The sequence below is a fragment of the uncultured Gimesia sp. genome (assembly GCF_963976445.1).
In the GTDB taxonomy this organism is placed as follows: Bacteria; Planctomycetota; Planctomycetia; order Planctomycetales; family Planctomycetaceae; genus Gimesia.
Map to the genome: position 1 here is coordinate 1 of NZ_CAXBKP010000017.1, position 115,343 is coordinate 115,343.

Here is a 115,343-nt window from a genome sequence, read left to right on the forward strand (position 1 = left end):
TATGGATTTCGTTTTACAGTCTCTGCTCTGGAAAGAATGGCGGGAACGCAGGCGGACATTTTTCGTTTGTCTGGCCTGGATTTTGTGTGGTGCGATTTATGTGGTGTTTTATGAAAGTACCTCTGGTTGTCGCACGCCGGTCTCCCGATATGGTACGGTTTGTCTGATTTACAGTTTATGTATGTCAGTTTTTCTGGCGATGCGGGTGTCGCTGAGCGAAGTCACGGATCAAACCATCTCCTTTACCAGGATGCTACCTGTTTTACTCTCCAAAGTTGCAGCCGTCAGACTGGGAATGGCGATCTTTGCTTTGATCATTCCCATACTGCTGGGCGCGTTGGTACTGCTGGTTTTTCTGGCCAGTGGATTGCTGGAACAGGTTCCCGCGCGGTCAGAGCAGTTTACATCGGGGTATGAAATTGTTGCCACTCCTGGCGTAAACCAGGTATTACGGACCAGTCTGGCTGCAGGAGGAGCGGTCAGTTTACTGGCTAAATTAACATGTGTTTCTGTGGTTCAGACGGCGGCTCTATTCTTAGTAATATGCCTGCTCGGAGCCCGACGACGTAATGAGGTTCATGTAGGGTTCCTGGGGGCTCTGGTTGCCTTTGTCTGGTTTATCATGTTGTCTGTGCGTGACCTGTTTCCAGCGGATTCATTTCAGTTATTCCATGACTACGTGGGGATATTGTTTCCACAGTCTCTGGTCATGTTCTACAACTATAATACCGCTGGTGCTTCCTGGCATGATCTGGATCTTGCTGATCGAGTCTGGCTGTCTCTTTTTTTAAATCTGTGTTTGCAGTTCGGACTGGCGGTCTGGTTTACGCGGCTGTATGGAACACAGAATGCTGTTCCTTCCGTGAGAAAGTGGCATTTCTGGAAATTTCCTCCTTTATTCTCACTGGTTTCGATACCATTTTTCCGTCCCGTATTTTCTTTGATATGGATTAATCTGCGGCAGTCTGTACCTCTGGCTCTGGCAGGTTTAATCTTGGCAGGCTTTATGGCCATGATGCAAACGCTGGGCAGTCATCCGAATGCAAACAACAACTGGGAGTTGGTTAAATACAATCTTCCGGGTTCGATGTGGGTTCTGGGGATGCTCTGGGCGACGGTTGTCGGTTCAGGAGTCATTGCTTCAGAACTTACACCTGGTCTGGGGCATTTTTGGATGTCACGACCGATACCGATTCGACGCTGGTTCTGGTTTAAATATCTGATTGGTCTACTGGCAGTACTGTTCGTTCTTGATGGCACGACAATCGCAGTCAGTTGGAATTCTCTCTTCCTGTCACCTGAAGAAAAAATGAACTATGGATCTGATTTATTAAGCTGGTCTTATATTGCCTGTTATCCAGCTTTACATGCCCTGATGTATTCTCTGGCAGTGCTGGGTGTCTGCTGGTGGAAAAAACCGGTACGGGGTGCCGTGATGGCCGTTTCTGTTTTTTTTATTGGTTCCCTGGTCATGGAATCCATTCCCAGTATTACGGAATTTGATCCAATCTTTGTGTATGACAATCTGCATCGCGCTGAAAGAGAAGGAGTATTCGATCTTTCCCGTTTTCATTTTCCACTGATTTTTGGGATAGTCGGTGCGATCACACTGTTAACTGCTTATCTGGCATCGCGAAAAGTGCAGCGGCTGGAAGTGTGAGTTCAGTCACCGGTTTGAAGTGTTATTTGGAAACGATGCCTGTCTTTTCATCTGTCTGGTCAAGTGATAGAATTTCACTATGAACAGTCAACAAACAGCCCGAAACCTGGATGAACTTCAATTTGATAATCAGTTTACACGCGCGTTACCCGCTGATGATGAGACGAAAAACTTTCGTCGTCAGGTGAGTGATGCCTGTTATTCGCGTGTAAATCCGACGCAGGTGGCACGTCCGCAGTTGGTGTCATATTCCAAAGAGGTCGCGGATCTTTTGGATCTTGAGAGCAACGCTGCGGAGTCGGATACGTTCGCAGCCGTCTTCGCCGGGAACCAGGTGCTGGAGGGGATGGACCCGTTTGCCATGTGTTATGGCGGTCACCAGTTTGGGAACTGGGCCGGGCAACTGGGAGATGGCCGGGCGATCAATCTGGGTGAGGTTCAGAACAATCGAGGAGAACACTGGGCGCTGCAACTCAAAGGGGCCGGTCCGACCCCGTATTCACGCACCGCAGATGGATTAGCCGTGTTGCGTTCTTCGGTTCGCGAATTTCTCTGCAGCGAGGCCATGTATCATCTGGGCGTTCCGACCACGCGGGCTCTGAGTCTGGTTTTGACCGGCGAACAGGTCGAACGAGATATGTTTTATGATGGGAATTCCAAATACGAACCGGGAGCCGTGGTCTGTCGTGTTGCGCCCTCGTTTCTGCGTTTTGGAAATTATCAGATCTTCGCTTCTCGGGGAGAAATTGAGACATTACGCACACTGGTTAATTTTACGATACGGAATGAGTTTCCGCATCTTGGGGAACCGTGTCGCGCTGTTTATCTAAGCTGGTTCACAGAGGTCTGTCGTCGCACCGCCGACATGATCGTGCACTGGATGCGTGTTGGCTTTGTGCATGGGGTGATGAATACCGATAATATGTCGGTGCTCGGTTTGACGATTGACTATGGTCCTTATGGCTGGCTGGAAAATTATGATCCGAACTGGACTCCGAACACGACTGACGCATCGGGCCGGCGGTATCGGTTTGGGAATCAACCACAGATCGCGCTGTGGAATCTCGTGCAGTTGGCGAATGCCCTGTTTCCCCTGATTGAAGATGCGGCGCCCTTACAGCAGTCGCTCGATGCCTATGTGGATCATTATGAGCAGAGCTGGCAAGCGATGATGGCGGAGAAGCTGGGTTTGAGTACGTTTGTGCCAGAGGCCGACGTCACGTTAATCGAAGAACTTCAGGAAGTCCTGCAACTGGTTGAAACCGATATGACCATATTCTTTCGTAAGCTCTCATTGCTGGAAGTTGAAGGGGAACCGTCTGCAGACATCGACGAAGCGGCGTTACTCGCTCCATTGGTGGACGCGTATTACGAACCGGAAAAAGTAGTGGGAGAGGTGCGCAGCAAAATCTGCGCCTGGTTACAGCGTTATCGGAACCGGCTCCGCGACGAACAGTCATCGGATGCAGACCGCCGGGAAAAGATGAATCGTGTGAACCCGAAATACGTGCTGCGAAATTATCTGGCTCAGTTAGCCATCGATAAAGCAGAGCAGGGCGACTTTACGCTGGTCAACGAACTGCTGGAATTGTTGCGGCGTCCTTATGACGAACAACCTGATCAGGAACAGTACGCCAAAAAACGACCGGACTGGGCACGCAACAGAGCTGGCTGCTCCATGCTTTCCTGTAGTTCGTGATTAAAAGCCAACAGTGCTGGTTCCGTTCCAGAGGGACAGTTCCTACCCGTGTTGTTGTAGAGGGCGAACCCATGTGTCGGCCCCTACGATTTAGTGACCGGATTGCATGATCGCAGCCAGTGATATTTCGTATGTTTTTCCTCGAACTTCCTGCTCGCTGCGCTCGGCCCGAATTCCATTCGGGCCCACCCATTTCGTGAGTTTTCGGGATATTCGTGGTAGAAAAATCCTATAACGATACCGTTTATGAACACCCTGCCGAACACCGGATAAGTACTTCCGTGTGTCACCGATCGGCTTGCCCGACGGTGCTGGTTCCATTTCAGAGGGACAGTTCCTACCCGTGTTGTTGTAGGGTGCGGACCCATGTGTCCGCCCGCAGGGTCAGTGTGGTGTGCGTGTTGATGTGCGAATGTTTTGACTGGTCCCATTCATACGGTAAATCAGAATTGAGTCTCGCCAGGCGGGCCGACACATGGGTCGGCCCCTACGATTTAGTATTTTGGTTGCATGGTCTCAGGGTTTGATTACAGTCGGTAATGTTTGGCCGGCGGGAATGAACTTCATCGAAATCGAATTCACACAGTGCCGTGTGTTCTTGTCGGTCATGCGTTCGCCGAGAAAGACGTGTCCCAGATGACCACCACAATTGTGGCAGACGATTTCTGTGCGGGAACCGTCTGCATCGGGAATACGAGCTACCGTATTGGGCAGTTCGTCATCGAAGCTAGGCCAGCCGCAATGGCTTTCAAACTTGTCTTCGCTACGATACAAGGGCGCGTTGCAGCGGCGGCAAATAAAGGTGCCCGCTTCTTTCAGGTTGGTGTATTCTCCGAAAAATGGCTGCTCGGTTCCTTTATGCAGGATCACGCGGGCTTCTTCGGGAGTGAGTTCATTATAGTTTATTTCGGATGATTCCGATTCCATCAGCGAGTTCCTGTAAAGAAGAGAGATATTGTCGATCAAAGACGGGTGAGTAATGCAGCAATCGAGATGAAATGAAACTCGTATCGCTCTGGATGGTCGATTAGTAGGCGTTCCATACGTTGATAAATTTTCTCGATGGTATTTTCCTGCGGTAAGTCTTGCGGCAATGCAGCTGTGAGGACCGGTTCCGAAAAAGCCCGTAGAAAACTGATATAACTGTGCGACCAGGTTTCACGATCTCCGGTCGACGCAAAAGCTGTATTGAACGGCACCGGTACATCGCGTGATTCTGCGTGTTCGATGCGATAGGCGGCTGCCAGTTCCGGTTCCTCTCGGATCGGGGCCATCAGTTCATCGATATTGCGATAATAAGCGGGGAAGACAAAAGCTTCATAAAAACTGCGGGGCAACATATCTGCTTCGACGAAATCCAGTAACGCATCATTGAGAACATCCATGAGCCCGTGCCCCGTGGATTGCGTTTCGTTTCTTCCAAAGACCTGGACGAGAAGCTTACCGCCAGGTACCAGTTCTGCAGCTCGTGCGGCGTAAAAGTGGCACAGATCCTGATGGGCCTGTTTCTGGAACGGGATCAATTCACTGGTTGAAACTTCGACTCCTTCACGCGGTGCACCGGGATTGGGATGCATGGCCAGGATGAAGTGTGGCAGCCGGGCGGCTGGTCTGGTTTCATAAAAACCGATGGCGTTAAAGGTGGTGGCCAGGTGCAGACTTTGAGGAGGAACAAGTCGTCCGAACGCCGATCCGCCGATGGCTGCGGTATAGACGTCGGTTGCTGAAAGGGCGGGAGTCGATGCGGGAAACAGATTCAAAAACATCTGATTAAAATCGTTGGTGGGCAGATCATCGAACAGCGCCCAGACAGGTAAATCAGATTGGCGACGCACGATTTCAACCAGACGATTCATCGTGTAGATGGCGTTGGCTCCCTCTGAAGAGCCGATATCCAGAAAATTCCATGACTGTTGATGAGAGGCTGGTTCAGGTAGTGCGGCAATTGCTTCTTCGAGCCAGGGAAGAAACGCATCAGAGGCAGAACGCTGCTCTTTTGAGTTGGCATCGTAATAACCGCCCCCCTTCATCCCCGTCGTTGTGGGCATAATCGTTGATCCTGGCTCTGTAGGGAAACACTCAGCCGTCGGAGTGCTGTTATGAAATTGGATATGAATGTTCTGCTTTCAACATGTCTCCTGAAAGTGTATCGCATCCTGGTCTGCGATTCTAGAAATGTGCTAACGTGTTCTGCGAACTGGAAAACAAAATATTACCTAAAGCCTATTCCACAAAGGTGTTTCCTGCCGCTGATAGTTCGGGGAAATGGGAATGATAGAAGTGAGACTTTCTGGGGGAAATTCCTCAGTTTTAAAGTTTTTTTGACCCGTTGAATTCTGGATGGTAAAATAGTGACAGCAATTCAAAGCGTTCTGATTTCATTTTCGATTGATCGCGCCAGTCTCAAATGGGAGTTGCCTGCGATCAATCAATCGAGTCACAAGGGGCAGTTCATGGATCTTGTCTCTTTACGAATTGGAGAAGGGCTCTGTATGACCAAAAAAAACTCAGACTCTGTGAATGGCGCCTTAGAAGAAATTTCCGCACTGGAATATATCCTGTTAGGCGACTTACTGGACTTACTGGAAGAATCTGATGGCGATGCGGGGGCCTGGAAATGGATCTCCGAAGTGCTGGACACGCTGTTGAAAATGATGCCTCGTGAATTTGAATTGCAGGATAAAGGCGGCTATCTGGAAGAAGTCCTTGAGGAGCAACCAAACTGGCAGGGACAGGTTCGAAATCTGTATCAGGAACGCTGTGACTTGTTGAAGAAGCTGAAAGAACTGCAGGCCCGGATGCAGGATTCTCAGCCTTTGCATCAGATGCGTCAAATGGCCGGCGAACTCCGACACGAACTCCGCGACTGGATTACCAGCTATATCGCCCACCAGCGTCACGAACGCCGTATTATTCAAGACGCTTTCAACAACGACATCGGCGCTGCCGACTGAGTCATCTCGAATCGACTTTTCTTTCCTGTCTACTGCTTCATGACGCTGATTCAGTGAACTGTTTTCCTCTCTGAGATTGCGCGCCGTTCCGGTACGATTCTGATCGTGCGAGAGTTGAGTGCGTCACTCGGACAGTCTCACTCTGATGGAAATCATCGCCAAGGGCAGGGCAGCGTCAAGAGGAGAATCAAAAAATGGGAAGGCGAGCGACAAGTGAAGCGAATCGATACCAGGTTGATGAGTGGCGAACGCGGGATGATGTGTGGGGCAATGTGCTGCGAAGTGTGTCGATACTTAGGGAAAGCATGAGCAGGTTATTTTCAAATCTGGTTAAAACAAGGGACTTTGTTAGTGCTGGTTTTTACCGTTGTTCGATTTCCTCAGCTGAACCTGTACTGTTCTCGCGCGCGACGCACTACAGAGCGAAGATGATGGCGAACGGCGCGTTGCTGTCAAGTTGGTTTTGTTCATGTGTATGACTAAGGTTTCTAATTCAGGAACCGTAGTCGTACACATAGACATCAATCTTTGCAGTACAGAGGGTTTGTTGAATCAGCGGTTCGACTTTGTTCCATTTGCCGCCAGCCAGGCCGCAGCCGATGCGTGGCATGTGGACGGATGCCGAAAGTTCCCCGGCTTTCTCTGCGACGGAGGTCAGGCATTGTTCGATCGCCGGGTAGCGAACGGGTGGGCCTTTGCTCCTGGTTTTCATGCCGCGCTGACCAAGCATATTGGCCACCCAGATGTACTGGTCGACTTGTATAACCTGTACTTCACCCAGACCGAAGTTGTTTTTGGCCCGCTGCCGATGCCACTGGCGATACTCTGCTTCTGGTTCAGACCAGCGGTTGCTGATTGCCAGTACAAAGCCTTTGCCCCAGCCACCCAGATCATTGCAGACATGGGCAATGATCTTATTTCCTTTGGCTTGCGGCTGGGTGGCGTCGCCTTTCAGATAGGTGATGTTGGTCATGGTTTGGGATCACAGATGGTACTGGGCAGGTCGATGTTGTATTTCTTCAGTAGCTTGGCGTATTCGCCGCTCTGGCAGAGTTTTTTCAGGCCGGCGTTAAAGGCATCGCGGACGTCTGGTTCTTCAAAATTCGCTTTGAAATACGTTGTTTCCGGAAAGAGTGCATGGTATTCGACTTCACTCAGCTGATGCCCTGTTGACTGGCTGATGGCGTTGAAGATACTACGGTCAATGACAATGACATCTGCTTTGGCATCCCAGAACTGTTTGACTTGATCGCTTTGATCGGCGACTTCCACATAGTTCTTGCGGTTTGGGGAATCAGGGGAAAACAGTTTTTTAAATTCGGGGCCGAGTTCGAGGTATGCGTCCTGCCAGGTGAGTACTTTATAATCGGCCAGATCAGCGACTTTCTCAATTTTCAGGCCCGCTGATTTTTTGGTAATCGCGGAGTTCACGAAATCGATGAAATCCTCAGAGTAGAAAATACCTTCGACGTCTTTGAATTTCTGGACGCCCAAAGCCACGTCGGCCTGATTTTCGGCGACGGCGGACTGCAGTTTTTCGTAAGGCATTTGAATGAAATTGAGCTGATAGCCGGGGAGTGCTTGTGTGGCGATATCGACTTCGATGCCGGTTTTCGCGTTTTTCATAACATAGGGGGCAATATCAACGCTGATCGCGACCGTCAACTGTGGCTTTTCCGAGCCGGCATCCGGTTCGGGTATGATATCGATTTCCGGATTCTCATCCACCGGCGGTTGGGGAGGAGCAGCCGGTTCCTGGCACGCGGTCAATAGAACAGCAAGTAACAGCAGGCATGTAGCAGTAGAGACACGAGATCCGTTCATCGTCTTTTCTCCTGAGTAATGGGGATTTGCTGAAGTATATCGCGTGATGAGCGTGTGCTCAATAGCTTAGTTTTCGTTGGCCGGAGCGAATTGTTCCCAATACTTTTGTCATGAAATGGGGTTCTCGGCCTTTAGATATGAGGAAACCCAAATAGAAGAATGACAATAACTGGCAACAAACTGAGTAAGATGAAAAACAGCCCTAAACCTTAATGAGCATTTCGAACAAATTTGCGTCCATACAAAAATATCAGGATCGAAGCGGTCGGACCATTCATCAGGGGGTTCCAATCTATGGCTGTACTGATCAGGATATGAATTCCTATCACCATGAAGATGAGCCAGATAAACATGAGAGGCCTCTTTGGATTGAACGCTTTATCCCTGATGTGGTTTCGTGATCATTAACAGAGCGCTGTTATAAGATAGCGGGAGTTCAATTGATTCTCAAATCTGTTCACCTAGAAAAACGGGTTCGCGGTGGTAGCCAGTCATGACCTGGTAGTAGTGTGACGCGGGTTGCAGGAGCAGATAGACATAGGGCTGTTCGTGCTGGTCGTGGATGATGGTGCCTTGAATGCCTTCTCTAATCTGAAACCAGACACCCCGTTCCAGGCCGAAGTTCGCTTGGATTTCGACCGGTTCCGGGTGATAGATCGACCAGGCGCCTGATTCGAGAGTCGAAACTTCACACCACCAAGCGAGAGGGGCATTGCGGTTGCGCTGGCGATTGCCCCAGGGGAGGATCTGGAGTTCGCCTTGATAAAAGACGGGGAGTAGCGGCTGTCGATGCCGCTGCAGGAACAGGATTTCTTTGTCTGCTGTTTCTGAACGCTGAATCATGCGTTCTTCCAGTTGGTATTTTCGGATCAGTTTCGTGGGGATATCCCGCCAGGCAAGGGTAATTCCGGTACACATCAGAAACACATTTTTCCTGAAATATCACAGATATCATAGTTATGTGTCGCGTCATGATAGATTTCATGCAGCGGCAGTGTCTCGGCACTACGGATTGCAAACCGGCCCAGTTTTTGATTGATGTCGTGTTTGAGTTGATCGAGGGGGCTTTGTGCCTCTTCGAAAAAGAGTGACTTCTGGATCTTGTCCCGCCAGGTCAGGTTTTCAGCAATGATGTGCATGTGACTGACGGGGTGGCTCGTTGGTGCTGCGGCGAGCATGGGCATGGCTGCATCGTAGATTGTGCGAAACGAAGCAGAGGGAACCGCCAGGGGAGTCCGACCCAGCCAGAGCGCCGTTTTATTTGCGTCGATCTGTAAACTGATATGCCCGGCATAGACACGGTGATGATCGAGGGCTTCGATCAGGCGTTCGATGTTTCTGACCGCCCAGGCGCGAATGCGATCGGGGTCCATGGTCTTTCCGCCACAGGACCCGCCGCGGGCAATTGCTTTGTGAGGTGGTCGGGAGGTTTGAATTGAATTGACCGCGTCGCCGCGCAGTTCCCACCACAGGGCTTCGCCTTTAATTGTGAGCAGATTGCGAATCATTAACCGGTCTGCCTGGCGATAATCCCAGCAGGTATGGATATTTCTGTCACGTAGTTTTTTAGCGCTGCGGCTGCCGACACCGCAGAGTTCGCCCACCGGCTGTGAGCGTAGAAAGGGTTCGCACTCCTTTTCAATGACACGCACGCCGAATGGCTTGGAGGCATCGCTGCCTAGCTTGGCCAGTGTGCGAGAGGGGGCGATGCCGATTGAAACAGGGATGCCAATCTGTTCCTGAACCAGGGTCTGCAGTGCGCGGTTGGCTGCTTGGAGGGGGAGTTGAAAATATCGCGACAGTTCAGAGGCATCGAAAAACATTTCATCAATGCTGTAATATTCGACCAGCGGGCTAACCGTTTTGAGCAGCTCCAGCAGTTTTCGGGAGATGACTTCGTACCAGCGAAAATCCCGTTTCACAAAGACCGCGTGCGGGCAGAGTTTTTTGGCTTCCCAGATCGGGTGCCCGGTTTTTACGCCATAGGGTTTGAGCTCGTAGCTCTTGGCAATGACACACGCCCCCTGATTACCCAGGACGCCGCAAGGAACTCCGCGCAGGCTATAAGATCTGATTCTTTCACAGCTTACGTAGAAACAATCTGCGTCAATATGTCCAATTAAACTAGTGCCCATGCGGGGATAGTATCAGGATCGTTATTGGAAACTACTGAACAGTATTGGGGTTTTAACTAGGATTGTGTTGGGGCAATCAAGATGGGTGTCAGGTTTCGTATTGGTATGCGTTACCGTTTAAGGCGGCATCAAAAAAACGAACGTTTGAAGTCATGAGGCGGTGCAGGAGTTGGGTTGTGGGATGGTGAAGAAAAACGTGGAGCCTTCACCGGGCGCTGATTCGACCCAGACCTGTCCCTGATGGGCTTCGATAATTCTTTTGACCATCGAGAGTCCTAATCCGGTTCCTTCATAGTCGCTGGCATTGACCGCGCGTGTCAGGGGATCAAAAATGCGTTGCTGTTCTTTTGCGGGGATGCCGATCCCGTTGTCCTGAACCATCGTCACCACAAAACGTCCTTCTGTTTTTGTGTTGATGCAAATAACAGGGGAAACATCTTTCACATACTTGCAGGCGTTACCGATCAGATTCTGAAAGACCGTTGTCATCAGGGCGGTGTCAGCATAAACATCGTCCAGGGGGCCGATGTTTATGGTTGCATCCTGGTTTCGAATTTGTTCTTCCAGAAATTCACACGCCATTTTAATCGAGCTTCGTAGAGAAATATGATCCCGATGCAAACTTTTCTGGCCCAGCAGGGAAAAACGGAGTAGGTTATCAATCAGTTTTTTCAGGCGATTGGCAATGAGTGGAAGACTGCGGAGCATTTCCAAAACCGGGTATTCGATGCTGGTTCCCGCTTCTTCGAGCACAATCTGACTGATCGTTTTAATATTGCCCAGAGGGGCTTTTAAGTCATGTGATGCCGCTCTGGCAAAGGCCTGCAAATTTTCATTTTGCAATGACAAGAGCGTGAATTGTTTTTTGCGTTCGATGGCGTGTCGAATCGTGCGGTAGAGCATTTGCCCGGATAGTTCGGCTTTAATGAGATAGTCCTGTGCTCCAGTTAGAATAACCTCACGACTGAGGTCTTCATCATCTATCGTGGCCAAGGCGATGACGGGAGTCGCAGGAGACGACTTTAAAATCTGTGTCAGTGACTCAATCGCCGAAGTGCCTGATGAGCCCAGAGCAAGAACCAGAACTGAAAAGGCTTCTGATTTCAGAGAGTTGAGCGCATCAGAAACAGATCTCACATGAGTGATGGTCGATTTTTTAGCAGTGTTGACTTCATTCCACTGGTCAATGATCAATGTTGCATGGGTTGGATTCTCTTCAATTAATAAAATGTCTAGTTTATCAAGTTGCTTTTCATTATTCATAAAGAAGGCCTGGACCAGTTAATTGGCGAAAGCAGAACGATTCAATAAAGTGATATAAATAGCAGCAATAATATACAATTATTTTAGTGAATCAGGTAAGTACCGAAACTGTTGCTATGATTAGGGTAAACACAAGTTTGATTTTATGTTCAACGGTACGATTGATGATGGGGGAAATGCACACCTTCGCTCTGTGTCATCTGTTTTTTTATTATTTATTAATGTATGGATGGCTGTGTAGTAGAGATGGCTGTGGAAGAGTGGATAAAAGTTCTGATTCCAGAACGCCACGTAGCTAAGAAACATTGTGAACTGTTAGTGAAGAGTGATCAGAGTTAAGGCACTATAGGATGTACTCTCTTGCATGGTCGTGCTGGGGGACTGGAGTCTTAGGCAAGATAGCCCCGAAATGCATAACTGCAGATGGAGAGATACGAAGTGCGTCTGAAAATAAGATCCGTCTGAGACAGCAGCTGAACCACGGAAGACGGGCAGGATAAAACTGATTTTTAGTCTACTGGTCTGGCGGCAAGTAGAGCGTTTCGTTTAAGCGTAGTGTGTTTCAAATGTTTCAGCTGATGCCAGATCCCAGACTTTTTTGTATACCGGAGAAGGGGAATCTCCGAGAAGTTCACCTGGTTCCAGGAAATCAAAGGCTTCATGATAAGAGGCCATTTTTGTTCTCCCGGTTCTCAGAAAGATATGCCAGGGGCGTAATTGATCTGGGTGGTCCAGACCTGCAGCAGCAACCACTTCGGAGAGTGCCTCCATGGTGTTCTTGTGAAAGTTAAAGGTCCGCGTACTTTTGTCTTCCACATTCAATGCGCGTTGTCGTCCTGGGTCTTGTGTGGCGACACCGACCGGGCAGGTATTGGTATGACATTTCTGAGCCTGAATACAGCCGACTGCCATCATGAAGCCTCGGGCAGAATTACACCAGTCTGCGCCAATGGCCAGACTACGAGCCAGTGTGAAAGCAGAGCTGACTTTACCGGAAGCGGCCACTTTGATTTTGTCTCTTAGATTACAGCCGAGCAGCGCGTTATGGACAAACATCAGCCCACCTTTTAACGGCATGCCCATGTTGTCGGAAAACTCGAGCGGGGCCGCACCCGTTCCTCCTTCACCACCATCAACGGTGATGAAGTCCGGCAGGATACCTGTTTGTAGCATTGCTTTGCAAACACTGAGAAATTCGCTGGGATGCCCGATGCAGAGTTTGAAGCCAACCGGTTTGCCGCCCGATAACTCGCGTAGCTGTGCAATATAATTACATAATTCAATGGGCGTGCTGAATGTGTTATGACCGGGAGGGGAAATACAATCCTGCCCCATCAGAATTTTTCTGGTGGAAGCAATTTCAGCGGTGATCTTCGCAGCTGGCAAAACACCGCCGTGTCCTGGTTTGGCGCCTTGTGAGATTTTTATCTCAATCATTTTCACAGCTTCATGCGCAGCCTGTTCCTGAAACAGGTCAGGGTTAAATGTTCCATCATTATTGCGGCAGCCAAAATATCCTGTGCCGATTTGCCAGACCAGATCGCCTCCATTTTTCAGGTGATAAGGACTCACGCCTCCTTCGCCCGTGCAATGATAGAACCCGCCTCTCTTTGCGCCCGCATTCAGGGATAATAATGCATTCGGGCTGAGGGCTCCGTAACTCATCGCTGAGATATTCAGGATCGAGCAGGAGTAGGGTTGTTTGCAATCCGTGCCTCCGACTGTGGTGCGGAACAGCTCTTCGGACTTAGGATGCGGTGCCATAGAATGATTGAGCCATTCGTATTCTTCAGCATAGACATCCAATTCGGTTCCAAATGGTTTCAATCCATCGATATTTTTGGCACGTTCATAAATCAAAGAGCGATCATCATTATTGAAAGGACGACCGTCGATATTGCTTTCGACAAAGTACTGACGGATCTCGGGGCGAATCTCTTCAAACAGAAAACGCAGGTGCGCAATAATCGGGTAGTTGCGCGTGATGCTGTGTCGTGTCTGAACTAAGTCCCAGATACCCAGCAACGAAAGCGGAATCAGAGCCAGCAGCAGCCAGAAAAAGTGACTGTTTACCGTGATTCCCAGAATCAGGCAAACGAAGGTCAGAACAATCGTCAGAATGAAAGCCAGATATCTCATTGAATTTACCAGTCGGGGCAATGGAAAGTGGGTTTAACTGAATTGAAAGACACCAGATCAGGTCATTAGGGAGTCGTGCTGTTTTTGTCGTCCGGTTCTTTTTCAACTCCCCTTGTTAAGAGGAAATCGACGACGAGCTGTAACTCACTGTCCGAAATCGAACTGGCAAACGCCGGCATATTATGTCCGCCATTATTGATTCGAATAATGATATCATCGCGTGTCAGCAGTTTACCAATCTCGGTCAATTCCGGACCACGATGACCGCCATAGCCACCAATATCATGGCAGTACAGACAACCTTTGATATGCATTAACTTGGCGCCTTCAGCAAGCGGCCCGTGATCGGTGCCCACAACGGAAGCCGGTAATTCTTTCACACCAAAATCTGGTGACCAGGGTTTTTTGTAGCCATAAATTGTGAGCACAAGGAATGCCACGGACCCGAAGATCACGATGCCACCGGCCCAGGGACGTTTGGAGGGGGCGCGATGTCCTTTGTTAGAGATGAGTGGTAGAAAGAATAAAACGACGAAGCCGATGATTGGCACACCCAGAATGACCCAGGTTTCAAGCTGAGGTGGAAGCAATGAGAGTACGGCAAAGTACCAGAGGAAGTACCAGTCTGGCAGTGGGTTGGCGTTGATGCTACTGGGATTGGGAGGTGGATCGAGCGCGGGAGGTCCCAGAAAAATCGAACAGCCGAGAATCACGCCTACGATCAGCGTAGAAAAAATCATATCCCGCCACATAGCGTCGGGCCAGAAGGGGACGCCTGTTTTATGAATCCGTTTTTCGTACGCTTCTTTGTAAGTATCAGGGTCGACAGGAGCGTTCACATCGGGCATTTCTGAAATACCGTGCCGCATGATCAACAGCATATGCAAGCCGATCCCCGCAAAGATCATCGCCGGCATGATAAAGACGTGCATTGCAAAGAAGCGGGTAATGGTCGAACCACCGACCGTTTCACCGCCGAGCATAAAATGTGCCAGTGTAGGGCCGATGATGGGAGTTCTACCCGCCATTTCTGCAGCGACGGTGACCGACCAGACTCCATTGGCATCCCAGCGCAACAGCTGCCCGGTAAATGCCATTCCCAGCACGACGAATAGGAGAACCACGCCGCTCATCCAGTTCATTTCGCGTGGATATTTATAGGTAGCGTGCATGAAGACCTGAACCATATGGATCACGGCCATCATGACCATTGCCGAGGCACCATAATAATGCATGCCTCGCAGGAGACTGCCAAAGGGGGCTGTCTCTGTGATGAATACTAAACTCTGATAAGTGTCCTCGCCGCCGGGAACATACGACATGGCCAGGCAGACTCCGGTGAAGACCTGCACGATGAAGGCACAGAGTGTCGCACTTCCGAAGATATACCACCAGCGTGCATTGTCAGGCACCAGATGCACCATCAGCGGAACAATGTAATCGGAAAAACCAATTCGATTGTCGATCCAGTTCCAGGTTCGAGTCAAAAAGTTATTACTCATTCAGCCGGATACTCGCTTTTCATCAAAAGTGGTTTCATGTCAACGTCGTTAACGTCAGCGGAGTTGGTTCAGTTTCGATTTCGACCAGGCCATCACGAATGCGCACATTCAGTCGGTCCAAAGGTTCCGGCGGCGGTCCAGCTGCGACGGTTCCATCTTCGTAATAGACGCCACCATGACAGGGGCACATGAATAGCCGGGGATCTTCAACCCATCTGACCGGACAACCCAGATGTCGGCAGTTAATGGAAAACGCAATAAACTCGGTTTCACTGGCGCGGCGGATCCAGGCACCTGCTTTAGCGGTGACACCGGCCCAGACCACAGGAGAAGGGTCTTCATATTGCACCAGCACAAAACCGCCGACCTTGAAGTCTTTCAGCTTGCCGACGGTTCTCCATTTATGTTTTGGTTTTCTGAACACCGGCGCCAGTACGAATCCGATACCGGGGATGGCTATGATAAATCCGATCACAGCAGACAATGCGATGGAGACACGGGTCAGAAACGTTCTGCGCTTGAGCTGGCAGCAGGGTTGGTCTGCAGGGGGCTGTTGGTCGCTCACTGTGATTCACTCCATGAACTATGGATTTCATTCATCCAAGACCAGATGGCACTCACGATGACCGCGATACCGATAACCGACATCGTCCAATGCGTCAAGATTCCCCAGCACATGAACGTGATGCCCATAGCAAGTGTGGCGGGGGCATAGGTGGGTCGGAGTTCCGGTTCTTCTGTTTGCTCTGTTTGGGACTCAGTTGATTCCGTACTCATTGACGCGCCTCCCGTAAAGAGCCAGTTGTTCCTGCGGTGTTTGCTGAAGCGGTCTGCTCTATGTCAGAATACCAGCGTTTGAGGATCACCATGATCGCACTGACATAGAGTGAGCAGGGGGGAACCCACATTAACAGGCCTCCCAGTCGTTGATCTGTGCCAGGAGTCAGTCCCTGATCGTAGAGCATATTCATAATCCCTAACCGATCGACGGGATTCGCAAACGCAGGACAGACCGAAATGACAGTAAATGTGATGTAGATGCCAAGCAGCGTACATCCCAGACAGGCTGAGAACAGATAGATCACTGCCTGCGATGAAGGGATGTGAAAACGTTTCACAGGAGAAAAGATGGGCCACCAGAATGCCAGTCCTGCTAACAGAAAAGTCGCATCACGAAAGATACCCAGAGCATAGTTTTCAGTCGCAGCATTACAGAGTGAAGGGACGTGCCAGAACCACATTACACCCAGACCGCTGAGCCAACCCACAAAGGGGACCGCCAGCACGTGTCCCAGTCGGTTCATGAAGGGATGACGAAAAATTTTCTCTGTGGCTGTTTCGGAGAGGCTTAACAGGAAAAACAGCGGCACGATTAATAGCAAGATCAAATGCTGAATGACGTGTGCGCTAAACAAATAACCGTCAGACAGGACGCCGATTGGAGAGGCATAGGCCATCGCCAGGGCAAACATAGCGAACGCAAACGAAGCGATGCGTTTCCCGGATGTCCCCTGATGAAACAGAATATAGAACCCGATCAAAGACAGGACCAGTAACCAGACTGGTGAATTCCATTTCCATAATTCGCTTGTCGGATCGAAATACGAACTCATTGTAGAAGTCCCAGATAAATGATTCCAAATACGGCCAGCCAGACGACGTCCACAAAATGCCAATAGACGCCAACGGCACCAAATACGTGTGCTTTACTGGGATTTAGACTCCCTTTGATGCCCATTATCAACATGATGAATAATGCAATGACACCTGCTGACACGTGAATGCCGTGGAACCCGGTAACGGTGAAAAATGTGGCCGAGAACAGGTCTGTGTTAATGGTGATGTCATTTGTTAGCAGGCCCGTATATTCCCAGGCTTGCCCGGCCAGGAATGTGATTCCGAGCAGGATCGTCAAACTGAGTGTAAATACAAACGCGGATTTTTTTCCCGCCTTAAGAAAACGTTCGGCAATCCAGAACGTGACACTACTGGAGATCAGGAACAGACTGAAAATTCCCGTCCGTTGGACATCCAACACGGAAGACGTCACGCTGGCCTCACCGGTGCGGGTATTGAATACGACATACGCGATTAGTAACAACAGAAAAAATACGGCTTCCGAAGCGATAAATAACCAGGCGGCCAGTTTCGGTAGATTCGGGCGTTTGCCTTTGTCGATGGGTGTCTTCTCGGTTTTCCAGTCTGCGTTCTCCGGATGGTTCATGTCCCAGACCGGGCGCCGGCTTTTGATTTCCGGAAGGGAAGTGAAATTTTCCGGCGGCGGTGGTGAAGTCGTAGCCCATTCCAGGGTGAAGGCATCCCAGGGGTTATCGCCGGCGATTTTTCCGCGGAGTAAACTGGATCCAATATTCCAGAGGAGGACCAGTGTGCCGATAGCCATAAATACGGCACCCAGCGAAGCGATTCCGTTTAAGAGCGCCCAGCCGGGGTTGTCTGCATAAGTGTAGACCCGACGCGGCATGCCCATCATACCCAGGAAGTGCTGCACCATGAATGTCATATTAAAGCCGAGCACCCACAACCAGAACTGTATGATTCCCAAACGCTCACTGAGCATGCGGCCGGTCATCTTGGGGAACCAGTAATAGGTGGCTGAGAACAACGCAAACACGAGCCCGCCAATCAACACATAATGAAAGTGTGCGACGACGAAATAGGTGTCTGTCAATTGCCAGTCGATGGGGACGGCGGCGAACATAATTCCCGTTAAGCCCCCGATGACAAACTGCAGCAGAAACGCGACCGCAAAGTGCAACGCGGTATTGAATTGAATTTCCCCGCCCCAGAGTGTGGCGGTCCAGTTGAAGACCTTGATGCCGGTCGGAATGGCAATCAGTAAAGAACCAACGGCGAAAAAGATATCGGCATACATTCCCAAGCCAACAGCAAACATGTGATGTGCCCAGACGCCGTATCCTAGCAGTACGATGGCGACCGAGGAGGCGGCTACGAATCTATAGCCGTAAATCGGTTTTCGGGAAAAGACGGGAATGACTTCGGAGATCATTCCAAAACCGGGTAAGATCAGAATGTAAACTTCAGGGTGCCCGAAGATCCAGAAGTAGTGCTGCCAGAGTACGGCAGAACCGCCGCGAGTCGGATCAAAAAATGCGGAACCCAGCCAGCGGTCGATTAACAGCATGGCCAGGGCCGAGTTCAGTGCCGGCAATGCCAGGATGATCAGAATTGCCTGCATCAGCATCATCCAGACGAATAGCGGAACCCGCTGTAGACTCATCCCGGGTGCCCGCAAGCTGACAATCGTGGCAAAAATATTAATCGCTCCAGAGACAGAGCCGATGCCCATAATCAACAGGCCGATGATCCAGTAATCCACACCCTGCAGTGAGCTGTAGGCTTTGGTCGAGAGAGGGACATAACTGAACCAGCCCGCGTTGGGCGCTGATCCGGTCAAAAAGCTAAAGTGCAGCAGCAGGCCCCCGAAAAATAGCATCCAGAATCCAAATGCATTCAGGCGGGGAAACGCGACATCGCGGGCGCCCACCATCAACGGCACAAAATAATTGGCAAAGCCGGTCAGCACCGGCATCCCTACCAGAAAGACCATTGTGGTGCCATGCATGGTAAACAGCTGATTGAACATTTCCGGCGAGAGAAATGTATTATTCGGGAACGCCAGTTGGATCCGCATCAGGAGTGCTTCAAAGCCGCCGACTGCGAGATAAAACACGGCGGTCAGGATATACATGATGCCGATACGCTTATGATCGAGCGTGCTGACCCAATCGAGCATCGGGGTCGGAGTGACCGGGGGCTCGAGTGATGTCAGCTCAGATTGTTCGATGGATCCTGTCGTCACTTGAGTGTCTCCAGGTAGGCTACGAGTTGTTTGATATGCTCATCACTCAGCTTGAAGTCGGGCATTTTACATCCTGGTTTCAGGGCTTGCGGATCTTTCAGCCACAATGCCAGGTTTTCCGGTGAATTATCAATGACACCTGCTCCAATTTCTTTGCGGCGGGCGAAGTGGGTTAAATCCGGACCAATCGTTGCTTTGGCGGGAGTCCCATAAATCGTATGACACTGTGGACAGGTTGCGTTGAAAAAGAACTGCTTGCCGGCAGAGGCCAGGGGAGACAGTAGTTTGGGTTTCTTTGTTGCAAGTTGCTCACTGGCCACCCACTGATCAAACTCGGTATCCGAGACCGCATATACTTTGAAATTCATCCAGGCATGTTGTGCACCACAATATTCGGAACAGCGTCCCTGATAGGAACCAGGCTTGCTGGCCTGTAGCCAGATGTAATTTTCGCGACCGGGAATCGCATCGATTTTTCGACTGAGTTGCGGGACCCAGAAACAATGAATCACATCGGCCGAAGAGACCTGCACGCGAAATTTTTTATTTTTGTCGGCTGGGATATAGATCTCGTTCGCTGTGATGATGCCGGATTTAGGATATTGGATTTCCCACCACCATTGATGGCCGGTCACAATCAAATCGATGTCGTTGATGTCCGTTTTTCCATCCGGATCAGCCTGGGGGATAGCATTTAGAGTAATTACCAGATTGGCGCTGATGGCGACCAGCCAGATTACGATTATCACAGGACCCAGCATCCAGAACACTTCTGATTTTTCACTGCCAAAATTCTGTTCGGGCAATGTTTCTTTGCGCCGACCACGAGAAATCGCGATCAAGATCAAACCTGCCACGATGGCAAAGATGATGGCACTGATGAGCAAAACCTGAAGAAAGAGATTGTTAATGGCCTCTGCCTGCGGAGACGCGGGGTCAAGAACAGGAATCACAGAGTTCATAATCAATGCCTGGAATTTGATAGTCAATGAGGTTTGCTTTGTGCTGAGAGAGCAGCTAAATCTGATTGGTTACTTAGTATAGTGCAATAGTCTGATTAATGAATGTAAATAGATCAATTTCTATTAAGAAAAAATATGAGAGGAAGTCGAAACAATTAAAAAGACAGAACCCAGATGGACTATTTTACCTAAGTAGAGATAGAATGAGGGGATGCCGTGTCAGAGTCTCTTCATTTTCAATCGTAACGAAGCGCGCACAGACTTTAGCTTAACAGGAATTTCATCGCCTGGTTTCCTGATCGTCGGTTCTGAATGCCGCTTATTGGAAAGCAGAAGCAATGATGTTCGACAATTGTACCAGGCGCCAGGGGGCTTTGGAGCGAATTGCCGTAGTGAGCAGGATGGCAAATCCATCACAGCGGCGATCCATCCAGACCATGGTGCCAGTCGCTCCTGTATGACCAAAGACACTGCGGTCGAGCAAATTTCCCCAGCTTCCAGACTGACCGGGATGATTCAATCGCCAACCCAGGCCCCACGGTTGAGAACGGCGGATCGATTCGGGCAGGTCAGGATAATCATTGAGCCGATTCGTGGTTGCCATCTCCATCATTGATCGGGAAAGCAGGCGTTCGTCCTGCAGTTTGCCATAGTTGAGCATGCACTGACAGATGACGGCCATATCTTCCGGTGAGCTGAACATGCCCCCCCAGGGAACTCCCAGGTCCTGCCAGTATTGACTATTCCAGCCGAAATTCGAGCCGATCTGGTATTCCGGTGTCTCGACACGCACCAGTCGTTCGCGCGGAAAGTCGCCACGCCCCAGCCAGGTACTTTGCAGGCCAAGCGGCTTGATGATTTCGTCACGCACATGCTGGGCAATCGTTTTTCTGGTGAGCCGTTGTACGATCTCCGCGACGATCAGTGTGCCCATGCTCTGATAACTGAGCCCGGTTCCCGCAGGTTGGAACAGAGGCACTGTATCGAAAATAGCACCATGAATAAATTGATCGAGGGGGGCCCGTGATTGACGCAGTACAACATTGTTCTCGAGCATATCGGGCATCCCCGAAGTATGTGTAAATAGGTGATGCACGAGCATCGTCTCTTTATGGTGTGCTGCGAAATCGGGAATGTAATGCGTCACCGGATTGGTGAGTACGAGTTCGCCGCGTTCGACCAGTTTCAGAGCACTCATGTAGACGATGGGTTTGGTGATGGAAGCCAGGAGAAACATGCCGTCTCGTCGCACGGGTTCCGCATTTTTTTCTGGTCCCTGTTTACCGAAGAACTGTGGCTCCACGATTTTTCCGTGACGGCCAACAACAATCGCGGCTCCAGGCATGGTGCCCGCTTCCGTCCATTCTTTCAGTAATCGTCCTACCTGTTGCAGTCGATCTTCATCGAGTTCAATTTCCTGTGGTTTGACAATAGGCAGTGATGTCATCGGGGAGTATCTCCCAAAGGGGCATTTGTGTTGACTCTGGTGAACCCATTCACCATGATCGATAAGATGGCGTTCGTCAAGCGATCGCGCGTATGCAGACAACGGTGATGAGATTTAAACAAGACAAGGTCAAATTCATGCTGAAACAATCTATTGTATTTATCGTGTTCATTTTTTTGGGACTGGGGGGCAGTGAGTTACGCGCTGCGGAGTTACCAGCACAGAATGAAAGTGTGTCGATAAAAACTCAGGAGTGGCCGTTTCAGCCGGGACCCCGTTCCGTCAAGGTTTACATCTATTACCCGGGCAACAAGCTGGCAAATGTGAACGCAGAAACAGGCTTGATGCTCAACCTGCATAACTGGGGTGGCACGAATACATCAGGCGCCGGCAACCCCGCTGTGCTTACGAAAGAACTGAATGTGATTGCGATCTCGGTGGATTATCTGCAGAGCGGATCGTGGAAGAATCAAGCAGCGATGGGGGCACCCTACGATTTTGGTTATCTGCAAGCGATTGATGCTTTACGGGCACTGTCGTTTGTGTACCACGGGCTACAGGAGAAAAATATCCCGTTCAATTCACAGCGAATTTATTCATCCGGCGGTTCAGGGGGCGGGAATGTGACGCTGATGTGCAATAAGCTCGCACCGCATACATTTACGTGCGTGATTGATATTTGCGGCATGCCTCGGCTTTCCGATGATATCGCGTTCCATTTGCCCGGCGGGAGTTCTCTCAACGCCCGTTACAGCCAGGACAAAAATGACAAGAATTATTTGGCGCCGGGCGCGCAGGAGATTCGATTTGTCGGGAATCCAGAACATTTGAAACTGATGAAAGACAGGAACAACGCAGCAAAAATCATCATCATTCATGGGACAGGAGATACGACCTGTCCTTACCCCGATGCAAAACAGATGTTTCAGAATATGAAAGCCGCCCAACTGGATGTCGAAGCCAAATTTGTGACACCCGCGGATATTGATAACGTCGTATTTAAAACAACCGGCCATTCACTCGGGGATCGCACGCAGATGATGATTCAATATGGTGGCGATTATATGATTCCGGGACGTCCGCAGTTTCGCTTGCGTAAGACTCCCACCGATTTTGAATTGAAGCAGGATGTGATTTATCCGACTTCAGACGGGCGTTATGTGATCTCTTATGCTGACGGCAATCCAACGGTCCGATTCGAGTCAAAATGAGTTTGATTGTCGGCGGTGCATCTAAACCGTTGAACCGGGAGTGAAGTCAATCAGTGCCTTGGGAGGAATCGCGACCCGTAACGCGTTCAGCACGGCCAGAACATCAATGACTTCCTGCGTCAGCGCCCCGGCGACAGGGGGAAGATATCCAGAAGCGGCGAGTAACATCCCCAGCATGCTTAAGCCCATGCCTCCGATTGCACTCTGCAGAGCGATGCCTCGCATGCGACGACTGATGTGCAGGAATTCATCGATCTTTTGCAGTGAGCTATCCATGATAATCACGTCGGCTGCTTCGGTCGTGACATCGCTGTTTTGACCAAAAGCGATGCCGACCGTTGCTGCAACCAGCGCGGGCGCGTCGTTGATTCCATCGCCGACAAAGATCGTATTGGCGCGTGTTGTTTCATCATTGACGATCTCCAGTTTTTGCTCGGGGCTCTGACTGAAGAAGACATTTTCGATGCCCACCTGATCGGCAAGGTAACGCACTTCAGATTCCCGATCACCGGAGACCAGCATGGTGCGCTGAATATGGTGTCGCGGCGTGAGGTGATGGATAAATGACTGGCCATCAGTGCGGGGTGTATCCCGAAAACGATACGTGCCCGCATATTGATCGTCGATTAGAATCAGGCATTCCAGGCCACCCGCCTGTTCGGGGAGTTGGCTTTCAACTTCGGGCTGCTGTTTGAGTAGTTTCTTGCGACTGGTAATCTGAATCGTGTGTCCGTCGACGGTTCCCTGGAGCCCTTGTCCGGGGGGTTCGCTGATTTCGGTGGCTTCGTGCGTGATGGTTTTCTCTGCCTGTACAGCGGCGAGGATGGCTTGCGCCAGTGGGTGCTTGGAAAAACGTTCAATACTGCCGACAAGTGAAAGGACTTCTTCCTGATTGAAGCCGTTAGCATAGATCTGTTCGGTGAGATGCGGTTCGCCGTAAGTCAGCGTGCCTGTTTTATCGAAGATGACTGTACGGCAGGTGTCCGCGGTTTCCAGTGCGGTCGGATCCCGAACAATGATGGCTCTGCGAGCGGCCAGAGAGATGGAGCCGATGATGGCAACCGGAATTGCAATCAAGAGCGGGCAGGGAGTGGCGACCACCATTACTGCCAGAAATCTCACGGGATCTCCTGATATGATCCAGGCGGCCAGACCGATCAGAACAGCCAGCGGCGTATACCAGGCGCCCAGTTTATCTGCCATCCGCCGCATGCGGGGACGGTGTTGTTCTGACGTCTGCATGACCTCCATGATTTTGGCGTAGCGCGAATCGACGGCCAGTTTCTCTGCGCGGATCGTCAATGCGGATTCGCCGTTAATCGCGCCCGAAAGTACCTGCGAGCCAGGTGTCTTGGACATCATATAGGGTTCGCCGGTGAGGTACGATTCATCCATCACGCCATGGCCTTCGAGCACACTTCCATCGATGGGACAGATTTCGTGGGGAAAAATGACAAGCGTATCGTCGATGGCAATCTGATCCAGAGGAATATCATCGATGCGCGAATCGATTTTGCGATGCGCGATTGAGGGCATCCGTTTGCTTAGCGCCTGCAGAACAGACGAGGCACTACGGACGGCGTAGGCTTCCAGGGCTTCGCCTCCGGAAAGCATCAACACGACCAGTGATCCTGCCAGGTATTCATCGAGTAAAACCGAGACGACGATGGAAATGCCGGCCAGCAGATCTGAGCCGAATTCCCGGTGAATCATTTTGACCAACAGTCCCCAAACCAGTGGCGTCCCCCCCAGCACGAGCACAGCCCAGAGCGGGATATTTTGCATGGTTTCTGAAGTGACGAATGCGAAACGTAAGACCAGATGCGCGGCGATCATGATGATCGTGAACACAGCGATCAATGTTTCGAGAGATTTCCAGACAGCTGAACCCGGTTTCGATGGATTGGAGTTCGACACGCTGATTCCTTTTGTGTGTACTGCCGAGAATATTTGATCGGAGCGTGTTGCCTGCACAGCTCGGCGGATGTGTGCAGCAACGTATCAGAATTATTTATACTGGATATTGGTGAGACACGTCTATTATAACCAGGGCAACAATCTTTCTATCGGTTGATCCGTTCAGTCTGTTTTGCAAACGTTATGCGACGACCATCTGTGCAATCAATCCGAAGACAAAACCAAGTACCGCGCCCAATGCGGGGGCCGAGCGGTGTTCCAGTTTGGCCTGCGGTGCGATATCCTGAAATGTCAGGTACAGAATTCCTCCCGCTGCGAAGAGCATCGTCAGGCCGACTAGTTGAGGAACTTGCGATAATAAATAGTAGCCAATGAGCCCAGAAAGAGGGCCCAACAGGACCAGCAGGCAAAAACCTGGCAAGATCATGCGTTTTTTCATGGTGCGTGAACTCCTCAATTCTCTGTAGGCGTTAAAGCCTTCCGGCAAATTCTGGAGTCCGATTAAAATGGCGAGCAATATTCCCACAGAGCCACCGTTAGCGAATGTGGCCCCCAGCGCCAGCGATTCCGGCACGAAGTCTAGCAGCATGGCGAGTAACTGCGAAGCGGGATTTTGATGCGTTTCCAGCATCTGGTCAATGAACATGAAGCAGACGCCACCGATCAGAATGGCGGCTCCTGCCGTCAATGGATTTAGCTCTTCAATGCCAACGGGAACCAGTACCAGCGCAACAGCGGCCAGCAATACGCCACCACCAAAGGCAATGATGGAATGCCGAAATTCTTCTTCGAGCCAGCGCGGATGAATCTGTTCGATTTTGGCAAGAAAACCACCAATGGGAATCGTGCTTCCTGCCAGAGTCGTCAGTACGATGACTTCGAGTACGCCCGACAATGTTTTTCCTTAAAACCAAAATTCAAGAGTTTGAAATTGAAAAACAGACGTTTCGCCGATTATTTGAAACGTGTAATACGTCATAGGATAACAGCATTTCTAAAAACGCACAGCAGCTAACCCGCTTGATTCGTAACCAGAAATAAAAATAGCCCGGTCCTGAAACCGGGCTATGAGAGTTGTCAGCTAAAACAGGTGAGACTATTGAGGCAGCCGCCCGGTTTCCACTTTTGTGAAGGGACCAGTACAGGCTTTCATGAATGCTACCAGATCTTTCTTATCCTGATCGGTAAGATTTAGCTTTTTCACTTTATCACTCAAGAAAGGATTCGGCGTGCCACCTTTGTTGTAGTGTTCGACGACTTCTTCCAGAGTTTGCTGAGAACCGTCGTGCATGTAGGGGGCACTGAATTCAACATTGCGGATCGTGGGAGTCTTGAAGGCGCCTTTGTCTTTTTCCTGTTTGGTGACTTCATAACGCCCCAGGTCCGGCTTCTTGGCATCCATACCTACGCCGAGGTTATGATATTTTTCATCGGCCAGATTCGGACCTAAGTGACAGGCAGCACAGTTGATTTTTTCGCTGAAGAATAAATCCATGCCACGCAGGGCACTTTTCGACATCGGATGTTTTTTGGTCTGTGCCAGAATCGGCTCATAAATGTCGGCTAAATCTTCGAGGTCTTCTTTGTCCATTTTCAGGAACGGTTTTATTTTTTCCTGATAGTCAAACGGAGAAGGCCCTGTGACAAGCGTGCGTTCGAATGCGGCAATCGCTTTACCGATGTTGTCGATGTTGACGCCGTCCTTGAATATTTTCTTGAACTGCATCTGATAACCGGGAATTCCTTTGATCGTTTTCACAACACTCACGTGCGTATTTCCCATTTCGATGGGGTTCTCGATCGGACCAACGGCTTGTTCTTCCAGCGTGGCGGCACGGCCATCCCAGAATTGAGGACCGCTCAGAATCCGGTTATAGCTGATAGGAGAGTTGCGGCCCCCTTCCTGATCTCTCACGCCGACGCCGAACTGTGTATGCCGACCGTAACCTTCATCGGGATGATGGCAGCTGGCACAACTGATGGTATTGTCGGACGAGAGTCGTGTGTCAAAATAAAGCTGTCGTCCCAGTTCGACCTTGGCCCGCGTGAAAGGGTTTTCTTTGAGTCCCACCATTTGCGAGGCCCCTGCGCTCAAGCCGAGCGGAAGAGTCACTTCCAGGATTTCATGATTTTCAGGTTGGCTGAGCCATGCCTTAATATCTTGTTTCGTTAACGGGCCTTTTCCGGGAATACCGGATGTCAGCTCAGGTGTGCCCAACAGCACTTTATTGGATTTCTTTGCTGAGGTGGAATTTGTCTCTCCTGCATGTGTGATGTCTTCAAAATGGGCAGTCCCAATGACAATTCCACCGACAATGCTGAGTTTCAAAAGTACGGAGTCTCGGCCACGTTTCAATACATTCATACTGCTGTTTCCTTTTCGGGAAGTTCCCGATTTTTTGTCTTTTAACGGTACTACGAAATTTTGATTTAACAGGCGTTCTGAGCAGTCAGAACTAAGGTGTGATTCAACAGAGTTCTGTCTTTGGCGAACCGTTGAACAATTCTGGAGGAAGGACTCATATATCAAATTGTAAACATGCGATGGATGCTTTTCAATTTCGAAATGTTGTGATCACGAAGCATAAATGAAAAACGAATGTGCACTTGGCAGCCGTTCTGCTTCAATTGACTTCAGCCGGACTGGTTTGCAGTAGAACCATCTCACGATATTTTCCCCCTGCTTCCATCAAAGCATCATGAGTCCCTGTTTCCGTGATGCGTCCTGCTTCAAAAACCACGATCCGGTTGGCATGAGTAATGGTACTTAATCGGTGCGCGATCACAAAACAGGTGCGACCTTGCATCAATGTCGTCAGACTGTCTTGAATCAGCCGTTCACTTTCCGTATCCAGATTACTGGTGGCTTCATCAAGAATTAATATACGGGGATCGGCCAGAATCGCTCGGGCAATGGCCAGCCGTTGTCGTTGGCCGCCGCTCAATCTCACGCCACGCTCACCAATCACAGTCTGATAGCTGTTCGGAAGGAGTTTAATAAATTCATCGGCGTTCGCAATTTCTGCTGCCTGTTGAATTTCTGATAACGATGCGTGACGATTGCCGTAGCCGATATTCTCAGCCACACTTCCATCGAACAGAAAGACATCCTGTTCGACCACACCAATGTGGTTACGATAACTTTCCACATTCAGTTCACACAAATCTCGACCATCCAGCAAAACACGGCCGGTTGTCGGATCGTAAAATCGCGCGACCAGATTACAGAAGGTCGTTTTACCCGCACCGCTGGGGCCGACGAGGGCAATTGTTTCACCCGGCTCGATATCCTGCGAGATTTCCTCTAAAGCAAACTGTTCGGAGCCCGGATATTGGAAACTGACATTCTCGAATGTGATCCGACCGCTGATTTCTGCCTTACTGATGGTTTTCGCAGTAGACGATTCCATCTCGCGTGGTTCATCCAGCAGGTCCAGCACACGGTCAAACCCTGATAGACTATTTTGAAACTGAGCCGCACTTTGGGCAAGCATAGCCAGGGGACCCAGTAGCATTAACAGATACGCCAGAAACATCACCAGCTCACCCAGCGTCAGCTCTCCCTGCAGAACTTGCCAGCCGCCATATAAAAGCAGACAGGCAGAAGCGATAGGGATCAACGTTTCCCATGCGATTTCAATGAGCCGTGACCACCACCAGGCATATAGCTCCTGACGCCCCATCAGATGATTGCCTCGCAAGACGCGGCTGGTTTCAGAACGCTGTCTGCCGAATGCCCGCACCACGCGCATGCCGCCGAATGATTCGGTAGCCTGTGCATCAACGGCGGCGCGCTGTGCACGAATGCGACGGTGCTGCGGTCGAATACGACTGATCCAGGTGCGATGTGTTAGATAAACCATTGGTCCCAGGAAGATTGCCCCCAGCAGCAGTCGCCAGTCGACCCACGCCAGAATAATCAAGCTGCCCAGCAATTGAATAATCGCGCGGCAGGGATTGTACAACATTCCAAATACCAATTCGCCGACACTGCCGGCATCCTCGCGTAAGATACTTGTCGCTCCCCCGGATTTGAGTTCCTGAACTCGATGCAGAGGCAGGCGCACGGCCTGTGCGAAGACAGCCTTACGGACTTTCATTTGAATCATTTTTGTAACCCGGGTCGCGTGCCAGCGGCCCCAGATCTGTAGTGCAACTCGAATCATCGAAATTACGATCACGGTGATGGTAATGGAAACAAGCAGCGGCCAGGGTTCACGTGGAATCCACTTAGGTAAAGAGACCGGCAGCGGTTTTTTGTCGAGTACGTTATCGACGACAAATTTGGTCGCAATCGGGGGAATTAACGCCAGTAGTGTGGCGATGGTTAATGTCAACAGCGCCAGGATCATCGACCGGCGATGAATTTTCAATAAGCCGAGAAAACTGCGCACTAACTCCCAGGAAGAACGGTCTCGCGTTGCAGATGGTTTGCCTTGGGTAGTGCCGTTCTTGTCTTGAAACTCGGCTTTGAATTTTTCGAATTGTTGGCGACTGGAGAGCGAGTTCGTACTCATGGATCATCTTTGGTTTTGAACGATATTTTGAATTGGATACCGTTTATGGAGAGGCAAGGATTGCAATAAAGCAGAAGACTCACTTTTAAGGATAGACAGATTCCGCGCGTAGTAAGCCACTACTTCAGTATATCCGTATGCGCGCACAAATGCGAATTGAGAAGTGCCACACGTCGGTTCAGGCCGTATTTCAGGCTGTTTTCAGCTGACAACCTGTTTTGTCGTAATTCGACAGTTTGGCAGCATTGCTTGAGGGGAAGCAGACAGGTTAACTCACAATAAATCGATCAGGAATCGAGAAGCAGCGTTCCAGCAGCGCCGAGTATCAATTCTCGATGCTGTAGGAACGGCTCAAAAACTTATTTTGTTTCTTTCGGTTTATCGTCGGTTAATGGAAAATCGATTTGATTTTCTTCGTCTGCTTTGACAGTCACCAGTAGTCCGGATTTTTCTAAATCACCATACCATTCGGGGATGACGGAGACCGGTGCCTCATTTCCACTAACTGTGTCTTCGGGTAATCCCGAGCCTCCGGAACTGGTGAGTGCTGTGATCATGACTTTGTATTTTCCGGGAATTACCCCGTCATCGTCTTCAAATGTCCCCATTTCATAGATTCCTTCGCGGTTGACTTTTCCCTGAGCCGGGGGGCCACCACCAATGGGTATGAAAACAAGCGAACCGATACTTAACGGTTTTCCGTTGTAGCTGATATTGCCTGTGACCGTTGCTCGTGCCGGTCGACCATCACCACAACCAGACGTGTTGAGCAGGACAAGGCACAGTAAGAGCAGCAGAAAGTTTGTCTGATTGAATACTCTGAGATAAACAGGTAGTAGTTTATAGATCATCACAGTTCCTTTACAGTGTGGAATAATGAGCAGCGAAGAGATGCCTGTCACGTAAATCAATCGGAGCATGCAGCAACGAGAGCCGAGTCTTTTACAACTCAAACTCTCTTTGTCTGCGCGCTCTCAGCATGAATGAAACGGGGAAGCCTTAGTTCCATTCGCCCAGGACTTCTCCGCCGGCACGTGTTCCCAGCGATTTGAATAGCCCGAGATCGATATTCTCACTAATGAAGTGAACCGAACCATCGGCCATCATAAAATGCGCACCCCCAACATGAAAACTGGTAAAGGGCGTATGGTTGGTGCCGAAATCTCCGCGATAGTTGATCGGAAATTGAATGTTTTTGCTATCCAGGGTGAGTCGCCTCGTGCTGGTATACCAATACATGCCCCATGTCCAAGGCTGGATGCCTCCCCAACCGGCTTTCATCGACGCAGACCAGCCATGCGAGGATGATGATTCTCCCAGTAAAATTGTGTTCGTGGAACCATCGATAATGTCGCGAAACTTTGTCTTGCTATGCGGGTAGATTAACCCGGTATTAGCCCATCGATAATTATTGCTCTCAGTAGGATTGGTGACATCTTCAATGCGACCGGCAACTCCCCGGTAATGCAGGGCGCCTTGACCAACAATCCAGGGTAACGTGGAACTGACGATATCCGGTGATCGGTTACCCAATGCTGAGGAAGGGCAGGCGAGTACGGGAATCGGCCCCCAGATTTCACTTTCGCCATTATGCGGAGCTGTGTTATTTCTCCAGGGGGCGAGTATCGTGACCGGGTCTGCTGAAAAGCCTTCCATTGCGTGAACGCGGGTTGCTTCATCAATATAAGGGAAGATTTTGGGAGCCCACCCCATATGGTATCCGCCTCCAGAATAGCCGGGAGTCGGATGGCTTCCGTTAGGGAACGTCGTAAAAGTATCGTGGTAGTTGTGAAATGCAAGCCCCAGTTGTTTCAGATTGTTCTTACACTGAGAACGCCGGGCTGCTTCTCGGGCTTGTTGGACTGCCGGTAGGAGAAGGGCAATCAAAATTGCGATGATGGCAATAACAACTAACAACTCGATTAATGTAAACGCGCTTCGTCTGGAATAAGTGCTCATCTTACATTTCCTGGAATGAAGTGATGTGGAAATATGTAATAGTTGAGCGACTTAACGTGTGTGAGCGACTTAAAGTGTCTTTACGATTTCAAGTGGGTCGTTGTGTAACAATGTTTAATAAAGAATAGTTAAATTGTTCAAGATGTCAATATGTTTTATAAAATAAGGTCTTTTTCTGTTCTGGAGAAATAGGCCATCAGTCTGATTCCAATTGAAAAACATAGACTTTCCAGTGGATCTGTGTTTCAAACTGAGTCGAATCAGCAGAACGATTCCTGATTCCTGTTTAGAGCCAGCGGCTGCTTTATTGAGTTTGTCTGGACCTGAGGTTGTGCCGAAAGTACGATGGAACTTATATCAGTATGCAGTGATCCTTCCCCGAAATTTCTTTCCCAGGTTAAATCAATCCCTTGAGAATACTGCCTTGTTTCAACAAGTTGATTCTATTGTCCATCGCATTGGGGGCATACAGTCCGCTACGCGCGGCGGACGAGGTGAATTTCAGTCGCGAGATCCTGCCGATTCTTTCGGATCGCTGTTTTCACTGCCATGGCCCTGAGCCTACGCATCGCGAAGCAGACTTGCGCCTGGATTTACGCGAGGCTGCGACTGCTGATCGCGACGGAACCGCCGCTATCGTTCCAGGGAAACCGGAAGCGAGTGAGCTGTTGACCCGGATTACAACCAGCGATGCCGATCTGTTAATGCCGCCGCCCGACTCACATCGCAAACCATTAACAAAAAAACAGACCGAGCTCATCCGGAACTGGATCGCCGCAGGGGCGAAGTGGGGCAAACATTGGTCTTTTGAACCACCGGCGAAAGCAGATTTCAACGCACAAGAAAAGCAACAAAACCCGATAGACGTGCTCGTGCGACGCAAGTTGGTTGAAGCAGGCCTGTCACTCTCACCCGTCACAACAAAACAGACACTCATTCGTCGGCTCTCATTTGATCTGACGGGATTGCCTCCGACTCCGCAAGAAGTCGAAGCGTTTGTGAATGATCCGTCTCCCGATGCGGATGCAAAACTTGTCGATCGGTTATTGATGTCGAAACATTATGGCGAGCGGATGGCGATGTGGTGGCTGGATCTTGCCCGTTATTCCGATACGGATGGGTTTCAGCAGGATTCCACGCGCACCAACTGGCCGTGGCGGGACTGGGTGATTCAGTCGTTCAATGAAAATCAACCCTTCGATCAGTTTACGATGGAACAATTCGCAGGTGACTTGTTACCGCAGGCGACGCCGGAACAGAAACTGGCGACCTGTTTTCATCGCAATCATATGACCAACGGAGAAGGGGGCCGCGATCCGGAAGAATCGCGCATCGATTATGTGATCGATCGCGTCAACACTACGGGGACGGTCTGGCTGGGGTTGACGCTGGGGTGCTGTCAGTGTCACTCTCACAAATTCGATCCGATTTCCCAGACCGACTATTACAGTCTGTTCGCCTTCTTCAACAGCATTGATGAAGATGGAAAAGCGGGCCGCGGTGCGAAACCATATCTGAAATTTAAATCGCCGCTGGTGAAACGTGCAATTCTGGAAGCACAAGAGGTTGTCGACGAACGTCGTCCTGTAGAAGCACAAACTCGCAAACAGGCTGAGCTGGAGTTTGAGCCGTGGCTGGCGGAGCAGATACGTGTTGTCGAAAAAGGATTTACAGCCTGGCATCTGCCTCAAACCAGATCACTCAAGTCAGTGGAAGGAACGATTCTGACACAAGAAGCAGACGGCACGATTCAGAGCAGTGGACCGAATCTCCGTCAAGATGATTACCGCCTGACAGCAGCAACGAATTTACCGCGTGTGACCGGCATCCGGCTGGAAGTCTTTCCTCATGCTTCGCATACGGAAGGCAAATTAAGCCGAGGTGCCAATGGAGAATTTATTCTGACCGACGTCAAACTTCAGGTACGTCGTCAGGGGAGTTCTCAGTTGCGAGATATCGAGTTCGCTACTGCGGTGGCAGATGTCGAAAAAACAGTCAAAGGTCGCAAATATGGGAAAATCAAAGATACGCTCGATGACGATCCCCGCAATGGTTGGACAACCGAAACGCACGATCCGAAGCAAAAACATACCGCCGTGTTTGCGTTAGCGGAACCTCTGGTTCTTGACGATCAGGAAGAGTTGATCTTTGTCATGCTACATCGCTCCACCGAGGGGAACGTAAATATTGGTCGATTTCGTGTGATGCTGACAGATCAGCCGGGACAGGCAGTGCGGTCACTCGATTCGATGCCTCTGGTAGCGTTGGCGAAAGCCAAAGTGAAGGAGACATCCCAACTTGATCCGAAGTTGAGAGTGCGTCTGCTGAATCAGTTTCTCGTTGATCACAGTGCGTATCAGAAGAAAAAAGCAGAACTGGATCGGGCGAATACACAACTGGCTCAAGTCAAAAAAGCAGCCGGTGAATTGTCCGTAATGGTTTTAGCCGAACGAAAAGAACCTCGCAAAACGTTTGTGTTGGAACGAGGTGTCTGGGATAAGCACGGTGCCGAAGTGGCCCGATCTGTGCCGGAAGCAATATTCCCGCTGCCGCAAGAAAAAACAAAAGATCGTCTGGGGCTCGCACGCTGGCTGGTGTCTGACAAGAACCCGTTAACCGCGCGCGTCGTCGTCAATCATTTGTGGCAGATTTGTTTTGGGCAGGGTCTGGTTCGTACTCCGGGTGACTTTGGTCTGCAGGGAGAACCGCCCACACATCCGGACGTCATCGACTGGCTGGCGGTGGAACTCATGGAACACAATTGGGACCTGCAACACATTCTACGTTTGATTGTGACCAGCCAGACGTACCAGCAGCGCAGCGAGGTCTCGAAAGCATTACTGATCCGCGATCCGGAAAACCGATTGTTGGCCCGCGGACCACGATTTCGTTTACCAAGCTGGATGATTCACGACGCAGCGCTCCAGGCGAGCGGCTTATTAAACCCGGCTCTGGGTGGTCCTCCGGTGATGCCTTATCAACCGGCGGGAGTCTGGGCCGAAATGTTTATGGGGCGCTTTCGCTATGAACCCAGCCAGGGAGCGGCCCAGTATCGACGCAGTTTGTATGCTTTCTGGCGGCGTTCGAGTGCGCCGACCTTTCTGTTTGACAGTGCGCAGCGCCGCGTGTGTGAAGTGAAACAGAGACGTACAAATACACCATTGCAGGCGCTGACACTGCTCAACGATCTGAGTATTCTGGAAGCCTCGCGTGAATTAGCACGCACGGCGATTCAACAGGAAACCACCGTGCCGGAGCGACTGAATTTGATCGCTCGCCGGATTCTCTCCCGAACACTGGATGAACGGGAAAGAACGGTTCTGAAACGGGAGTTTCAGAAATCACGCGCACATTATCGGAATCAGCCCGAGGATGCATTGAGCCTGCTCGATGTCGGACAGCCGCCGAACAAAAGCCAGGTGACAGCAGACGAACTTGCCGCCTATATGATCATCGCCAGCATGGTCTTTAATTTGGATGAGGCAATCACCCATGAATGAGCAAATCAAACAACGTGCCTTCGAAATTTCCCGCCGTTATTTTCTGGGACGCGGTGCCGGCGTCGGTCTGGGCGCGATGGCATTAAGTCTCTTAGAAAACACACGGCGTGCTGAGGCAGAGAAAACACCGGCGATTGGACTGCCGGAATTACCACACAAACCGCCACGGGCAAAGAACGTCATTTATCTGACACAGTCGGGCGGTCCTTCGCAGATTGAACTCTTCGACGATAAACCGGGTTTAATGAAATGGGCCGGTAAGGAACTGCCGGAAAGCGTGCGTGGCGGACAGCGGCTGACCACGATGACGGCGAATCAGAAGCAGTTGATTATGCCGTCGCGAACGAAATTCAAACGCTACGGTGAAAGTGGAGCGACACTGGGGGAATGGTTGCCTTATCATGGCGAGGTGGCCGATGAACTCTGTTTCATTAAGTCGATGGTGACCGATCAGATCAATCATGCACCGGCGATGACAAAATATCTGACAGGGCATCAACTACCAGGACGGCCCTCAATCGGTGCCTGGTCGAGTTATGGACTGGGAAGTGATAATCGGAATCTGCCCGATTATCTGGTGCTGATTTCCAAGATGAAACGTCCCAGCGATCAACCACTCTACGATCATTACTGGGGGAGCGGCTTTTTGCCCTCTCGTTATCAGGGCGTGAAGTTGAGGAATGCTAAAGAGCCCGTGTTGTATCTTCGCGATCCGGACGGACTGCCTCGAAAGGTGAGGCGGGGCATGCTGAACGGCATCGCCGAATTGAATCAGATGCGTCTGGAACAGACGGGCGACCTGGAGATTGAAACGCGGATTCGTCAATACGAGATGGCCTGGCGAATGCAATCCAGTATTCCCGAACTGAATGATTTGAGTGATGAACCCGAATCGACGTTCGAACTATACGGCCCCGATTCGCGTCGGCCGGGCAGCTATGCCGCCAACTGTGTGCAGGCTCGAAGACTGATTGAACGCGGCGTACGATTCGTGCAGTTGTTTCATCCCGATTGGGATCATCACAGCCGCTTGGGTTCGTGGTGCGTGGCACGCTGTCGTGATACCGATCAGGCGAGCGCCGCGCTGGTCAAAGATCTCAAACAACGGGGATTACTGGATGAGACGCTGGTGATCTGGGGTGGCGAATTTGGTCGGGGTGTCGCCGGTCAAGGAAAGTGGGACAGTCCCGAAGGGGGCCGCGATCATCATCCGCGTTGCTTCACGACATGGTTAGCAGGGGGCGGCATCAAGTCGGGCATGACGTATGGTGCCACCGATGAGTTCAGTTATAACGTGGTTGAAAATCCGGTCAACGTCCGCGATCTGCATGCCACGGTGCTGCACCTGTTGGGCATCGACCATGAGCGTTTTACATTTCGACATCAGGGACTTGACTTCAAACTGACGGGAGTCGAACCGTCGAATATCATCAAGGAAATATTAGCATGAGACGGTTCACAGTAATGGCGTTTTTGATCGCAGCGATAGGTGCGAACCTGCTTGGCAGTGCAGAAGCACGCGAGCCGGATGCGGTGATCGATCTCTGGCAGAACCAGGCGCCCGGGGAAACAACGCGTGAGACAGGCACGCAACTGGCCCGACGTGCTACAGAAAATCCGCCCGCGACGCGCGTCAAGGATATTACTCGTCCACAATTGCAGGTATTTCAACCAGCTGCCGACAAACGAAATGGCGCTGCGATTCTGATTCTACCCGGCGGTGGATACAACTATGTTGTGACGGATAAAGAAGGTTCGGAAGCCGCGGAATGGTTAAATGAGTTGGGTGTTACCGCGTTTGTGGTGCATTATCGCACAAAACAGAAAACCCCTTCCGCTCAAAAAAATTCCAAGTTACCTGCTTTTTCGGAGCGGCCGTTACAGGATGGGCAGCGAGCCTTAAGTCTGGTTCGCAAGCGTGCGGCAGAATGGGATCTCAAACCTGACCGGATTGGTGTGATCGGGTTTTCTGCAGGAGGCCAGGCAGCCGCTTTGGTGACCACTCGATTTGATGAACGCGCTTACAAGCCCACTGATGCCATTGATAAAGTCTCGTGTCGTCCTGATTTCAGTCTGCTGGTTTATCCCTGGCGACTGATCGATGACAAAACGGGAACACTCAACGAGGTGTTCACGGTTTCGAAGTCGACACCGCCGACGTTTCTCGCACATGCCCATAATGACGGCGCCACACCCTTAAGTAGTATTCTGTTTTATACGGCACTCAAGAACAATGGCGTGGGCAGCGAGTTGCACATCTATGAAACCGGCGGACACGGCTACGGCATGCGACCGGTCGAAAATTCCGACGTTGATACGTGGACCGATCGTGCGGAAGACTGGCTGCGTCAGCGGTCGTTGATTTCTGCTGCAAAATGATCAATCGGTGGATGGTTTGGCTGGCTCACAATTTTTGAGAGCCAGTAATGTATACGCGGTGACCAGATTTGGATCTCCTTCAAACCAGCGGTTGGATTTGGAATTCACCCAGCTGCCGTTCTCCTGCTGGATTTTGAACAGGTGATCGGCAAGTTCTTTGCGCCAGTCGTGTTCGTTGCCTTGGCTGTCTTTGACCTGCTCCTGATCCAGAGTTGATAAGGCTTTGGCAAAGAGCTGGTAATAATAAAATAGGCCGTTGTCTCCCATGCCGGGATTGTTCTCGACGGTATAGTTTTTTTGAATCCAGTTGATGGCGGCTTTGACGCGAGGATCTTTGGGAGTGAGTCCCGCGTAGATCATGCTTTTGAGGCCGGCGTAGGTCATGCTGCCATAAGAGCGCAGGCCTTCCTCTTTCGTTTTTCCTGCGGGCGAAGCACCGCCGGCAGAGACGTTGTAATAGAAGCCTCCGTCATTCACCTTTGCGGCAGCGGGGGAAGTGTTAAATTCACTTTCCAGATTCTGGCATCGGGAGACGAACGTCAGTGCTTTCTGAATTGCAGGATCGTCTGATTTCGCACCGGCGGCTTTCAAGGCTTCGATCATAAACACGGTATTGGACAAGTCAGGGCGCCCTCCATCCGGGCCATATCCGGCGCCACCATATTCCAGGTCGCTGGGTTTGATATCTTTGGCTTCATCGAATTGCAGTCCACGCAGAAACAGTTCTGCTTTTTTGATTTGCGGCGTGTACTTGCCGGACTGATTCGCATCTTGCAGCGCCATCAAGCCGACGGCCGTTTCATAACCCGAGTGTTGGCTGCGAGCCGAACAGATGCGGCCATCTTCCTGACAGAAGGAAACAAGTTTCGTTAATGCCTTTGCGACCGTGGGATCGGTGACAGGAACCCCTGACTCGATTAAAGCAGATGTGACTAATGCAGAAATCCCGGCAGCTTCGTTGAACGTCCAGGTGCCATCTTCGTTTTGTGAGTTTTTCAGAAACGTGATTGCTTTTGCGCGTGAGGCATTGAACTTTGCCGGTTCCGGGCCTGCTGCAAAGAGTAGAGAGGAGTTCCAGCAAAGGCATCCGAGTAACATGATCCGCAGAAAACAGCACATCTTTTGACGCTCCTTAAGTTGAGGGGGAAATCTTAGCTTAAGGAGACGCAAAAATTGTTCCTGTTTTTGAGGTACTCAGGAACCGCTGGGTAGAAGCAGGTTCTGTAATGACGGGAGCGTGTCTTGGAAACGGTGGTTGGAAAAATCGTCAGCGATGTCGGAAAAAGCGTCACCGCTGAGCGGGGTGATGATTCCGCGATCTCTATGCTTTGAGAATTTCTTTGACGACGTGGCCGTGTACGTCGGTCAGTCGGAAATCGCGACCAGCGTGGCGGTAGGTTAGTTTCTCATGGTCCAGTCCCATGATGTGCAAGATCGTGGCATGGAAATCGTGAACGTGGACCATATCTTTCACAACATAGTTTCCAATCTCGTCTGTTTCCCCATGCACAGCGCCGCCGCGCACATTGCCGCCGGCGAGCCAGCAGGAAAAGGAGTTCGGGTGATGCGCGCGGGATTTCGTTCCTTTGCCGTCTTGTGCCCAGGGAGTGCGTCCAAATTCCGTACAAAACACCAGCAAGGTATCTTCCAGTAAGCCACGTTGTTTCAGGTCTGTGATGAGTGCGGCGATCGGTTGGTCGACGCGACGGGCGTATTTTTCATGCGAGGCGATATCGCGGTGTGCTGCATCCCAGTTATCACGGCAGGCACCAACGGCGTCGATGATTTCGACAAAACGGACTCCCCGTTCAATTAGACGACGGGCCATAATGCACTGGGCAGCGTAACTCGATTGATCTCCCTGGGTGACCCCATATGCTTTCAGTGTTTCCTTTGTTTCTTTTGAGAGATCAAGGGCTTCAGGCGCCTGTTGCTGCAGGCCTGCCGCGGCGGTAAACGAAGCGACGCGTCCCGAAAGTTGGGCATCCTGCTGGCGTTGTTGCAGATGACGTTGATTCATTTTCGACAGCAGTGACATTTCCAGTTGTTGGCGCTCTCGTGACGTCGGAGACTTTAAATAGGGAATGGGATCAGCGCCGGGGACGACCTGCACACCACCATTGACGGCGGGTAAAAAATTGGCATCCCATAATTGCGGGCCGTTGTAAGGGCGATGTTCTGAGATGACGATGTGTGAGGGCAGATTATCATTGAAGGATTTCAAGCCGTAACTCATCCAGGCTCCGATGCCGGGCATGGCGGTGGTCGTGCTGCCTGTGTGAAGCTGCAGTGTGGCTTCGCCATGATCGCGATGATCACTGTTCATGGAGCGAATGAGGGCGACTTCATGCATCTGCTCGCGAATGTGGGGGAACAGATCACTGACTTCCGTTCCACATTTCCGATTCGGACGAAATTTCCAAAGCGGTGCTTTTAAGTATCGTTCGACAATCGGTTGTCCGGAGACCGCGGCTTTATTTTCGTCGCCGATGGATCGATCGTGCCGCTTCGTCAGTTCGGGTTTAGGGTCGAAGGTGTCAATGTGCGAGTAACCTCCCGACATGTAGAGCATGATCACATGCTTGGCCTGCGGGCGATGATGGGGCACCGTAGCGCCCGCCGGTAGCGCAGCAGGGAGCAACAGTCCCGCCGTGGTGCCGAGTCCGGCCTGCAGTAGACTTCTGCGATCGATGTTTATGGAATTGTGCATTTTGTCATTCCTCAGTGGCAACTGCGGTTGATATCAGTCTATGAAAAAAAACTCATTACTGGTGAGCAGAACTTTGGCGAGTCCTGTCCAGGCTTCCTGATTTCCTGCAGCAGCATCCTTCGGGTGCTCCTTGAGCATTTCTCTGCGATACGCGTGTAACGACTCTAAAAAATCAGCCTGTTCTGCAGGCGTGGGATTGCGAGAAAAAGCGATCTGGAACGCGGCCTGGAGCTGTTTTTCTTCGGTTAGATTGGACTGCAGAATTCGTTTTCCGAATGATTCCGCCAGCGCGGGAAGAAAAGGGGAATTCATCAGGTAGAGCGCCTGTGTCGGAAGATTGGAACTGCTCCGCGTTCCCGTGGTTTCGTTTGTGTCAGGTCCGTTAAACAGGCCGAGGAACGGATGCTTAAACAGCCGTTGCGTCATTAGATACACGCTCCGTTTTTTGGAAGGGTAAACTTTATGGAACGGCCCATTCAGACTGTAGCCCTTCTTGTGCCAGGGCATGAAGGGATGCGGTCCTCCCGGCTCGCGATCCAGTTCGCCTGACACAAACAGCATCGCATCGCGGATTGATTCGGCGTCGAGTCGTTTGCGGGAATACTTCCAGAGAAACACATTTCCCGGATCACGCTGGCTATTTTCTTTGATGTCATTGCTGTCCAGTCGATAGACGCGGCTTAACATCATCTGTCGATGGATCGCCTTGAGTGACCAGTTCTGTTCAATCAGTTGATTAGCCAGGTAATCCAGCAATTCGGGATGCGAGGGAGCAGCTCCCAGAACGCCGAAGTTATCAACTGTTTTGACCAGCCCCTGACCAAAGTGGTGATACCAGAGTCGATTGACAATCACGCGAGCCGTTAAGGGGTGATCGGCTGCGGTAATCCAATTGGCGAGTTCTTCGCGACCGGATCGTTGTTGATCCAAATCGGGTTTGGTTTTGGAAATCACGCTGATGAACTGGCGGGGCACGACATCGCCGGGATTGCTGGGATTGCCGCGGCGATGTAACTTGGCATGGTGAGGCTTGCCATCGATGACGGCATACAGCATTTCTGCGGGCGGTTGTTTGACCAGTCGGGCTTTTTCCTGCTTGAGCCAGGGTAAACCGTGTTCCATCAGTTCCTGGAATTTTCCTTTGTGAGACGCCAACAGTTTTTGACGACGTGCTTCCAGCTTCTCGATCGGTTGTTTATCTTTCTCTGCCTGTTTGATTTTGGCTGCGACTTGCTTGTATTCTTCCAGTGTTGGTTTTAACCAGGGGCGAAAGTGATTTCGAATCTGATGTTGATATTGGCTGAGCAGATCCCAGTATGCGTCGATCTTTTGTTGCGAATCCGGATTATTTTCCGCTGCGACGAGTTGGGTGGGCGAGGGTTGGTTGGACGCGCCCATGGTGGGATAGAGCGTACTTTCAAATATGCCGTACAGGCCGTAATAATCGGTGGCCAGCATCGGATCGAATTTGTGGTCGTGACAGCGGGCGCATTTTAACGTGACGCCCATGATGCCGCGACCGATGGTGTCGATCGTGTCATCAATGGTCAGGTGCTGATCTTCATATCGTGTATTACCAAACCGGCGGGAGAGGGCGATAAAGCCGGTGGCGATTTTGAGCTGTCGGGCACGCTGCAGATCGTCTTCCTGTTTTGCCAGAATATCGCCGGCCAATTGTGCCTGCAGAAACTGGTCATAAGGGAGATCGGCGTTGAAGGCGTCGATGACCCAGTTGCGGTAGAGATAAGCGTCGGGAATCGGATAGTCTCCGACATCACCCTGCGTGTCGGCGTAGCGAGCGACATCGAGCCAGTGGCGTCCCCAGCGTTCGCCGTATGCGGTCGATGTCAACAGACGGTCGACGACTTTGGAAAACGCGCGCAGATCGCTGTCGGGATCGTTAAGGAATTCATTGACTTCCTGTGGAGTCGGGGGGAGTCCGGTCAGGTCGAAGGAGGCCCGTCGGATCAGAGTGCGTCTGGATGCCAGTGGTGCGGGTGTGAGCTGTTCTTTTTCGAGCCGTTCAAAGATAAATTGATCAATGGGGGAAGTGGACCAGAGTGGATGATCGACTTCCGGCGGCGCGACCGACTGACGTGGCAGAAAACACCAGTGCGATGTCGTCAGCGACTCAGTTTTCTTAGCCTGCGATTTCTGGCGCGGCTTGATCTTTTCTGCCGGCCAGGGAGCACCCCATTCGATCCATTGTTTGAAGTGCTGGATGGTTTCTGCGCTCAACCGATCATCCACATCCGGGGGCATTTTTAATACTTTATGCGTCCGTTGAATGGATTGGTATAACAGACTTTCCTGAGGCTTGCCGGGAATGATCGCCGGTCCGAATTCGCCCCCTTTGATTAAGGAAGAACGTGAATGGACGGCGAGGCTACTTTCCGCGTCGGCGTCTCCTGTGTGGCAGTCGGCACATTGTTCAATCAGGACGGGGCGAATATGCAACTCAAAAAATTCGAGTTGACTGGCGGATGCTTTTGCCGGTTTCGCTGCGCAGACGGGGGGCTGCAGGCTGGAGAGTACCGCCAATGCCAGTATCATAATTTGCTGCTGCATTCGATTGTGCTTTATCATGGTCGAACCATTACCATCGGGGGATCAATTAATAATAACTACTTAGCCGCGCGTAATTCCTGCCTGTTGAAAGGCGGGGGCGATGTTTTGATAACAGGTTTTCGCAGCTGCGATGGGATCGTAGCCTTTCTGTTTGAAGACCATGCCACTGACTTCACAACAGATGTCTCCTCGGTACCCGCCTTTGACAGCCAGTTTCAGCAATTCAACATAGTTTATGTCGCCACTTTCGCCGGGGAGAACAAATCGCGCTTTGTTATTTTGCAGGACGGTGTCTTTGATCTGAATGAAACTGGTATAAGGCATCATGATTCGCATCGAATCTTCCAGCGAGATATTCCGGTGGGTAAAGTGGCTGAAGTCATAGTTCAAGCGAATCCAGGGACTGTCAATTTGCTGCACCAGCCAGACGCCTTGCTCCGGTCGATCAACGACGCCGCCTCGATGCGGTTTAACGGTGATGACGGTTTTGGTACTCTCGGCGACTTTGGCCCATTCTCTCAGGTTGTCACGCATTTCATTTTTTCGATCGTCCCATTTCCCGCTGCCGGCAGTGGTTTCAATCAGCGGAGGCTGCTCTGGTTTCAAAGCATGACCCAGTTCGGCGGCCCGCTTGAGACGTTCGAGAACTTTCTGCTGGCTCGCTTTCGATCCGGTCAGATCGCAGTGTTCCATGAGCGAGGTCAGTTTTAAGCCGGTCGCATTCAATTTCTTGGAGACCTCAGCGCGGCGCTGGGCGTTGAGTTTTAACGGTGTGGCGTCCCAGGCATCCATCAGGCAGAGTTCGACGGAGTCGTATCCGATGTCGGCGACCGCCTGCAGTGCCTGTTCGGTTTTCATGTGCGGCATGCCGTAGAGGCTGAAGCCCAGGGTGAGCTTGGGTTTGGCTGATTTTCCTGCCTGTAACCCGTTGACGCCGGCCAGACTGATGGCGGCGGCACTGGTGGAATAAAGAAACTGGCGACGTGTGAGCGAATTCATATCTGAGGTTCCTCTGCCGGAGATCGTTGGTTTTGTTAGCTGTTGAGGTGGCGAACTGATTCGCCGGGGGTCAGGTGTGGTTCCAGGGTTAAATCGACGTTGGCAATCGAGTTTTTCATGGTCAGGCGGGTTTCGAGCTGTCGGACAGCCAGTCGGCCGATGTCATGGGCGTGAATGTCAAAGGTGGTCAGTTGTGGATAAAGGCCGGTAATAAAGGCGTGGTCGTTGTTTCCTGAAATGACGCTGATCTCTTCGCCGACTTTGATGCCGCGTCGGGCCAGTGATCCATACACGACTGCCGCAACACTGTCGGCGCCTGCAAAGACAGCGGTCGGACGTTTTTTAGCATTTAGTAATTGATCTACCAGATGTTGAACGGCCTCTGTTGTGAGTGGAGGTTTAATCGGCAGATTCCAGCCTTGGGAAGGGGGATCGACAAAACGCTGCACGTCTAAGCCGCGCCGCATTGCCTGGGAGACGAAGCCGGTTTCACGATTCATCATAATCAAGTGGTCGGGTTTGGGATTCAGAAAGGCAACGTGTTGATGTCCGTGATCGGCTAGGTAGTCGGCGGCCTTCGCGCCGAGTAAAACGTCGTTGGCGCCGACGCAATCACCCCAGCAACCTTGCGGCCGTCCCAGCAGCCAGACAGAGGGAATTTGCGAGAGTTGATTCAATAACGTTTTGTTTGATTCGATCAGCATTTTTCCCTGCAGCGGACCAATCAAAAACAGACCATCGATCTGGTCGAAATCCAGATGGGCGGGCACCGCCTGCAGATCCGGAATATGAGCGACTTGAAAATGAACGCCTAGTTCCGAGAACGCGTCTTCAACGCCACTGATGGCAGAACTGACCACGGGGAGTGAGATCAGCGATCGATCCAGGCCGAGAGAGAGGACCAGTAACTGTTTTCCTTTAAGGATACTGGCTGTGCTTTGGGTGGTCTCGTTTTTAGGCCGTCGTTTACGAAGGGGACGGTAATCTAAAGATGCTGCGACCTGACGAATGCGCTGTTTGGCTGCTTCACTGATACTCGGGTCGTCTCGCAATGCGCGACTGACAGTGCTGACCGCACAGTCGGCTGCTTTGGCAACGGTTTTTACCGTGACGAGTTCAACAATTTTACTCACGAGGGGCCTCGTTGGTGTATTGATCATTAAGGACTGATGCAACGCATATAACAGGAAGTTGCGTGTTATAGAAATACGTTGTTTGCTCGCTCTACTCTTGTTGATAAACGATTAAGTGATGGATGTAAAGTAGAATTAGTTCATAGATAGGAATATTGATACAAATCGAGATAAGATAGATGTTACGCAAATAGATTTTATTTGCGTTGGGTTTTTGATGTGATTAGGTGGGATGACTGATTAAATAGAGATTCTGTCGCGTGTTTTGGGCTCGGTGTCGTATCCGCAAGTGAGATTTATTTCGACAGAAAGTCTTTGCTCTTTGAGGCTAAGTTGAACGGGACCCGGCATTGTGGTAATCCAGAGTGTGCAATTTTCTTGATTTGCATTAGATAGTATCATTGAAATAGTAATTCGCCTCTGAATGTTACTGCTTGATATTCAAAGGCATTGGATGCTTTATCAGTCTTTCCATTTGAGTGATATGACGCCTGGCATCGGGTATTCAATACGGATCGCCAGGCGATGGAAGTGAGACTGCTACGAATCATGAACGTGAATCGTTAGGGATGGAATATGGATTGGAAATTGGAATTAATGTTTGCAGTGCGTGCTCTCGTCGCTGCGACATTGGGTGGTTTTATTGGCTGGGAACGCCAATGGCATGGACGTGAAGCCGGTATGCGAACTTATGCTTCGGTAGCGCTGGGTTCGTGCGTCTTTGCCCTGATCTCGTCGCATATTCCTGGAACTGAGCCGTCACGGCTTGCTGCAAACATTGTGACCGGCGTCGGTTTTTTAGGGGCTGGCATCATCCTGCGGGAACGGGGCCGGACGGTTGGACTGACGACTGCGGCGACCATTTGGTCGACTGCCGCCGTAGGGACTGCGGTCGGTTTTGGGATGTATCTGCTGGCGACGCTCACTTCCCTCATTATTTTTGGAGTTCTCGCAGCACATCATTTCCCCGGCTGGAAAAAGTCCTCTGGAAAAGGTGTCGAATAGACCTCGGCCACGAATGAGTTTGACAGCAGAGAAGAATCAGAAGGTTGAAAAAACAAGAATCGAACTCAAGCGGATATTGCCTGATGCACTCGATGTGCCGATGGTTGTATAAAGCGACTGGCAATCAACTATCTTTTCATACAAAGAGAAAAAGATACTCATCAACAATGATTCTGTTGAATCTTGAAAGATTACTAGAGCGCATCATATTTAACCATAGCGCCTCTCATTCTATTATACTCGGTCTAAATGGCTCTGGAGACGCTTCAGTAAGCCTGGATACAGGATTTTGAGGTCGCAGGTTATTTATTTTGCGATGAAATCTGCTTCCTGCAGGGACAAACGAACGGGGCCCTGCATCGTCGTAATCCAGAGTTCTCCGGGTTTGACTTCTGTCACGTAAGGATAGGAGACCCGGTTTTCGCGTCTCTTGCCAGCGGGAGTCAAGTCGCGCGCGATGATGACGGGCTCGCTCCAGGTTTTGCATTCATCATCGGAAAACGCGAGGGACAATTCTTCGCGGCGTCCTGTTTTGCGTTTGGGGTCGCGGAAACGATTCCAGAGCATGACGATGCGGCCGCTTTCCAGTCGTTGCAGAATAGCAGGCGAGCTGCTGGCGGGGATTTGGGAGGGACGAATCGTTCGCCACGAAGCGCCTTCGTCTGTGGAGAAGGCTTCCCAGAAGCGACCAAACTTTGTGCGAATTAATGCATAAATTCGGCCGTCTTTCAATTCGACAATCGTGCCCTCCATTGCTCCATCGTGATCGCCGGACCCTCCCAGGTCGATCATGTTGCTATGGTTCCAAGTGGCTCCTTCATCATCGGAATAATAAGTTAACATCACGTGCCGTCCCGGGTTGGCGATGGCTTTGGAGACGGCAACAATGATGCGCCCCGATTTGGTTTGAATCATACTGCGAATGGCACCGCACCAGCTATGGTCCTGAATGATCTGCGGAGGCAGCCAGGATTGTCCTCCATTGGTACTGCGAACAATATAAGCGGGGAGGGTGCAATCAGATTGTGGACCTCCTTTTTTATCATCCCAGTGGAATTTTTTCTCTGCCAGATTCATAAACGACAGGATAATCGTTCCTTTGCGCGTTTTAATGATCGCGCGTTCCTGGCTGGTGTGGAATTTGTCAGGCTCCGCATACAGCGGTTTCCCTTCCCACGTCTTGCCGGCATCTTTGCTGATGAGAACTTGTTTGGCATCGGGAGCCAGCAGGCTGTCCTTTGAGAGTTTGAGAAAGGGGCCCAGATGTTGCTGCGGCAGTTTTTGTGTCTGGGGATGATTCCATTCAGCAAGAGAATGATCTGTCGAAAACAACGCTGTTGTTATGATGCCGGTCAAAAGTAAAATCTGTTTCATTTCTTTGCCTTAGATTCCAGAGGTGTCGATTCTTAAGTTGGGGCTCTTGGTCGTTAGTTTTTGTGCATTAATCTTTCAGTTCAAAGTCGACGAAGAACGGTTCGCTCCCGGATTCTACCGTTGCTTCCAGCTCTGATTTGGAATTGAATTTTTCCGGAACGGGTATGGCGGGTTTGGTCGCCGCGTCGATTTCGCCCAATGATTTTCCTTCTGTGTCAGCGGGCAGAATCGGCGTGCCTTTGATTTCCACGCGATGTTTTCCCAGCGGGACGCCTCCTTTATTCGAAATTTCATACATGCCATTGATGATCTTGCCGGCGGCTACCGGCCCTGCTGGTTGGGGTAGAAACCGAATCACGGCCCCTTCGAGTGGTTCTCCGTTTAAAGTGACGCTACCTTTGACAACGCGGCGATCCGGCGCATCGCTGACGCCTCCACAGCCAACGGTCAGCAGTAGAATCCCGCAGAGAATGAGTCGTCTTCCAGGCATGACAGCCTCCTTTTGAGAACACTAATCAGTTTGGAACCGGTCAGCGCAAAATGGTACTTGATTGTTCATGACAGTCAGGCGAAGTAAGCGAAGTTAAAATTCGCCGACAACCTCTTTACCGGCGCGGGTGGTGAGGGCTGACAGTGTTCCCTGGTCGATGTTTTCCGAGAGAAAGCGAACGGAACCATCACATAAGGTAAAATGACAACCGCCGACATGGTAGCTGGAAAATCCCTGGGGTCTGAATGCAAAGCTTCCACCGCCGGGAACCGTATCGATGCTGTTGAGACCATTACTGGTGTCGAAGACATCGTAGCCCGTGTAGGAATTGCCATTCAGTCCCGTTTGGGAAAGAGAGCCGGTGATTTCGCCAACAAGTAGCGTATTGGTTGTGCCATCAATGATATCCCGCATTTTGACGCTGGAAATCGCATAGAGCACACCGTTACCAACAGAGGTGGGACGCACGCCTGAGCCGCTGTTGCATTTCCAGCTAATGGAATCGGCGACGCCTCCAATATCAGTTCTGGCCATTCCATTGGGAAGTGCGCCGGCAAATGCGCCCGCTTTATTGACGACGGCATCTGGTTGTGGATTACTGGGGCACAGGAAAGGTTGCACGGGGGAAAGGCATCCGCTGGATGTGAAATTTGCGGGGACGAAAGGCGTTGAACCAGAGAAATTAAGGTTGTTATAGATATTGGCCTGATCCATGAACGGCAGAATGTGCACACCCCAGGAAAACATATGACTTCCCGAAAAGCCGCTGCAGCCTCCACTGATTGCTGCACCCATCGGAAATACACTGTGTGTATCGTGATAATTATGCAACGCCAGGGCAACCTGTTTCATGTTGTTCTTGCACGATGACCGTCGTGCTGCTTCGCGGGCCTGTTGGACTGCAGGCAGCAGGAGAGCAATTAAAATTGCAATGATGGCAATCACCACCAGTAATTCAATCAGTGTAAATCCACGCGGTCTTTTCTCTGAGTTGATCTGTAACATAACACCGTCTCCATCAAACTTAGCAAAAAAAATACGATAAAAATATCTCAGCACAAAGATGCGAGATTTACCCTGTGCAGGGTTTTGATGATTGCTTTAAACTGTTTTCAGGTCGAGCTGTTTTATATTCATATCAGCGACGCGGGCGTCTTGCTGATTTTAATCGTATTTTGACTCAAATCGTTTTTGCTATAGATTACTTACAGGGTGCTTTCAATTGTGGTCTGAGATGCTCTGTCAGAAATTTGGTCGCTTGATCGATATCCCGGTCTGCAATTGCATTGGCGATGAGTTCATGCTCCCTGAGGCCTTTTTCAGCCGGAGAGCGGCCGTATAAATCGCCCGCATGGAAGTAATCCAACAAGACGCCATGGAACTGTTGCATAAACTTTCCGTGAGAGGCGTTCAGGATTGTCTGATGAAACAAATAGTCCAGCTCTTTGTATGCTTTGCTGGTACCAGCCGGGTCGCGATTAAGGTTTTTCATCACGCGTTTCATTTCGGCAACAATCGTCTGCAGTCGAACGATTTCTTCAGCGGAGATCAATTCCACTGTCAGAGCAATGGAGCCGATTTCGATTACGGCTCGCAATTGTTGTAGTTCGCGCCATCCCTCTGGGCTGGCAACTTGTGGTACCAGTGCTTTTCTTAAAACTGAGGAAAAGTTATTGGCTTCTGCAACGCAGAGACCGAGTCCCTGGCGTCCTGTCACTACGCCTAGACCTCTCAGCGAACCAATGGCTTCACGAACAACGGTCCGTGAAACACCAAATTGATCAGCCAGGTCTGCTTCTGTTCCCAGTCGGGCTCCTGGAGCAAGGCGGTCGTTACGGATTCGTTCGCAGAGGTGGTCGGCCAGTTCAGCACTTAAGGTTTTTACTGACTCTTGTGGACGACCATCCTGTGACGTTTTCATCGTAAAAACTGCTTTCCTGTGAGCATTGTTGATAATGACAACAAGGGTTCGAGCGGAGGAACGACCGTGTACCATTTTCTTGAATCTGCTTCCCAGACTGTGGGATCGATTCATTGCCAGTAAAATGATTTTGTACTATAAGATGAGAGATTGTAATACAATCTGGAGTTTTATCATATAACCGAGAGTAAGGACGTCAAGACAATTAGTGACGTTTTGCTCAAGATTGCTGATTTCTTACCAGGGACTGGTAAATGGATACGAATCGATTCACGTTAGGCGAAGGGCAAACGCCGCTCTTGCGTTCGCGTCAGATTGGTCCGAGCGCAGGGCTCGATCATTTGTATTTCAAGCTGGAGACCATTAATCCCACGGGGTCTTACAAGGATCGTTTTGCCGCTGCCGCGATTTCCGACATGCGGACGAATGGTAAAACACGCGTGGTTACTTCTTCCAGCGGGAATGCTGGCTCTGCGCTGGCCGCTTATTGTGCCGCCGCCGGAATGCAATGTCAGGTCGCTGTGTTTATTGGCGCGCCGGAAAACAAATTGAAACAGATGCTGGCCTATGGTGCCCAAATTTGGAAGATTCAGGATTTTGGAGCCGACCCGGAAATTACCCAAGACGCCTTTGCATATCTGAAACAATTGGGGGCGGCCTCTGATGCGCAACTTCAAATCAGCAGTTATCAGTACAGCCCCGTCAGTATGATGGGGGTGGAGGCCATCGGTGCGGAACTGGTGAGTCAATCAAATTTGATGCAGCGTTCTATCGATCATGTCTTTTGTTGTGCAGGAGGCGGGGGGCTATTGCTATCGATTGTGCGGGGTTTTGAAGCGGCGCTGAACCAGAAACAGATTGAGCGGCTACCTGCGATGCACTGTGTTCAGCCAGCGGGGAATAATACGATCGCTGGTCCTTTACGAGAGGGATCAGATCAGGCGCAGCCCTGTCATAGTACAACACAAATCGGCGGACTGCAGGTGGCCAGCGTACTTGACGGAAACGAAGTGATTGCCGCTTGTCGGCAGACGGGCGGTTGCGGTTATCTCGTCGAAGATGAAACGGTGTATGAGGTGCAGTCGCAACTCGCGCGTCAGGAGGGAATTTTCTGTGAGCCGGCAGCCGCGGTTTCTCTGGCAGGGGTTCTGCAGGCGGCCAAAGCAGGAAAAATACAACGTGAAGAGACAGTCGCTTGTCTAATTACAGGTACGGGGTTTAAAGATCAGGCTTCGATCGATCGCATGCTGTCTTCTTCAACCTGTCCGGTGGTGACACTACCAGAATTTATTGATCTGACAACTTAAATTCCCATTAAATAAAGAAAGTCGATTTCTATCATGAGTTCAATCAAGATGATTACTGCGCTGGGAACTCCTTTGACGTCCGACGAAGAATTGCACCTTCCGGGACTGGAAGCTCATATTCATGATCAACTGGCACATGGCATCAATGGCTTTTTAGTAGCCGGGACAATGGGGCTGATGCAACTGCTCACGGAATCGACGTACCGGCAACTGGTCGAGCAGAGTGTTCATTTCAATGCAGGCAAAGCCGAATTATTGGTGGGGGTAGGCGATACCAGTTTTGTGCGGACTCGCGATCGGATTCGCATGGTCGAGCACTTTAACATCGATGGTGTTGTGGTGGTGGCTCCGTTTTTCGTGAAATTCAGCCAGGAAGATCTGGTTGATTATTATCTGTCACTGGCCGACTTGAGTTCCAAACCACTGTTTCTATACGACCTGCCTCAGACAACGGGCACGAAGCTGGAAGTGAAAACGGTGTTGAAGCTGGCAGAGCATCCAAATATTCATGGAATCAAATGCTCGGATCATTTTGTGACGATTCGGCCCGTACTAGATTCGATTGGTGATGAGTTTCGGGTGATTGTGGCGCAACCGAATTTAATGGATGTTCTGTTACGGTCCGGAGTACGCGAGCATCTGGACGGAATCTATGGCCTAGTACCGGAGTGGATTGAAAAGATGGTCGCGGCTACCGCAGCTGAAGACTGGAACGAGCTGGCTTTGATTCAGCAGGACCTCTCGGAACTGTTGCGACTTCTGGTCGCGTCTTCCGCGCCGCTATTTTCGACGGTCACGACGATTTTAAACATGCGGGGCATTCCCGGTAACTTTGCGCCCCGTCCGATGCGTCCTTTGACTGAAGGCGAGCGGATACAGCTTTTAGAGCAGCCACTCATTCAGAAGATCTTTGCCGATAAACCCGTTTCGTCTGTCGAAGTTTAAGGCAGCTAACAGCCGTCAAATGAGACCTTCAATCTGCTTTCAGATCCACTTGTTTGACCAGCTTGTGGACTGAAGCTGAGATGAGGTCTTCCGTATCAGGTCCCCAGCGATAGGCGGGGCGTCCGTATTCATACAAATTTGAACCCCCTTCATATCCGCCTTCGAGCCAGACGCGTTTGGAAGGGATGTAGGAGATCATGTCGTCTGCATAACCACAGACCCAGGTGCCCGGCCCGAATTCTCGTTTAAAGCGAAGCGAGTAATCGACAACAGTTTCTGCGCCCATTCCAATCATCAGCATTTCTGTGCCAAGTCGCCAGGCGTGGATCGGGTAGGGGTAGGCTGTCGGGAAGGTTTCTCCCTGATCCAGTTTTTTCAGTAAACGTGCCGCCCAGCGTTTTTTGATGGCACTGCCGCTTTTGGTGTCTGTTTCCAGATCGGCGCGGGTGACGACTTTGAGGTAAGGCAATTCGACATATTCAAATGCCGTCTTCAGGCCGGGAGAGATAGGTTCGAGTGGTTTCTTCAATACTTCTTCGACGGCGATCGCCAGCATGTGTCCATATTTTTCGCAGAGTTCAACTTTTCTGCGCGGGAGTGGATTCTGATCGCCGCCACAAGTGTTGACGAACATCGCGGTGACACCCGGATGATTCTTTTCGAGTTCCACCTGTGCGAAGCCGGGGTAATCGCCACAGACTTTGGTGAAACTGAGCGTTGTCGGATGGCAGGCATAGCCGAAGAGGACGGCGTCCAGTGTGCCGTCAGCACGTGTGACCGTCATCACAGGGACCGAGTGATCTACGGGCCCCACTAGTGCTTTCCCTGACCTTAAAAGATTAGGAATGTCTGCTTCTCTGTTATTGCGACGATTGACGGCGAATGTGGTATGTCCGGTTCCCATCTGCAGACGAGCAGGGGACAGGTTTGCGAGAGCCTGTCCAATCATTTCCACTGTTTTGTCGACCATGCGATCGGTATATTCTGCTACGAGCTGATCCTGCTGGGGCGTGGTCGGATAGTAATCATAGAGATCATCACCCAGCCGAGGTCCACAGTGGTTGTGCGAAAAGGTAAACATGATCTGCTTGCGTGCGAGTCCATATTTGTTTTTGGTCTGCGCGAAGACCCGGTCACTCATGCTTTTCGGAACGCCTTGAAAGTCACTGGTAATCAGGACGGCGCGTTGCCCTGTGTTGTCCTTCAGTGCGAGTGCTTTCATCCAGATGTCGTGTAGCTTTCCATCGGGGGTGCGTTTCGACCCATAGCCGGCAAGCCAGACTCCGGTTTCCGGAGTAATCACAGTTTTAGCAAGGCCCGCTTTCCAGTTGTCAGCGGCTTTGACTTCCGAAGGAATCAAGCAGCAGAGGCAAATCGCCAGCAGACTGAACTGCAGGGAAAACCAGCGAGAAAGCGTATGGAAGAAATTTGGTTTCGAGACCCGTTTCATCGTGCTGGGTTCCTTTTGCCTGGACGAGAGCTTGTCAATGAGTGCTATTTTCTAATGTAAGTTTACAAAAGTGAAATAGCAAGGTTGATTCAAGCTCCGGAAGTCTCAGAGCCAAAATTCTCTCGGCTTTGAACGAGGTGGTGCAGGGAAACGTGCGCTGTTCGTTAAAATGAACTTAAAACGGACAATTTATATAACTCAAGAAGCCATACGTTTTCTCGGAATCAAGCTCGATGTTATGATCCCTGTCTGGAGTGTTCGATCAAATCAACGAACGGTTTTGAGATTTTTAGCTGCCCTCAAAGTGCATCGGACGATGTGGCCGGGTGGGGTTTTGGGAATGTTCGGATGCACTCCATTCTATCCACCCGGTGTAAGTTCGAGGGTGGTTAGTACGCCGTCCCCGCAGTTTCGTTGATGGCGTCGCGGAATCCGTATCAAAAAGTACTACGAACGTATCACTACAAAGCGGCAAAACTGGTTGTAGTCACTATCGCAAGATGTTGCTTCTCAATAGACGTCACTGAAGTCGATATATTGAAATTCGGAGCCTGCGCGTACTGGTGCCCAATAGCGAGCAAGCAGCTGTTCTGGCTATAGTGGAATAGCTCGCAAAGTATTGTACATCGAATGTATAACTCTCGTCCCAGTCACTCGAATTCATTCACTTCTTGACGGGAAGTGATTTGAGGCGCTCTGTTAGAATTTCAATCACTTGATCATACGATTCTAAACGCTCCTCTTTCGGAAGTGATTTGAGGCGCTTCGTTAGGGTTTTAATAACCTGACCATACGCTTCTAAACGCTTCTCTTCCGTTCCCCAACCTGTGACACCCGCCGCCAGAAAAGCTGCCCATGAATCGCCATCAAGGATTTGCAGAATTGCCGAAAGTGCGCGATCACAAACACGACCTTCATGCCAGCCTCCGGAGCCGTAGTTAATCCGCGCTTGTCGTTTATCTTCCAGCGCTGGTTTCAGTAATTCGACCAACTTCGGATCGGCAACTGCACCCGCATCAAGGACAGCCGTGGCCCAGTGTGACAATTCCTTGTCAGGGATCGTTTGCACCTGGCGCTTGAGGATAGGATGGTGCTTTAACAAAGCAGCCGAGACGCGAGCGACATAGGGCGCCCTTTTCCGCCACTCAGACGTGTGGCGTCTGAGCACGCTGAAATAGTGCCACTTGCCCTTTTCACAGCCTTGAACGATTGGTTCAAGAAACTCTTCATTCCAGATGTTGTAGTCCGCGGCATCCCAATAGACGACGTCTGGCTCCGTTTGAAATGCCTCGCGGTAGTAGGCTAGTACCTCCGGCGCATCAGCGTACTTGACGAAGACATTCGGGACGAGCAGGTGGCGGACATTGTCGCGTGAAGCCCTTAGCGCCGGCAGATAGTCTTCCAGTACCAGACTGTCTTGCACCTTGGGCACTTTGAATAAAGCGCTCATCCGGAACAGATTCTTTTCAAGATCTCCAGTAGCTTTGAGGTGTTGTTTCATTTCTTGAATCAACTCAGTCATCTCCGTCGCAGATGGGTAACGCCAATCAAACGTAACGGATGGAGCGTCCTTCGGGGTCTGATAGCGGTCTCCGCCCACGATCTCAGTTTCAACCTTCGCCTGAATCTCGACGCGCAGCCCAGTGACAGGAGGCAATCCTATATCGGCAGACTCGAGTGTATCTCCGCAGAAGCGATGGCGTCCCGGAGAGAGTGTCTTTATTGAACGGAAGACACCACTAAGCCCGCTCGTCGTCAAAACATTACCCGAGGGGATCTCCCTGAGAGTCATGTTCAGATGCATCCACGTCTGCCCAACCTGCAAGGTCTTCTGCGTGTGATTCTCCATTTCCAGAATCAGCCACTTCTTGTCTGTCAGCGAGGCCGACGACTTGACCAAGAGTCGAGCGGAAACTACATCACTGTTCCATAAGACAGTAGAACTCCAGCCATCTATTTCCGCTTTTCCAGGAATTCCTTCGGGCGGACAGCAGGACATTGCGAGCACACAGGTTAATAGGTGACTCATCGCCGTAACCTCCCAATCAGGTAAATCGATCCGCCAGACAATTGGCTTTTGAGTAGACCGTATTCACGGCCCCATGAAAGTAGAGTAGCAGTCCTGACAGATGAGTGGAATCTGGTCTCACAGACACTGCAGGTCAGTTGAACACTAATGGCTCTCGGACGATGTGTCCAGAGCAAGCTAGGAATTGAGGGTTGGGGGTGTTGTTTACGTGCTCCGTTGTCGCACTCTCGTGATATCTATCAACCCAATATTTAAAAATGACGCTCCACTAGGAATCCCGATGTTCGTTCATAAATGTGATTACAATGATCAATTTTGTCTTCGTCAGCAGAAAGGCAGCAGGGTGCGTAAGGTATTGATTGGTGTAGGACTGCATTAACAGACCCAATTCGCGGACTCCATACGCGCTAGTGAAACTCATACATATTCGCGGGCTGATGGTCAATTAGATGATTTCCATCTGGACGAGCTTTTGCATGCAAGGTTTAATCAACTATTGAACGGGATGTGGGGAGTGCTGGAACTGACGTCCGTAAAGTTGTCGATTTAAGCAGTCTGTTTCGGGCTGCCTTTTTCGGTGTTTGAGTTCTGTCCCAAGCGGTTAGCCACTTCAGGAATGAACACATTTCGGTCGATGGGTTTGGATAAGTATGCGTCACAGCCAGCCGCCAGACATCGTTCCGCGTCGCCTTTCATCGCATTCGCAGTCAGTGCAACGATTTGACCTTTATATGCGAGTTCACGAAGTGTCTGGGTTGCTTCGTACCCATCCATGACCGGCATTTGCATGTCCATCAAGATCAGATCGAACGGGGCTTCTGTCTCCTTTGCTGCCAGCGCGAGTTTAATGCCTTCGACACCATTTTTGGCAATGGTGACTTCGGCCCCTGCTTTATTTAGGATAAATCGAATCAAACGCTGGTTGTCTGGTCCATCTTCCACTAGCAGAATCCGGCCGTTGAGGGGACTGTTAACAGAATATTCCAGGATCGTTGATCGGGAAGCAGAAGAGTCATCGATCGAAGTCAACATAGGCGTGCCTGGTGGGATCTCGGCAGCAATACTAAGGATGAACTCGCTGCCTGTGCCGTATTCACTTTTCAGACTCACGTTACCCCCGAGCAGTTCCGCGATCCGTTTGGTAATGGTTAATCCCAGTCCTGTTCCACCATACTTACGTGAGGTTGAAGAATCGACCTGACCAAAGGGCTGGAAAATGTGTTGTAATAATTCATCAGAAATACCAATCCCCGAATCCATGATATGGTAACTGAGCAATTCACTCTCGGGGTGATATTCGATCCTGATACGAATCGTGCCGTTCTCGGTGAATTTGATCGCGTTCCCGGTAAGATTAACGAGTGCCTGTTTCAGGCGAGTTGGATCTGTCTGAATCACAGCAGGGACTTCGCCGCGCAGTTCCAGGATTAACTTGTTCTTATTCGTTTTCGAATGATCGTCCAGTAGCTCCTTTACATCGAGCAATACATTGACCGGGTTGAGTTTTCGTTTTTCCAGTTCGAGTCTTCCGGATTCGACTTTGGAAAGGTCCAGAATATCATTGATGACATCCAGCAAATAGTGGCCGTTGCGCTGGATTGTCTGGACTGCTTTCAACCGATCCGTTTCGGAAATCTCGGCACTGTGGAGCATTTCACTGAAGCCCAGAATGGCCGTCATCGGCGTACGAATTTCATGGCTCATATTTGCGAGAAAAACACTCTTGGCTTGAGTGGCAGCTTCCGCAATTCGATGAGCATGTTGCAGATTTTCTCGCGTTTCCTCTAATTCATTGATGATATGTGCTGAGTTCACAAGCGCATTGGCTTGGGTCTCTGCAATGTCCTGACTTTTTTGCTGGCTTTCGGCGAGTTGGCTGCGGACGCTGACCAGTGTTTGTTTCATTTCTGTGATCGTTGATTGCAGATCACTCATTGCCAAAGTGGCATTGGTAATGACATTGATGGGGGGGAGAGATTGATCTTCTCTCCGATGTGTTTCGGTTATTTGCGCACTGATCTCAGACAGGGCCTGATGTAGTTTGGAGACAACTGACTGCTCTAGTTGTGCGGTCAGTTGTTCCAGCTTTAAGAGCGCGTTTTTTGATTTGGCCATCTACTATGACTTTCATACATCCTTGTTCTGAATGGCAGAGATGGTCTGCATTCAATTCTGCCTGAACGAATCATTGAGGTCTTTATCAGGTTAGTTGACTGAGTCAGAGGTTTCACGATTCCATAGGAAGGAACTGGTTTTTCGGGAAATTTGAATCGATATTGGATGTGCCTGCGCCGCATATTTAGCATAGTGCGATCTTCTCAGGAAAGAGATAAAAACCTCCATATAGAGGATTTCGGGATTGCTCTTTTTCCAGAGGAGGTAAGGAGTTATCGCATTTTTAAGGTTTTTACAGGAAGAATGTATCGAGGGAGGGGTTTCGCTAGGAGAGGGGGGCGGTAAATTACTTCAAGCTTGCAGAAACAAGGTCGAATGAAAAGTGCTGATTCGCAGTAGAGGTTTTACTCTGCTAATGAGACAAATATTTCAGAAATGGATTTCCTTTGAGGTCAGCCGACCTGTCAAAAATGGCAGACGTGCATCCTGGTTGATTTTGTCAAATTGATCAAACGAAAACACGGTCGCATATTGAGTTTCTTGGACACGCATTCTGCTGAATGCATCCAGTCGTTGTTTGGTGATTGTGAGACGTGTTCTACTTTTCTTTGGGGTACAAAAGCAGAGTAAGTTTTTAATGAGCCAGTATAGTTCCCTGTGCAGTTTTTGTTTGTACACTCTTTGTGGGGGTGGTGTTTTTTTGTTGCGAGAAAGTACTGTTCAAACTTAATTGTTGCCTGCAGAATATTTCGTTTTTTCGTGTAACTAGATGAAATAAATATTCTACTGATTGTCAGTCATCAGAAATAACCTAAAATTCTCAATACCTTAACGTAATAAGAGTGTTTCTTATATTGTGTTCAAGGTGAGTCTGTCAGGTTTCCTTCCTCAAGATTGTTATCAATTCTGAGAGCCCGAATTTCATTTTAAGAAACATGTGATCTGGTTTTATCTATCTTAGACCAATTTTGTTTTGGGCCGCTTTTTCATTATCCACCATCCACTATTTTCAGGGAATATATTTATGCGATCGAAAAACGTACACACAAAAAGAGGTTTTACGCTAATCGAATTGCTGGTGGTGATTGCCATCATTGCGATTCTGATTGCACTGTTGCTGCCGGCTGTGCAGCAGGCACGTGAAGCAGCCCGCCGCAGTACTTGTAAAAACAGTCTGAAGCAGATCGGGTTGGCTTTACATAATTACCATGACACACATCGCACGTTTCCTCCCGCCGCTGTGTGGTACGGAGTGGGTTCTGCTCAAGCAAATGGACGTCACGCAAACTGGGGAACCACTTGGGTTGTTCAAATTCTGCCATATATGGATCAGGGGCCGTTGTACAATAATTACAACATGTCGTTACCAGCACGCAGTACGAATGCCAGTACAACCGACAGTGTTCTGCAGACTAAAATTCCACTTCTACGCTGTCCTTCTCAACCGGGGGTAGATCGTTTTTTATTGACTCAGGACTTCAACGGGTTTTCAAAAATCACCTATGCTGGATCCGTTGGATCAGGTTCAACATTAGATATTGCTGACTTCAACGACAACTCTCGTCGCGGTATCTTCAGTGCGATCGCCCAGAATGGTGCGAAAATTCGCGATATCACCGATGGGACGACGAATGTGATTATGGTTGGTGAAATCGTAACCGGCACCAATACCGGAGATGACAAGGGAGCTTGGGGCTGGTGTACTGGAGCGCTGTTTAGTGGGACGAACGAAAACGGTGTGTTGACTCCCAATACCAGTCTAGTGACTGACCGTACGCCTTATGCATCCAATAATACGTCTGATAAAAACTTTAACCGACGTAATAATCCGGATGACACGAATGAAGGATCAGGTCAGGCCGCTCGCAGTTTCCACGTGGGTGGCGTGCATGTAATGTTGACTGATGGTTCGGTTCGATTCATTTCTGAAAACATTGATCAGACCACCTATCTAAATCTGCTGGCGATTGGTGATGGGAATACGATTGGTGAGTTCTAAGCTGGAACTGAAATTCGATTGTAAATAAGAGTTTGCAGCTCCAATCTTTTCTATTGGAGCTGCTTTTTTACTTCAATACTAAAGGCACAGAGAGATGAACAGTAAATTCGTGTTTGGGAAGCAACTGCTTCGTTGTTTCGCTTTAATCTTGTTGACAACCATATTCACTGCATGTGGTGGACCTTCTGCACCGCCTCAGGCAGAGCACACTCGAAACGAGGTCGCGCAAAAATCCGTCGAAGAATTTGTGGCATCTGCCAAGAAAAGTCCCAAGGGGGCAGCCCAGAATCTTTCTATTTTAATGGAGTCTCTCGAAGCATATGCCAGTGAGTTTCAGGGGCCTTATATCAAATTAAATGACACGGCCAAGGAACTGCAATCACTCTATCAGAGTTCGGCTGCGAAGGACAAAATTGAGGCTCAATTGGAAGCACTCAAGCAGCAGGCAGAAGCCTTATAAACGATGTGGTCTGTAAAATTACTGAGTGTCTGATATTAAAGTGATCGCATGAACTATTTCATGCGATCACTTTTTTTATATCAGTTTTCCATCGTCAGTGATTTAAGGCTGCCGTTCGTGCGGAAATCTTTGCTGAATTTCAGCGTGGCTTTGACACGCAGTTCAGGGTGGCCGGCGACGGTTACTGTCGGCGGAGTCAGATAGCCGGAACCAGATTTGGTGATTTTAAAGCCGGTCACTTTTCCGTCTTTGATGATTGCTGTCGCACTGGCGGGAGTGTGCTTCCAGAGATTTCCTCTCCCAGGCTGGTAGCGGTAATAATTTGAGACCGCGTCCAGCCGGTCATTGGTGATGCCGTGTTTACTCAGCGCGTCCAGCAGCACTTTTTTATTCGCGATGGCTCTGGCTGCGGTGGGGGCTCCATTCCGCGCCGGGTTTACATTGCTGAAGGCGTCTCGAAAGACTTGTGGCTTCACGCCCAGAGCAGCAGCGATCAACGCAACCGGTCTCCCATGATCGCGAGGATCGGTTTGATAACCGCCTGTGAAGAGCACAGTGCCTGCGGGAGCATCTTGTGAGACGGGAGTCTGTTGCGGGGGATCGAATCGATCTTCGCCGGGATGTGGTGCGGGACGAGGCGGACGTCCTGCTCTTGGGGGGCGGTGATGTTCATCTCCCGGTCTGTGTCCCCGTTCGTGTCTGTGACCACGCGCCTGCGCGTTTTTCGGGTGCGGGGGACATGGCAGTTCCTCGCAGGTCAGTTTTCCATTTTGGTCCCAATCCAGTTTTTTCAGAACGGCTTCCGACTGTTCGAGTTCCTGCGCGGAAATTTCACCATTCTGATCAGTATCAAATAATATCAGAATCGGATCTGGATGGGGGGGACCCGGACGACCACAATTCCGGTCGCCGCGTTGTTTTTGAGAAGAAACACCGGTGGTAATAAAGCCGGCGATAGCGACAAACGCAATGAAGAACTTCATCAAGATGATTTTTCCAGTCAGAATAAGAGGGGTTCGATTCGTCACTGTTCCATCAATTCCGTGTTCCGGTATTGCCTGGGAAAATGACCCGCTGCTGAAACTAACGGGGGGCAGGGGAGATCACTACCGTTTTTTTAGAGAATTATCTGAGAACTTGATTTCTCATTTCCCTGTTTTTCAGGGAGAATTCCTGTTGCCGACTAGATTTCGGTAGGATTTAGCTCGTTTGGTAGATCTGACTTCGAGAATTGTTTTTGAAGTTTGTTTCATAATTCTCTAATATATTGAGACTAATGAAGTTGCTCTTATTTAATGTGTTTTATCAGAGATGTGAAAAAATCATGGCAGAACATGAGCGGATGGCTTTGTGGAGTTGTCTTATTTTACTGGGAATCAGTGTGGGCTATACACGCTCCTACTTTGGAATTACCTCTTCCAGAGACACAAACCGGAAGTTTTTTAACTTCTGGTCTTTCCTGTTGATGTTTGCGTTGGCCAATTTCTCAGTATCCTTGTTTTTATTAACCCCAGATCGGTTAAAGGTGTGGTTCGTTCTACCTTTTTTACTGTTATTGATCTTCATTCTCCGAAAAATGAATCGAGTTCGTGGAATGAGATTTTCAGAGCAGAATCCAATCAGAGTAGCCGATGACGTAGCCTGACTCAGAAAGTTTCACTCGCTCCCTTCCAGCGCAAACCAGGCCTGCATCTGGTAGGAACAGTTGCACTGCGATGAACCATCGGGAACAAGTACCAGGCCACCAGCGGGAATGGCGTTGATGTAACAACCCAGGCGGATGCCGCCAAAGTTTTCGACGCCCGCCTTGCGGGTCAAATCGACATAGCCGAGTGTTGCCGAGCGGAAGACCATCATGTGTTTACTGGCGGAAATCTGGCCGCAGCCATAGGAACGGTCGAATTTGAAATCGATCGGTTTTCCGGTCTTCAAATTCCAGGCGCCCCCTTGTGCATAGATCTTGTCGTCATTAATGACCGGGTGCGACTGATACTCGGCTTTGATATCCCAGATCCGTTTTCCGGTCTTGGCATCAATGGCGGCCATGCGACCACCGACTTCGGAGGGAAGCTTGAAAAATTTGTGTCGGATCCCCTGATAGAACATCAGCAGGATTTCATGATCTTCGGAAACGGCGAGTTGGGTACCGAAGACGTCCTGATCGTCCTCCCAGAGATCCTTGCCCGTTTTGGCCTCGAACGCTTTCAGCTTGCCTTTGCGCAACGCGTCTTCCGGGGAAGGGGGATTGGGGCGACCATTCCGGCGGGCTTCTTTGATGTGGTCGGCTTTGGCGATTTCACGGTCGACCAGATAGACGCTGTTTTTGCCGATCGTAATTGCGTTATTACGGATTGAGTGTTCGGGTTGATAGGTCCAGAGGAGTTCGCCCGTGTTGGCATCAATGGCGAAAAACAGTACCGATTCATTCCGCAGCGTCAGGCCTTTGTAGCGGGGGCTTGTGTAATGTGCGTCGTTGCTGACGGTGCCGTAGATCACGCCTTGATGATAACCGAGGTAGCCCCAGTTCTGGTTCGGATCATCGCGGCTGACGGGCGTGGAAATCTTGCGCACCAGCTTGCCGGTTTTTAAATCGATCTGGTGACAAACTTCATCTTTACTGACAAAGGCATGATCGCCGCCCAGACAAAAATTACTGCCCACTTCGGCGGTACTGAGATCATGGTGGATACCATTCATATCGGTGAGATTATTTTTAAGTTTATATTTCCAGAGCGTATGCCCGTTGTAGGCGTCGAGCCCGCACAAACCATGCAGACCGCCGACGACCATCACACCCCGATTTACCAGCGGCGCCGGGCCTTGGCCGTGACGATTGGGGATCTGGAAATCCATGTCACGATACCAGTACATGCGGAGTGGTCCTTTGACGATTTCGTCATCCGAGTTCACGGTGTTCGTCGAATTCGAATACTGGTGCGTCCAGCTGCCGGCCCCTTTCAGGTCAGCTTTGGTTTTTACCTGCATTTTCTTGATCGGCCCCCAGCAAAATTGACCGCCATAGGGACGCTGGATGCGGCGGGATTCCTCTAAAAGTGTCGCGTTCATTTCTCGGTAGAGTGAAGAAGAGCAGATCACCAGGTTTGCAAAGTGTTTGGAATAGGGAAGCTGCTCCGGATCAGCGACATGCACGACAACACGTGAACCATATAGACCTTCATTATGTAGAAATTGACGTGCAGTGGCGGCATGTTCTGCGTTTTTCATGACGACATAAATTTGGAAACTCGACTCCCGGGCCAATGCAGCTGCCAGGTACGCATCGTCCGCATTGAGGTCGACGCAGATTCCGGTTTTGACATCGGTTTTGTCGCAGATCGCTTTCGCCGCCTGGTGATAAAGCGGTCTGATTTCGACAGGTTTATCGAGAGCAGCTTGACTTACTTCTGGCGGTTCTCCATTCGCAAAACAGTAGATCACGCCTTGATCGGTACTGGCGACAAGACATTCATCCGCAGCCGCCAAGCCACGGACCGTGCCTTCAATTTCATGCGACCACCAGGTATTGGCTTGCGCTTTATAATCGACGCCGGTCACTTTGTTGTGAGAGCCACAGTACGCGTCGCTGCCGGCGATAATCACATCGGTGATATTGTAATCCAGCGGAATCAGGCGTTTCTCTTTGAGCTGCCTGACCGAAATCGGGTTTCCTTTACGATCGCGGGTTTTCTGGTCAGACCATTCACTGTAAATCAAGGACTGGCCACTGCCGCGCAAAATGCCTTTGGGGGTGGCAACCATCGGGCCTGTTCCCGTTTGCTGCGTTAAGCCCCCGTCCGTCTGATCGTAGAGGCAACCGGCGTTACAGAAAAAACGATCGGCGAGCATCACATCGGAACCGCCGCGCTGCTGGTTCTTCTGCAGATGATAGTATTGAAACTTCCCGGTCGCCCGTTCGAACGCCGCGGGAACCGCTCGTCCCGTGGGCATGAAAATCTGATCTTGGCTGGCGGCTAGATAACCTTGAGACGAGACGCCGCTTTTCGCACTCGCGCCGCCATGCGGTTGATTCATCAACAACTGACCGGAATCCTGATTGCTCCAGATGACGTCTCCCGTTTCTGCATTGAGTGCATAGAGATAGACGCCATCAGAAGGCCAGACCCCGGCGGCGAAATAAACCTGATCACCCACGACCACCGGGCCACCTCTGCCAGGCCAGTGTGAGATGAGTCGATCGTTGCCCATAATGAATTTTCGTTTCGGCCCCCCTTGTTTTTTCCAAAGCAGGGAACCGTCTTTGATCGACAGTGCGTAGAGATTACCGTCATCGCTAGTGACGAACACACGGTCGTTCCAGGCAGCTGGGGCAAAACGGATCGGGCCTTCAGTGAAAAATTTCCACTTCAGCGTTCCCGTTTTCAAATCGAGGGCATAGAGCTGGTCATCAGTGGAACTGCCAAACAACACGGTTTGTTCAACAATAATCGGCTGAAAGGCTTCATCAAACTTAATGCGCGTGTGCGTGGGCCAGGCGGGAGTCGGGCCTTGCTTGGTTCGATAGGTCCACTGCAGTTCCATCCGCGTGGGCAGGGGATCCTCGGTAAAGCCACTACGGGCCGCATCGCCCCGGTATTGTGGCCAGTCGGCCTGGGTCGTGCAGGGAAAGAGACTAAGAGCGAACAGGAAGAGAAAAGCCGGCAGGAATTTCATGGAGGCCTCAGAGCGTCTGGTTTAGGTAGGGCGGATCAATTGGAGTATTTTGATCCGTTCATGGTAAACCATGCGGCGGGGCTTGTCACCGACAACAGCGAAAGAATCTGCTCAGTCAGTACGGAAACGGAACCAGCGGATCAGACTCACATTTTGTTCGTAACACCAGAATGTAATAAACAGACTACCATCAGGCAGACGGGCGATGTGCGGGGCACCAAATTTGAGGGCGGCAAAGTTAGCGGACATGTTCTCGCCGGTAACGGTGCTGCCCTGCAGCGACTGATGTCCCCAGAGAGGCCATTGGTTGAGATTACTCCACTCCCCCTGTTCATTGAGTTGGGAATGGCAGACCCAGAGGCCCGGTTGATCCAATCGCCGATAAACACAGAGCAAACTGCCGTCGTCGAGCAGGCAGGGCGTTAATGTCTGGCCGGATATCTGCGTGGAAGCCGGAGCCGACCAGGTCACGCCACCATTGTCACTGAAGGCATAGTGATTGGGGCGATCCGTGTTCGCCCCTTCATCATAACACCAGGCAACCGCTAGCAGGCGACCGTCGGGAAATTCAATCACCTTCGATTCCCAGAAGATCAACTGGTCGTCGGCACTGTGCATGATGTCGAGATATTCCGGCCAGGTCGCTCCTTGATCCTTTGAAACGAGTGCCACCATTCGATTTCCGTTGGGCAGGTTGCCATCCCAGTCGCGCCAGGTGGAAGTCGGCCAGAGCCATCGACCATCGTTGAGAACGGTGATCGGGCAACACATTTCAAACTCGGGGCCGACCAGTGGGGCCCTGATCAATTCGGGTTCGCTCCAGGTTGTTTTCTGATCGCGGGAACGCATCAACAAAAGTTTCGCCGGCACCAGTCCCAGCGTCTTTGGATTACTCAAGCCTTCGTCGGGATGTGCGCTGCGGTCGTAACGAATCAGATTCGCGACGAGTTCGCCGTCCGGCGTAGCAGCCAATCGTCCGAACGTCGACGTCACACGGTCGGTTGTTTGCGGATTGAGTTGTCCCTGATACTCCCACGTTTGCCCCTGATCTTGAGACCGTGACCAGTGCACCTGCAGATTCGCTGCTTCAAACGCCTCGCCCAGAACATACGTGCCGATGAGCGTGCCATCGGGCAAAACGGCGACCGAAGGAAAGTAAGCATGCGCACTCTTGACGTGCGGCTTCTCGTTGCGAAACAGAATGCCGGTTTCCAGTTGGTTGAGGTGCATGCGCTTTCCCTGTGGGTGCGAATCGTTTATTTCTTATTCTTCAGTTTCAGGTCGGCCGTGTAAATCGCGGTGATCGGTTTCCCGTTCTCATCTTTTTCATGACTGGAGTAATACGAGACCAGTGCATGATTCGGGTCCAGGATGAGAATACCGGGATAGGAATTATCGCCGCCACTGGGAAGCGAAGCGAATTCGTGCAGTTGATCGTCTTTGAACCAGTAGAGTGAGGTTACGTATTTGCCGTTCTTGCGTTGCCGACCGCCGACCAGATAGTGATCACCCCACTTTGCCAATAGTGGGCCGCCGATATAACGGTCGAGTTGCTTGCGATCCCATTTTTCAAACGGAGGCCGCGAACGCATGACCCAGGCAGGGTTCGAACCGCTGCGTCCGATGGCCAATAGATCGCCGTTTTTCTCGAACAGGAACGCGGTTTCGTCTCCCTGTTTTTCATTGAACAGGCTGGCGGTTTTCCAGACGAGTCCGTCATCGCTTTCCAGAATGGCCGTTTCGATGAGTTCGCGATCCTTGTCATCTTCAGTGAAATGTCGAATACGTCGACCACACAGATAGGCTTTGTCACCATAGGCGGCAGCCCGCCAGATGTAATGCCCATAGGTTCCTTCCAGCATCGTCGGTTTCGACCATTTCGTACCATCGGCAGATGAGACGGCGTAACCCAGATGCTGATTGATCGTTCTGGTTTTAGGAGCCGAATCTCCGCAGTACCAGGTGCCGGTGTAGACGAAGAGTTTATCTTTAAAGATCAGAAAATGCGGGTCGCGGACATCGCGTTTGGGGACCGAGAATTCATCGACCTGTTTCCAGGTTTTCGCGTCATCACTCTGCATGATCAGAATCCGCGATGACGGAAACAACATATGACCGCCCGGGCAGGTACGGAAGGTGAGATAGTATTTCCCTTTGAATTCGATCATATCGGTGAATGCGTTGTGCTCGCCGTTATCGAAGACTTTACGCACGTTGGTGACTTCGACTTCAGGCAGGGAATTGTCTTCTCCTGCAATGACTGCTGAAGTCGAGATTAGACCGCTGATAAGCAGTGCGAATACAGAAACGAGTGAGAGGGCGCGTTGTGGCATGATGTTGAACCTCGAACAGGGGATAATTCAGTTGGATTCCGGTGGTGAAATTAAAAGATATTTCAAGTGAGACCGCATTACAGAGCGGGCACGTTCGACGTCGCGATCCTGAATGGCACTGACCAATTCAAAGTGCTGCCAGATGATACGGTCGTTGACGTCGTCTTCCAGCACGGGCGATTCCCGGGCGGGGTACGAATTTTCAAACAGTGTCGCCAGAAGTTTCTGCATGTCGGCGATCAGAGAGGAACCCGACATTTGTAGAATCAGCCCGTGGAACTGGCGTTCGATTTCGATACGTTGTGGACGGTCCTCGGGAGTACGGGCGGTCTGTTTGAATTCTTCTGCGAGTGCCGCCAGTTGAGTAATTTGTTCTTCGCTGGCATTTTTGATCGCCAGTTCAATGGCTCCGACTTCGAGGGCGTAGCGGAAGTGTGCGAGGTCGGCCAGTTTTTCCGGTGACCGGGCCAGTGAAGGGAGACAGTTCGCCCAGACTTCGACCGGGTCGGGATGGCGGACAAGGAGCCCTTTCCGCTTGCGGCCTTCGAGTAGCCCCAACGCACACAGGCGGTTGACGGCTTCCCGGGCAATCCGCCGCGAGACATTGTATTCCTCGGCCAGTTCTGCTTCAGTGAGAAAGAAATCGCCGTCTGTAAATTCCGCGGATTGGATCCGATGCCGAATGCGTTCGGACAGGTCCAGGGTCAGCGAATTCGTCGGTGCTTTGTTTGTAAGTGTCATTACAATGGCTGTTTTATATATTAATACTTGAAATATAGTACGGATTTCTTATTATATGGCATTTAATGGCCATGTCAAATTCAAAGACGGAATTTATCAATGACGAGACTGGAAGACCATTTCCTGGATTGTGAGGTCCTCATTGCAGGGGGCGGGATGGCCGGCTGCTGCGCTGCGATTGCGGCGGCACGATGTGGGGCACGCGTTATTTTGTGCCAGGATCGATCCGTTCTCGGCGGAAATGCGTCGAGTGAAGTTCGCATGCACATCGTCGGTGCGAACGGCACCGGGCACTTTGATCGTGGCGCGGAATTAGAGACCGAAGCCCGCGAAGGGGGGATCATTGAAGAACTGCGGCTGGAGAACTCTGTCCGGAATCCACAGCGCTCGGCGTCGATGTTCGATCTGATTCTGTACGAGAAATGTAAAGCCGAATCGAATCTGATACTGCTGCTGAATACGTGTGTGACTGCGGTAAAACGACAGGACGATCGGATTGAGCAGGCGATTGCCGAACGACAGAGCACCGAAGATCGTTTTACCATCAATGCAGCGATTTTCATTGACTGTACTGGCGATGGTCGACTGGCGGCGGAAGCGGGCGCACTGTTTATGGAAGGCCGTGAAGGACAATCGCAGTTTCAGGAAAGACTGGCTCCAGAAACAGCTGACAACCAGAGGCTCGGTTCCACGATTCTGATGCAGGCCCGCCGTCATGAGCGGCCGATGCCTTTCGTCGCGCCAGAGTGGGCACGGAAGTTCGACAAGGAAGAACTCAAACTGCGACTCTACGCGACGCCGGGGGAAGAGGAACCGACGCATGAGTACGGTTACTGGTGGGCCGAGTGGGGCGGCACACTCGATACAATCAAAGAGAATGAAACAATCCGCGATGAATTGTTAGCTATCGTGATGGGCATCTGGGATCACGTCAAGAACGGCCCGCCGGGAACGGTTGAAGGAGACGATCCATTTGCCGCTGCGCACTGGGCGCTCGACTGGTTCGGTTTTCTACCAGGCAAACGGGAGAGCCGGCGGTTTATCGGTCGGCACGTCTTGACCGAACAGGATCTGCTCTCGTCCCGCGATTTTCCTGATGCGATTGCTTACGGCGGCTGGTCGCTCGATTTACATCCCCCCGCAGGCATCGATGCGCCGGAGCAGGAACCGTGCACACAACATGCGGTGCCTCACCTGTATAATGTGCCTCTCGCTGCTTGTATTTCCGAGAACAGAAGTAACCTGATGTTTGCCGGGCGGAATATTTCCGCGACACATGTGGCGTTTTCTTCGACCCGCGTGATGGCGACCTGTGCGGTGATCGGGCAGGGTGTGGGGACGGTGGCAGCGCTGGCGGTTCAACACACTATGTCGCTTGCGGATGTGATTTCGAATCCGCGTCTAATCTCTCAAATCCAGCAGCGACTGTTACGGGATGATGCGTATCTGGTAGGGATCAGAAATGAAGACGAAGCCGACTTTGCACGAACAGCACGCATCACCGCCAGTAGCGAACAGACTGGTTTTGAAGCAGTGAATGTCGTTTCCGGACAGACGCGGAGCGTGCAGGGAGATCGTGGGGCACCACCTGAGAGGTCCTTTCCCGGTGGTCATCGCTGGATGTCAGACCCGGCAGAGGGTTTGTCGGCGACGTTGCAGCTGGAGTGGAAGACGCCGATTAGGTTGAGTGAAATTCAACTGATCTTCGATACAGGCTTGCATCGGCATCTGACGCTCAGTCATCATGATGGTTACTCGTCTCGCATGATCTGGGGAGAATCCCAGCCGGAAACGGTACGGGATTATTCAATTGAAGTCTATGATGGTTCCGAATGGAAAACGGTAGAGACGGTGATCGGGAATTATCAACGTCGTCGCGTGCATCGTGTGGAAACAGGAGTTTCTGTGAGTCAGTTACGGATTGTGGTGACTGATGTGAATGGTGTGGATCATGTACGCATCTGTGAAATTCGGGTTTATTGATAATAGATTTGGGAGCTGTTTTAAGCACTGTCGGACAAGCCGACAGTGGCACCCGGTGAGTCGAAAAACATATTTTTTAAGCTGGTTTTATACCAAAAGTGAGCGGAATGGCGCTAGGCAGTGTTTTTGAACCGACGATCCAAACCCAAAACGGCGGCTTACGCCGACCCGTTCACAATAGGAACGCTTACAATGAGGACTTCGCGATCATGGATGGCACACGGGAGTTGATTTCTGGTAGGGTTATATGATGATTTCAGGTCATTCAATTAACATGCTGGTGTTCGTTTTGGCGTTGATGGTACTGCTCTTTGAAGGCGGTTTGACAGACGCGGCAGTACCAGAAGTTAAGGAACTCTTTCCACGCATTGAAGCGGTTTCGTTTTTTAGTACCCGTTTGAAGCAACGGAAACGGGCGGTGGTGGTGTTACCCGTCGAATGGCAGAAAATCAAACCGGAGGACCGTCGTACGTTGGTGATCCTGCACGGCCGCGGTCGGCATGAGTTGACGTTGATTGATGAGAAGACGATTCGAAAACAGCTGCTTGATTCCGGTTTGTTCGTGATTCTGCCGGATGGCGACGATGGTTGGTATCTCAATTCGCCCGTGCGGAAACAGGATGTGTATGAGGCGTACCTGGAAGAAGTCCTCTCTGTCGTGTCGCAAGAATATCAACTGCCGAAAGATCGGAAGCGGTGGGCGATTGCCGGCTGGTCGATGGGGGGCTTTGGTTGTGTGAACTTTGCCGAACGTCATCCCGAACAGTTTGCCGCCGTCAGTTCCATCATCGGGCTGCTTGATTTTCCACGGACCGGTTTACCGAAAGGGCAGTCTTACAAAGTTCCACTGGAACGGTTTGGCACAGACGAAACTATCTGGAAACGGTTCAACCCGCTGAATGGGGCAGAGAAGTTAAAAGGGATGTCGGTTCTGATCATCACTGCCGACGCAGCCTTCGACCGGACGATGAACGAGCATTTTCGTGATAGACTGGTGAAACTCAACCAGACGCACAAATACGTGGAGCTCAAAGGGGGCCACACGTTTCCGGTCGTGCGGGAAGCGATACCGCATGTGCTGGCATTTACGAAGCGGGCTTTGCAGAAACAGCAGGATGAATGAATCGTTCTTCCAATTCCAGATGAAATTAACCTTTTCTGGGTGGTACCGGATGTAATCCGGTATTGCCGTAGGCAACAGGAAGTGGCAGAGCGAGTATGGGAATTAGAATAAATTTCCGTTACAGATTGAACATGCAGAAAAGAGTGTGATGTACCCGGGAAAACTGGCAACGTGTTTTCCGGTACATCTTGCTCGCTGCGCTCGGTCCAAATTGCATTCGGGCCCACCCCGGTAAATAGGCGCAAACTGTTATCACAATAGACTTTCGGGTATGTGGATCTCATTTCAAATCCGGTTCCGTCCCTCATTAAATTATCTTTTTCAAAAATTCTGCGTTAGATTAGAGCTGATTGATCTAATCAACTGATGCAGAGTGTTGTTTTGATTGGAATTCGCCTTATCTTGCGCAGGAGAGGTTTCCGTTTTGTCGAATCGTGATCTCGATGAAGAGTATGTCGCGTTGATTGCCGGGAGCCAACCTGTGTTGCGGGGGCTCTTGGTCGCGCTGATTCGTCGAGCCGCGGATGTGGATGATGTGCTGCAGGAAACGAACACCGTTCTGTGGCGGAAACGGAGCGAGTATGATTGGGATCGTGATTTTCTTCCCTGGGCATGCCGGATTGCGCAGCTGCAGGGGCTCGCGTTTTTCAAGCGGGTGCGGAACGACGGTCAGACCGCGTTTGACGAACAGACGCTAGAGCAGATCGCGGCGGTTGCAACCCGGCGGGCGGTCGAGGCGAAATCGCATGCAGAGGCGCTCGCCTATTGTATGGAAAAGCTGCCTCCCGAACATCGGCAGCTGGTGGAGAGCCGGTATTGTGATGCGATGCCCGTTAATCAAATTGCTTCACTGGAGGGGCGGTCGGCGGACGCAGTATCGATGACCCTCTATCGGATTCGGAAAACGCTCATGGAGTGTATTCAAAAGACAGTGGCCCAGGAGGCACGATTATGAACCCACAGAATGAAGCGGTTCACGCAGAGTTGGCGGCACTCACCAGTCGGATGCTCGAAAATAGTTTGACGATAGACGAAGACGCGCGGCTCACGGAGATTCTGAATGCCCATCCTGAGTTAATCGAAGAATATACGAATCAAATTCACTTGGATTCGCTGCTGACGTCGAACCTGTATGCCGCGGTGCCGGAAGAAATCAGTCTGGAGACGTTGGAAGCCAGTGAAACGGAATCGAACCAATCTGCCGACGTTGTAGTGGCTGCCAACGTCGAGGCATCTGGTCGAAGCCGATGGAATCTATTGTCGTGGGTCTCTGCGGTCGTGGTGATGTTGCTGGTCGGAGGACTGTTCTGGTTCAATCAGGCTGAACGACAGGAAATCGCTGAGCAGCCGATCGCGGTGACGCCCAGTTATGCAGGGATGTTACTGGATACGGAAGATGCGGTGTGGGGAGACACGGAAGCAGATGAAATTCCTTACGGAACGAAATTTCCAGCGGGTGAGTCATTATTATTGAAGTCAGGGATTGCCCGGATTCGGTTTGAGAGTGGGGCCGGCGTCATGCTGGAGGGGCCAGCGCAAATTGAACTTAGTTCGCCTCTCAATGCCGTGCTGCATTATGGCACGTTGTCCGCTTATGTACCGGAGGAAGCAGAGGGCTTTACTGTTGATACGGATAAAATTCGGATTATTGATCAAGGGACACGCTTCGGTGCTGTCGTAGATGCATCGGGTGAAGCGGAAGTGCATGTGTTTGAAGGGGAAGTCGACGTGAAGTCGGTTTCGGCAGAACATCAGATGATTGCCAATCTGAAAGCGAGTCAGGCACTGCGATTTTCCAATGGTGCCGTTAAGGGGGCGGAAATCAGTGTCACGCCGACGAAGTTTGCCGATGTGCCGACTCCCGAACAGCTCATCGCAGCGAAGTCGGGAAGCTATCCACCTCACGAATCGCCCCGTTTTGAGAATCTGGAACCGATGAATCAGATTTCCCTGATTAAGGAGAAGTCGGCTCTGCCCGCGGGAATTTTGGTGGGCGAGGATTTTGAATATCCAACGGCATTATTATTTCAGCAGAGCGGGGGCGTAGGATTCAGTCATGAAGGCTGGTGGTCCGATCAGAATTTTACGCGGCTGATGGTGCCGGAAAAACGAATGGGCTGGGGCGGACTGGATGGCGGCCCAATGATCGTGCAAGCGCGCGGCCATCATCATGCGCATCCGTCGCTCGCCCATCGTATTGCTCGCAAACTCGAAAGACCACTTACCGACGATTTCTATTTCAGTATGCTTGTTCAATATCATGGCGTGGATGAAGACGATTTCTTTGGCCTCTGGTTTGATCGTTCGATGGGTGGCATGGGGACCAGTCATGCCCAGGTGCCGAGTATCGGGTTCAAAGAAGGCAAATTCTTTGCCCGGTTCAATGTAAAACAGGAAGCCTTTTTTGAGCAGCCGGTGGACGATGAAACGTTTTTGCTCGTCGGGCATCTTTCGAAAAAGAAGTCAAACTATTTCAATCATCTGGAATTCTGGGTGAATCCAGCCGAGGACCGAAGCAAGACTCCCGATGCGGTTGTGAAACGGAACAAAGGGGCGAACCTGCTGAAATCGATCAACGCGCTGGGCGTGCGGATTGGTCAGTATACCGAGGTCAGCGATTCGCTTTATCTGGACCGGTTGATAATTGGTGACACCTTTGAATCGGTCACCCAGCCGACTGATCAGAATTGATTTTGTTACGTATAGACTGAAAGACTTGTGATGTATCGCGCTCTGATATCTGACATTTATCCCTGGCGAACAATTTCAACGTTGTTGGTTTACGGGCTGTTGTTCTGTTCGACACAGACGTTTGCAGAGGAGCAGCCACGACTCGCGCACGGATTAGTCAATCGGCAGATCGATACTCAGAAATGGAATCAGTCGGGCTTTGGTTGGAAGGGGGGCTGGGTCCTTTCCCAACGGCAGCCGGCGTTGTTTGTGGATACAAAGCACAAAACAGCAGCCGACAAACAACGGGCGATTTCGCACGAAGCGTTGATTCACGGATTAGTGCAGCGGAACAATCCTCTGCGGCGGGAGTTGAAGGAGACGTATCAGGATCAGGAACTGTATTTACGATTTCGATTCCGATATGCGGCCGACAAGAAACAGCGCGATGAGGGTGAGTTCTTCGTGTTCTGGTTGGATCGCTACGAAGGATCTGACTCAGCGGTGCATGCGAATCACACACCGAATATCGGCGTGCATGTAGCGTCCAGTGGTCCCAACAAGGGAAAAGTCGTGTTCATGGTGCGGATCGGTACGCAGAAGACGGCCTGGAGTTCGGTGGAGCTGGAACGCGATCGGGATTATCTGATCGTCGGGCGATTGTCGAAGCCAGAGAAATCGCTGCGGGCCGGCTTTACGAGATTCGATTTATGGGTTGATCCTAAACCTGATGATCTGGAAAAACCAGTGGCGACGACCGTGAATCCGCAGAGTGTGAACGGCGTGCGCTGGGTCGGCTTTGCGACCGGTAATAAAACGGAACGGGATGACCGAATTTATGTCAGCGATCTGGTTTTGAGCCGTACGTGGAGTGATGTGCTCGATCTCTCGCCGGGACAGATTCCAAAAATGGCAACAAAACAACAGGCCGCCTGGGCGGCGCCGGTGCATTTTGAAAAAGAGATTTATCCGCTGCTCAAACAACGGTGTTTCAGCTGTCATGCGGGCGCGAATCCTGATTCGGGGTATCGGCTGGATGTATACGAGGAACTGCTTGGCTTCAGTACCGGAGAAACGTTGATCGTGCCGGGGAACAGCGAAGAGAGCAAACTCGTCGAGCTGGTTTCAACACAGGTCGCTGAAGAACGCATGCCGCCCGTCGATGAAGGTACCGCGTTGACTAAACAGGAAGTCGCCAAGTTACGGGCCTGGATCGATCAGGGGGCGAAGTGGGATTATCGTCTGCTGCCGACACCACAAACCGAGTCGGATCACTGGGCCTTTCAAACGATCAATCGACCGGACGTGCCGACAGTGAAAAGCAGCAAACCGATGCGCACGCCCGTTGATGCGTTTATCGCCCGTGCCTGGCAGAAAGCGGGAATCGAGCCCGCGCCCGAAGCGGACAAAGGGACGTTGATTCGTCGGCTATCGCTGGATCTGACGGGACTGCCGCCGAGTGCCGCCGAGATTGAGGCGTTTGTAAATAACACCGATCCGCAAGCATATGAAAAACTGGTCGAGCGACTGCTGGCGTCGCCACATTACGGCGAACGCTGGGCACGCTTCTGGCTGGATCTGACCCGCTGGGCGGAGAGTCACGGCTATCAGCATGACCTGCCGCGACCGTATGCGTGGCGGTATCGAGATTATGTGATCGAGAGTTTTAACGCGGACAAGCCGTATGATCAGTTTATCAAAGAGCAGCTTGCCGGTGATGAGTTGAAGCCTTATACCGATGCGCATGTGATCGCGACTGGGTTCCTGGCTTCGGCTCGGATCAGCGGGAACCAGATGGATAAGGCCGCGCAGCGAAACGACGTGCTCGTCGATATTGTGAATGTCACAAGCGGTGCCTTCCTCGGGCTGACATTGGAATGTGCGCAGTGTCACAACCATAAGTTCGATCCCTTGACGCAGCGGGACTACTATCGGCTGCAGGGTTTTTTCGTAAATGGTCAATTGGGGAATCTGTCACTCAAGGGGGACGGTCTGCCGAATCCGACTGAGATGAAAACCTGGATGCCGAAAGGAACGTTTGATTTTTATCAGCGCGAAGCGAAGAAGCTGATTAAACGAAAACGATTTGCACATACGAAAACGCCGCACACGTGGGGATACTATTCACCGCTAACCGGACATGAGCAGATTGAACGGCTGCCGGTGGTGAATCGCGATCCGCTTCCCTATTCCGCAGAGCGATTGAAACAGACGAAGTCACAAATTCTGATTCGCGGTGATGTGCATCAGCGGGGACCGGAAGTCGGCAAAGGCTGGCCGGCGGTGCTGGGAGCAACGACCATTGATTCCGACAAACTTTCGCGGACCGCACTCGCCGACTGGTTGACCAACCGTAAGAATCCGCTGGTGTCGCGGGTCTGGGTGAACCGGCTCTGGCAGTATCATTTCGGTCGGGGGCTGGTTTCGACGCCCAGTGATTTCGGCGTGCAGGGAGAAGCTCCGTCGCATCCGGAATTATTAGACTGGCTGGCGGCTGAGTTGATGGAGCGGGGGTGGAGTACGAAACATATTCATCGGCAGATTGTTCTTTCATCGACCTATCGGCAGACGCGTGCGTTTGATGAGACGAATTTTGAGAAAGATCCAGAGAATCGTCTGCTCTGGAGTTGGCCGCGACGTCGGCTGGAAGCAGAAGCGATTCGAGATTCGATCTTGTGTGCGACGGGTGAACTGAAACGCGATCTGGGAGGACCGAGTGTGCCTCAGGAACGCGAAGAAGCGAGTCTGCGGCGGACGATTTATCTGTTTCAACGTCGGAGCGAGATGCCGTCAGTGATGGCGATGTTTGATGCACCCGACAGCATTGCCAGCTGTTCGCGACGGCAGGTTTCGACGGTGGCGCTGCAGCCGTTGTTTATGTTGAACAGTCAATTCATGGACCGGCGGGCGCAGGTGCTGGCGAAAAACATTATTACCGAAACGGGTCACGATCACGGGCAGCAGGTGGGGCAGGCGTTTCTGAGAGTGCTGGGACGTGAACCGACGACGCAGGAGCAGGAACAGTCGCTCGCCTTTTTCCAATCGGAGAGCTCTACCGAGTCAGCCGAACGCCGGTTGTCGATGTTGTGCCATGCGTTACTGAATTTGAACGAGTTTATTTATATCCCTTAGTTTAGAGGGCGTTTATGTCATTTGATCCGATCCCGTTGAATTCCGACTTTTCCTCACCGTCGCTCAATCGTCGTGCGATGCTGGGGCAGAGTGTGCTCGGCTTTGGTGCGTTGGGACTGGCGTCACTGCTGGCGGAAGACGGCTTGTTACATGCCGCGGATGGGGCGCCGGCGGTCACCGGAACAAGTCATTTTCCTGCCACGGCGAAGAGTGTGATCTTTCTGTTTATGTCGGGGGCGCCAAGTCAGGTCGATACGTTCGACCCGAAACCGTTGTTGACGAAGCTGGAAGGCCAGTCGGTGCCGGAGAGTATCGCGGCGCGCGTGCCGAACATTCCACGCGCGGGGCTGGGATCGAAATTGATGGCGTCGCCGTTCAAATTTAAAACATATGGTCAGAGCGGGATTCCGGTTTCTGATCTGTTTCCCGAGACTGCAAAACAGATCGATGAGATTTGCGTACTGCGTTCGGTGAATCATCGCGTGCCCGTGCATGGACCGGGAGAATGTATCGCCCTGACTGGCTCTGCGATTGGAGATCGACCCAGTTTGGGAGCGTGGATGACATATGGGCTGGGAAGTGAAAGCCGCGATCTGCCCGGATTCATTTCGATGTTGTCGAATAGCAGCGGGCCGGCACCACAGACGCCGGGCTGGGGCAACGGTTTTTTACCGTCACGGTTTCAAGGAACGCTCGTGGATGGCAAACGTGGGATTCCATATACGAAGATGCCCGCCGGCTATTCGCATAAGAATCGGCGTGAGCAGCTGGATTTCATTAAATGGATGAATCAGGAACATCTGGCGCAGCTCGGTCAGGATTCGGAGCTGGAAGCGCGAATCGCCTCTTATGAACTTGGGTTTCGTCTCCAGACGTCGGCTCCGGAAGTGTTTGACCTGGAAAGTGAAACGGCTGAGACGGCGAAGCTGTATGGTCTGGATGAGAAACCAACGGCGGAATTCGGCAGACACTGTTTGATTGCACGACGGCTGGTGGAGCGGGGCGTGCGGGTCGTGCAACTACGAAATGGAGGCTGGGATGCCCACGGTGCGATCAAAGCGAATCATACAAAGCGGTCTAAGGCCACAGATCGACCGGTGGCGGCGCTGCTGCAAGATCTTAAACAACGGGGACTGTTGGATGAGACACTGGTGATCTGGGGCGGCGAATTCGGACGCACGCCGACGACAGAGGGTTCCGCGAAAGGTGATCGGCGTGGCCGCGATCATTTGCCAACGACTTACTGCATGTGGATGGCAGGCGGCGGTGTGAAGGGTGGTCAGATTGTTGGTCAGACGGATGAGCTGGGTTATACGCCGGTGGAACGGCCGATTTCACCTGCGGACTTGCACGCCACACTATTACATGCATTGGGGCTGGATCAGCACAAGCTGTTTTATATGCATAACAACCGGAAAGAAATTACTACGGTGCTGGGAGGGGAAGTGATTGGTGAGGTGTTTGCTTGACTGTGATATTAAGGAGCTCACTTGTTGTGTAAGAGAGCTTTCACAAGCACTGTTGGGCAAGCCAACAATCGCACACGGTAAGCGCATTCGAATCATAAATTAACTGGTTTTCGTTCAGGAAATGAGCGGAATGGCGCCAGCCACCGTTTTCAAAACGCAAACCAGCAAACCCAACGGCGGCTGGCGCCGAGCCGCTCATTAGGATGAGAAATGTTTAAATCAGGAGTTCTGTTTTTGTTCAGGGATATTTTTATATTTTGATTAGTGAAGGATAAGTCATGCGTTCTTTTGATAAAAGAGGTCGGAAGGGTTTTACTCTGATCGAGCTGCTGGTGGTGATTGCCATTATTGCGATTTTGATTGCGTTATTATTGCCAGCCGTGCAACAGGCTCGCGAAGCCGCCCGTCGCAGCACTTGTAAGAATCAACTGAAGCAGATCGGTCTGGCGTTACACAATTATCATGAGACGCATCGTATCTTTCCGCAAGGAGGGTTTGGGCAGTCGATCGGTTCGGGGACTTCAGCGAGTACGGCTAATAACGTCAGCATGAGTTTCCTGGTGATGATCCTGCCGTTTGTGGATCAGGCTCCTTTGTATGACACGTTTAATTTCAACAGGGGCTATTCCTATTCAGCGAATCTGCAAGCCTGCTTGAATGTGCCGCCGGTTTATCTCTGTCCCAGTTCGAACAAAACGCACTCAACGCATACCAGCGAAGTGGTCGGTTCTGCCCCGACTTTCGCTTCCCATTATGTGGGCAATATGGGACCAGTGGGGACCAATGCGGTGACTTCCGCGCCGTATCAGCTGGAATGCGAGAACCCCGCTTCAGGCACTTCGGTGCCGAATTGTCGTGGCGGGAATGATGTGTCCAACCTCGGCGTACTGGGAGGTCCGCGCTCGAATGTCAAGATGCGCGATATTCTGGATGGTAGTTCCAATACGATTATGGTGGGAGAAATGTCAGGACATCAATACCTGACTGAAGTCATTGCGCCCCGCAGTTGGAATCGAGGCTGTCATAGTGATTCGTGTGGCAGCAGTAAGAATGTGAAGTATGGCATTAACGTGCATGGATTTATTTCCGGCGAGTTCAACAATATGAGTTTTGGAAGTGTTCACGAAGGGGGTTGTCATCTGCTGATGGCCGATGGCAGCGTGCATTTCGCTTCCGAAAATATAGACATGAACGTGTACCTCGCGACCGCCAGTCGTGAAGGGGGCGAGACGAACACACTGGAATTCTAAAAGACCCTGAATTCGATATCTCCCGTGATCTGATGCGGGAGATGTTTTTTTATCTCTTACTCAATGGATGGTTTGACCGATGTGGAATATGAACAGTCTCAAGCGTTGCGTGATGTTGTTTAGCGGCATCGGTTGTCTGCTGCTGGCAGGCTGTGGTGCCGGGGGCAGCGATGTCACGTTATACGATGTTTCCGGCACCGTGAGTTATAACGGGAAGCCGGTTCCCTTTGGTTCCGTTATGTTTATCGCAGACGCCGATGAAGGAAACACAGGGCCGCAGGGAGTTGCCGAAATTAATGATGGCAAATTTAACACGGCTCAAGCTGGGCGGGGCGTCGTTGGTGGTGCGTACAAGGTGATTATTAAGGGGCGCAGCGTACAAGGTTCTGCTGAAGATGATGAAGGCCAGAGTCCTGCTCCTCTGTTTGCTGCCTATCAGACAGCGGTAGTCTTTCCGGAAGAGAATACGGTGCAGGAGTTTGAGGTGGTGGGGCGACGCTCAAAGCCTGGAGTATCAGTTGAAGAGTAGAATGCTGTGTGTGATATTGAGATGTATTTGATGAATTAAACAAGTGTGGAAAGGGACTTTCACAAGCACTGTCGGACAAGCCGACAGTGGCACACGATAAGGTTCTCAGGTCGGTTTATTAACTGGTTTTCGTTCAAAAAATGAGCGGAATGGCGCCAGCCACCGTTTTCAAAATAATTACCAACTCACCAAACGGCGGCTGGCGCCGTGCCGCTCATGAAGATGCGAGTTGTCTGAAACCGTTGATCTTTCTACCTGTCATATTCTGCTCGCTTTGCTCGGTTCGAATTCCATTCGGGCTTACCCGATGAAAAATAATTCGGTACTACAGATCAAATTTGATGCCCTGCGCCAGGGGGAGTTCGGTCGAGTAGTTAATCGTGTTGGTGGTGCGGCGCATGTAGGCTTTCCAGGCGTCGGAGCCGGATTCGCGGCCGCCACCGGTCTCTTTTTCGCCGCCGAACGCACCGCCGATTTCTGCGCCGCTGGGGCCGACGTTGACATTCGCGATGCCGCAATCAGATCCGGCAGGGGAGAGGAACTGTTCGGCCTGACGGATATCGTTGGTCATGATGGCCGAAGAGAGTCCCTGCGGAACTGAGTTGTGCATTTCGATTGCCTGGTCGAGCGTTCGATACTGCATGACGTACAGAATGGGAGCGAAGGTTTCCTGCTGGACGATCTCTGTCTGACCGGGCATTTCAACAATCGCGGGATGCACGTAACAGCCGTTCGCGTATTCTGTTTCGACGATTTGATGTCCGAAATGAACCGTGCCGCCTTGTTCTTTGGCGGTTTTTAATGCGTGCTGCATGGCATCGAGCGCGCGTTGGTCGACGAGCGGGCCGACGAGTGTACCGGGTTTGAGTGGATTGCCGATGGGCAATCGCTGGTAGGCGTTTTTCAACGCCGTCAGTAATGGATCGGCGATGCTTTCGTGAACGATGAGACGCCGCAGGCTGGTACAGCGTTGACCGCAGGTGCCGACGGCTGAGAACAGAGCCGAGCGAACCGTCATTTCGAGATCCGCCGACTCGGTGACGATCATGGCGTTGTTGCCACCCAGTTCAAGCAGACTGCGTCCCAGACGACGGGCGACGGTAGTGGCGACAGCGCGGCCCATGGGGATGGAACCGGTGGCTGAGATTAGAGGGACATCGTGATGTTCGGCGAGCGCGTTGCCAATTTCTGCGCCGCCGATGAGAAGATTCGAAATGCCATTGGGGGCTTCAGGAAAATTCTGTGCGACCTGATTCACAATCTGCTGGCAGGCAATGGCGCAGAGTGGTGTTTTTTCGGACGGTTTCCAGACAACGGTATCGCCACAAACGAATGCAAGCATCGCATTCCAGGCCCAGACGGCGACGGGGAAGTTGAACGCACTGATCACGCCAATCGGTCCCAGAGGATGCCATTGTTCCATTAACCGATGTCCCGGTCGTTCGCTGGCGATTGTTTTGCCGTAGAGCTGTCGGCTCAAACCGACGGCGAAATCGCAGATGTCGATCATTTCCTGGACTTCGCCGAGCGCTTCCTGGGTGATTTTGCCGGCTTCCCAACTGACGATGGTGGCCAGATCGACTTTGTGCTTCCGCAGGGCTTCGCCGAGCAGACGTACGAATTCGCCGCGACGGGGCGCGGGAACGGCGCGCCATTTCAGGAAGGCACTCTGTGCTGTGTCGACAACCAGCCCGACATCGCCGAGCGTGGCTTCGTTGAACGTGGCGAGCGTTGAGCCGTCGATAGGAGACTTGCCCGTTAGCAGTTCGCCGGCGCCAGTCTGCCAGTTCGTTCCGACAGCGACCGCCGCAGGTTGATCCGCAACGCCGATATTTTGTAAAGCTTCATGTATGGAATGAGTCATGGTTATGCTCGCTTGATAAATGTCGATTAATCCAGGGCAAATGTTTCTGTTTCATAATAGCAGCCGAAGCGGTTATTGATAAAACTGTCGAAGGGAATCTCTTCCTGTCGGATCAGGCCGGTCCTCTTGATCTGGTTTTGTTGGACTAGATCGACGACGGCACAGATGCCGGCTCCGGTGGTGAGTTGAATGGCACTCCAGACTTCGCCGTTGATTTCCTGTGCATACAGTTTTCGCAAGTCACTCTTTTCGACGAACTGCCCATTGCGATTTCCACGCACCGTGCAGAATACAATCACGACATCTTGAAAGGTGACGGGGATCGAGTGTTCCATCACATCCTTGAGCAGTTCACGGCGGTCTGCCAATCGCAGATCTTGCAGCAGGAACTTCATCAGTTGGTGGTGGCCGGGATAGCGGATGGTTTTGTAATTCAGTTCACGGACATGGCCGTCCATTGTTTCGCAGAGCGTTCCCAGTCCGCCGGATGTGTTAAAGGCTTCATACACGTTGCCATCGAGAGTGAACTGTTCTAACCCTTCCAATGGCAGCTGGTTTTTGATTTTGTGTCCGTGAATGACTTCGCAGGGATTACAATATTCGTTGATCAGTCCGTCGGTCGACCAGGTCAGATTGTAGCCGAGTGCGTTGGTTGGATGTTGTGGCAGCGCGCCGACGCGCATACGGACGGTATCAATTTCGTCGAACCATTCCATGACATGTTTACTCACGATGGTGACAAAACCGGGTGCGAGGCCACATTGAGGCACGAAGACCTGACCCGTGGTGGCATCATCGGCAATTTCTTTGACGGCGGCGGTGGTCTGTCGGTCTTCGGTGAGATCGAAATAATTCACACCTGCTTCCAGAGCGGCGCGGGCGACTCCCGGATTTTCGCGAAAGCTGAGTGCAGAGATGACGGCGGTGCAGCCTTGCATCATGTGAACCAGTTCCGCATGCGAATCGGCATTCAGCACGCGTGTTTCTGCGGTGGGAATCCGCTGTTGTATTCGTTCCAGAGCAGCGGGGACACGGTCGGCAATTCGCAGTTGATAATCGCCAGACTTAATGAGTAGCGAGGCGATCATCCGCCCGATTTTTCCCGCGCCAATGAGTAATATAGTTTGAGACATGGCAGGTTCTCCAGACAGGGATGAAAGACGTGATATGATAGAGGGAACCTCTACACAATTATATACGCGAAAAACGGCTTTTCTGATTGAGTTTCTGTTTTGGTGTGATTTCGCGTATTAATGAAAGAGAGGCGTCTTGACTTTCAAACGGGCCATGAAACAATATGGTTATAAGGAGGTAAGTTATGACCAGTCAACAACTTGCGACCTTTGATTGGAAACGATATCCAGAGACTGCGGAGTTTCTGAACCAGCGGATTGACACGTTTTGTGCGCAATCCTCGCGCATCAAACAATTTGCCAGTGATTTGCAAACTAGAACCGGGACCCGGTTGATTGACTGGGTGGATCACTTTGAATTGCATTGGTCCGACGAACTGGAGCAGACCTTGGCTGGCTTGGGTTATGAAGCGGCCCGCGGTTTGAAATTCAAACTGTTTCAGCATCCGGCGGCGCATTTCCCAGCGATTCAGGCAAGCACCGGCGAGTCGGAACGTCTCTCTGTACGCGTCGATTCCGTCGTTGATTTTTTAGCCATCCATCAATGTGCGCTGGAGTTGCCGATTGAAGGGACGCCTGGTGCGTCTGTGCGTCAGCGACTGGTCTTTCACGAAAACGGTGTCGAACTACATGTGATTGAACGGCATGGCGTACGCATTGATACGGTGAAGAAGCAACCAGATCCAGATTTGAAGGACCTGCTCAATCATACTCAGGCGTTTCGTTTGCGCAAGCGGGACTTTGCCGGCGATATTGACGGCTTTGAACATGCCGAGTCGATGATTCGTATTGCGATTGAAGACCTGGGAGTCGACCTGACTTGTGATCTGTTTTTCGCAGCAGAGCGGGCTTACTGGCAGCAACGTAACGTTGTTGCTCGCATTCAAAAGGGGCGTCAGGATTTGCTGGGAGTGGGTTGGGCGAATCACGATCATCATACCTATCGTTCGAGCCGCACACAATTCTGGCGTTTGATCTCGCTATTTGAACTACTCGGGTTTCAATTGCGCGAACGTTTTTACGCGGGTAAAGAAGCAGGTTGGGGGGCACAGGTGCTCGAACATCCGACGACCGGCGTTGTGATCTTTGCCGACGTGGACTTGTCGCCCGAAGAAGTCTCACAAGACTTTGCGCATGAGCCGTTACCCGAATTAAACGAACTGGGTACGGTCGGCCTCTGGTGCCGTCTGCATGGCGAAGCCTTTCTGCAAGCGGGCATGCATCATCTGGAATGCCTGTTCGACTTCACAGCCGCACGGGATCAACTGGCAGACGAGAACGATGTCAAAACGATGAAGCCGTTCACCGATCTGCCGCATCTCAAGCAGGCGTTTACAGCGGGGGAAATCTGGCCGGTCGAAGAGAGCCGGATTCAGTCGTTGTTGGATGACGGCTTGATTACGATTGAAGAAGCAGACAAATTCCGTGAGAAAGGGGCGATCGGCTCGCATCTGGAAATTCTGCAGCGGGAAGAAGGTTTCAAAGGCTTTAATCAGTCGGGAATTAATGACATCATTCAGGAGACGAACCCGCTGAAGCAGTAAGCGTGACTTTGGAATGGAATTAAGTTCTACCACGAAAAGGCACGAAAAAGTATTTTGCTGACTGTGGCGGATACCCGGTGCCGCGTTTGGTACGAAGCATTGTCAGTCACAAATACAAACAGGTACCCGAGAAAAGTATTTCGTCACAGAATGGAAATCAGATGATCTGGGTAAGCGAAAACCGACCGCAGATGATTTTGTGATGACCGTGCCGAGCGAGGAAGATCTGCGCCGTTCAAAGCAACGGAAGTTATAAGCGGGCAAGGGTTACGAAACAGTCGGCTTACTCTCAGTCATAGCTATCTCCCAGACTGATGAAATTTTCCTGGAGCCAGTACCAATAGTTTCCTTTTGACTGAATGAGTTGCGCCAGTAAATGTGTGAAACTGAGAGCGATCACCGGGCATTCCCCGGGGATGCCGTGTTGATCCCAAAAACTGTCATAACAGCGACCATAACGGTCTGGGTTCAGGTCCAAAGTGAGACGTTGTTCTCCCTCCTGAGCGATAATAAACCAGTCAAAACTGATATCATCTCGGCACGCTTCTCCTACGATGACTGGATTGGCCCGAACGAATTGATTTGGCGCGACGATATCAATTGCGTAGTCTGCTCCTTCAAATAATCGGGCACCTCCCGCGAGACGGTAAAATTCTTCCAAGTCAGTAGGGATTTTTATCTCAATAGCAGGAATTCCTTGAGGAGGGGCAACTTCGCAATTACTCAAATTATTCAATTGTTCTATCAGCTTAACAATGCTCATTTACTCTCTTCCGCCATCTGGTGGTATTTCTGTTTGATTTCGTTGATGTCGACGGTGGGTTCGGGGAATTGCATGTTGAGGGTCTTTAATGTCTCGGCGACGATTTGGGAGATGGCTAAATTTCGGAACCATTTGTGGTTGGAGGGGATGATGAACCAGGGGGCGTGCTCCGTGCTGCAGTTGCTTAGCGCCGCTTCGAAGGCCTGGGTGTACTCGTTCCATAAAGGGCGCTCGGCGTAGTCGCCATCGCTGATTTTCCAGTGCCGGGTGGGGTCGTCGATGCGTTGCTTGAAGCGTTTGAGTTGTTCTTCCCCGTCGATGTGCAGATAGAATTTCAGGATATGGGTGTCAGTGTCGTGTAGGAGCTGTTCGAAGTGGTTGATGTGATCGTAACGTTTCGACCAGACGTCTTCAGGAACCAGATTGTGCACGCGGACCACCAACACGTCTTCGTAGTGCGAGCGGTTGAAGATTGCCACCTGCCCTTTTTCTGGAGTGGCACGGTGATAACGCCAGAGGAAATCGTGGGCGGCTTCCGTTTTCGTGGGAACTTTGAAGCCGCTGACCGTGCAGCCTTGCGGATTCATGGCGCCCAGCACATGTTTGATGGTGCCGTCCTTTCCCGCGGCGTCGCGCCCCTGCAGACAGATCAACAGCGAACGCTTGCCTTCGGCGTACATCAGGTATTGCAGCTCCTGTAGCTTCTGCTCATACGCTTCGATTTCCGGCAGTGCATGCGCGTGGGATTCATGCTGGTCTTTGAAGCCGGCATCGATCTGAGACAGATCGACCTTGCTGCCCGGTGTCACGCGAAATTGTTTGCTGTAATCCATGCTCAACGCTCTCCGGTTCGTTGGTGAGATTAACGAGCCCGTCCCGCATCCATTTTCACTTCCTGTGTTGTCGGTCTATAGAAATCGCTTGTGCCGGGCGGGGCCGCCTGCTTTCTGGTGAAGGTGCAATCACAGTCTTGTTTGGCAAGCTGCAATCATTTTCAATGAACTCAACGAAATCAATTATTCACTTTTCAGTTCAAATGTGAAATCGTTCTCTCCCTCTTTTTTGACATTCGCAGTGAGACCAGATGTTGTCTGACTCATGTATTTCTCTGGGATCGCTAAGACCCCTTTGACAGGCTTTCCGTTTGCGTCCATCGAGGGGGGCGTCGTCCACGATTGAATTGAAACCTTGTACAATCCTGGTTTGGCACCATCAGCGGATTGGGAGAAGTTGAGCTTAAAATCCCCGTCTTCAATCTTGCCGGTCGATGCTGCCTGGCCTGATTCGGGGGCAAAACCGATGATGCCGGTTTTTAATGGTTGACCGTCTAACGTCACTGTTCCCTGGACTGGAATCAGGTCGGGATCGCCTGCTGGGCCGCCACAACCAACGAGACTGAATAACGCGATGCTATTCACAATAAAAACGAACGTAGCGAGTTGAACTTTTTGCTGCAACATTTCCTGGCTTTCCTTAATAATCAGCTAGACTATTGATCTGCAAAACGAGACGAGGGTAAATCTCAAGATGTGAGATGTTCCACAACTAAAAAAAAGGACATCGTCGACAGCTCACACTGCGGAACGGGTCAGTTGGTGGAACTTGAAGAAATGAAAGAGAACCGCTCTGCCTGAATGCAGTAGCGGTTCTCTGAAACTTTAGAAACATCGATTCTCAACCGACTGTGACTACATTAATACTCGCCGATCACGTGGCCGTCGGATTTGTCACCAAGATAGCAGAATGTTTGATGATCAATATTTTCTGAGATGAAACGAACTGCACCATCTGCCATGCACACATGCAGGCCACCTACATGTGTACTGCTGAAACCACAGTTATTCTGGTAGTTATTGGGATTCGTGGTCTGAGTAGGGCTGTTGGGTTTTTGTCCTGTAAATGCACCAGGGAAGTTCGTGCTCCAGGCACCGCCCCAATGGCAGATCTCAGCCCGGCGTTCCCCTAGCATGAACGTATTGCTCGTGCCGTCTGTCACGTCTCGCATGCGCGTTTTAGTGACACCACGGGGGGAGAACAATCCCGGATGAGTGGTGTTTCCATAGCTATGAGATGAACCCCAGATATTAGCTGGTGTGACACACCAGCTGGGTGATCCTGCGGCCGTGCAATCAGGGGAGACGGCATCGGGGCGGCTGCTGCCACCACTGACTACGTAGAATAGACCCTGGGTACCAACGCTCCATGCATCAAAGTTGGCATTGTTGGAATCAGTTAAACTATCTGCAGCCGGATTGGACGGGCACTTCAGGAACGGAAACGATTTGTTCTCGAATAATGCCAGGTTATTGCTGCCAGTCGCGACATTGTTGTGTTCGCTGAAATTAATCTGATTGTACAATGTTGACTGCTCAATAAATGGCAAAATAAACTCGACCCACGTGTGATTTGTTGCTCCAAAATTAGTGGAAATATAGGTGCTTGCATAAGGGAACACGCGATGCGTGTCGTGGTAATTGTGCATGGCCAAGCCAAGCTGCTTCAAATTATTCTTGCAAGTACTCCGCCGTGCTGCCTCGCGGGCTTGCTGAACAGCCGGCAGTAGCAGGGCGATCAGGATGGCGATGATCGCGATGACCACCAAGAGTTCAATCAATGTAAAGCCTTTTCGTTGTTTTCTCACGCTGAAGATTCCTTCGATTGTTTAAGACAATAATTACATCAAAGATTCAATATATTTAAATGTAATTATGTCTTGAACCAATGTCAATTGGATCAACAGGTCAGAATAAGGATGAGTTCGAGGTATTCTTTATTAATTAAGAGAGAAAAAAGTGAGTGATGCCGGGAACCGTTTTTGGTCAACGCTTCTTTGTATTTTGGGCAGAGAGACTGGGGCGTCCCGCATCCCTGTTTAACTGGCTTTTGAGAAACCGTTTGTACCAGGCGGGGCGATGATTTTCGCCTTGCTCAATTTTATGGTAGATCGCCAGCTTGACCAGGTCGAGGATCACCATCCAGAGCAGCATATAGAGCCAGACCAGGCCGATGATCGTCCACGGAATGGGAGAGACGAACCAGCCCAAACCGCACATCAGAACGGCGAGGAGTTGAGTGCCCACGATCGCCAGAAATAACGGCCTTGCTGGCCAGGGGGGCATGAAGAACAGGCTGCGGGAACGCATCACAAATAGCAGCAGGTGGCCGCCGGCGACGATCTGCAGGAAGATCACGGTCTGCAGTTGATCGTGCGTCAGATGAATCCAGGCGAGCCAGTCGTGATTGCCCATCCATTCCATGCCGATCAATAGCAGCGTGAATGTCTGAACGACCGACAGCAGCCCCATTAAACTCGAAATCGTTAGCAGCCGCCGCATATTCCAGCGCACCGGCTTATCGGGTAGAAGAGTGTTGTCGTAGGCGATCGTCATAATGGGGACGTCATCGAGCAGTGCCAGAAAGACGATCATCACCGGCGTTAACGGAGAGAAACCAAAGAAGCAGGTCGACAAGACAACAACGAACATGATGTCCAGAGTCATGCTAACGCGGAATAAAACGTAGTTGATGATGCGTTCGAAGATCTTCCGCGCTTCGTCGATGGCATCGACAATGGTCGAGAGGCCGGGCTCGGTCAGAATCAAATCCGCGGCGGCTCGTGCGGCGTCGGTCGCACCACTGACGGCCACGCCGCAATCGGCCTGTTTGAGGGCAGGGGCGTCGTTGACGCCATCGCCGGTCATCGCCACGACATGCCCGCGATCCTGCAGTGCTTTGACGATGCCGTATTTGTGTTCGGGGAAGACACGACCGAATCCGTCGGCTTTTTCTATACAGGCCGTGATTGGTTCGGGCAGATGGCTCATGTCCATCTCTTTGGTAAACAGGTCGGCGGCCGCCTGCAGGTGATTGCCGATGCCTAACTGACTGGAGATTTCGTTGCCGATGGCCACGTCATCGCCGGTCACCATTTTGACTTCGATCCCATGCTCCTGCGCTTGTCGAATGGTCTCTTTCGAGTCGTCTCGTGGCGGATCGAGCAGAGAGAGGATACCCAGAAAATTCCAGCTCTGGCCGTCGTCTGCTGATTCCGCGACTCCCAGAGCGCGCATGCCGCGGGCTGCCAGATCGAGCACGGCTTGTTCGCCTTTCGTTGTTGTGTCGGCATCGAGTTGGCAGAGCTCGATAATCACCTGCGGCGCTCCCTTGGAATATTTCCAGGTTTTGCCCTCTGCGTCGACAACGGTAGTCTCAGTTCGCTTACTGACCGGATCGAAGGGGACGAATTTTTCGACGCGGTAGTTGTCCAGAATGTTGGTCTGTTTGAGACCGGCGACGACTGCCAGATCGATTGGATCGTCGTCGTCGCGTTGTGAGGCGAGGGCACCGGCGAGTGTGATGGTTTCGGAATCGTTTGTTTCAAACAGAATTGGCTCGCCGAGGCTCAACTGATTTTTGGTCAGCGTGCCCGTTTTGTCCGAGCAGAGGATGTCGACGCCCGCCAGTTCTTCGATGGCTTCCAACCGCGAAACAATGGCTTTCTTTCGTGACAACGCCAGCGCACCCAGGGCATTGGTGACGGTGATGACCGTGGGCATGGCGACGGGGATCGAGGCGATTAACAGGACGAGGATCAGCCGCAGGATGTCGACCAGTTCGGTCCAACGCCAGTCATCTTTCACGATGACATCTCGATAGAATTCCACACTAAACAGAATGAAGGCCAGCACCATCGACAGGAAGATCAGGAAGTCGCCGATCTGCCCGACCGCTTTCTGTGAATGAGAAGCCTCGGTGCCTGCTGCCGCGACGAGGCTGGCGGTACGACCGAAGAACGTGTTTTTTCCGGTGCCGATGACGACCGCCGTCATTTCTCCCTTTTTGGCGATGCTGCCGGAGTAGCCGCTGTCGCCTACTTTTTTGCTTACCGGCAAGGATTCGCCGGTCAAAGCCGCCTGGTCGATGCTGATGTAATCGCCGCCGATAAAGCGAACGTCGGCCGGCAGAACTTCGCCGAGTTTAATCCGTATGACATCGCCGGGTACAACTTCAGCCGCGTCGATTGCAGAAAACTTTCCGTCGCGCAACGCTCTGGCTTTAGGAGCCATCCCTGCTTTCAGGGCGGCCAGTGCATTCGACGCTTTCTGTTCCTGCCAGAAACCAGAGGCCGCGTTGTAAACGAGTAGCCCCATGATGATGCCGAAGTCAGGCCAGTGGCCGATGAGTGCGGAGAGCAATGCGGCCGCCTCGATCATCCAGGGAATCGGACCCCAGAAGTAACGCAGAAATTTCATCAGGTTGCTGACTTCTTCGTCCGCCAGTTCGTTCCGCCCGTATTGTTCCAGGCGATTGGAAGCCTCGGCTGAGGTGAGACCGGCGGTTGTCGTTTCGAGCCGTTGATAGACGGAATCCAAGTCGGCCTGTTCCAGGTCCGGCGTACTGTTTGAGCTATCGTTGGTGGAAGCGGTGTCTGAGTTCATCTAACGGGCTCTCCGAAGCTGTGGGGGAAACAGACTAGTGGAGCGTCATTTTTTAATATTGGGTTGATAGATATCACGAGAGTGCGACAACGGAGCACGTAAACAACACCCCTAACCCTCAATTTCTAGCTTGACAAAGCACTAGCCGACGCGGTCGATTCATGTTGGCGAGTATACTTGTTGAGTAAAAGATCGACAATACGTTCACAGGGGAGCCGGCTTGCGAGAAACGGAAGCGGGGGGATCGTTTTGAGGAGAAGAGGTTTTTTCTACCGCGAAAGGCATGAAAAAACACGAAAGGGGGTTGGGGCGAGAACGTTTAACGTTCTTTCTCAGAGCATCGCGTTTCAAAATCGCGTCGGCGAAAAGGGGTTGGCGTCGATGTGAGTCGGTTTGCCTTGAATGAGCTCTGCGATCAACTTTCCCGTGGCTGTGGCCAGACTCATTCCGAGCATGTTGTGGCCGGTTGCGAGATACGCGTTCATGAGACGGGGGGTGCGACCGATAATCGGGAGGCTGTCCCAGGTCATCGGACGCCAGCCGAACCAGGTTTCCTGTGCGTTCTCTGTGGAAGGTGCAATCAGATAAGGCTCGGCCGATTTTCGTAATTGGGCGATGCGATGTTCGGGAATGGATGTGTCATAACCGGAGAACTCCATCATTGAACCGAGTCGATAGCCGTTCTGGAATGGTGAGACGCCCACTTTGTGTTCGGGAAACAGCATCGGATATTGGGGGCAAGGTGTTGGCCGCTGCATGGTGATGGAGTATCCCTTGCCCGGCTGGATGGGAATGCGACAATCCAGTTCGGCTGAGATCTGTGGGCTCCACGCACCTGTGGCAAAGACAAATCGATGTGCGTCCATTACTCCGCACGATGTTTTCAGCTGTGTGATTCGACCAGCCGATTTACTAAGCCCTTGCAACTCGCAGTTCTCGATAAACTTGACGCCGTTCTGTTTGAGACGCGCGACCCATTGTGAATTGAGAAGGTCTGGTCGAACCGAGGCATCTTCCGGATAATGGAACGCACCGGCAAGATCCTGCTTGAGTGCAGGATCGAATGCGGGTAAATCGGCGCCGTTAATACACTGGGCTTTCACACCAAAGTGATCGGACAAAATTTGATCCGTCTGCGAAAATTCGTGCATCCCTTTTTCGGTTTGCAGGACATACAGCAGCCCCTGTTCTTTCCATTCACAGTCAAGCTGCTCGTCAACGATGAGCCTGCGGTACTCGGTCATTGAGGAATCGAGGATCGTTTTGAGATGTTTTCCCGAAGCGAGCATCTGACGATGATTGCAACGCCGGGCGAATTGCCACATCCAGTTCCAGAGTGGCGGACTGAATCGTGGTTTGACGCGAAAGGGGGCATGAGGTGTGAATAATGACTTCAGGGCGGTACGAAATGCGCCCGGTTCTGTCAGTGGCAGTACATGACTTGGGCAGATGTAGCCACAGTTGCCGTGTGAGCAGGCACCTGCGAGTGAATTCCGATCAATGACGGTGACTTGCAGGCCTGCTTTTGAAAGATAGTGTGCGCAAGCGATGCCGATAATGCCCGAGCCGACAACAATTGCTGTCTCAGGTTGTGAGGACGAACTCATACAGACCCTTCCACTGTGATTCCGTATCGGAACGGGTCGTCGGGTTGTTGAATGAGTTTTCCTTCGCCGCAGATATAGGCATTGCCGGTGATTCTGGGGATGATGTGGCGTTCTGTTGTTTCGCGATACGTGGCAACAAAGCGACTGCCAATAATGCTTTCCTGAATCCAGGGTTCATCTGGTTGCAGTTTTTTATCAGCAGCGAGGCAGGCAAGTTTGGCGCTGGTGCCGGTACCGCAGGGGGAACGATCAAAAGCGCCGCCGGGGCAGTAGACGAAATTACGACTGTGCGCGTCAGAGTATTCCGCGGGACCGAAGAATTCAATGTGATCAATCTCTTCTCCATTCGCCCCGGTGATTTGCTGTCGTTCCAGCTCCGAACGAATCAGTTGAGCGGCATCGGTGAGCAGTCTCACATTGTGTGTCTTGAGTGCAAAGGGGGATTGTTCTACTAAGAAAAACCAGTTTCCCCCCCAGGCGATGTCGCCGACGATGGTTCCCAATTCTGGCACGTTCAGACTGACTTTGTGCCGATAACGATAGCTGGGTACATTTTCAATCGCGACCTTGTTGGGAGAGAGTAGATTGGCTTCGACGACGCCAACCGGAGTTTCTAACCGACAGAGACCAAGACCAATCCGACCTAGAAAGCCAAGCGTGACGGCGACGCCCATCGCACCATGGCCGCACATTCCCAGATAACCGGTGTTGTTGAAGAAGAGCACACCCGCTGCACAGGTTGTATCTACCGGTTCACAAAGTAAAGCGCCGACGACGGCCTCTGACCCACGCGGCTCATTGATGGCTGTGCTTCGATAGCGGTCGTGCTTTTCTTTGAAGCGTTGCAGGCGATCTCGCAGCGAGCCGCTGCCCAAGTCGGGGCCTCCTTCAATGATGACCCGTGTCGGTTCACCCTCTGTATGTGAGTCGATGATGCGCATAACAGGCTCCTCGTTGATTAAGTCGTTGAACCCGGCCAGATGCGCCACCATGTTCGGAACTGTTCCCACTGTGAACGAATAAAATTCTTTTGACTGGGACTGAGTGAATCGGTTTCGTAGAAGTGATGCTCATACTCGGGATTGCCTTCCAGCACCATCAGGTATTTATAGTACAATACCAGGTCCGGACCTTCATCGAAGGTGGCCAGCACGTTGAGTGCTTCTGTGAGTTCGAGTGCCAGTTTTCGTGCTTCCGCATCACCGGCGGCCGCTTGTTCGCAGAGTGCGATCAGACGCAGCGTTTCGACAGGCAAGGCGTTGCCAACCCCGGTGATGGCGCCGGTTGCGCCACAGTGAACGTAACCATGAAAGACCTGCGTATCCACGCCGGCGATTAAGACGAGATCCGGGTCGCTCTGAGTGATGTGTTCGCCAGCGTAACTGAGTGAAGCAGCGCCGCCGAATTCTTTGAATCCAACAAGATTGGAGTGGTCACGACGCAGGTCAAAGAACAGATCGGCTTTCGTTTCAAAACCGTAGTAAGGGCTATTATAAATGACTGAGGGAAGTTGACCGCCGGCTTTCAGGATTGAGGCGAAGTGAGCACGCTGGGCTGCGGGTGACGTTCCCCGGGATAAAACACGCGGGATAACCATCAGTCCTGCAGCACCGATTTCTTTTGCATGAGCAGCAATCGCAACAGCGCGTTGCGTGTTTTGTGCGCCAGTGCCGACCACGACTGGGACGCCCGCTTCTACCAGCTGACGCACCCCTCCCATGCGTTGTTCATCGGTGAGCAACGGCCAGTCACCCATTGAGCCGCAGTAGACGACGCCTCGCATGCCGACATCGATCAGTTCGCGTCCCTTGCGGACTAACGCTTTGAAATCTGGGGTGCCATCCGAGGAGCAGGGCGTCATCAGGGCGGGGATACATCCCTGGAAAATTTGTGCTTTATCAGACACTTTGGTTCTCCTTAGCAAGGTTGCAGTGGCTTCAAGTCTCATCTTGAGTCAAGACTGCCGAATGACGATCGTGTAAGTTCATCAAATATGATGATACGGATAAAACTCCGCTGTGTCTTGACAAAGAGTCGACAATGGACTTTAAAATGCGCATAATCAGGTGAAGGAGCCAAGTTGTATGATTCATGAGTTTTTAAGCCAGATTGATCCACCATTCACGGGGGAAGCATTGTTTGACCATCTGTCAGACATCGTCTTTTTCATCAAGAATGAGCGGGGGGAATATCTGGTTGTAAACAACACGCTTGTGGAACGCTGTGGAGTTCAAGACAAACGGCAATTGATTGGTCGTACGGCGGCTGAGGTGCTAAGGCCTCCGCTCGGAACGAGCTTTGAAGCCCAGGATCATAAGGTATTGCAAACGGGGCAGTCCATTAATTCCCAACTCGAGTTGCATTTCTATGCTTCGGGTGATGTGGGCTGGTGTCTGACGACCAAATTGCCTTTGCGGCAGAAAAAAACGGGCGCCGTGATCGGTCTGGTCGGTGTCTCCCAGGACTTGCATCTGCCTGATATGGCGACCGAAACGTACCAGCATCTTGCTGCCGCGATTTCCTATGCCGAGGAACATCTGGCACAACCTCCGTCAGTGGAAGAACTAGCGGACGTGGCAGAGATGTCACCCTACCAGTTAAATCGCCGCATGCGCCATGTATTTGGTCTAACCGCCGGTCAGTGGCTCTTAAAACTGCGCATCGATCGGGCACAGCATACGCTCAATACGACTGACGCATCGATTGCATCGGTCGCGTTGAGTGTCGGTTACGCGGACCAAAGTGCCTTTACGCGCCAGTTTCGCCGCACGACGGGAATGTCGCCCCGCGATTATCAGAACTCGAGAAACATCACGAATGAGTAAGACGATTGTTGCTGAATGTATATTTGGCTGTTGTGGGGCAAATGATTTTATTTGCTACCACGAACGGCACGAAAACACACGAAACTTTTAGTTGGTGAGAATCTGATCGGGGTTGAGAGTGGCTGGCTGGCTGGATTGTGCTGTGGTTCTCTAGGTTTCCTGCTCGCTGCGCTCGGCCCGAATGTGCATTCGGGCCTACCCATTAAAGAAGGTCGGAGAGTCGGTCTCTGGATGAATGTGTCTGTTTTTATTGTGCGTCTGCACCTGTTCCAGATCTTCATCTCTGGGGTTGGGGGTATTTCTCGTAGAATGTGTGTTCCGCCAGCTTGCTGGATAGGGGATGTGTTGAGCGTTGTCTCCGAATTGTTTTGTTTTCGATTTAAGGCAGGATGTGAGCTGATGAAATTTCTTTTTCTTGTGTTATTTATAGTGGACTATTTTCGAAAAGGGCGTGGGGTGGTCAAGAGGGAGCGGGAAAAAATGGTGTTTGAATCGCTTGTGATGTGCATCGATGTTGTTGTGAACGTGGCTGATGCCGGGGTGATTGTGGGGCGAAGTGGGTCGATAACTGAGGTGCAGGTGAGCAGGGTTTTCTTAAATCTGGCTGAAACGAGCGGTTTTTCTCATGTTGGTTTTCGGCTGGTTCCATTTCTTCACCTGACTCTTTAGTGCTCACGCGCGCGACACACAACTGCAGAGGATCATCGACGACGGCGCGATGCTGTCAAGACGTTTGTTTTCACTGAAAATTGTGAGAGTTCGCGAGGTTGTGGATGTGAGTTTATGCTGTCTCAGGTTTACTTAATCTGATTCAGCCGCAAAATCGGGAGTTTGTTTAGAGAGTTAAAAAATGTCCGTGATCTATTTTCTGCGAGTCTGGTATGTTCTGAGTGGGAACTGGCGAAAACTGCTTAAAAGTTGCCTGAATTTAGTTCATAGATCGGCGTTGATGCGTTATACTGGACGATGATGGAAATTCAGGCCTGATCAATGTTTTTGGTTCCCTCCCGGTCTGAATTGCAAACTCGAAGAGTTCGCTTTCCCAAAGCGACTTGATTGCGTTCCTATTTGAAAAGCTTCGAGAAGGAGAACTGCCTTGCGTCCTTTCCTGAATTTATCTTGCCTGCTGTTGCTGGTGACTGCCTTGAATGGTTTCAATGGGCAGTCAGTTGACGCTCAGGTTCAGTCTCCCCAAGTGGCTCCTCAAAACCAGCAGGCGGGGGTTGAGTTTTTCGAAAACAAAATTCGTCCGGTGCTGGTCGAACATTGTTATGACTGCCATTCGGGAGAACCCGATCCGGAAAATGCTTCGTTTGTGTTGGATACCCGCGCCGGAATTCAACAGGGAGGCGATTCGGGAAAAGCGGTCGTGCCGGGGAATCTGAAGCAGAGTTTGATTCTGCAGGCACTGGAACACGACCCCGAATTTTATGCGATGCCGCCGGATGAGAAACTGCCCGCGCAGGTGATTGCCAATTTTCGCAAGTGGATTCAAATGGGCGCCCCTGATCCTCGGAAAGGAAACGTACCAAGCAGTCCAAAGCAGAAAACCGAACTCGCGTTTGATTTTGATAAAGAACGTGAGTTCTGGTCGTTTCGACCTTTGAAAACGCCGATGGTTCCCGAGGTGAAAAGTGAAGCTTGGTCAGAAAGTGCGATTGACCGATTTGTCAAAGCGAAGCTGGACGAGAAAAAGCTGACTCCCGTCGAGATCGCGGATCGCCGGACACTGGTGCGTCGCGTTTATTTTGATCTGACCGGTTTGCCACCGAGTGCAGACGACATTTCGAAGTTTGTGAACGATCCCTCTCCGCAGGCGTATGAGCATCTGATTGATCGCTTACTCAATTCGCCGCTCTATGGTGAAACGTGGGGCCGCCATTGGCTGGATCTGGCTCGCTATGCGGATTCGAATGGCTTGGATATTAACCTGACGTTTTACAATGCCTGGCGGTATCGGGATTATGTGATCCAGGCATTCAATGAAGATAAGCCTTACAATGAGTTTGTTCGTGAGCAGATTGCCGGCGATCTCCTGCCTTATGAGAACGATGATGAGCGGACGCGGAACATAGTCGCCACCGGTTTTCTGGTGATGGGCGCGAAAATGCTCAGTGAGCGGGATAAAGAAAAACTGCGGATGGATGTGGTCGATGAGCAGATCGACGTCACCGGCCGGGCGTTTATGGGAATGACGCTGGGTTGTGCCCGCTGTCACGATCATAAATTCGATCCGATACCGATGACTGACTATTATGCATTGGCCGGGATCTTTCGCAGCACGGAGACCGTGCATGGGAATCGTTTGAATAATCAGTTTGTATCCGGCTGGATGACGCGTCCTTTGCCGATCAAGCCAGAACATGCGGCAGCGCTCAAGAAGCATGCTGCCGATCTGAAAACACTGGAAGATAAGTTAAAAGCCGACTCTGATCAGTTCAAGCAGTTGAATGGAGATACCAAACAGCAGAAGCGATTGAAAAAGCTCGCCGGGATTGTGGTCGATGATACCCAGGCTATGAAGACGGGCGCGTGGAAAGAATCGGTTTACTCGAAAAATTATCTGGGCGTCGGTTACGTGCATGATATGAACGAAGATCAGGGGAAGAAGACGATTCGCTTTACCCCGGATCTGCCCGCTGCTGGCAAGTATGAAGTCCGTTTTGCGTTTGCGGGCAGCAAGGGCCGTGCGGATCGCGTGCCTGTGACGATTCATTCGCTGCAAGGAGCGAAAACGGTTTACGTCGATCAGACACATCCGGGACCGATTGATGGTGTCTTCACTTCACTCGGCAGTTTCGAATTTGACGCGGGCAACGCAGGGGCCGTTGAAGTTTCGAACAAAGGGGCTTCTGGTTACGTGGTTGTTGACGCGATGCAGTTCATTCCGCAATTCAAATTGCCGAAGCAGAATGCTGTGTTGGTCGCGAAAAAGCCGACTGCCAGTTCGGAACAAGCTGCCCGGGTAGCGAAAATCAAAACACTGGAAGCGAGTATTAAAACACTGACCGCACAGATCAAGACATTGAAAGCGAATTCTCCACCCGCAGCGCCGATGGCGTTGGCCGTGGGTGAGCAGCCAGATCCTGCGGACTATCGGATTGCCCGGCGGGGCAATATTCACCAGCTGGGTGATAAAGTTGATCGCGGTTTTTTGACAATCGCGTCGATTCAGGAGCCGCCTGAAGTCAGTCCGCGACAGAGTGGGCGGTTGGAACTGGCGAACTGGTTGAGTCAGACACAAAACCCGTTGACCAGTCGCGTGATTGTAAATCGGGTGTGGAAGCATCTGTTCGGAAACGGACTGGTACGGAGCGTTGATAACTTTGGTCACCTGGGAGAGCAGCCGACGCATTCGGAGTTGCTGGACTATCTGGCACAGCAATTTGTGTCAGAAGGCTGGTCGATCAAGACCTTGATTCGTGAGATCATGGTGAGCCGGACCTATCAATTGCGTTCGGAGTTCAATGCGGCGCAATATCAACAGGATCCCGGAAACCATTATATCTGGCGGATGAATCGCAGACGCTTGTCAGCGGAAAGTATTCGCGATGCCGTGCTGTCGATTTCCGGCAAGATTGATTTGAAACAGGGGGGCTCCTCGGTGGCTCATTATCCGGAGCAGGCCATCAGTCCCAATAAGAATGCCAAGCTGAAACAGAACCCTTCCGAGTTTCGTCGGAGCGTCTATTTACCCATCGTGCGGGGTAATGTGCCGCCTTCATTGACGGTGTTTGATTTTCCGGCTCCCGAGATGTTGGTCGGCAATCGTCCGGTGACGACAGTGCCTGCGCAGGCGCTCTTTATGATGAATAGTCCGTTTGTGGTCGGGCAGGCGCAGGCGACAGCCGAGCGGCTCTTGAAAGATTCTTCGCAGACTGATCGTGAACGAGTTTCCCAGGTATATCTGGCTTGTCTGGGTCGTGATGCGACGGCAACTGAGCAGGCAGAAGCATTGCAGTATATTGATTCTCTGGTGAAATCGGATATGAATTCCGACAAAGCGGCTGCTCGGGTGAAGGCCTGGGCCTCTTATTGTCAGATCTTGTTTGCCTCGACGGAATTTCGCTTTTTGAATTGATGTTCGAATTATATTAGCAGCTAGTGCTCACTTTTTATAAGAATGAATGGCTATGCAACCACTCAATTTATCTCGTCGGCAAATGTTGAAGTCATCGGCTTGCGGATTTGGTTATCTGGCGATGGCGGGCTTAAGCTCTGAAGCGGCTTTGAAGGCTCAATCTCCTTTGCTGTCTAAAACGCCGCACTTTGAGCCCCGCGCCAAACGCGTGATCTTTCTGTTTATGCATGGCGGTCCGAGTCAGGTCGATACGTTCGATTATAAGCCACGTTTAGCGAAAGAAGACGGAAAGCGTCTGCCTTTCAAAGCAGCGAAAAACATTGAGAAATCGTCCCAGGCAAACTTGCGTCTGATGAAATCTCCCTGGAAATTCAAGCAGCGGGGAGAGAGTGGGCTTTGGATTTCTGAGCTGTTTGATAACGTGGCCGATCATGCAGACGATTTGTGTGTGATCAATTCAATGCACACGAACGGACAGTCGCATGGTCAGGCGGTGATGAAACTGCATACGGGTTCGGACAGTCTGGTACGGCCTTCGGTCGGTTCGTGGATGGTGTATGGTCTGGGAACGGAAAATAATAACTTGCCCGGCTTCATTTCGATTTGCCCTTCGCGCGGTCATGGAGGCGTTCGAAACTTTGGAAGTGCGTTCTTGCCCGCCGTCTATCAGGGGACGGCCATCGGTGACGCTGATACTGCGGCCAAGGAAGCACGCATCCGGTTTCTGGCGAACGACAATTCTTCCGAGTCACAACAGCGAAAACAACTTGGTCTGTTACAGGCGATGAACGAGCGGCATTTGAAGCAAGTCAAAGTTGACCAGGAAATTGAAGGCGTGATCAACTCTTATGAATTGGCGTTCCGGATGCAGTCAGAAGTTCCCACGTTGATGGATCTGTCGGCTGAGACCAAAGAGACGCAGGATCTTTATGGAATCAATGAGAAGACGACGGAGAACTTTGGTCGTCAATGTCTGATGGCACGCCGCTTTGCGGAAGCAGGTGTGCGTTATATTGAAGTCGCGCTGGGGAATAATCGCTGGGACCAGCATAGTGGCTTAAAGAAAGGGCATGAACGGAACTCGCAAATGGTGGATAAACCGATTGCCGGTTTGCTTGCTGACTTGAAACAGCGCGGATTGCTGGAAGACACACTCGTCGTATGGGGCGGCGAATTCGGACGGACACCGATTGCGCAGGGGACCAATGGTCGGGATCATAATCCGCAAGGTTATTCGATGTGGTTGGCAGGTGCGGGAGTGAAACGGGGGCACGTGCATGGTGCCACCGATGAATATGGCTATTATGCGACGCGCGATAAAGTTCACATCCACGATTTACACGCCACGCTATTGCACCTGATGGGCATGGATCACAAGCGGCTGACATATCGTTATGCAGGTCGTGATTTCCGATTGACTGACGTTTATGGTGAAGTGGTGCATGAGATTCTCACGGGTTGAGAAATCGGCCTGATTCGACGAACTCTGTGAGAGGGAACCAGAGGCTGGCTTTTTCTGTCCTTATTACAAGGTGTCCGATCTCGGATTGTGTCGCGGATGCATAGGAATCGTTAAGCACAGCGGTACACAGGGCTTCGGATGAATGGAGTTCACTCTGTTTTTAGGGTGGTTGCAGAATTTCATCGGAATAGTTACAATCCCGGACTTAGGGTGGACTTTGCGCGCAACTCGTTATCTCTTCATGAGATATGTGCGAGTTACTGATCCGTAAAGTGCTGAATCTACTAACAGAGAAATTCAAGAACCTGAAGAATTACAATGTCTGACAACAATGACGCGCTGGTAGAAGCGGCGATGGAAAGCATCGCGGCCGCACAAACTCTTTCAGAACTGGATGAAGTGCGCGTCCAATACCTGGGAAAAAAGGGGAAGCTTAAATCCCTGCAGGCCCAGTTGAAGTCGTTATCACCCGAGGAAAAACGTGAGTTTGGAAAGACGCTCAATACGATTAAACAGAGCATCCAGACTGGACTGACTGAAAAAAAATCTCAGTTGGAAGAGAGCGAAAAGTCGGGTCCTGATATCGAAGCCATTGATGTAACGCTGCCCGGCGTTCGTGCCTTATCAGGCCATCGGCATCCGCTGATGACGACGATGGAAGAAGTAAAATCGATTCTGATTGGTCTGGGATTTCGCTACGATGATTATCCCGAGGTGGAAACGGAATTCTTTAACTTCGATGCATTGAATACACCCGATTGGCATCCGGCGCGTGATATGCACGATTCATTTTATACCACCAAAGGGAATGTATTACGGACTCATACTTCTGCCTTTCAAACGCGGGCGATGAAGAACTTTGGTCCACCTCCTTTGCGATCGATGACTTCAGGTCGCTGTTATCGGCGGGATGAAATTGATGCCTCGCACTTTCCCATTTTTCATCAACTGGATGTGATTGCCATTGATGAGAATATTAGCTTTGCTGATCTGAAATGGGTCTTGTATCAATTAGCCAGCGCTTTGTTTGGCGACGATGTTCAACTCCGTTTCCGTCCCAGTTATTTTCCATTCACAACGCCGAGTGCGGAAGTGGATGTAATGTTTAACGGCAAATGGCTGGAAATTCTGGGAGCCGGGATGATTCGTCCTGAAGTTCTGGAAGCCGGCGGGGTCGACTCAGAAAAATGGCAGGGATTTGCCTTCGGCCTGGGACTGGATCGGATGGCGATGATTCGACACGGGATCACTGATATCCGACTGATGTATGAAAATGAAGAAGCGTTTTTGCGTCAGTTTTAATGAACATTTCCTGGTAAAAGCTGGCACGATATTTCTGGCAGAGAGAGAGAAAGATGCGAATAAATACTGGTTGGTTGCGCGATTATCTATCTGAAGATTGCAAAGAGAGCGAACTGCTTGATGCCTTCATGACGGTGGGCCTGGAAGTCGAAGAAGAGCATGATCTTTCACAAGTGTTGGAGCCGATCAAGGTTGGTTTTATTCGTGAGAAGAAGCCTGTTGGTGACGCGGACCACTTGTTTGAGTGCCTGGTTGAAATTGAAAAAGGCAAGCTGGTTACGATTGTTTGCGCCACTGCTCATCCGGTTGAGATTGGCTGGGGCGTTCCCGTCGCGGTTGCCGGCACGAAGCTGCCAAGCGGTGCATTGATCTCCGAAGGGAAATTCAAAGGCATTCGTTCTGAAGGGATGATCTGCCTGGATGGCGAGCTGGGCCTGATCGCCAAATCATCTGGTTTACAGGTCTTCAAAGATGAAGCGACGCTCGGTGCAAGCCTGCCAGCTGCTTCCCCGTTTCAGGAATCATTAGTCGAAGTTTCTGTGCTGCCGAATCGTCCTGACTGTCTGGGAATGATCGGGATCGCCCGTGAAGTGGCAGCTGTGCTTGATATGCAGCTGAAGTATCCCAGCGCGCGGGTGATTCAGCCTGCTGCAAATCAGAGTGAATCTGTCGCGGTTGAAATTGATGATACTTCGCTGTGCTCGCGGTATGCCTGCCAGGTGTTTAATGGGGTTCAGGTTCGCAGCTCACCGCACTGGTTGCAGAGTCGCCTGCAAACAGCGGGCTTGCGTCCGATTAATAACGTGGTCGATATTACCAACTTTGTGATGCTGGAATGGGGACAGCCCTTACACGCATTCGATTTCGATTCCTTGAAAGGAAACCGGATTGAAGTCCGCCGTATTCGCAAGGATGAAAAACTGAAACTATTGGATGAGTCGGAAGTGGATGGCGCACAGCAACCGTTGGTCATCGCTGATGCCGAGAAGCCAATTGCACTCGCGGGGATTATGGGGGGCTGGGATTCCCAGACAACCGAGAGCTCAAAACGCATTTTGCTGGAAGCCGCCTGTTTTGATCCGGTATGTATTCGGACTTCATCGAGGAAGCTGCGGATCAGCACTGATTCTTCGTATCGCTTCGAACGTGGGACTGATCCGAATGACATGTTGAGCGGTGCGTTTAACCGTGCTGCGGAATTGCTTCAGAATACAGAACTCGCTCAGGCTCAGCCAGCATCGGCGATCACAGATAGTTATCCGAGTGTACGCGAACGGACGACATTCGCTTTGGATTCTGGTCGGTTTTCGAAGCTGTTAGGTACGGAGATCAGTGACGAGCAAATTAAAGAGTGCCTTTCCAAGCTGGAAATGACGCACGATGATAATCTGACGATTTCAGTTCCGACCTGGCGTGTGGATGTGAATAATGAAGTTGTACTCGCCGAAGATGTCGCGCGACTCTTGCGGTATGACAGTATTGTTATGAAGCCGATGGTGGCGACAACGACGAAAGGTCGTGTTTCAGAAACAGACGGGCTCAGAACCAGCGTCGCGATATTTTTGACGAGCAACGGTTTCCTGGAATGCCGCACGCCTCCGCTTACGACGGAGCAGGTTGCCTTATCGTTCAGTCAATGGCCCGGCGATTCGATTCAGGTGCAGAACCCAATTTCCAAAGAAATGACGACACTCCGCCAGAGCTTGGTGGGAAGTTTGATTGAAGTGGCGGAGCGGAACGCGCGACGCGGCGCGAGCAGTTTTCGGTTTTTCGAGATTGATCGTACATTCCGTCAGAATGCGGAATTGATTGATGAACGCTGGATGATTGGTGGTGTGCTGGGAGGTCCTGTAAATGATTCTGCCTGGATTGCAGCCGAGAAGGAGATTGATTTTCTGCGTGCCAAGGGGCTGGTTGAAAATCTGTTTGCTCATATCAGTGTTGATGCGATTTCCTATGAAAGTGATTCGCCCGCGAAGGGGTATCTTGCTGAAGAGTTCGCTGCGATTAAGCACGGGGATCAGCGGATCGGCGCACTCGGAAGAATCGACTTGAATGCACTGGGGATTAAGGACCGTGCACGCGTGCCTTTGTATGGATTCGAATTGGATCTCTCTGCGTTGGTTCAGGTGAAATCGCCCGCTCGAATGTTTAGCGGCCTGGCGCGGACGCAGGTGATTGCCCGCGATATTTCGATCCAGGTGCCGATCGATTTACGTTACGCTGAGATTGAAGCATCGCTGGAAAATGCGTTTTCGTCTGCGGTCGCGAATTTGCAAGTCGAGCCACGCAAAGAGAGTGACGCACCGGTCGAGCTGAATCCAAAACTGGAAAGCGTCATTTGTGTTGATACTTTCACGGGTGAAAGTATCGGGGCCGATGCGATGAGTTTGACGATTCGGATGATGTTCCGCGATGAAGCACATACGCTTACTTCAGGCGAGGCACAACAGTTGATGGATTATGTTGTCAAGCAGCTCCACACCGAGCATGGCGCGATTCAGCGGTAATGATTCATTCTAATCAGTCTTGTTTCCGTGTTGTCGTTTCACTCGACAGTACGAGGCTTTAAGCTATGCGCGTCGAGACTCAGGCGATTTCCATTTTCTCTGCAGCGTTTGTTTCTCTGGCGTTTCATGTAGAGATATGATTTCACAAATAGTTACCTGGTTTGATAGTAAAACCGTGAATTCTGGTCGCTGTGGATCAAAAAATTAGAAAATGATCCAACAATAGCTAAATGAAGCTCGTACAAAAAAAATGTGTCATTCTGTGATAACGCTGGATATTACATCAGGGAGTTGGGTACGATGGGGAGTATGCTAACGTAAGTTTCTCACTTGATTTAACGTTTCAATCGACATCAGATGGGCCATCATGATGGAAGAGCAGGATCGATATTCTGTCACGAACTGGGTGAAAGCCCTCAAAGAGGGGGAGGCCGATGCCGCTCAGAAATTGTGGGATCGGTATTTTGGGAAACTGGTAAATCAGGCCGAAGCTCGTATTCGCAATTGTCCTCAAGGAAGTCTCGAAGCAGAAGATATTGCTGTTTCTGTATTTGAGAGTCTTTGGCGCGGTGCCAACGAAGGGCGGTTCGATAAGATACACAATCGTGATACACTCTGGTGGATGCTGCTGGCGCTGACAAAACGAAAGGCAGCCAGCCATATTCGCAAAGAAACGGCTCTCAAACGCGGCGGGAACACCACTCCGAAGTCATTAAGTAATTCTGAGGACAGTGGTTATACTTTCGAGCAGTTGGTGTCTGACGAGCCGACTCCTGAATACCTGGTGATGCTTCAAGAAGAATATGAAAAATTATTAGGCATTTTACGTGATGATCAACTTCGCGAAATTGCGGTTCTCAGATTGGAAGGATACACAAGTCTGGAAATCAGCAAGCAGTTGAAGATCTCGATTCCCACGGTAACGAGGAAGCTGCGGTTGATACGTGCTGCATGGGCAAGAGAGTTGGAGTAATGATTTCTCCTGATTCAGATCGACCGATCGATGCGGATTATGTTTTAGCAAATCAGATTGATCTGATTTGTGATGCCTTTGAGTCTTCCTGGAAGACAGGGGGTCGCCCTCAGATTGATGACTATCTGTCTCAGGTTGAGCAATCATCTCGTCCTGAGTTACTGGTAGAGCTGGTTCGCTTAGATTATGTCTACCGGTCAGAGCAGGGGGAAAAGCCATCCTCCGATGAATATATTTCTTTATTCCCCGATTACTCTGATGTGTTATTAACCCGCGTCAATGAGTTTTCTTCCGTGGGGCGGGACTTTTCCGAAGCACCTCTCAAAATCGGTGAGATTGAACTACTGGAAAAGGTGGGCTTTGGTGCGTTCGGAACGGTCTGGAGAGCCTGGGACCTGGAGCTCAAACGTCAGGTCGCCGTTAAGCTTCCTTCATCCAAGTTGCAGGGAAAGCAGCAAATAGAACTGTTTCTCCATGAAGCCCAGGCGGCTGCGAAGTTGCATCATCCGAATATTGTCCCCGTTTATAGTTCCGGCCAAATAGACGGTCGCGGATATATTGTCTTTAAGTATATCCAGGGACAGACTCTTCGCGCGTATTTAGAAAAACAGACTCTCCCATTTGAGCAGGCCGCTCGAATTTGCCTGGCATTAGCAGAGGGATTGGAGCACGCCCATCAACGAGGGGTGATTCATCGCGATCTCAAGCCAAGCAATATTCTGATTGATGAAGCTGGAGAGCCGCACATTACTGATTTCGGGTTAGCCAAACGCATTGATCTGTCGGCCAGCCTGGCGAATTCCGGAACCGTATTAGGAACATTGGCCTACATGAGCCCCGAGCAGGCGCGGGGACGCTCTTCTGAAATCGAAGGCCCTTCCGATATTTATTCAATGGGAGCGATTCTGTACCGCGTACTGGCGAATAAGGTTCCCTTTGATGGGGAGCCTCATGAAGTGCTGCAAGATATTCTGAGCAAGGATCCGGTTCATCCTCGTAAGATCAATGCATCGGTTCCTCGTGATCTGGAGACCATTTGTCTCAAAGCCCTTTCGAAACACAAACGGGATCGCTATCAAACCGCGAGTGAGATGGCCGCTGATTTGAAATTGTTCCTGAGCGAGAAGCCGATTCAGGCACGTCGTATTTCATTTTTAGGGCGGTTATGGCGGCGAGTGAAACAGAAACCGGTTGTTTTCGGTCTGTCAGCCTGTGTTGCTTTCGTCTCCATACCTTTGGTGTGGCAGCTCTTTTCACCTCCCCCTTTTCCCTCAGACGTTCCAATTGTGACGTTGAATACGGAACCAGAGGGCGCTTCGGTGGCATTTATTCCCCTCAGCAAAAAAAACGGAGAGCCTTTACCCGAACAGATCATTCATGCCAAAACTAAGTCTCCTGTCACGCTCCCACTGGAACCGGGTGATTATCTGGTGGTGGCTTACTTTGATAATGAACGGTTTCACGAAGTCTATCGGCATGTGCCAGATAAGCATGAAGGCATTCCTGAAGTATTTAGCCATCGCGTTTTTAGACGAGACAAAAATCACCACAACCATATCAGACTTACTTCCATAAAGATTCAAAATTCAAAAGAACTGACCAAGGATATGGCGTACCTTGAGGATTCGAATCGAACGTCTTTTGGTGGGGATGGAAAATACTTTCTACCTCAGCACTACCGTAACATGCCTGGTTTTTGGATGGACACTAGGGAGCTTTCTGTAGAAAATTATACAAAGTTCTATGAAGCAAATCCGAACCTACGGCCTCCTGGAAGAGAAGGTCCTGATTATGCGGTGTTGTTTGATTATGATATGGCCGTGAATTTAGCCGAAGAAGAAGGCAAACGTCTGCCAACAGAATTCGAGTGGGAGTATGCAGCAACGCAAGCTGGTAAGGCGGATTTTTCCTGGGGAAACCAATTACCTGAGGAATCACAATTAATTCAGGACCAGTTCTTACCTGTTGGCTATCCCTTGTTTGACCTGTTGCCAACGACTCCCCCAATTTTTGGCCTTTGTTCCAATGTAGCTGAATGGACTTGTACCCAGGTTTACTCTCATTCCAATGAGAAATTAGAGTCTTCATATGAAACTCCCACTTCTTTAAGAAATCATCGTGTCGTTCGAGGTGGAAGTGACTCAGTGATCATTGACGGGAATCCCATCGTGAATCGTAAGAATCGTGATCCTCTATTGCGATCCTTTGTGCATCGTAGTCAAGCTTATGTTGGATTGGGTGCGCGATGTGTGAGGAGTGCACGTCCCCGACTAAAGCTAGAAGATTTTGTTTCAAGTCCATCTCAAGAAAGAAACGAACCTCAGAATTAAACAAACCTGAGGCTCGTTCGGAATTATCCCTTTGAATGGCTCTGGATATTTTATCTAGGGAGCCAGAAAGACAATTGCTTTTTTCAGTTTGCCATTTGGATCTTTCATCTCCACTATCGCTTCTCGTACATTATTATTTTTCTTTGTATATATAGGTTCTTTTCCTGGTGGATCAGTTGATTCAAACCCAACAAGAATCAGTCGTGGATCTTCGAGCTTAGGATTAATTTTTAATCCGTAGTCATTGGCAATGAGCATGAAATCAATTTCAATGAAGAACATCTTGACTTTGATCGTCTCTTTTTTTCCCCCATTTTTAGTGACTTCCATCTCAATAAACTTAGGGGTATGCTTAGTGCATTGATGATATTTTGAATCAAAAAGTCGGTTAGAATTATACTGAATTGGTTCATTTATAATTGGCTGAGGTGGTGTTGGTCGCGGTATTGGAGAAACATGAATACAACCACCTCCGGTACAACCAATTGTCTGGCAAATACCATAAGTATAATTCGGTCCAGGTAAGTAGATCGGTTCTGGATTCTGGCAACCTGGTCCAGGAGCGGGATTTGTTTCACCAATCCAAAAGGTTCCGACATCAATCAAACCACAAACACAAGGATGAACCTTGGGGGCACAAGGTACGCAAGGTACACAGCGTCTCACATGTTTCCAGCGCTTCTTCTTGGCAAAGAGCGAACTGCTGAATAACACAAAAAAACAGAGGCTGATACACAAACAACGTTTCATGACTTTCTCCATAAAAACTAAGCATAGAGGATAGGGGCGATATTTACGCTTAGAACGCCCCGGAAAGAAAGGGAGCCACGCTCCCAACATTTGTGATAGAGTTTTTCTGACTTGCTCTGAGAATGAGCATTTTAGCGTGTGAGATTGAGAGAGTAGTTTAGCGGTTTTGTTAAAACTCTCCGACAGGATAGCCATCGTCGCGGACAGCCAGTCGCTTCAATGTGGTCAGATTGATATTTTCACTGACGAAACGAGCTGAACCATCTGCCAATAAGACCATGACTCCCCCTTCATGAGCAGACGCAAGGGGGTTGTTGGGGCCGTGGTTATTACGTATGCCTGGTTGATCATAGTTTGAGTTAGGCGAATAGCGAATCGTTGTAATGTTGTAACAAGGAGGAGGGAAGGCCAGGTTCGTCGGTTCATAATTGGGAGGTGTATCTTTTCCGAATGTACCTGTGATCCAACTCATTGGATATGCCCCTCCCACATGTTGCTTATCTCTGTTATCGTCAAGAATAAAGTTGGACGCTTCGCCTACCACGATCATATTGGATGTACCATCAGAGATGTCTCGTAGTTTTATATTCGCATTGGGAATCAAAATTCCATCTGCTGAGAGAATCCCATCGGGAGGGCTGATCGGACTACAGCAAAAAGAAATTCGTTTGGCTGGAAATCCATCCTCATTGGAGGCACCTGAGATACCCACATAGGATGGCTGCATATGCATGTAAATTCCCATTGGATGAGTTTCTTCTAAAGGACTAGACGGACAACGCATTGCCTGGATGATCACCCCATCCAATAATGGACCATTCTTTACCCACGAAAAAAAAGGAAAACCATTCTGAATTGAATCATGATCGAATTGCTGATAAAGATTCCCTTGATCAAGCGCCGGCAACAAACCAGGCCAGAACGAGAGGCCAAATCCATTTTGAGACCGTGCACCGATAGGAAATGAATAATGAGCGTCATGATAATTATGTAGCGCAAGGCCAATTTGTTTGAGATTGTTTCTGCATTGAGTGCGTCTGGCTGCTTCGCGGGCCTGCATGACTGCTGGTAAGAGCAGAGCAATTAGTAAGGCGATGATGGAAATGCTCACGAGCAGCTCTATCAGAGTGAATGCGCGTGGAGGTCTGGTAATCTTCAACATTTGAGTGGCCCTTTTGTTGAGAATCAGGATGAGGCACTTGGTGTAGTTGTACGGATGAATCCAGTTTAAGAAATTATGTTTAGTATTCAACAAAATACTTGTAAATTTGTTTTTTGGTGCAAAATGTTTTCTTTGAGGTCGATAATCTGTTTTCTCAGGTTTTCATTGCTTCGTTTTTCTAAGTGATAAACCGCAGAGAGATCTGGTTCATGGTCAGTAAGAATCATGAATCTTAAGATGTTTTGTTTTTTTGTAAGTGTAATTTTGTTTGCAATGGATGTTTGTGGATTAGCTTGGTTGTTCTCTTTTTACCTTCGTTTCAACGGGTAAAACTCAGGTAGTAAACGTGTATGCTATGCAGCTACCTGGGTTTGCTTGGCATTAAGTAAACGGGATTGAAAAGTGGTACTGTAAATCGGGACATTGTGAATCAGAAATAATTGATTGCTATGGTAGGCTCTCTTTACTTCCTGGAGACGGTCGCCAAAATTAGTAGTCATGCAACAGCATTCACTCAGTCGAAATTTCCAAGTCCGTTTTGTAATTGAAAGCTACAGCTGGTTTCAGAAGATGAGCCCAGAGACGTCACTTTGGCAATCTGATTCTCAGCCTCAATTTGAAACTTGATTCTCGCCTGTCCGGCCAATCTTGAAAAACTGCGTGAGAAGGTCTGATCTGCAGTTGATTTTGTTTGCGAAACATGATTGTATATAATATATAATCATGGCGTTTGAGTATGATCTTGCGATAGAATCAATGTCATGATTTGCGATTCATGGAGAGAGCTATTACGTCTAAGTAGTTGATTACAAAAAACAAATGTGCTTTTGGATACATCACGATGAAACGACGACTTCTGGTAATTTTGGGATTATGCATTACTGTCATGATGCCCCTGAGCCGTCCGCTTCTGGCAGCTGATGCTGACTTGAAAAAAGAAGCTTTCTTCGAAAAACGAATCCGACCGTTATTGATTAACCAGTGTTATGACTGTCACAGTGAGGATTCTGTCGAGAGCGGATTTCGCGTCGATTCCCTGTCGACATTAGTCAAAGGGGGAGAGCGGGGGCCGTCTGTCGTCATCGGGAAGCCCGAGCAGAGCCTGTTGATTAGCGCTGTAAACCATAGCGGCCAATTACATATGCCGCCTAAAGATAAGTTGTCTCAAAAAGAGATCAGCGATTTGACCGAATGGATTCGGCTGGGAGCCTACTGGCCGAACTCAAAACCGATTGTACAATCCACAGACGGAAATCCCGAGGGGCCGCTTTTCACTGAGCAGGAGAAAGCCTTCTGGGCCTTTCAACCACCTCAAACGCCAGATCTTCCACGGGTTAAACAATCCGAGTGGGTTCAGAACCCGATTGACACTTTTGTTTTATCGAGGTTGGAACAGAAGGGATATTCGCCCGCTCTTCCTGCAGAGAAGCAGAACCTGATTCGCCGCGCCACTTTTGACTTGATTGGTTTGCCGCCCACGCGAAAAGAAATCGACGATTTTGTCAAAGATGATTCTCCGGATGCTTTTGCTAAGGTGATAAACCGGCTACTGGAATCGCCCCGCTACGGAGAACGCTGGGGCCGGCACTGGCTGGATGTGGCGCGGTATGCTGACTCAAATGGACTCGACGAAAACCTGTCCTATGCGAACGCATTTCGATTCCGTGATTATGTGATTGCTGCATTCAATAAAGATAAGCCTTTTGATCAGTTCGTCCAGGAACAATTGGCCGGAGATATTCTGGCTGAGCAGGTCAATGATGACAGCCGTGTCGAGAAAATTACTGCGACCGGCTTTCTCTCGATCGGAGCCAAGATGTTGGCGGAAGACGATCAAACCAAGATGCAGATGGATATTATTGACGAGCAACTGGATACCGTCGGCCGTACCTTCATGGGGCTGACCATGGGGTGTGCCCGCTGTCATACTCATAAATTCGATCCGATTCCGATTGAAGATTATTACTCGCTGGCGGGCATCTTCAAAAGCACAAAGACAATGGAAAACTTCAAAGTGGTTGCCCGTTGGCAGGAACGGACTCTGGCCAGTCCTGAAGAGATTCAAGTGCTGGAGCAACATAAAAAACAGATTGCCGACCTGGACTCGAAGATTCTAGCTGTAGTGAAACGATCCGATGAACAATTACTGACGGAAGAGCGAAAACGAGTATCCGATTATTTATTGGCGGCTGAGATTAAAAAACACGCTGATCAATTGATGCAGGGAACAAAACCGATCGGCGAAACGCGGGAACCCAATTCGTCGGATTCTGCTCTGATTGTGGAAGCAGAAAACTATCAGACGGGCAATGTGAAAAAATCCCTGACCGGTTACGGCGAGGGGATTGGAGTCATTTATAATAACGGAATGCTGCCTAATATCGCGGAATATGAAATTGAACTGCCGAAAACGGGGCGATATCAATTCGAAATTCGTTATGCAGCTGCGGCGGCACGGCCGGTTCAGCTTTTGATTAATGGTCAATTAGTCAAAAATAATGCGGCAGGAGAAGTTACCGGAAGCTGGTATCCCAAGTCACAGCAATGGAAGGTAGAAGGTTTCTACGAGTTCACTAAAGGAAAAAATAAGATTCGTCTGGAAAGTAAGATTCCCTTTCCGCATATTGATAAGTTATTGATTGCAGCGCCTCGGGAACCTTCCAAGAAAGAGCAGAACTTCATCGCCGATGTTGCGACTCCCGAGAGTAAACTCATTGGCAGTATCACAGCACAGTGGGCCGACTATCTGACGAAAGTTGCAGAGGAGAAGACATCTCCCTTTTTCGTATGGAATGAACTTGTACGTACGGGCAAGACGCCAGAAACGCTCGGCCCTCTCTACCAGCGATTTCAAAATTTGAATGATTTGCCTGGAGAGCAGCGACTGAAACAGGCTGCTCAGCTTTACGGGGCTTTGTTTACAGAAGTCGAGCAAGAGTGGCAGGCTTATCTGAAAACGGACGCAGGCAAAAAAGCGAAATCACTGCCGGATGCTGAGCGGGAGGCGATTCGTAACGTACTGTATGATCCCAAAGGGCCGTTTGCGTTACCTGCGGACCGCGAAAATTATTATGCTGCCACAAGTAAAACAAAGCTTACAGAAAAAAGAGCCACCCGGAAAGAACTGGAAAAAACACTGCCTCAATATCCGACAGCGATGGCCGTTTCAGAGCAAAAGCCAGAAAACGTCAAAGTGCATCTGCGGGGAAGTCACTTCACGCTGGGGAAAGAAGTCCCTCGTCAGTTTCTGCAAATTATTGAGGGAGAGAATCAGCGGCCCATCAATGATCAACAGAGCGGGCGTCTGCAGTTAGCCCAGTGGTTAACCAGCGGTCAGCATCCTTTAACGGCACGTGTGATGGTGAATCGACTTTGGCGCTGGCATTTTGGAACAGGACTGGTGCGAACGCCTGATAATTTTGGGAAACTGGGAGAGCGTCCGACACATCCACAGCTGCTGGACTGGCTGGCGGTTCAATTTGTTGAGAATGGTTGGTCGATCAAGTCGATGCATCGTTTAATCATGCTGTCTGCGACTTATCAGATGAGTACGAAGTATAATGCGGAACTAGCAGCCGTTGATCCCGAGAATCGTTTATTCTGGCGGATGAATCGCAGACGGCTGGAAGCGGAAGCGATTCGCGATTCCATTTTGGCCGTGTGTGGAAAAATCGACTATGAAATGGGAGGCTCACTGTTGAGCGTCGAGAACCGGAAGTATGTGACAAGTACCAGTAATGTCAATCCGGTGGTTTATCAGACCAATCGTCGCTCTGTATATTTACCGATTGTGAGAAGTGCCTTATATGAAGTACTGCAGGCTTTTGATTTTGCTGATCCGAGTGTTCTCTCTGGCGACCGTACGCATACCACGGTGGCACCACAGGCACTCTTCATGATGAACAGTGAATTCGTAATGCAGAATACAATGGACCTGGCCAACCAGATTATGCATGAGACACACTTGGATAATCCTGCCAGGGTAAATCGAATTTATGAGAAAATATTCAGCCGTCCTGCGACAGTGATGGAAACGTCTCGGGCGCTGAATTATGTCGGACAATATAGACAGAAATTGAATTCGTTAGAGATGTCGGACGAGGAAAAAGAGCAGCGAACCTGGCAGAGTTTGTGTCGGGTTTTGATTGCCTCCAATGAATTTCTGTTTGTGGATTAGAGGTTGAGCCAACGCAGAGATTGAAGGTTTGTTTTGAATGGGAATTCGCATGAATCGATGGAAGACAAATAACGGACACACGGTGATCTCGCGTCGGGAGATGCTGCGCAGAAGTTCTGCCGGCTTTGGTAGCCTTGCTTTAGCTGCTTTATTGGGAAGTGATGGTCAGGCTGCGCAACAGAAAGTCGTCCAGCAGCCGCATTTCGCTCCGAAGGCCAAGCGTGTCATCTTTCTGTTTATGCACGGCGGCCCTTCGCATATGGATACTTTTGATTATAAGCCCCAATTACAGAAAGATAGTGGCAAGCCACTTCCGTTTGACAAGCCTCGTGTTTTCTCTGCAACGACTGGTAACTTGCTGGGATCACCGTGGAAGTTCAAGCAGCATGGTGAGAGTGGTGCCTGGGTGAGTGAAGTGTTTCCGCATGTGGCGGGTTGCGTTGATGATATGTGTATTATCAATTCGATGTATGGTTCTAACTCCCGTCACGGGGGAGCACTGTTGGAATTGCATACGGGCAGTGATACTTTTGTTCGCCCCAGCATGGGATCCTGGATCACCTACGGTTTGGGATCTGAGAATCGGGACTTGCCTGGTTTTATTACCGTCTGTCCGACGTTGACTCATGGCGGCGTGAATGCCTACAGCTCCTCTTTCCTGCCTGCAGATTATCAGGGGACGCCCATCGGAAATGCCAGTATTCCGGCTGACCGCGCACTGATTCCATTTATTAAAAATAAAAGCGGCATTCCATTAGCTGTGCAACGCCAGGAATTGGATTTTATGCAGCAGATGAATCGGGAACATTTGGAACATTCCGGTCCCGATGCGGCACTTGAGGGGCGGATCAATTCCTTCGAGTTGGCTTATCGCATGCAGACGGCGGCGCCTGAACTACAGGATATCAGCGACGAATCTGAGACGACTCAGAAGATGTATGGTCTGGATAATGATGTTACGAAAAATTTCGGACGTCAATGTTTGATGGCACGTCGATTTGCAGAGCGGGGAGTGCGTTTCGTTCAAATTACACATAGTTACAAATGGGATCAACATGCTGGCTTAAAAACGGCGATTCCCCGAAATGCGATGGAAGTTGATCAGCCAATCGCAGCCTTGCTCAAAGATTTGAAATCGCGTGGTCTACTGGAAGATACGTTGGTTCTTTGGGGAGGAGAATTCGGCAGGACACCTGTCAGCCAGGGTAATGATGGTCGTGATCATAATCCGCAAGGTTATACGATGTGGATGGCAGGAGGTGGCGTCAAAGGGGGATTGCAGTATGGTGCTACCGATGACTATGGATATTATGCTGTTAAAAACAAGGTTCACATCCACGATCTGCATGCCAGCATTTTACATTTATTGGGGATGGATCATAAAAAGCTGACCTATCAGTTTGCCGGCCGTGATTTCCGATTAACGGACGTGCACGGCGAGGTGATGTATGACCTGTTTGCCTGATTCCTTTCTGTTAGTGAAATGACAATTTTAATAGAGGTGCCCTTTTGCCACAAATTCAAGTGAAGAGTGCTCTGGTTGAAGCCGATGCATTGCGGGATTTTTGTTTTCAGTTACTCGCACATGCCAATTTAAGACAAGCGGATGCGGAGCTGGTAGCGGACTCTTTGGTGGAATCAAACTTGCGCGGCATCGACTCGCATGGGGTCGCACGATTACCGCATTATCTGGAACGGATTCGTCAGCAGAGCATCAATGCCCGTCCTGAAATGCAATGGGAGCAACTGGGAACGGCAGCTGGCCGCGTTGACGGGGATCACGGACTGGGGCAACTGGCGATGGTTAAAGCTGCCGACCATGCGATTGAACTGGCCCGCGATTCCGGAGCAGGCTGGGTTTCGGTCTGTAACTCTTCACATTGCGGCGCACTGGCGTATTATGGGTTAAGGATGGCTCAAGCTGGCATGATTGGTTTTGCTTTTACGCACGTCGACCCGATGGTCACACCACACGGAGCACGAGAACCGTTTTGCGGGACGAACCCGATTTGTATCACAGCACCGGGAAAAAAAGGGAAATCACTTTGTCTGGATATGGCAACGAGTATTACACCTTGGAACACGATTGCCAATGCCGCGACGGAAG

Annotated in this window: 82 protein-coding genes (1 of these 82 running past the window's edge); 32 read left to right on the forward strand and 50 right to left on the reverse strand. The window is 50.7% G+C overall.

Translation table 11 applies throughout. The features are described 5' to 3' along the window. Positions 1 to 1,660 (forward strand): hypothetical protein (locus AAC022_RS17825; RefSeq protein WP_339733250.1); only part of this gene is annotated, 1,660 nt, incomplete at its 5' end. A 79-nt stretch (positions 1,661 to 1,739) separates the two neighbouring features. Further along, positions 1,740 to 3,359 carry a YdiU family protein gene (locus tag AAC022_RS17830; RefSeq protein ID WP_339733251.1) on the forward strand — a complete coding sequence of 540 codons (1,620 nt, stop codon included), beginning with the start codon at positions 1,740 to 1,742 and terminating at the stop codon, positions 3,357 to 3,359. Positions 3,360 to 3,875: 516 nt separating this feature from the next. Here the strand turns inward: AAC022_RS17830 and AAC022_RS17835 are convergent. Continuing rightward, entirely contained in the window at positions 3,876 to 4,286 is a 411-nt protein-coding gene (locus AAC022_RS17835; RefSeq protein WP_339733253.1) for a methionine-R-sulfoxide reductase, read from the reverse strand. Between the two features lie 35 nt (positions 4,287 to 4,321). Further along, positions 4,322 to 5,407 (reverse strand): cyclopropane-fatty-acyl-phospholipid synthase, encoded by a 1,086-nt coding sequence (locus AAC022_RS17840; protein WP_339733254.1) that lies wholly within the window; start codon positions 5,405 to 5,407, stop codon positions 4,322 to 4,324. Between the two features lie 303 nt (positions 5,408 to 5,710). On the opposite strand from AAC022_RS17840, the gene AAC022_RS17845 reads away from it, so the two are divergent. Continuing rightward, on the forward strand, positions 5,711 to 6,313 hold the full coding sequence (locus AAC022_RS17845; protein WP_339733255.1) for a hypothetical protein: 603 nt from the start codon (positions 5,711 to 5,713) through the stop codon (positions 6,311 to 6,313). A gap of 493 nt (positions 6,314 to 6,806) precedes the next feature. Here AAC022_RS17845 and AAC022_RS17850 read toward each other — a convergent pair whose 3' ends face one another. The 13 genes from AAC022_RS17850 to AAC022_RS17910 form a co-directional block, all read right to left on the reverse strand. Then, positions 6,807 to 7,286 (reverse strand): macro domain-containing protein, encoded by a 480-nt coding sequence (locus AAC022_RS17850; RefSeq protein ID WP_339733256.1) that lies wholly within the window; start codon positions 7,284 to 7,286, stop codon positions 6,807 to 6,809. Continuing rightward, positions 7,283 to 8,137: a transporter substrate-binding domain-containing protein gene (locus AAC022_RS17855; protein ID WP_339733257.1), complete on the reverse strand. Its 855-nt coding sequence runs from the start codon at positions 8,135 to 8,137 to the stop codon at positions 7,283 to 7,285. Before AAC022_RS17855 ends, AAC022_RS17850 begins: the two co-directional genes overlap by 4 nt. Positions 8,138 to 8,584: 447 nt before the next feature. Further along, entirely contained in the window at positions 8,585 to 9,055 is a 471-nt protein-coding gene (locus AAC022_RS17860; RefSeq protein WP_339733258.1) for a hypothetical protein, read from the reverse strand. Beyond that, positions 9,055 to 10,272 (reverse strand): hypothetical protein, encoded by a 1,218-nt coding sequence (locus tag AAC022_RS17865; RefSeq protein WP_339733259.1) that lies wholly within the window; start codon positions 10,270 to 10,272, stop codon positions 9,055 to 9,057. The genes AAC022_RS17860 and AAC022_RS17865 overlap by 1 nt, the downstream gene beginning before the upstream one ends. A gap of 150 nt (positions 10,273 to 10,422) precedes the next feature. Beyond that, positions 10,423 to 11,535 carry an ATP-binding protein gene (locus AAC022_RS17870; RefSeq protein WP_339733261.1) on the reverse strand — a complete coding sequence of 371 codons (1,113 nt, stop codon included), beginning with the start codon at positions 11,533 to 11,535 and terminating at the stop codon, positions 10,423 to 10,425. A gap of 546 nt (positions 11,536 to 12,081) precedes the next feature. After that, positions 12,082 to 13,674 (reverse strand): FMN-binding glutamate synthase family protein, encoded by a 1,593-nt coding sequence (locus AAC022_RS17875; protein WP_339733262.1) that lies wholly within the window; start codon positions 13,672 to 13,674, stop codon positions 12,082 to 12,084. 65 nt (positions 13,675 to 13,739) lie between these two features. After that, positions 13,740 to 15,176, reverse strand: coding sequence for a cytochrome b N-terminal domain-containing protein (locus AAC022_RS17880; RefSeq protein ID WP_339733263.1), 1,437 nt, complete (start codon positions 15,174 to 15,176; stop codon positions 13,740 to 13,742). A 34-nt stretch (positions 15,177 to 15,210) separates the two neighbouring features. Beyond that, the gene (locus tag AAC022_RS17885; RefSeq protein WP_339733265.1) at positions 15,211 to 15,741 is read right to left on the reverse strand and encodes a ubiquinol-cytochrome c reductase iron-sulfur subunit; all 531 of its coding nucleotides are present in this window, start codon (positions 15,739 to 15,741) and stop codon (positions 15,211 to 15,213) included. After that, complete coding sequence (locus AAC022_RS17890; RefSeq protein ID WP_339733267.1) at positions 15,738 to 15,953, reverse strand: hypothetical protein; 216 nt, start codon at positions 15,951 to 15,953, stop codon at positions 15,738 to 15,740. The genes AAC022_RS17885 and AAC022_RS17890 overlap by 4 nt, the downstream gene beginning before the upstream one ends. After that, positions 15,950 to 16,789 (reverse strand): cytochrome c oxidase assembly protein, encoded by an 840-nt coding sequence (locus tag AAC022_RS17895; protein WP_339733269.1) that lies wholly within the window; start codon positions 16,787 to 16,789, stop codon positions 15,950 to 15,952. Before AAC022_RS17895 ends, AAC022_RS17890 begins: the two co-directional genes overlap by 4 nt. Further along, positions 16,786 to 19,017, reverse strand: coding sequence for a cytochrome c oxidase subunit I (ctaD, locus tag AAC022_RS17900; protein ID WP_339733270.1), 2,232 nt, complete (start codon positions 19,015 to 19,017; stop codon positions 16,786 to 16,788). Before ctaD ends, AAC022_RS17895 begins: the two co-directional genes overlap by 4 nt. Beyond that, complete coding sequence (gene coxB / locus AAC022_RS17905) at positions 19,014 to 19,979, reverse strand: cytochrome c oxidase subunit II (protein ID WP_339733271.1); 966 nt, start codon at positions 19,977 to 19,979, stop codon at positions 19,014 to 19,016. The genes ctaD and coxB overlap by 4 nt, the downstream gene beginning before the upstream one ends. A 319-nt stretch (positions 19,980 to 20,298) precedes the next feature. Next, on the reverse strand, positions 20,299 to 21,426 hold the full coding sequence (locus AAC022_RS17910; RefSeq protein WP_339733272.1) for a serine hydrolase domain-containing protein: 1,128 nt from the start codon (positions 21,424 to 21,426) through the stop codon (positions 20,299 to 20,301). Positions 21,427 to 21,563: 137 nt separating this feature from the next. Here AAC022_RS17910 and AAC022_RS17915 point away from each other — a divergent pair, with 137 nt between their 5' ends. After that, the gene (locus AAC022_RS17915) at positions 21,564 to 22,637 is read left to right on the forward strand and encodes a DUF2920 family protein (protein ID WP_339733273.1); all 1,074 of its coding nucleotides are present in this window, start codon (positions 21,564 to 21,566) and stop codon (positions 22,635 to 22,637) included. Positions 22,638 to 22,658: 21 nt separating this feature from the next. On the opposite strand, the gene AAC022_RS17920 is transcribed toward AAC022_RS17915, so the two are convergent. From AAC022_RS17920 to AAC022_RS17945, 6 genes are all read right to left on the reverse strand, one after another. Next, the gene (locus AAC022_RS17920) at positions 22,659 to 24,554 is read right to left on the reverse strand and encodes a heavy metal translocating P-type ATPase (RefSeq protein WP_339733275.1); all 1,896 of its coding nucleotides are present in this window, start codon (positions 24,552 to 24,554) and stop codon (positions 22,659 to 22,661) included. A gap of 181 nt (positions 24,555 to 24,735) precedes the next feature. Beyond that, positions 24,736 to 25,449, reverse strand: a complete 714-nt coding sequence (locus tag AAC022_RS17925; RefSeq protein ID WP_339733276.1) for a divalent cation transporter — start codon at positions 25,447 to 25,449, stop codon at positions 24,736 to 24,738. A gap of 201 nt (positions 25,450 to 25,650) precedes the next feature. Next, entirely contained in the window at positions 25,651 to 26,919 is a 1,269-nt protein-coding gene (locus AAC022_RS17930; protein WP_339733277.1) for a cytochrome c peroxidase, read from the reverse strand. A gap of 259 nt (positions 26,920 to 27,178) precedes the next feature. Then, positions 27,179 to 29,071 (reverse strand): ABC transporter ATP-binding protein, encoded by a 1,893-nt coding sequence (locus tag AAC022_RS17935; RefSeq protein ID WP_339733278.1) that lies wholly within the window; start codon positions 29,069 to 29,071, stop codon positions 27,179 to 27,181. Between the two features lie 359 nt (positions 29,072 to 29,430). Then, on the reverse strand, positions 29,431 to 29,922 hold the full coding sequence (locus AAC022_RS17940; protein WP_339733279.1) for a hypothetical protein: 492 nt from the start codon (positions 29,920 to 29,922) through the stop codon (positions 29,431 to 29,433). Between the two features lie 148 nt (positions 29,923 to 30,070). Next, positions 30,071 to 31,030 carry a DUF1559 domain-containing protein gene (locus AAC022_RS17945; RefSeq protein ID WP_339733280.1) on the reverse strand — a complete coding sequence of 320 codons (960 nt, stop codon included), beginning with the start codon at positions 31,028 to 31,030 and terminating at the stop codon, positions 30,071 to 30,073. A gap of 410 nt (positions 31,031 to 31,440) precedes the next feature. On the opposite strand from AAC022_RS17945, the gene AAC022_RS17950 reads away from it, so the two are divergent. Genes AAC022_RS17950 through AAC022_RS17960 form a run of 3 tightly spaced genes read left to right on the forward strand, consistent with a single transcriptional unit; the run spans position 31,441 to position 36,909 of the window. Continuing rightward, positions 31,441 to 34,530, forward strand: coding sequence for a PSD1 and planctomycete cytochrome C domain-containing protein (locus AAC022_RS17950; protein WP_339733281.1), 3,090 nt, complete (start codon positions 31,441 to 31,443; stop codon positions 34,528 to 34,530). Continuing rightward, positions 34,523 to 35,980 (forward strand): DUF1501 domain-containing protein, encoded by a 1,458-nt coding sequence (locus tag AAC022_RS17955; RefSeq protein ID WP_339733282.1) that lies wholly within the window; start codon positions 34,523 to 34,525, stop codon positions 35,978 to 35,980. The genes AAC022_RS17950 and AAC022_RS17955 overlap by 8 nt, the downstream gene beginning before the upstream one ends. After that, positions 35,977 to 36,909, forward strand: coding sequence for an alpha/beta hydrolase (locus AAC022_RS17960; RefSeq protein ID WP_339733283.1), 933 nt, complete (start codon positions 35,977 to 35,979; stop codon positions 36,907 to 36,909). The genes AAC022_RS17955 and AAC022_RS17960 overlap by 4 nt, the downstream gene beginning before the upstream one ends. Here the strand turns inward: AAC022_RS17960 and AAC022_RS17965 are convergent, their stop codons facing one another. The 5 genes from AAC022_RS17965 to AAC022_RS17985 form a co-directional block, all read right to left on the reverse strand. Then, entirely contained in the window at positions 36,910 to 38,028 is a 1,119-nt protein-coding gene (locus tag AAC022_RS17965; protein ID WP_339733284.1) for a prenyltransferase/squalene oxidase repeat-containing protein, read from the reverse strand. A gap of 202 nt (positions 38,029 to 38,230) precedes the next feature. Then, positions 38,231 to 39,619 (reverse strand): DUF1501 domain-containing protein, encoded by a 1,389-nt coding sequence (locus tag AAC022_RS17970; protein WP_339733285.1) that lies wholly within the window; start codon positions 39,617 to 39,619, stop codon positions 38,231 to 38,233. Between the two features lie 33 nt (positions 39,620 to 39,652). Next, positions 39,653 to 42,187 (reverse strand): PSD1 and planctomycete cytochrome C domain-containing protein, encoded by a 2,535-nt coding sequence (locus tag AAC022_RS17975; RefSeq protein ID WP_339733286.1) that lies wholly within the window; start codon positions 42,185 to 42,187, stop codon positions 39,653 to 39,655. Positions 42,188 to 42,247: 60 nt separating this feature from the next. Continuing rightward, the gene (locus AAC022_RS17980; RefSeq protein ID WP_339733288.1) at positions 42,248 to 43,186 is read right to left on the reverse strand and encodes a sugar phosphate isomerase/epimerase family protein; all 939 of its coding nucleotides are present in this window, start codon (positions 43,184 to 43,186) and stop codon (positions 42,248 to 42,250) included. Between the two features lie 35 nt (positions 43,187 to 43,221). Then, on the reverse strand, positions 43,222 to 44,319 hold the full coding sequence (locus AAC022_RS17985; RefSeq protein ID WP_339733290.1) for a LacI family DNA-binding transcriptional regulator: 1,098 nt from the start codon (positions 44,317 to 44,319) through the stop codon (positions 43,222 to 43,224). Between the two features lie 576 nt (positions 44,320 to 44,895). On the opposite strand from AAC022_RS17985, the gene AAC022_RS17990 reads away from it, so the two are divergent. Then, positions 44,896 to 45,324, forward strand: coding sequence for an MgtC/SapB family protein (locus AAC022_RS17990; RefSeq protein WP_339733292.1), 429 nt, complete (start codon positions 44,896 to 44,898; stop codon positions 45,322 to 45,324). A 306-nt stretch (positions 45,325 to 45,630) separates the two neighbouring features. On the opposite strand, the gene AAC022_RS17995 is transcribed toward AAC022_RS17990, so the two are convergent. The 4 genes from AAC022_RS17995 to AAC022_RS18010 all read right to left on the reverse strand — a co-directional run bounded on the left by AAC022_RS17995 (position 45,631) and on the right by AAC022_RS18010 (position 49,109). Continuing rightward, positions 45,631 to 46,698, reverse strand: a complete 1,068-nt coding sequence (locus AAC022_RS17995) for a sialidase family protein (RefSeq protein ID WP_339733294.1) — start codon at positions 46,696 to 46,698, stop codon at positions 45,631 to 45,633. A gap of 67 nt (positions 46,699 to 46,765) precedes the next feature. Continuing rightward, positions 46,766 to 47,188: a hypothetical protein gene (locus AAC022_RS18000; RefSeq protein ID WP_339733296.1), complete on the reverse strand. Its 423-nt coding sequence runs from the start codon at positions 47,186 to 47,188 to the stop codon at positions 46,766 to 46,768. 93 nt (positions 47,189 to 47,281) lie between these two features. Then, positions 47,282 to 48,193: a DUF1559 domain-containing protein gene (locus tag AAC022_RS18005; RefSeq protein WP_339733297.1), complete on the reverse strand. Its 912-nt coding sequence runs from the start codon at positions 48,191 to 48,193 to the stop codon at positions 47,282 to 47,284. 196 nt (positions 48,194 to 48,389) lie between these two features. Continuing rightward, a complete protein-coding gene (locus AAC022_RS18010; RefSeq protein WP_339733298.1) occupies positions 48,390 to 49,109 on the reverse strand; it encodes an FCD domain-containing protein in 720 nt (239 codons plus the stop codon). Between the two features lie 254 nt (positions 49,110 to 49,363). Between AAC022_RS18010 and AAC022_RS18015 the strand changes: the two genes are divergently transcribed. After that, positions 49,364 to 50,416, forward strand: coding sequence for a pyridoxal-phosphate dependent enzyme (locus AAC022_RS18015; protein WP_339733299.1), 1,053 nt, complete (start codon positions 49,364 to 49,366; stop codon positions 50,414 to 50,416). Between the two features lie 33 nt (positions 50,417 to 50,449). Beyond that, positions 50,450 to 51,361: a dihydrodipicolinate synthase family protein gene (locus tag AAC022_RS18020; RefSeq protein ID WP_339733301.1), complete on the forward strand. Its 912-nt coding sequence runs from the start codon at positions 50,450 to 50,452 to the stop codon at positions 51,359 to 51,361. 28 nt (positions 51,362 to 51,389) lie between these two features. Here AAC022_RS18020 and AAC022_RS18025 read toward each other — a convergent pair whose 3' ends face one another. From AAC022_RS18025 to AAC022_RS18035, 3 genes are all read right to left on the reverse strand, one after another. Then, positions 51,390 to 52,811: a neutral/alkaline non-lysosomal ceramidase N-terminal domain-containing protein gene (locus tag AAC022_RS18025; RefSeq protein WP_339733302.1), complete on the reverse strand. Its 1,422-nt coding sequence runs from the start codon at positions 52,809 to 52,811 to the stop codon at positions 51,390 to 51,392. A gap of 664 nt (positions 52,812 to 53,475) precedes the next feature. Then, complete coding sequence (locus tag AAC022_RS18030; RefSeq protein WP_339733303.1) at positions 53,476 to 54,840, reverse strand: hypothetical protein; 1,365 nt, start codon at positions 54,838 to 54,840, stop codon at positions 53,476 to 53,478. Between the two features lie 546 nt (positions 54,841 to 55,386). Further along, positions 55,387 to 56,955, reverse strand: a complete 1,569-nt coding sequence (locus tag AAC022_RS18035; protein ID WP_339733304.1) for an ATP-binding protein — start codon at positions 56,953 to 56,955, stop codon at positions 55,387 to 55,389. A gap of 1,024 nt (positions 56,956 to 57,979) precedes the next feature. On the opposite strand from AAC022_RS18035, the gene AAC022_RS18040 reads away from it, so the two are divergent. Both AAC022_RS18040 and AAC022_RS18045 read left to right on the forward strand, forming a co-directional pair. Continuing rightward, a complete protein-coding gene (locus AAC022_RS18040; protein WP_339733305.1) occupies positions 57,980 to 58,954 on the forward strand; it encodes a DUF1559 domain-containing protein in 975 nt (324 codons plus the stop codon). Between the two features lie 94 nt (positions 58,955 to 59,048). Next, the gene (locus tag AAC022_RS18045; RefSeq protein ID WP_339733306.1) at positions 59,049 to 59,414 is read left to right on the forward strand and encodes a hypothetical protein; all 366 of its coding nucleotides are present in this window, start codon (positions 59,049 to 59,051) and stop codon (positions 59,412 to 59,414) included. A gap of 80 nt (positions 59,415 to 59,494) precedes the next feature. Here the strand turns inward: AAC022_RS18045 and AAC022_RS18050 are convergent, their stop codons facing one another. From AAC022_RS18050 to AAC022_RS18070, 5 genes are all read right to left on the reverse strand, one after another. After that, complete coding sequence (locus tag AAC022_RS18050) at positions 59,495 to 60,397, reverse strand: hypothetical protein (protein ID WP_339733307.1); 903 nt, start codon at positions 60,395 to 60,397, stop codon at positions 59,495 to 59,497. A gap of 673 nt (positions 60,398 to 61,070) precedes the next feature. Then, positions 61,071 to 64,085 carry a PQQ-binding-like beta-propeller repeat protein gene (locus AAC022_RS18055; protein ID WP_339733309.1) on the reverse strand — a complete coding sequence of 1,005 codons (3,015 nt, stop codon included), beginning with the start codon at positions 64,083 to 64,085 and terminating at the stop codon, positions 61,071 to 61,073. 111 nt (positions 64,086 to 64,196) lie between these two features. Further along, a complete protein-coding gene (locus AAC022_RS18060; protein WP_339733311.1) occupies positions 64,197 to 65,315 on the reverse strand; it encodes a sialidase family protein in 1,119 nt (372 codons plus the stop codon). A gap of 26 nt (positions 65,316 to 65,341) precedes the next feature. Next, positions 65,342 to 66,418: a hypothetical protein gene (locus tag AAC022_RS18065; RefSeq protein ID WP_339733313.1), complete on the reverse strand. Its 1,077-nt coding sequence runs from the start codon at positions 66,416 to 66,418 to the stop codon at positions 65,342 to 65,344. Positions 66,419 to 66,445: 27 nt separating this feature from the next. Continuing rightward, entirely contained in the window at positions 66,446 to 67,159 is a 714-nt protein-coding gene (locus tag AAC022_RS18070; protein WP_339733315.1) for an FCD domain-containing protein, read from the reverse strand. 99 nt (positions 67,160 to 67,258) lie between these two features. Between AAC022_RS18070 and AAC022_RS18075 the strand changes: the two genes are divergently transcribed. The 8 genes from AAC022_RS18075 to AAC022_RS18110 all read left to right on the forward strand — a co-directional run bounded on the left by AAC022_RS18075 (position 67,259) and on the right by AAC022_RS18110 (position 79,315). Continuing rightward, on the forward strand, positions 67,259 to 69,142 hold the full coding sequence (locus tag AAC022_RS18075) for an FAD-dependent oxidoreductase (protein WP_339733317.1): 1,884 nt from the start codon (positions 67,259 to 67,261) through the stop codon (positions 69,140 to 69,142). Between the two features lie 274 nt (positions 69,143 to 69,416). Next, complete coding sequence (locus AAC022_RS18080) at positions 69,417 to 70,265, forward strand: alpha/beta hydrolase-fold protein (RefSeq protein ID WP_339733319.1); 849 nt, start codon at positions 69,417 to 69,419, stop codon at positions 70,263 to 70,265. 424 nt (positions 70,266 to 70,689) lie between these two features. Continuing rightward, positions 70,690 to 71,220 (forward strand): sigma-70 family RNA polymerase sigma factor, encoded by a 531-nt coding sequence (locus AAC022_RS18085; RefSeq protein WP_339733321.1) that lies wholly within the window; start codon positions 70,690 to 70,692, stop codon positions 71,218 to 71,220. Next, positions 71,217 to 72,956 carry a FecR domain-containing protein gene (locus AAC022_RS18090; protein WP_339733323.1) on the forward strand — a complete coding sequence of 580 codons (1,740 nt, stop codon included), beginning with the start codon at positions 71,217 to 71,219 and terminating at the stop codon, positions 72,954 to 72,956. The genes AAC022_RS18085 and AAC022_RS18090 overlap by 4 nt, the downstream gene beginning before the upstream one ends. A gap of 30 nt (positions 72,957 to 72,986) precedes the next feature. Further along, positions 72,987 to 76,067, forward strand: coding sequence for a PSD1 and planctomycete cytochrome C domain-containing protein (locus AAC022_RS18095; protein ID WP_339733325.1), 3,081 nt, complete (start codon positions 72,987 to 72,989; stop codon positions 76,065 to 76,067). A 14-nt stretch (positions 76,068 to 76,081) separates the two neighbouring features. Next, the gene (locus tag AAC022_RS18100; protein WP_339733327.1) at positions 76,082 to 77,536 is read left to right on the forward strand and encodes a DUF1501 domain-containing protein; all 1,455 of its coding nucleotides are present in this window, start codon (positions 76,082 to 76,084) and stop codon (positions 77,534 to 77,536) included. A 278-nt stretch (positions 77,537 to 77,814) separates the two neighbouring features. Next, on the forward strand, positions 77,815 to 78,786 hold the full coding sequence (locus AAC022_RS18105) for a DUF1559 domain-containing protein (protein WP_339733328.1): 972 nt from the start codon (positions 77,815 to 77,817) through the stop codon (positions 78,784 to 78,786). A 79-nt stretch (positions 78,787 to 78,865) separates the two neighbouring features. Beyond that, positions 78,866 to 79,315, forward strand: a complete 450-nt coding sequence (locus AAC022_RS18110; RefSeq protein WP_339733329.1) for a hypothetical protein — start codon at positions 78,866 to 78,868, stop codon at positions 79,313 to 79,315. A 325-nt stretch (positions 79,316 to 79,640) separates the two neighbouring features. Here AAC022_RS18110 and AAC022_RS18115 read toward each other — a convergent pair whose 3' ends face one another. Both AAC022_RS18115 and AAC022_RS18120 read right to left on the reverse strand, forming a co-directional pair. Further along, complete coding sequence (locus AAC022_RS18115) at positions 79,641 to 81,179, reverse strand: aldehyde dehydrogenase family protein (RefSeq protein ID WP_339733331.1); 1,539 nt, start codon at positions 81,177 to 81,179, stop codon at positions 79,641 to 79,643. 26 nt (positions 81,180 to 81,205) lie between these two features. Beyond that, on the reverse strand, positions 81,206 to 82,312 hold the full coding sequence (locus tag AAC022_RS18120) for a saccharopine dehydrogenase C-terminal domain-containing protein (RefSeq protein ID WP_339733333.1): 1,107 nt from the start codon (positions 82,310 to 82,312) through the stop codon (positions 81,206 to 81,208). A gap of 185 nt (positions 82,313 to 82,497) precedes the next feature. Between AAC022_RS18120 and AAC022_RS18125 the strand changes: the two genes are divergently transcribed. Further along, a complete protein-coding gene (locus AAC022_RS18125) occupies positions 82,498 to 83,856 on the forward strand; it encodes a hypothetical protein (RefSeq protein WP_339733334.1) in 1,359 nt (452 codons plus the stop codon). A 289-nt stretch (positions 83,857 to 84,145) separates the two neighbouring features. On the opposite strand, the gene AAC022_RS18130 is transcribed toward AAC022_RS18125, so the two are convergent. From AAC022_RS18130 to AAC022_RS18165, 8 genes are all read right to left on the reverse strand, one after another. Further along, complete coding sequence (locus AAC022_RS18130; RefSeq protein WP_339733336.1) at positions 84,146 to 84,619, reverse strand: SMI1/KNR4 family protein; 474 nt, start codon at positions 84,617 to 84,619, stop codon at positions 84,146 to 84,148. Beyond that, positions 84,616 to 85,452, reverse strand: a complete 837-nt coding sequence (locus AAC022_RS18135; protein WP_339733338.1) for a polyphosphate kinase 2 family protein — start codon at positions 85,450 to 85,452, stop codon at positions 84,616 to 84,618. The genes AAC022_RS18130 and AAC022_RS18135 overlap by 4 nt, the downstream gene beginning before the upstream one ends. 183 nt (positions 85,453 to 85,635) lie before the next feature. After that, positions 85,636 to 86,079, reverse strand: a complete 444-nt coding sequence (locus AAC022_RS18140) for a hypothetical protein (protein ID WP_339733340.1) — start codon at positions 86,077 to 86,079, stop codon at positions 85,636 to 85,638. Positions 86,080 to 86,312: 233 nt separating this feature from the next. Further along, entirely contained in the window at positions 86,313 to 87,260 is a 948-nt protein-coding gene (locus AAC022_RS18145; protein ID WP_339733342.1) for a DUF1559 domain-containing protein, read from the reverse strand. Positions 87,261 to 87,438: 178 nt separating this feature from the next. Next, positions 87,439 to 90,057: a plasma-membrane proton-efflux P-type ATPase gene (locus tag AAC022_RS18150; RefSeq protein WP_339733343.1), complete on the reverse strand. Its 2,619-nt coding sequence runs from the start codon at positions 90,055 to 90,057 to the stop codon at positions 87,439 to 87,441. A 347-nt stretch (positions 90,058 to 90,404) separates the two neighbouring features. After that, positions 90,405 to 91,664 (reverse strand): FAD-dependent oxidoreductase, encoded by a 1,260-nt coding sequence (locus AAC022_RS18155; RefSeq protein ID WP_339733344.1) that lies wholly within the window; start codon positions 91,662 to 91,664, stop codon positions 90,405 to 90,407. Continuing rightward, positions 91,661 to 92,605 carry a proline racemase family protein gene (locus tag AAC022_RS18160; RefSeq protein ID WP_339733345.1) on the reverse strand — a complete coding sequence of 315 codons (945 nt, stop codon included), beginning with the start codon at positions 92,603 to 92,605 and terminating at the stop codon, positions 91,661 to 91,663. The genes AAC022_RS18155 and AAC022_RS18160 overlap by 4 nt, the downstream gene beginning before the upstream one ends. 17 nt (positions 92,606 to 92,622) lie before the next feature. Further along, the gene (locus tag AAC022_RS18165) at positions 92,623 to 93,570 is read right to left on the reverse strand and encodes a dihydrodipicolinate synthase family protein (protein ID WP_339733346.1); all 948 of its coding nucleotides are present in this window, start codon (positions 93,568 to 93,570) and stop codon (positions 92,623 to 92,625) included. A 178-nt stretch (positions 93,571 to 93,748) separates the two neighbouring features. Between AAC022_RS18165 and AAC022_RS18170 the strand changes: the two genes are divergently transcribed. The 8 genes from AAC022_RS18170 (at position 93,749) to AAC022_RS18205 (ending at position 107,147) form a co-directional block, all read left to right on the forward strand. Continuing rightward, positions 93,749 to 94,489: an AraC family transcriptional regulator gene (locus AAC022_RS18170; protein WP_339733347.1), complete on the forward strand. Its 741-nt coding sequence runs from the start codon at positions 93,749 to 93,751 to the stop codon at positions 94,487 to 94,489. 231 nt (positions 94,490 to 94,720) lie between these two features. Next, positions 94,721 to 95,158, forward strand: coding sequence for a hypothetical protein (locus tag AAC022_RS18175; RefSeq protein ID WP_339733348.1), 438 nt, complete (start codon positions 94,721 to 94,723; stop codon positions 95,156 to 95,158). A 427-nt stretch (positions 95,159 to 95,585) separates the two neighbouring features. Continuing rightward, entirely contained in the window at positions 95,586 to 98,570 is a 2,985-nt protein-coding gene (locus AAC022_RS18180) for a DUF1553 domain-containing protein (RefSeq protein ID WP_339733349.1), read from the forward strand. Between the two features lie 52 nt (positions 98,571 to 98,622). Next, a complete protein-coding gene (locus AAC022_RS18185) occupies positions 98,623 to 100,032 on the forward strand; it encodes a DUF1501 domain-containing protein (RefSeq protein WP_339733351.1) in 1,410 nt (469 codons plus the stop codon). Positions 100,033 to 100,350: 318 nt separating this feature from the next. Continuing rightward, positions 100,351 to 101,334, forward strand: a complete 984-nt coding sequence (gene pheS / locus AAC022_RS18190; protein ID WP_339733352.1) for a phenylalanine--tRNA ligase subunit alpha — start codon at positions 100,351 to 100,353, stop codon at positions 101,332 to 101,334. Positions 101,335 to 101,387: 53 nt separating this feature from the next. Next, positions 101,388 to 103,844, forward strand: coding sequence for a phenylalanine--tRNA ligase subunit beta (gene pheT / locus AAC022_RS18195; RefSeq protein ID WP_339733354.1), 2,457 nt, complete (start codon positions 101,388 to 101,390; stop codon positions 103,842 to 103,844). Positions 103,845 to 104,211: 367 nt separating this feature from the next. Then, positions 104,212 to 104,817 (forward strand): ECF-type sigma factor, encoded by a 606-nt coding sequence (locus AAC022_RS18200; RefSeq protein ID WP_339733355.1) that lies wholly within the window; start codon positions 104,212 to 104,214, stop codon positions 104,815 to 104,817. Further along, the gene (locus AAC022_RS18205) at positions 104,817 to 107,147 is read left to right on the forward strand and encodes a bifunctional serine/threonine-protein kinase/formylglycine-generating enzyme family protein (protein WP_339733356.1); all 2,331 of its coding nucleotides are present in this window, start codon (positions 104,817 to 104,819) and stop codon (positions 107,145 to 107,147) included. The genes AAC022_RS18200 and AAC022_RS18205 overlap by 1 nt, the downstream gene beginning before the upstream one ends. Positions 107,148 to 107,201: 54 nt before the next feature. Here the strand turns inward: AAC022_RS18205 and AAC022_RS18210 are convergent, their stop codons facing one another. Together AAC022_RS18210 and AAC022_RS18215 are read right to left on the reverse strand one after the other, a co-directional pair. Continuing rightward, the gene (locus tag AAC022_RS18210) at positions 107,202 to 107,897 is read right to left on the reverse strand and encodes a hypothetical protein (RefSeq protein ID WP_339733357.1); all 696 of its coding nucleotides are present in this window, start codon (positions 107,895 to 107,897) and stop codon (positions 107,202 to 107,204) included. 169 nt (positions 107,898 to 108,066) lie between these two features. Then, positions 108,067 to 109,008, reverse strand: a complete 942-nt coding sequence (locus tag AAC022_RS18215) for a DUF1559 domain-containing protein (RefSeq protein WP_339733358.1) — start codon at positions 109,006 to 109,008, stop codon at positions 108,067 to 108,069. Between the two features lie 892 nt (positions 109,009 to 109,900). Here AAC022_RS18215 and AAC022_RS18220 point away from each other — a divergent pair. The 3 genes in view from AAC022_RS18220 to AAC022_RS18230 are tightly spaced (at most 49 nt apart) and all read left to right on the forward strand, a layout consistent with a single transcriptional unit that may run on beyond the window. After that, positions 109,901 to 113,236 carry a DUF1553 domain-containing protein gene (locus tag AAC022_RS18220; protein ID WP_339733359.1) on the forward strand — a complete coding sequence of 1,112 codons (3,336 nt, stop codon included), beginning with the start codon at positions 109,901 to 109,903 and terminating at the stop codon, positions 113,234 to 113,236. Positions 113,237 to 113,285: 49 nt separating this feature from the next. Further along, positions 113,286 to 114,701 carry a DUF1501 domain-containing protein gene (locus AAC022_RS18225; protein WP_339733360.1) on the forward strand — a complete coding sequence of 472 codons (1,416 nt, stop codon included), beginning with the start codon at positions 113,286 to 113,288 and terminating at the stop codon, positions 114,699 to 114,701. Between the two features lie 44 nt (positions 114,702 to 114,745). Then, positions 114,746 to 115,343: the 5' portion of an Ldh family oxidoreductase gene (locus tag AAC022_RS18230; RefSeq protein WP_339733361.1), read on the forward strand. The gene runs 524 nt beyond the window's last position; the window shows 598 of its 1,122 coding nt (coding positions 1-598); it begins with the start codon at positions 114,746 to 114,748; the stop codon falls past the right edge of the window.

Coding starts and splice junctions, on each gene's coding strand:
- AAC022_RS17830 (WP_339733251.1), top strand. CDS start 1,740: ATGAACAGTCAACAAACAGCCCGAAACCTGGATGAACTTCAATTTGAT.
- AAC022_RS17835 (WP_339733253.1), bottom strand. CDS start 4,286: ATGGAATCGGAATCATCCGAAATAAACTATAATGAACTCACTCCCGAA.
- AAC022_RS17840 (WP_339733254.1), bottom strand. CDS start 5,407: ATGCCCACAACGACGGGGATGAAGGGGGGCGGTTATTACGATGCCAAC.
- AAC022_RS17850 (WP_339733256.1), bottom strand. CDS start 7,286: ATGACCAACATCACCTATCTGAAAGGCGACGCCACCCAGCCGCAAGCC.
- AAC022_RS17855 (WP_339733257.1), bottom strand. CDS start 8,137: ATGAACGGATCTCGTGTCTCTACTGCTACATGCCTGCTGTTACTTGCT.
- AAC022_RS17860 (WP_339733258.1), bottom strand. CDS start 9,055: ATGTGTACCGGAATTACCCTTGCCTGGCGGGATATCCCCACGAAACTG.
- AAC022_RS17865 (WP_339733259.1), bottom strand. CDS start 10,272: ATGGGCACTAGTTTAATTGGACATATTGACGCAGATTGTTTCTACGTA.
- AAC022_RS17870 (WP_339733261.1), bottom strand. CDS start 11,535: ATGAATAATGAAAAGCAACTTGATAAACTAGACATTTTATTAATTGAA.
- AAC022_RS17875 (WP_339733262.1), bottom strand. CDS start 13,674: ATGAGATATCTGGCTTTCATTCTGACGATTGTTCTGACCTTCGTTTGC.
- AAC022_RS17880 (WP_339733263.1), bottom strand. CDS start 15,176: ATGAGTAATAACTTTTTGACTCGAACCTGGAACTGGATCGACAATCGA.
- AAC022_RS17890 (WP_339733267.1), bottom strand. CDS start 15,953: ATGAGTACGGAATCAACTGAGTCCCAAACAGAGCAAACAGAAGAACCG.
- AAC022_RS17895 (WP_339733269.1), bottom strand. CDS start 16,789: ATGAGTTCGTATTTCGATCCGACAAGCGAATTATGGAAATGGAATTCA.
- coxB (WP_339733271.1), bottom strand. CDS start 19,979: ATGAACTCTGTGATTCCTGTTCTTGACCCCGCGTCTCCGCAGGCAGAG.
- AAC022_RS17910 (WP_339733272.1), bottom strand. CDS start 21,426: ATGACATCACTGCCTATTGTCAAACCACAGGAAATTGAACTCGATGAA.
- AAC022_RS17915 (WP_339733273.1), top strand. CDS start 21,564: ATGCTGAAACAATCTATTGTATTTATCGTGTTCATTTTTTTGGGACTG.
- AAC022_RS17930 (WP_339733277.1), bottom strand. CDS start 26,919: ATGAATGTATTGAAACGTGGCCGAGACTCCGTACTTTTGAAACTCAGC.
- AAC022_RS17935 (WP_339733278.1), bottom strand. CDS start 29,071: ATGAGTACGAACTCGCTCTCCAGTCGCCAACAATTCGAAAAATTCAAA.
- AAC022_RS17940 (WP_339733279.1), bottom strand. CDS start 29,922: ATGATCTATAAACTACTACCTGTTTATCTCAGAGTATTCAATCAGACA.
- AAC022_RS17945 (WP_339733280.1), bottom strand. CDS start 31,030: ATGAGCACTTATTCCAGACGAAGCGCGTTTACATTAATCGAGTTGTTA.
- AAC022_RS17955 (WP_339733282.1), top strand. CDS start 34,523: ATGAATGAGCAAATCAAACAACGTGCCTTCGAAATTTCCCGCCGTTAT.
- AAC022_RS17960 (WP_339733283.1), top strand. CDS start 35,977: ATGAGACGGTTCACAGTAATGGCGTTTTTGATCGCAGCGATAGGTGCG.
- AAC022_RS17965 (WP_339733284.1), bottom strand. CDS start 38,028: ATGTGCTGTTTTCTGCGGATCATGTTACTCGGATGCCTTTGCTGGAAC.
- AAC022_RS17970 (WP_339733285.1), bottom strand. CDS start 39,619: ATGCACAATTCCATAAACATCGATCGCAGAAGTCTACTGCAGGCCGGA.
- AAC022_RS17975 (WP_339733286.1), bottom strand. CDS start 42,187: ATGCAGCAGCAAATTATGATACTGGCATTGGCGGTACTCTCCAGCCTG.
- AAC022_RS17980 (WP_339733288.1), bottom strand. CDS start 43,186: ATGAATTCGCTCACACGTCGCCAGTTTCTTTATTCCACCAGTGCCGCC.
- AAC022_RS17990 (WP_339733292.1), top strand. CDS start 44,896: ATGGATTGGAAATTGGAATTAATGTTTGCAGTGCGTGCTCTCGTCGCT.
- AAC022_RS17995 (WP_339733294.1), bottom strand. CDS start 46,698: ATGAAACAGATTTTACTTTTGACCGGCATCATAACAACAGCGTTGTTT.
- AAC022_RS18000 (WP_339733296.1), bottom strand. CDS start 47,188: ATGCCTGGAAGACGACTCATTCTCTGCGGGATTCTACTGCTGACCGTT.
- AAC022_RS18005 (WP_339733297.1), bottom strand. CDS start 48,193: ATGTTACAGATCAACTCAGAGAAAAGACCGCGTGGATTTACACTGATT.
- AAC022_RS18010 (WP_339733298.1), bottom strand. CDS start 49,109: ATGAAAACGTCACAGGATGGTCGTCCACAAGAGTCAGTAAAAACCTTA.
- AAC022_RS18015 (WP_339733299.1), top strand. CDS start 49,364: ATGGATACGAATCGATTCACGTTAGGCGAAGGGCAAACGCCGCTCTTG.
- AAC022_RS18020 (WP_339733301.1), top strand. CDS start 50,450: ATGAGTTCAATCAAGATGATTACTGCGCTGGGAACTCCTTTGACGTCC.
- AAC022_RS18025 (WP_339733302.1), bottom strand. CDS start 52,811: ATGAAACGGGTCTCGAAACCAAATTTCTTCCATACGCTTTCTCGCTGG.
- AAC022_RS18030 (WP_339733303.1), bottom strand. CDS start 54,840: ATGAGTCACCTATTAACCTGTGTGCTCGCAATGTCCTGCTGTCCGCCC.
- AAC022_RS18035 (WP_339733304.1), bottom strand. CDS start 56,955: ATGGCCAAATCAAAAAACGCGCTCTTAAAGCTGGAACAACTGACCGCA.
- AAC022_RS18040 (WP_339733305.1), top strand. CDS start 57,980: ATGCGATCGAAAAACGTACACACAAAAAGAGGTTTTACGCTAATCGAA.
- AAC022_RS18045 (WP_339733306.1), top strand. CDS start 59,049: ATGAACAGTAAATTCGTGTTTGGGAAGCAACTGCTTCGTTGTTTCGCT.
- AAC022_RS18050 (WP_339733307.1), bottom strand. CDS start 60,397: ATGAAGTTCTTCATTGCGTTTGTCGCTATCGCCGGCTTTATTACCACC.
- AAC022_RS18055 (WP_339733309.1), bottom strand. CDS start 64,085: ATGAAATTCCTGCCGGCTTTTCTCTTCCTGTTCGCTCTTAGTCTCTTT.
- AAC022_RS18060 (WP_339733311.1), bottom strand. CDS start 65,315: ATGCACCTCAACCAACTGGAAACCGGCATTCTGTTTCGCAACGAGAAG.
- AAC022_RS18065 (WP_339733313.1), bottom strand. CDS start 66,418: ATGCCACAACGCGCCCTCTCACTCGTTTCTGTATTCGCACTGCTTATC.
- AAC022_RS18070 (WP_339733315.1), bottom strand. CDS start 67,159: ATGACACTTACAAACAAAGCACCGACGAATTCGCTGACCCTGGACCTG.
- AAC022_RS18075 (WP_339733317.1), top strand. CDS start 67,259: ATGACGAGACTGGAAGACCATTTCCTGGATTGTGAGGTCCTCATTGCA.
- AAC022_RS18080 (WP_339733319.1), top strand. CDS start 69,417: ATGCTGGTGTTCGTTTTGGCGTTGATGGTACTGCTCTTTGAAGGCGGT.
- AAC022_RS18090 (WP_339733323.1), top strand. CDS start 71,217: ATGAACCCACAGAATGAAGCGGTTCACGCAGAGTTGGCGGCACTCACC.
- AAC022_RS18095 (WP_339733325.1), top strand. CDS start 72,987: ATGTATCGCGCTCTGATATCTGACATTTATCCCTGGCGAACAATTTCA.
- AAC022_RS18100 (WP_339733327.1), top strand. CDS start 76,082: ATGTCATTTGATCCGATCCCGTTGAATTCCGACTTTTCCTCACCGTCG.
- AAC022_RS18105 (WP_339733328.1), top strand. CDS start 77,815: ATGCGTTCTTTTGATAAAAGAGGTCGGAAGGGTTTTACTCTGATCGAG.
- AAC022_RS18110 (WP_339733329.1), top strand. CDS start 78,866: ATGTGGAATATGAACAGTCTCAAGCGTTGCGTGATGTTGTTTAGCGGC.
- AAC022_RS18115 (WP_339733331.1), bottom strand. CDS start 81,179: ATGACTCATTCCATACATGAAGCTTTACAAAATATCGGCGTTGCGGAT.
- AAC022_RS18120 (WP_339733333.1), bottom strand. CDS start 82,312: ATGTCTCAAACTATATTACTCATTGGCGCGGGAAAAATCGGGCGGATG.
- AAC022_RS18125 (WP_339733334.1), top strand. CDS start 82,498: ATGACCAGTCAACAACTTGCGACCTTTGATTGGAAACGATATCCAGAG.
- AAC022_RS18130 (WP_339733336.1), bottom strand. CDS start 84,619: ATGAGCATTGTTAAGCTGATAGAACAATTGAATAATTTGAGTAATTGC.
- AAC022_RS18135 (WP_339733338.1), bottom strand. CDS start 85,452: ATGGATTACAGCAAACAATTTCGCGTGACACCGGGCAGCAAGGTCGAT.
- AAC022_RS18140 (WP_339733340.1), bottom strand. CDS start 86,079: ATGTTGCAGCAAAAAGTTCAACTCGCTACGTTCGTTTTTATTGTGAAT.
- AAC022_RS18150 (WP_339733343.1), bottom strand. CDS start 90,057: ATGAACTCAGACACCGCTTCCACCAACGATAGCTCAAACAGTACGCCG.
- AAC022_RS18155 (WP_339733344.1), bottom strand. CDS start 91,664: ATGAGTTCGTCCTCACAACCTGAGACAGCAATTGTTGTCGGCTCGGGC.
- AAC022_RS18160 (WP_339733345.1), bottom strand. CDS start 92,605: ATGCGCATCATCGACTCACATACAGAGGGTGAACCGACACGGGTCATC.
- AAC022_RS18170 (WP_339733347.1), top strand. CDS start 93,749: ATGATTCATGAGTTTTTAAGCCAGATTGATCCACCATTCACGGGGGAA.
- AAC022_RS18175 (WP_339733348.1), top strand. CDS start 94,721: ATGAATGTGTCTGTTTTTATTGTGCGTCTGCACCTGTTCCAGATCTTC.
- AAC022_RS18185 (WP_339733351.1), top strand. CDS start 98,623: ATGCAACCACTCAATTTATCTCGTCGGCAAATGTTGAAGTCATCGGCT.
- pheS (WP_339733352.1), top strand. CDS start 100,351: ATGTCTGACAACAATGACGCGCTGGTAGAAGCGGCGATGGAAAGCATC.
- pheT (WP_339733354.1), top strand. CDS start 101,388: ATGCGAATAAATACTGGTTGGTTGCGCGATTATCTATCTGAAGATTGC.
- AAC022_RS18200 (WP_339733355.1), top strand. CDS start 104,212: ATGATGGAAGAGCAGGATCGATATTCTGTCACGAACTGGGTGAAAGCC.
- AAC022_RS18205 (WP_339733356.1), top strand. CDS start 104,817: ATGATTTCTCCTGATTCAGATCGACCGATCGATGCGGATTATGTTTTA.
- AAC022_RS18210 (WP_339733357.1), bottom strand. CDS start 107,897: ATGAAACGTTGTTTGTGTATCAGCCTCTGTTTTTTTGTGTTATTCAGC.
- AAC022_RS18220 (WP_339733359.1), top strand. CDS start 109,901: ATGAAACGACGACTTCTGGTAATTTTGGGATTATGCATTACTGTCATG.
- AAC022_RS18225 (WP_339733360.1), top strand. CDS start 113,286: ATGAATCGATGGAAGACAAATAACGGACACACGGTGATCTCGCGTCGG.